101 protein-coding genes, 4 tRNA genes, 1 other RNA gene, 1 pseudogene and 1 riboswitch (2 of these 108 only partly in view) are annotated in these 114,352 nt (G+C 71.3%); of the genes and pseudogenes, 35 read left to right on the top strand and 72 right to left on the bottom strand.

Features of this window, described 5'->3' with window-relative positions:
• The 3 genes from AC5020_RS03540 to imuA' all read right to left on the bottom strand — a co-directional run.
• Positions 1-2,368 carry the 5' portion of an error-prone DNA polymerase gene (locus tag AC5020_RS03540; RefSeq protein ID WP_464987241.1) on the bottom strand. 1,058 nt of this gene lie to the left of the window's left edge, so 2,368 of the gene's 3,426 nt are visible here — the first part of the coding sequence; the start codon lies at positions 2,366-2,368; its stop codon lies off the left edge, out of view.
• 119 nt (positions 2,369-2,487) lie between these two features.
• Positions 2,488-4,215, bottom strand: a complete 1,728-nt coding sequence (locus tag AC5020_RS03535; RefSeq protein WP_464987240.1) for a DNA polymerase Y family protein — start codon at positions 4,213-4,215, stop codon at positions 2,488-2,490.
• Positions 4,212-5,153, bottom strand: coding sequence for a DnaE2-dependent mutagenesis accessory factor ImuA' (gene imuA' / locus AC5020_RS03530; RefSeq protein WP_464987239.1), 942 nt, complete (start codon positions 5,151-5,153; stop codon positions 4,212-4,214). The genes AC5020_RS03535 and imuA' overlap by 4 nt, the downstream gene beginning before the upstream one ends.
• A 221-nt stretch (positions 5,154-5,374) precedes the next feature.
• Between imuA' and AC5020_RS03525 the strand changes: the two genes are divergently transcribed.
• Complete coding sequence (locus tag AC5020_RS03525) at positions 5,375-6,406, top strand: NAD(P)-dependent alcohol dehydrogenase (protein ID WP_464987238.1); 1,032 nt, start codon at positions 5,375-5,377, stop codon at positions 6,404-6,406.
• A 111-nt stretch (positions 6,407-6,517) separates the two neighbouring features.
• On the opposite strand, the gene AC5020_RS03520 is transcribed toward AC5020_RS03525, so the two are convergent.
• Entirely contained in the window at positions 6,518-7,342 is an 825-nt protein-coding gene (locus tag AC5020_RS03520) for a TrmH family RNA methyltransferase (RefSeq protein WP_464987250.1), read from the bottom strand.
• Positions 7,343-7,415: 73 nt separating this feature from the next.
• Complete coding sequence (locus tag AC5020_RS03515; protein WP_464987237.1) at positions 7,416-8,210, bottom strand: ABC transporter ATP-binding protein; 795 nt, start codon at positions 8,208-8,210, stop codon at positions 7,416-7,418.
• A gap of 155 nt (positions 8,211-8,365) precedes the next feature.
• Between AC5020_RS03515 and AC5020_RS03510 the strand changes: the two genes are divergently transcribed.
• Together AC5020_RS03510 and AC5020_RS03505 are read left to right on the top strand one after the other, a co-directional pair.
• The gene (locus tag AC5020_RS03510) at positions 8,366-9,913 is read left to right on the top strand and encodes an RNB domain-containing ribonuclease (RefSeq protein ID WP_464987236.1); all 1,548 of its coding nucleotides are present in this window, start codon (positions 8,366-8,368) and stop codon (positions 9,911-9,913) included.
• Positions 9,910-10,698 carry an Rv1486c family protein gene (locus AC5020_RS03505; RefSeq protein ID WP_464987235.1) on the top strand — a complete coding sequence of 263 codons (789 nt, stop codon included), beginning with the start codon at positions 9,910-9,912 and terminating at the stop codon, positions 10,696-10,698. The genes AC5020_RS03510 and AC5020_RS03505 overlap by 4 nt, the downstream gene beginning before the upstream one ends.
• Before the next feature lie 94 nt (positions 10,699-10,792).
• Here the strand turns inward: AC5020_RS03505 and glgA are convergent, their stop codons facing one another.
• Positions 10,793-12,031, bottom strand: a complete 1,239-nt coding sequence (gene glgA, locus AC5020_RS03500) for a glycogen synthase (protein WP_464987234.1) — start codon at positions 12,029-12,031, stop codon at positions 10,793-10,795.
• 49 nt (positions 12,032-12,080) lie between these two features.
• Here glgA and glgC point away from each other — a divergent pair, with 49 nt between their 5' ends.
• Positions 12,081-13,322, top strand: a complete 1,242-nt coding sequence (gene glgC / locus AC5020_RS03495; protein WP_464987233.1) for a glucose-1-phosphate adenylyltransferase — start codon at positions 12,081-12,083, stop codon at positions 13,320-13,322.
• Positions 13,319-14,008 (top strand): phosphoserine phosphatase SerB, encoded by a 690-nt coding sequence (gene serB, locus AC5020_RS03490; protein ID WP_464987232.1) that lies wholly within the window; start codon positions 13,319-13,321, stop codon positions 14,006-14,008. The genes glgC and serB overlap by 4 nt, the downstream gene beginning before the upstream one ends.
• Positions 14,009-14,011: 3 nt before the next feature.
• Here the strand turns inward: serB and sixA are convergent, their stop codons facing one another.
• A complete protein-coding gene (sixA, locus tag AC5020_RS03485) occupies positions 14,012-14,539 on the bottom strand; it encodes a phosphohistidine phosphatase SixA (protein WP_377017034.1) in 528 nt (175 codons plus the stop codon).
• Positions 14,540-14,591: 52 nt separating this feature from the next.
• Positions 14,592-15,317 (bottom strand): beta-ketoacyl-ACP reductase, encoded by a 726-nt coding sequence (locus AC5020_RS03480; protein WP_377017032.1) that lies wholly within the window; start codon positions 15,315-15,317, stop codon positions 14,592-14,594.
• Positions 15,318-15,513: 196 nt separating this feature from the next.
• Between AC5020_RS03480 and AC5020_RS03475 the strand changes: the two genes are divergently transcribed.
• The 5 genes from AC5020_RS03475 (at position 15,514) to AC5020_RS03455 (ending at position 20,181) form a co-directional block, all read left to right on the top strand.
• Positions 15,514-17,445 carry a DNA polymerase III subunit gamma/tau domain-containing protein gene (locus AC5020_RS03475; protein ID WP_464987231.1) on the top strand — a complete coding sequence of 644 codons (1,932 nt, stop codon included), beginning with the start codon at positions 15,514-15,516 and terminating at the stop codon, positions 17,443-17,445.
• Complete coding sequence (locus AC5020_RS03470; RefSeq protein WP_464987230.1) at positions 17,442-18,002, top strand: hypothetical protein; 561 nt, start codon at positions 17,442-17,444, stop codon at positions 18,000-18,002. Before AC5020_RS03475 ends, AC5020_RS03470 begins: the two co-directional genes overlap by 4 nt.
• Positions 17,999-18,901 carry an SURF1 family cytochrome oxidase biogenesis protein gene (locus AC5020_RS03465; RefSeq protein WP_464987229.1) on the top strand — a complete coding sequence of 301 codons (903 nt, stop codon included), beginning with the start codon at positions 17,999-18,001 and terminating at the stop codon, positions 18,899-18,901. Before AC5020_RS03470 ends, AC5020_RS03465 begins: the two co-directional genes overlap by 4 nt.
• On the top strand, positions 18,873-19,685 hold the full coding sequence (locus tag AC5020_RS03460) for a glycerophosphodiester phosphodiesterase family protein (RefSeq protein ID WP_377793928.1): 813 nt from the start codon (positions 18,873-18,875) through the stop codon (positions 19,683-19,685). The genes AC5020_RS03465 and AC5020_RS03460 overlap by 29 nt, the downstream gene beginning before the upstream one ends.
• 145 nt (positions 19,686-19,830) lie before the next feature.
• Positions 19,831-20,181, top strand: coding sequence for an RNA polymerase-binding protein RbpA (locus AC5020_RS03455; protein WP_377017022.1), 351 nt, complete (start codon positions 19,831-19,833; stop codon positions 20,179-20,181).
• Between the two features lie 273 nt (positions 20,182-20,454).
• Here AC5020_RS03455 and AC5020_RS03450 read toward each other — a convergent pair whose 3' ends face one another.
• The 9 genes from AC5020_RS03450 to AC5020_RS03410 all read right to left on the bottom strand — a co-directional run bounded on the left by AC5020_RS03450 (position 20,455) and on the right by AC5020_RS03410 (position 31,885).
• On the bottom strand, positions 20,455-21,039 hold the full coding sequence (locus tag AC5020_RS03450) for an FxsA family protein (protein ID WP_464987228.1): 585 nt from the start codon (positions 21,037-21,039) through the stop codon (positions 20,455-20,457).
• Between the two features lie 49 nt (positions 21,040-21,088).
• Positions 21,089-21,871 carry a polyprenol monophosphomannose synthase gene (locus AC5020_RS03445; protein WP_464987227.1) on the bottom strand — a complete coding sequence of 261 codons (783 nt, stop codon included), beginning with the start codon at positions 21,869-21,871 and terminating at the stop codon, positions 21,089-21,091.
• Complete coding sequence (gene lnt, locus AC5020_RS03440; RefSeq protein WP_464987226.1) at positions 21,868-23,523, bottom strand: apolipoprotein N-acyltransferase; 1,656 nt, start codon at positions 23,521-23,523, stop codon at positions 21,868-21,870. Before lnt ends, AC5020_RS03445 begins: the two co-directional genes overlap by 4 nt.
• On the bottom strand, positions 23,520-24,323 hold the full coding sequence (locus tag AC5020_RS03435; RefSeq protein WP_464987225.1) for a hypothetical protein: 804 nt from the start codon (positions 24,321-24,323) through the stop codon (positions 23,520-23,522). The genes lnt and AC5020_RS03435 overlap by 4 nt, the downstream gene beginning before the upstream one ends.
• Positions 24,320-27,454, bottom strand: coding sequence for a DEAD/DEAH box helicase (locus tag AC5020_RS03430; protein ID WP_464987224.1), 3,135 nt, complete (start codon positions 27,452-27,454; stop codon positions 24,320-24,322). The genes AC5020_RS03435 and AC5020_RS03430 overlap by 4 nt, the downstream gene beginning before the upstream one ends.
• Positions 27,451-28,419, bottom strand: a complete 969-nt coding sequence (locus tag AC5020_RS03425) for a diacylglycerol/lipid kinase family protein (protein ID WP_464987223.1) — start codon at positions 28,417-28,419, stop codon at positions 27,451-27,453. The genes AC5020_RS03430 and AC5020_RS03425 overlap by 4 nt, the downstream gene beginning before the upstream one ends.
• A complete protein-coding gene (gene tatC / locus AC5020_RS03420; protein WP_377017008.1) occupies positions 28,416-29,240 on the bottom strand; it encodes a twin-arginine translocase subunit TatC in 825 nt (274 codons plus the stop codon). Before tatC ends, AC5020_RS03425 begins: the two co-directional genes overlap by 4 nt.
• Before the next feature lie 144 nt (positions 29,241-29,384).
• Positions 29,385-29,729: a Sec-independent protein translocase subunit TatA gene (gene tatA / locus AC5020_RS03415; RefSeq protein WP_377017006.1), complete on the bottom strand. Its 345-nt coding sequence runs from the start codon at positions 29,727-29,729 to the stop codon at positions 29,385-29,387.
• A gap of 116 nt (positions 29,730-29,845) precedes the next feature.
• Positions 29,846-31,885 carry a WYL domain-containing transcriptional regulator gene (locus AC5020_RS03410; RefSeq protein ID WP_464987222.1) on the bottom strand — a complete coding sequence of 680 codons (2,040 nt, stop codon included), beginning with the start codon at positions 31,883-31,885 and terminating at the stop codon, positions 29,846-29,848.
• Between the two features lie 48 nt (positions 31,886-31,933).
• Between AC5020_RS03410 and AC5020_RS03405 the strand changes: the two genes are divergently transcribed.
• Complete coding sequence (locus AC5020_RS03405) at positions 31,934-33,061, top strand: DUF3866 family protein (protein WP_494564388.1); 1,128 nt, start codon at positions 31,934-31,936, stop codon at positions 33,059-33,061.
• Positions 33,062-33,188: 127 nt separating this feature from the next.
• On the opposite strand, the gene AC5020_RS03400 is transcribed toward AC5020_RS03405, so the two are convergent.
• From AC5020_RS03400 to fmt, 7 genes are all read right to left on the bottom strand, one after another.
• Positions 33,189-33,656: a PH domain-containing protein gene (locus AC5020_RS03400; protein ID WP_464987220.1), complete on the bottom strand. Its 468-nt coding sequence runs from the start codon at positions 33,654-33,656 to the stop codon at positions 33,189-33,191.
• A gap of 5 nt (positions 33,657-33,661) precedes the next feature.
• Entirely contained in the window at positions 33,662-34,519 is an 858-nt protein-coding gene (hisG, locus tag AC5020_RS03395; protein WP_377793935.1) for an ATP phosphoribosyltransferase, read from the bottom strand.
• Positions 34,520-34,663: 144 nt separating this feature from the next.
• Positions 34,664-34,927 carry a phosphoribosyl-ATP diphosphatase gene (locus AC5020_RS03390; RefSeq protein WP_377017272.1) on the bottom strand — a complete coding sequence of 88 codons (264 nt, stop codon included), beginning with the start codon at positions 34,925-34,927 and terminating at the stop codon, positions 34,664-34,666.
• Positions 34,928-35,277: 350 nt separating this feature from the next.
• Positions 35,278-35,982 (bottom strand): nicotinamide riboside transporter PnuC, encoded by a 705-nt coding sequence (pnuC, locus tag AC5020_RS03385; RefSeq protein WP_377016995.1) that lies wholly within the window; start codon positions 35,980-35,982, stop codon positions 35,278-35,280.
• Between the two features lie 92 nt (positions 35,983-36,074).
• A riboswitch (FMN riboswitch) is annotated at positions 36,075-36,192 on the bottom strand.
• A gap of 190 nt (positions 36,193-36,382) precedes the next feature.
• Positions 36,383-37,069: a ribulose-phosphate 3-epimerase gene (gene rpe / locus AC5020_RS03380; RefSeq protein WP_377016993.1), complete on the bottom strand. Its 687-nt coding sequence runs from the start codon at positions 37,067-37,069 to the stop codon at positions 36,383-36,385.
• The gene (locus AC5020_RS03375; RefSeq protein WP_464987218.1) at positions 37,066-38,739 is read right to left on the bottom strand and encodes an RsmB/NOP family class I SAM-dependent RNA methyltransferase; all 1,674 of its coding nucleotides are present in this window, start codon (positions 38,737-38,739) and stop codon (positions 37,066-37,068) included. The genes rpe and AC5020_RS03375 overlap by 4 nt, the downstream gene beginning before the upstream one ends.
• Positions 38,736-39,698, bottom strand: a complete 963-nt coding sequence (gene fmt / locus AC5020_RS03370) for a methionyl-tRNA formyltransferase (RefSeq protein WP_464987217.1) — start codon at positions 39,696-39,698, stop codon at positions 38,736-38,738. Before fmt ends, AC5020_RS03375 begins: the two co-directional genes overlap by 4 nt.
• Positions 39,699-39,891: 193 nt before the next feature.
• Here fmt and AC5020_RS03365 point away from each other — a divergent pair, with 193 nt between their 5' ends.
• The gene (locus tag AC5020_RS03365) at positions 39,892-41,106 is read left to right on the top strand and encodes an MFS transporter (RefSeq protein ID WP_464987216.1); all 1,215 of its coding nucleotides are present in this window, start codon (positions 39,892-39,894) and stop codon (positions 41,104-41,106) included.
• A gap of 90 nt (positions 41,107-41,196) precedes the next feature.
• Here AC5020_RS03365 and AC5020_RS03360 read toward each other — a convergent pair whose 3' ends face one another.
• The 10 genes from AC5020_RS03360 to AC5020_RS03315 form a co-directional block, all read right to left on the bottom strand.
• Positions 41,197-42,933, bottom strand: coding sequence for an SLC13 family permease (locus AC5020_RS03360; protein WP_464987215.1), 1,737 nt, complete (start codon positions 42,931-42,933; stop codon positions 41,197-41,199).
• Between the two features lie 141 nt (positions 42,934-43,074).
• Entirely contained in the window at positions 43,075-45,174 is a 2,100-nt protein-coding gene (locus AC5020_RS03355; RefSeq protein WP_494564389.1) for a primosomal protein N' family DNA-binding protein, read from the bottom strand.
• A gap of 119 nt (positions 45,175-45,293) precedes the next feature.
• Complete coding sequence (locus tag AC5020_RS03350) at positions 45,294-45,674, bottom strand: FKBP-type peptidyl-prolyl cis-trans isomerase (protein ID WP_377016983.1); 381 nt, start codon at positions 45,672-45,674, stop codon at positions 45,294-45,296.
• Positions 45,675-45,746: 72 nt separating this feature from the next.
• Complete coding sequence (locus tag AC5020_RS03345) at positions 45,747-46,643, bottom strand: FKBP-type peptidyl-prolyl cis-trans isomerase (RefSeq protein ID WP_377016981.1); 897 nt, start codon at positions 46,641-46,643, stop codon at positions 45,747-45,749.
• Between the two features lie 130 nt (positions 46,644-46,773).
• The gene (gene pafA, locus AC5020_RS03340) at positions 46,774-48,183 is read right to left on the bottom strand and encodes a Pup--protein ligase (RefSeq protein ID WP_464987213.1); all 1,410 of its coding nucleotides are present in this window, start codon (positions 48,181-48,183) and stop codon (positions 46,774-46,776) included.
• A 4-nt stretch (positions 48,184-48,187) separates the two neighbouring features.
• Entirely contained in the window at positions 48,188-48,379 is a 192-nt protein-coding gene (locus tag AC5020_RS03335; protein ID WP_464987212.1) for a ubiquitin-like protein Pup, read from the bottom strand.
• A 101-nt stretch (positions 48,380-48,480) separates the two neighbouring features.
• Entirely contained in the window at positions 48,481-50,211 is a 1,731-nt protein-coding gene (dop, locus tag AC5020_RS03330; RefSeq protein WP_464987211.1) for a depupylase/deamidase Dop, read from the bottom strand.
• Positions 50,208-51,797: a proteasome ATPase gene (gene arc, locus AC5020_RS03325; RefSeq protein ID WP_377016973.1), complete on the bottom strand. Its 1,590-nt coding sequence runs from the start codon at positions 51,795-51,797 to the stop codon at positions 50,208-50,210. The genes dop and arc overlap by 4 nt, the downstream gene beginning before the upstream one ends.
• Before the next feature lie 37 nt (positions 51,798-51,834).
• Positions 51,835-52,905: a tRNA (adenine-N1)-methyltransferase gene (locus tag AC5020_RS03320; RefSeq protein ID WP_464987210.1), complete on the bottom strand. Its 1,071-nt coding sequence runs from the start codon at positions 52,903-52,905 to the stop codon at positions 51,835-51,837.
• A 53-nt stretch (positions 52,906-52,958) separates the two neighbouring features.
• On the bottom strand, positions 52,959-54,080 hold the full coding sequence (locus AC5020_RS03315) for a site-2 protease family protein (protein ID WP_464987209.1): 1,122 nt from the start codon (positions 54,078-54,080) through the stop codon (positions 52,959-52,961).
• A gap of 104 nt (positions 54,081-54,184) precedes the next feature.
• On the opposite strand from AC5020_RS03315, the gene AC5020_RS03310 reads away from it, so the two are divergent.
• Positions 54,185-54,994 (top strand): PAC2 family protein, encoded by an 810-nt coding sequence (locus AC5020_RS03310; protein WP_377016967.1) that lies wholly within the window; start codon positions 54,185-54,187, stop codon positions 54,992-54,994.
• Between the two features lie 266 nt (positions 54,995-55,260).
• Here AC5020_RS03310 and mshC read toward each other — a convergent pair whose 3' ends face one another.
• The 3 genes from mshC to AC5020_RS03295 all read right to left on the bottom strand — a co-directional run bounded on the left by mshC (position 55,261) and on the right by AC5020_RS03295 (position 57,911).
• Positions 55,261-56,526 (bottom strand): cysteine--1-D-myo-inosityl 2-amino-2-deoxy-alpha-D-glucopyranoside ligase, encoded by a 1,266-nt coding sequence (gene mshC, locus AC5020_RS03305; protein WP_464987208.1) that lies wholly within the window; start codon positions 56,524-56,526, stop codon positions 55,261-55,263.
• A gap of 28 nt (positions 56,527-56,554) precedes the next feature.
• Positions 56,555-57,427: an undecaprenyl-diphosphate phosphatase gene (locus AC5020_RS03300; protein ID WP_377016963.1), complete on the bottom strand. Its 873-nt coding sequence runs from the start codon at positions 57,425-57,427 to the stop codon at positions 56,555-56,557.
• A gap of 154 nt (positions 57,428-57,581) precedes the next feature.
• Positions 57,582-57,911: a hypothetical protein gene (locus AC5020_RS03295; RefSeq protein ID WP_464987207.1), complete on the bottom strand. Its 330-nt coding sequence runs from the start codon at positions 57,909-57,911 to the stop codon at positions 57,582-57,584.
• Positions 57,912-58,036: 125 nt separating this feature from the next.
• Between AC5020_RS03295 and AC5020_RS03290 the strand changes: the two genes are divergently transcribed.
• A complete protein-coding gene (locus AC5020_RS03290; RefSeq protein WP_494564387.1) occupies positions 58,037-58,345 on the top strand; it encodes a DUF5703 family protein in 309 nt (102 codons plus the stop codon).
• Between the two features lie 69 nt (positions 58,346-58,414).
• On the top strand, positions 58,415-58,924 hold the full coding sequence (locus tag AC5020_RS03285) for a hypothetical protein (protein WP_377016957.1): 510 nt from the start codon (positions 58,415-58,417) through the stop codon (positions 58,922-58,924).
• 2 nt (positions 58,925-58,926) lie between these two features.
• Here AC5020_RS03285 and AC5020_RS03280 read toward each other — a convergent pair whose 3' ends face one another.
• The 13 genes from AC5020_RS03280 to AC5020_RS03220 all read right to left on the bottom strand — a co-directional run bounded on the left by AC5020_RS03280 (position 58,927) and on the right by AC5020_RS03220 (position 70,838).
• A complete protein-coding gene (locus AC5020_RS03280) occupies positions 58,927-59,793 on the bottom strand; it encodes a TrmH family RNA methyltransferase (RefSeq protein WP_464987205.1) in 867 nt (288 codons plus the stop codon).
• Positions 59,790-60,257: a tRNA (cytidine(34)-2'-O)-methyltransferase gene (locus tag AC5020_RS03275; RefSeq protein WP_377016953.1), complete on the bottom strand. Its 468-nt coding sequence runs from the start codon at positions 60,255-60,257 to the stop codon at positions 59,790-59,792. The genes AC5020_RS03280 and AC5020_RS03275 overlap by 4 nt, the downstream gene beginning before the upstream one ends.
• A 116-nt stretch (positions 60,258-60,373) precedes the next feature.
• A tRNA-Leu gene (locus AC5020_RS03270) sits at positions 60,374-60,459 on the bottom strand.
• 92 nt (positions 60,460-60,551) lie between these two features.
• Positions 60,552-61,004 carry a hypothetical protein gene (locus tag AC5020_RS03265; protein WP_464987204.1) on the bottom strand — a complete coding sequence of 151 codons (453 nt, stop codon included), beginning with the start codon at positions 61,002-61,004 and terminating at the stop codon, positions 60,552-60,554.
• Between the two features lie 102 nt (positions 61,005-61,106).
• Positions 61,107-61,997, bottom strand: coding sequence for a shikimate dehydrogenase (locus tag AC5020_RS03260; protein WP_464987203.1), 891 nt, complete (start codon positions 61,995-61,997; stop codon positions 61,107-61,109).
• Positions 61,994-63,181 (bottom strand): endolytic transglycosylase MltG, encoded by a 1,188-nt coding sequence (mltG, locus tag AC5020_RS03255; RefSeq protein ID WP_464987202.1) that lies wholly within the window; start codon positions 63,179-63,181, stop codon positions 61,994-61,996. The genes AC5020_RS03260 and mltG overlap by 4 nt, the downstream gene beginning before the upstream one ends.
• Entirely contained in the window at positions 63,178-63,744 is a 567-nt protein-coding gene (gene ruvX, locus AC5020_RS03250) for a Holliday junction resolvase RuvX (protein WP_464987201.1), read from the bottom strand. The genes mltG and ruvX overlap by 4 nt, the downstream gene beginning before the upstream one ends.
• On the bottom strand, positions 63,741-66,449 hold the full coding sequence (gene alaS, locus AC5020_RS03245) for an alanine--tRNA ligase (protein ID WP_464987200.1): 2,709 nt from the start codon (positions 66,447-66,449) through the stop codon (positions 63,741-63,743). The genes ruvX and alaS overlap by 4 nt, the downstream gene beginning before the upstream one ends.
• A 133-nt stretch (positions 66,450-66,582) precedes the next feature.
• Complete coding sequence (gene rpsD, locus AC5020_RS03240; RefSeq protein WP_377016940.1) at positions 66,583-67,209, bottom strand: 30S ribosomal protein S4; 627 nt, start codon at positions 67,207-67,209, stop codon at positions 66,583-66,585.
• Positions 67,210-67,366: 157 nt separating this feature from the next.
• Positions 67,367-68,746 carry a replication-associated recombination protein A gene (locus AC5020_RS03235; RefSeq protein WP_464987199.1) on the bottom strand — a complete coding sequence of 460 codons (1,380 nt, stop codon included), beginning with the start codon at positions 68,744-68,746 and terminating at the stop codon, positions 67,367-67,369.
• Between the two features lie 81 nt (positions 68,747-68,827).
• Positions 68,828-69,940, bottom strand: coding sequence for a quinone-dependent dihydroorotate dehydrogenase (locus tag AC5020_RS03230; RefSeq protein ID WP_464987198.1), 1,113 nt, complete (start codon positions 69,938-69,940; stop codon positions 68,828-68,830).
• A 62-nt stretch (positions 69,941-70,002) separates the two neighbouring features.
• Complete coding sequence (locus AC5020_RS03225; RefSeq protein WP_464987197.1) at positions 70,003-70,446, bottom strand: hypothetical protein; 444 nt, start codon at positions 70,444-70,446, stop codon at positions 70,003-70,005.
• Positions 70,447-70,454: 8 nt separating this feature from the next.
• Complete coding sequence (locus AC5020_RS03220; protein WP_377016932.1) at positions 70,455-70,838, bottom strand: hypothetical protein; 384 nt, start codon at positions 70,836-70,838, stop codon at positions 70,455-70,457.
• Between the two features lie 93 nt (positions 70,839-70,931).
• Here AC5020_RS03220 and AC5020_RS03215 point away from each other — a divergent pair, with 93 nt between their 5' ends.
• From AC5020_RS03215 to sucB, 3 genes are all read left to right on the top strand, one after another.
• A complete protein-coding gene (locus AC5020_RS03215) occupies positions 70,932-72,413 on the top strand; it encodes a leucyl aminopeptidase (RefSeq protein ID WP_464987196.1) in 1,482 nt (493 codons plus the stop codon).
• 145 nt (positions 72,414-72,558) lie between these two features.
• On the top strand, positions 72,559-73,962 hold the full coding sequence (gene lpdA, locus AC5020_RS03210) for a dihydrolipoyl dehydrogenase (RefSeq protein WP_464987195.1): 1,404 nt from the start codon (positions 72,559-72,561) through the stop codon (positions 73,960-73,962).
• Positions 73,963-73,984: 22 nt separating this feature from the next.
• Complete coding sequence (gene sucB, locus AC5020_RS03205) at positions 73,985-75,940, top strand: 2-oxoglutarate dehydrogenase, E2 component, dihydrolipoamide succinyltransferase (protein WP_464987194.1); 1,956 nt, start codon at positions 73,985-73,987, stop codon at positions 75,938-75,940.
• A gap of 194 nt (positions 75,941-76,134) precedes the next feature.
• Here the strand turns inward: sucB and AC5020_RS03200 are convergent, their stop codons facing one another.
• Positions 76,135-77,610, bottom strand: a complete 1,476-nt coding sequence (locus AC5020_RS03200) for a hypothetical protein (protein ID WP_464987193.1) — start codon at positions 77,608-77,610, stop codon at positions 76,135-76,137.
• 81 nt (positions 77,611-77,691) lie between these two features.
• Between AC5020_RS03200 and lipB the strand changes: the two genes are divergently transcribed.
• The 3 genes from lipB (at position 77,692) to AC5020_RS03185 (ending at position 80,248) form a co-directional block, all read left to right on the top strand.
• Entirely contained in the window at positions 77,692-78,390 is a 699-nt protein-coding gene (gene lipB, locus AC5020_RS03195) for a lipoyl(octanoyl) transferase LipB (RefSeq protein ID WP_464987192.1), read from the top strand.
• Between the two features lie 63 nt (positions 78,391-78,453).
• Complete coding sequence (gene lipA / locus AC5020_RS03190; RefSeq protein ID WP_464987249.1) at positions 78,454-79,476, top strand: lipoyl synthase; 1,023 nt, start codon at positions 78,454-78,456, stop codon at positions 79,474-79,476.
• Between the two features lie 31 nt (positions 79,477-79,507).
• Positions 79,508-80,248, top strand: a complete 741-nt coding sequence (locus tag AC5020_RS03185; protein ID WP_464987191.1) for a DUF4191 domain-containing protein — start codon at positions 79,508-79,510, stop codon at positions 80,246-80,248.
• 275 nt (positions 80,249-80,523) lie between these two features.
• On the opposite strand, the gene AC5020_RS03180 is transcribed toward AC5020_RS03185, so the two are convergent.
• Positions 80,524-80,958, bottom strand: a complete 435-nt coding sequence (locus tag AC5020_RS03180; protein WP_377016918.1) for an RDD family protein — start codon at positions 80,956-80,958, stop codon at positions 80,524-80,526.
• Between the two features lie 196 nt (positions 80,959-81,154).
• Between AC5020_RS03180 and glnA the strand changes: the two genes are divergently transcribed.
• The gene (gene glnA / locus AC5020_RS03175) at positions 81,155-82,585 is read left to right on the top strand and encodes a type I glutamate--ammonia ligase (protein ID WP_377016916.1); all 1,431 of its coding nucleotides are present in this window, start codon (positions 81,155-81,157) and stop codon (positions 82,583-82,585) included.
• Between the two features lie 202 nt (positions 82,586-82,787).
• On the top strand, positions 82,788-83,309 hold the full coding sequence (locus AC5020_RS03170) for a hypothetical protein (RefSeq protein ID WP_464987190.1): 522 nt from the start codon (positions 82,788-82,790) through the stop codon (positions 83,307-83,309).
• A 10-nt stretch (positions 83,310-83,319) separates the two neighbouring features.
• On the opposite strand, the gene AC5020_RS03165 is transcribed toward AC5020_RS03170, so the two are convergent.
• The 4 genes from AC5020_RS03165 to AC5020_RS03150 form a co-directional block, all read right to left on the bottom strand.
• Positions 83,320-84,237 (bottom strand): hypothetical protein, encoded by a 918-nt coding sequence (locus AC5020_RS03165; RefSeq protein WP_464987189.1) that lies wholly within the window; start codon positions 84,235-84,237, stop codon positions 83,320-83,322.
• A gap of 123 nt (positions 84,238-84,360) precedes the next feature.
• Positions 84,361-87,456, bottom strand: a complete 3,096-nt coding sequence (locus tag AC5020_RS03160; protein ID WP_464987188.1) for a bifunctional [glutamine synthetase] adenylyltransferase/[glutamine synthetase]-adenylyl-L-tyrosine phosphorylase — start codon at positions 87,454-87,456, stop codon at positions 84,361-84,363.
• Between the two features lie 13 nt (positions 87,457-87,469).
• The gene (locus AC5020_RS03155; protein WP_464987187.1) at positions 87,470-88,807 is read right to left on the bottom strand and encodes a glutamine synthetase family protein; all 1,338 of its coding nucleotides are present in this window, start codon (positions 88,805-88,807) and stop codon (positions 87,470-87,472) included.
• A 90-nt stretch (positions 88,808-88,897) separates the two neighbouring features.
• Positions 88,898-89,449, bottom strand: coding sequence for a hypothetical protein (locus AC5020_RS03150; protein ID WP_464987186.1), 552 nt, complete (start codon positions 89,447-89,449; stop codon positions 88,898-88,900).
• A gap of 227 nt (positions 89,450-89,676) precedes the next feature.
• Between AC5020_RS03150 and panB the strand changes: the two genes are divergently transcribed.
• Positions 89,677-90,525 carry a 3-methyl-2-oxobutanoate hydroxymethyltransferase gene (panB, locus tag AC5020_RS03145; protein WP_494564386.1) on the top strand — a complete coding sequence of 283 codons (849 nt, stop codon included), beginning with the start codon at positions 89,677-89,679 and terminating at the stop codon, positions 90,523-90,525.
• A 46-nt stretch (positions 90,526-90,571) separates the two neighbouring features.
• Here panB and AC5020_RS03140 read toward each other — a convergent pair whose 3' ends face one another.
• A complete protein-coding gene (locus AC5020_RS03140) occupies positions 90,572-90,790 on the bottom strand; it encodes an SPOR domain-containing protein (RefSeq protein WP_377016901.1) in 219 nt (72 codons plus the stop codon).
• 38 nt (positions 90,791-90,828) lie between these two features.
• Here AC5020_RS03140 and map point away from each other — a divergent pair, with 38 nt between their 5' ends.
• Both map and ppgK read left to right on the top strand, forming a co-directional pair.
• Positions 90,829-91,716, top strand: a complete 888-nt coding sequence (gene map / locus AC5020_RS03135) for a type I methionyl aminopeptidase (RefSeq protein ID WP_464987184.1) — start codon at positions 90,829-90,831, stop codon at positions 91,714-91,716.
• A gap of 156 nt (positions 91,717-91,872) precedes the next feature.
• Positions 91,873-92,613: pseudogene (ppgK, locus tag AC5020_RS03130) on the top strand (polyphosphate--glucose phosphotransferase); the annotation flags it as partial.
• Between the two features lie 950 nt (positions 92,614-93,563).
• On the opposite strand, the gene rnpB reads toward ppgK, so the two are convergent.
• Positions 93,564-93,928, bottom strand: an RNA gene (gene rnpB / locus AC5020_RS03125) — RNase P RNA component class A.
• Between the two features lie 140 nt (positions 93,929-94,068).
• On the opposite strand from rnpB, the gene AC5020_RS03120 reads away from it, so the two are divergent.
• Positions 94,069-94,848 (top strand): YaaA family protein, encoded by a 780-nt coding sequence (locus tag AC5020_RS03120; protein WP_464987182.1) that lies wholly within the window; start codon positions 94,069-94,071, stop codon positions 94,846-94,848.
• Between the two features lie 97 nt (positions 94,849-94,945).
• Here AC5020_RS03120 and AC5020_RS03115 read toward each other — a convergent pair whose 3' ends face one another.
• The 3 genes from AC5020_RS03115 to AC5020_RS03105 are packed head-to-tail and all read right to left on the bottom strand — an operon-like array spanning position 94,946 to position 97,550.
• Positions 94,946-95,818: a Nif3-like dinuclear metal center hexameric protein gene (locus AC5020_RS03115; RefSeq protein WP_464987181.1), complete on the bottom strand. Its 873-nt coding sequence runs from the start codon at positions 95,816-95,818 to the stop codon at positions 94,946-94,948.
• Complete coding sequence (gene sufU, locus AC5020_RS03110; protein ID WP_377016893.1) at positions 95,815-96,276, bottom strand: Fe-S cluster assembly sulfur transfer protein SufU; 462 nt, start codon at positions 96,274-96,276, stop codon at positions 95,815-95,817. Before sufU ends, AC5020_RS03115 begins: the two co-directional genes overlap by 4 nt.
• On the bottom strand, positions 96,273-97,550 hold the full coding sequence (locus tag AC5020_RS03105) for an aminotransferase class V-fold PLP-dependent enzyme (protein WP_464987180.1): 1,278 nt from the start codon (positions 97,548-97,550) through the stop codon (positions 96,273-96,275). The genes sufU and AC5020_RS03105 overlap by 4 nt, the downstream gene beginning before the upstream one ends.
• Before the next feature lie 198 nt (positions 97,551-97,748).
• On the opposite strand from AC5020_RS03105, the gene AC5020_RS03100 reads away from it, so the two are divergent.
• Positions 97,749-97,964 (top strand): hypothetical protein, encoded by a 216-nt coding sequence (locus AC5020_RS03100; RefSeq protein ID WP_464987179.1) that lies wholly within the window; start codon positions 97,749-97,751, stop codon positions 97,962-97,964.
• A gap of 163 nt (positions 97,965-98,127) precedes the next feature.
• Here AC5020_RS03100 and AC5020_RS03095 read toward each other — a convergent pair.
• Positions 98,128-98,204 (bottom strand) — tRNA-Val (locus AC5020_RS03095).
• A gap of 108 nt (positions 98,205-98,312) precedes the next feature.
• Entirely contained in the window at positions 98,313-98,732 is a 420-nt protein-coding gene (locus tag AC5020_RS03090) for a DUF3052 domain-containing protein (RefSeq protein ID WP_377016887.1), read from the bottom strand.
• Positions 98,733-99,105: 373 nt separating this feature from the next.
• Here AC5020_RS03090 and aceE point away from each other — a divergent pair, with 373 nt between their 5' ends.
• The 5 genes from aceE to AC5020_RS03065 all read left to right on the top strand — a co-directional run bounded on the left by aceE (position 99,106) and on the right by AC5020_RS03065 (position 105,628).
• Entirely contained in the window at positions 99,106-101,850 is a 2,745-nt protein-coding gene (gene aceE / locus AC5020_RS03085; protein WP_464987178.1) for a pyruvate dehydrogenase (acetyl-transferring), homodimeric type, read from the top strand.
• A 108-nt stretch (positions 101,851-101,958) separates the two neighbouring features.
• A complete protein-coding gene (locus tag AC5020_RS03080) occupies positions 101,959-102,918 on the top strand; it encodes an ACP S-malonyltransferase (protein WP_464987177.1) in 960 nt (319 codons plus the stop codon).
• A 1-nt stretch (position 102,919) separates the two neighbouring features.
• Positions 102,920-103,927 (top strand): beta-ketoacyl-ACP synthase III, encoded by a 1,008-nt coding sequence (locus AC5020_RS03075; RefSeq protein WP_464987176.1) that lies wholly within the window; start codon positions 102,920-102,922, stop codon positions 103,925-103,927.
• Between the two features lie 137 nt (positions 103,928-104,064).
• Complete coding sequence (locus AC5020_RS03070) at positions 104,065-104,313, top strand: acyl carrier protein (RefSeq protein ID WP_377016879.1); 249 nt, start codon at positions 104,065-104,067, stop codon at positions 104,311-104,313.
• 73 nt (positions 104,314-104,386) lie between these two features.
• A complete protein-coding gene (locus tag AC5020_RS03065) occupies positions 104,387-105,628 on the top strand; it encodes a beta-ketoacyl-[acyl-carrier-protein] synthase family protein (protein ID WP_464987175.1) in 1,242 nt (413 codons plus the stop codon).
• A 163-nt stretch (positions 105,629-105,791) separates the two neighbouring features.
• On the opposite strand, the gene AC5020_RS03060 is transcribed toward AC5020_RS03065, so the two are convergent.
• From AC5020_RS03060 to AC5020_RS03045, 4 genes are all read right to left on the bottom strand, one after another.
• Complete coding sequence (locus tag AC5020_RS03060) at positions 105,792-106,283, bottom strand: DUF3145 domain-containing protein (RefSeq protein ID WP_377016875.1); 492 nt, start codon at positions 106,281-106,283, stop codon at positions 105,792-105,794.
• 96 nt (positions 106,284-106,379) lie between these two features.
• Positions 106,380-106,868, bottom strand: coding sequence for a peptide deformylase (locus tag AC5020_RS03055; protein ID WP_464987174.1), 489 nt, complete (start codon positions 106,866-106,868; stop codon positions 106,380-106,382).
• Positions 106,865-107,413: an OsmC family protein gene (locus AC5020_RS03050; RefSeq protein ID WP_377793977.1), complete on the bottom strand. Its 549-nt coding sequence runs from the start codon at positions 107,411-107,413 to the stop codon at positions 106,865-106,867. The genes AC5020_RS03055 and AC5020_RS03050 overlap by 4 nt, the downstream gene beginning before the upstream one ends.
• A gap of 73 nt (positions 107,414-107,486) precedes the next feature.
• Positions 107,487-107,562, bottom strand: a tRNA-Asn gene (locus tag AC5020_RS03045).
• A 230-nt stretch (positions 107,563-107,792) separates the two neighbouring features.
• Here AC5020_RS03045 and AC5020_RS03040 point away from each other — a divergent pair.
• Together AC5020_RS03040 and AC5020_RS03035 are read left to right on the top strand one after the other, a co-directional pair.
• Positions 107,793-107,866: transfer RNA gene (locus AC5020_RS03040), tRNA-Ile, on the top strand.
• A gap of 95 nt (positions 107,867-107,961) precedes the next feature.
• Entirely contained in the window at positions 107,962-108,762 is an 801-nt protein-coding gene (locus tag AC5020_RS03035; protein ID WP_464987173.1) for a CHAD domain-containing protein, read from the top strand.
• 114 nt (positions 108,763-108,876) lie between these two features.
• On the opposite strand, the gene AC5020_RS03030 is transcribed toward AC5020_RS03035, so the two are convergent.
• From AC5020_RS03030 to dusB, 5 genes are all read right to left on the bottom strand, one after another.
• On the bottom strand, positions 108,877-109,587 hold the full coding sequence (locus AC5020_RS03030; protein ID WP_464987172.1) for a LuxR C-terminal-related transcriptional regulator: 711 nt from the start codon (positions 109,585-109,587) through the stop codon (positions 108,877-108,879).
• A complete protein-coding gene (locus tag AC5020_RS03025) occupies positions 109,580-110,752 on the bottom strand; it encodes a sensor histidine kinase (protein WP_464987171.1) in 1,173 nt (390 codons plus the stop codon). The genes AC5020_RS03030 and AC5020_RS03025 overlap by 8 nt, the downstream gene beginning before the upstream one ends.
• A gap of 286 nt (positions 110,753-111,038) precedes the next feature.
• Positions 111,039-113,015 (bottom strand): DNA primase, encoded by a 1,977-nt coding sequence (gene dnaG, locus AC5020_RS03020; RefSeq protein ID WP_464987170.1) that lies wholly within the window; start codon positions 113,013-113,015, stop codon positions 111,039-111,041.
• Between the two features lie 4 nt (positions 113,016-113,019).
• The gene (locus tag AC5020_RS03015) at positions 113,020-114,318 is read right to left on the bottom strand and encodes a deoxyguanosinetriphosphate triphosphohydrolase (RefSeq protein WP_464987169.1); all 1,299 of its coding nucleotides are present in this window, start codon (positions 114,316-114,318) and stop codon (positions 113,020-113,022) included.
• Positions 114,319-114,322: 4 nt separating this feature from the next.
• Positions 114,323-114,352: the 3' end of a tRNA dihydrouridine synthase DusB gene (dusB, locus tag AC5020_RS03010; protein WP_464987168.1), read on the bottom strand. Its footprint extends 1,221 nt past the window's final position; only the last 30 of its 1,251 coding nucleotides appear in the window; its start codon lies beyond the right edge, outside the window — the gene reads right to left on this strand; the stop codon is at positions 114,323-114,325.

The raw sequence follows: 114,352 nt of genomic DNA, 5'->3' as shown, positions 1-114,352 counted from the left end.
CCGCCATCCCCGCGAACAGTGCGTCGGAGAGCTCGAGCATCTTCTCGGTGGAGCGCTTGGAGCCCATCGCGCGGCGCAGCCGGTCGGCCTGGGCGGGCGTGAAGTCGGCGACGTCGACCACCATCTGCATCAGCTGCTCCTGGAACAGCGGGATCCCCAGGGTGCGGCCCAGGGACTTCTCCAGCAGCGGATGGATAAAGGTGACCTCCTCCTCGCCGGCGCGGCGACGGATGTAGGGGTGGACGGAACCGCCCTGGATGGGGCCGGGCCGGATCAGGGCCACCTCCACCACCAGGTCGTAGAACTCCCGGGGCCGCAGCCGCGGCAAGGTGGAGATCTGGGCACGGGACTCCACCTGGAACACGCCCACGCTGTCCCCGGCGCACAGCATGTCGTAGACCGCCGGGTCCTCCTGCGGCAGGGTGCGAAGCTCGAAGCGCTGGCCGTGGTGCTCGGCGACCAGGGCCAGGGCATGATCCAGGGCGGTGAGCATCCCCAGCCCCAGCAGATCGAACTTGACCAGGCCCGCCTCGGCGCAGTCGTCCTTGTCCCACTGCAGCACGCTGCGGTCCTCCATCGCCGCCCACTGCACGGGGCACACCTCGATCACCGGGCGGTCGCACAGCACCATCCCCCCGGAGTGGATGCCCAGGTGGCGCGGGGCATCGCGCAGCGACCGGGCGAGGTCGACCACGTCCTGGGGGATCTCCGCCCCGGCCAGTGAGGAGAAGGAACGCTCGACGCGGCGGGAGAAGCCGTCCTGCGCGCCGGTGTCGTAGCCGAGCGCCCGGGCGGCATCGCGCACCGCGAGCTTGGCGCGATAGGTGATGACGTTGGCGACCTGCGCGGCGTTCTCCCGGCCGTAGCGCTCGTAGACGTACTGGATGACCTCCTCGCGGCGGTCGGAGGCGATGTCGATGTCGATGTCCGGCGGGCCGTCCCGCTCCGGGGCCAGGAACCGTTCGAACAGCAGCTGGTGGCCGACGGGCTCGACCGCCGTGATGCCCAGCGCGTAGCAGACCGCGGAGTTCGCGGCCGAGCCGCGCCCCTGGGCGAGGATCCCCTCATCCAGGCAGAACGCGATGATGTCGTGGACGATCAGGAAGTATCCGGGAAAGCCCAGGCCGGTGATGACCTCCAGCTCGTGATCGATCTGCGCCCACGCCCCGGGAACCCGCTCGGGGGTCTCGGGCGTGGGCCGGGGGCCGTAGCGCTCGCGGCCCTCGATCTCGACCAGCTCGATCAGCCAGCTGGTCTCGTCGTGCCCGGCCGGCACCGGGAACGGGGGCAGGTTCGGAGCGAGCAGGTGGAGGTCCAGGGCGCAGTCCCGGCCCAGCCGCGCGGCGGCCGAGATCGCGCGCGGGTAGCGGGGCAGCAGCTGGACCATCTCCTCGCCGCTGCGCAGATGAGCGGGGCGGGAGGAGAGGTAGGGATCCGCCTCGGCCAGCGGCACCCCGGCCCGCAGGGCGGCATGGGTGTCGGCCACATGCTTGTCGACCGGCCGTGCGTAGTGGGCGTTGGTGGTGGCCACCAGCGGCAGGGAGATCTCGTCGAGCCCGTGGGACTCCCGCACCAGGCGAGCACCCTGGGCCAGGGCGTCGTGGAGCTCGTCGGCCGCTCCCCCGCCGCCGGCGACCAGCTCGACGGCCACATTGCCCGCGCCGAACAGCTCCAGCAGCCGGGCGATCGCCTCGGCCGCGGCCTGGGCCGCACCCTCCAGATCCCCCACCTCCAGGTGCGGGGCGACGGCGCGGGTCACCGATCCCTTGCGGCAGCCGGTGAGGATCTGCCAGTGCCCCTCCCGCGCCGCACGGCTCAGCTCGGCCAGCCGGTAGCGGGGGGTGCCCTTCTCCCCGCTGTCGAGGTGGGCGCGGGCGATGGCCGCCGACAGCTGCCGGTACCCGTCCGTGTCGCGCACCAGCACCAGCAGGTGCTCCCCGTCCGGGTCGCTGATGCCGGTGCGGGGCGCAGAGGTCACCGGGGTGGCGCTCGCCGCCTCGGCCCCCGGTTCGAGACCGAGGGTGAGCTCGGCCCCGAACACCGTGGCGATGCCCTGCTCCCCCGCGGTGCGGGCGAAGCGCACCGCGCCGGGCAGTCCATCGTGATCCACGAGGGTGATGGCCCCCAGCCCCAGCCGGGCGGCCTGCTCGACCATGTCCTCCGGGCTCGAGGCCCCGTCGAGGAAGCTGAAATGCGAATGGGCGTGCAGCTCGGCGTAGTCGACGCTCGCGGTCGGGCGGTAGGCGTCGCCGGCCGGCGCGGCGGGCTCCTCGACGACGACCGGCGGGGTCGTCACCTGGGCAGGGCGGTCCGAGAGGATCGCCTCGAGATCCTTCCACGCGGGCGGCCCCAGGAACCATCCGGCCATCGCTCTTCTCCTCCGACTCTGCTCTCTGACTGGTCTCCTACCGCTCGTTCCTCGCAGTACGTCGATCAGACTCTGCTCTCTGACTGGTCTCCTACCGCTCGTTCCTCGCAGTACGTCGATCAGTCGTACAGCCCTTCCAGCGACCAGCGGCCGGTGCGGGACAGGGCCAGCACGGCGGTCTCCTCCGCGCTCGCGCCGCGCACCACCAGCTGCAGACGGGCCGAGCGGTTGCCGTCGCGGGTCCACCAGCGCTCGTCGATCACGGTGGGAGCACCATGGGCGAGCACCGGGTGCGGGGAGCCGGCGCGCAGCCCCGTCCGCTGCAGCAGAGGCGTCCCGGGCGCGGCGACCAGAAGACGGGCGGGCGGGGCGCTGAGCAGACCGCGGGCGGTGACCACGACGGGCCGCCCCTCGGCGTCCTCGAGGGAGACCGCCGGCGGCTCGCGGAACACCGTGGCGGGCACGGGGCGCGGCAGCGACCCCGGCCAGGGGCCCTCACGCCGGGCAGGCTTCTCCGCACGCCAGGGCACCAGCTGCACCTCCTCGGCCAGCAGCCGTCCTCCGACCACGGCGGGGACCTGGACCGCGTCCTCCCCCGCCAGACCCTGAGCACGGGCGAAGGCCCGCGAGGCCCGCTGAGCCGCCTCCCCCGCGCTGCCCCACAGCGCCGGGGCGCTCTCCCCCGCCGGCGCCAGCTGCAGCGGGTGCAGACCGAGCCGGGTGATCGCGCCGGTCGCCGGTCCCCCGAGCCGCGAGCGGGTGATCCAGCCGTCGCACTGCCAGCGGATGCGGTCGACGACGTCGGCGACGCTCAGCGCGCCGTCGTGCCGCCAGGTGCGCTCCATCTCCTCGCCGCCCTCGGTGCGCGCCACGATCCGCAGCCGCGTGCACACCAGGCCGCGGTCCACCAGCATCCCGTGCAGCTCCTCGGCCAGCGGACGCGCGATGAAGGCCGCCTGGTCGGTGCGCACCAGCGGCGTCTCCAGGGTGGTCTCGGCCAGGATCGGCTGAGTGGGATGGTGCGTGGCGGGCGGGGCCGGCTCCTGGCCGCGGGCCAACAGGTGCAGCGTGGCGACATCGGGACCGAAACGATCGGCGACCGCGGCGGAGGGCAGGGCCGCGAGATCCCCCAGGGTGGCGATCCCCAGACGCTGGAGCAGGTCCACCGTCTCGGCCAGATCCAGCCGACGTCCGGGCCGGGTCGCGGCGGGCTGGCCGCGATGGCCCCACCCGGGGCCGACGGGGGCGCTGCCCAGCGCGGCGATCGGGTGCGGGGCGAGGTAGTCGGCGCTGCGGCCGGGGTGGACGATGCGTCCGGGCGTGGCTGCCAGCAGCGCTGCGAAGGGACCGTCGGCGATCCCGACGCTGCAGTCCCAGCCGGTGAGGTCGGCGACGGCATCGATGATCGCCTCGGCCAGGGCCTCCTCCCCGCCGTGGTGGCGAGAGGGCCCGCGGGCCGCCATCAGCACGGTGCCCGGCCGCAGCACGTCGACCCCCGCGGCGACGGTGTCCACGGCGGCGGCGACCAGCTCGAACAGGGAGGACTCATGCTCCCGGTCGGCCTCCAGCACCAGCGCCTCGGGGCAGGCCGCGCGGGCGGCCCGGAGCTTCATCCCCGGCAGCGCCCCGGCCTCCCGGGCGGCGGCTCCCGCATGGGTGAGGCGATACTGGTCGACGAGGATCACCGGATCATGGGCGGGGTCGATCGTCCCGTCGGCCCCGTCGGCCCCGTCGGCCCCGTCGGTCTCGAGGCGACGCTGATGGCGGTCCAGCGCCGCGACCAGCGGCCAGTCCGGGACGATGACGGCGACGGTCCGGGTGGCGGCGTCCCTCTCAAGGTTGCTCATCCCGCCCTCCGCGCATCGTGCAGGGTGAGGTGGGAGACGACGGGAGCGATGTCCGCGCGCTCCGTGGAGGAGTCGGCACCCGCAGGCACCCGCGGCGCGGCGGGCGCGGTCGAGGGTGCATCCGCCGTCGCGGGGACGGCCTCGACCATCCCTCCGGCGTGCGGGAGCAGGACCTCGACCTCCCGGTGCCCGGCGATGCCGCGACCGGTGGAGGCGACTGCGAGCCGGCGTCGGCGCAGACGCCCCGAGCCCTGGCCGAGCCCGTGCCAGACGCGGGTGGTGGAGGTCAGGGTGATGTCCGCCCGGCCGGGGGGATGCGCGGCCAGGACCAGGGTGTCCGCACTGCGCACCCGGCTGAGCAGACTGCGCCACAGCGCTGGGGTGAGCTCGAGGTCGGGGCCGAGCACGAGCACTCCCACTCCGTCGGCCAGAGCGGTGAGCACCTGCGGACGCTGCTCCCCCGAGGCCGGGGCGAGGGCGAGACGCTCGGGATCCAGCCCGGCATCGAGCGCGGAGCGGAGCCCGAGATCGGGCATCCCCGCCACCGCGCACCAGGAGTCCTCCCCTGCCGCGGCGACCGCGAGGGCGAGCAGCAACGACGTGGTGGCGGCCCCTTCGACCGCCACCGAGCCGCCCGCGCTCAGACCGACGTGAGGGAAGAGACCGGCCAGCGGGGCCGGGACCGGCAGCAGGGTCCCGGCGACCTGACCGGGCGCGATGGGAGCCGGGGCGGAGGCAGGTGAGGCGGAGGTCGAGGTGCCTGCGGGAGCGGCTCCCGGGGGCGCAGGGGCAGCGGACCTCCCGCCCTCGAGACTGCGCAAAGCGGTGCGATCGATCGGTCCGCCCCATCGGGCGGCGCTGCGTTCGGCCGCGCCGAGAGCCGCGCGGGCGCGATGAAGCCGCTCCTCCTGCGTCGCCTGCGGGACTGCCGCGCTCATGGTCACCTCCGTACCGCCACCCTCCTCGTTGTTCGAACAACAGTTCGAATGCTACGCCCGGATGGAGGTGTGCTCAAGAGAGGGGGTCTTCACATCGAACAACAGTGCGAAGACTCGCAGGAGGGTCCGACAGACGGCGCTGGGCACTCGCGGCCGCCGGCCGGACTCTTTGCGATGATGAGTCCAAGCCCACCGACGTACCCCCACGGAGAGGACCGCTCATGCGCGCACTGGTGCTGCAGGAGAAGAACCGCATGTCCATCGAGGAGGTCGAGCCCGCCGGGTCGCCGGGGCCCGGTGAGGTTCGCATCGCGATGCACACGGTCGGGATCTGCGCCTCTGACGTGCACTATTGGACCGACGGCAAGATCGGCCCGTTCGTCGTCAAGGAGCCCATGGTGCTGGGCCACGAGGGGGCCGGCACCGTGGTCGAGGTCGGCGAGGGCGTCACCCACCTCTCCCCCGGTGATCGCGTGGCGATGGAGCCCGGCGTGCCGGATCCTTCCTCGCGGGCCGTGCGCGAGGGCAACTACAACGTCGATCCCGGGGTCCGGTTCTGGGCCACTCCTCCGGTCGACGGGTGCCTGACCGATGAGGTCGTCCACCCCGCGTCGTACACGTACAAGCTCCCCGAATCCCTGAGCTTCGCCGAGGGCGCGCTCATCGAGCCGTTCTCCGTGGGAATGTTCGCCGCCACCAAGGCCGGCATCGCTCCGGGTGATGTCGCCGCGATCGTGGGCAGCGGCACCATCGGGATCATGACCGCTCTGGCTGCACGCGCCGGCGGCGCCAGCCGTGTGTTCATCAGCGATGTCCAGCCCCAGAAGCTCGAGCTGCTCGACGGACTGGAGGGCATCGTCCCCGTCGACGCCACCCAGGAGGACCTCGGGGAGCGGGTGCGCGCGGAGACCGGCGGATGGGGACCTCAGGTCGTCTTCGAGGCCTCCGGCGCCGGCCCTGCCTACAAGAACCTCTGGTCCCTGCCGGCGCCCGGCGGCCGGATCGTGCTGGTGGGCATGCCGGTCGACCCGGTGCCCTTCGACATCGCCACCGCGCAGAGCCGAGGCGTCTCGATCGAGACGGTGTTCCGCTACGCCAACGTGTACCAGAAGGCGATCGACCTCGCCGCGAGCGATGCCGTGGACCTCAGCCGCTTCGTCTCGGAGTCCTTCGGCTTCGAGGACTCCGTGCAGGCCTTCGAACGGTTCCTCGAAGGACGGCCGACGGACGTGAAGCTGCAGATCACGCTCTGAGACGCGCCATTCCCTGCGACGCGAATCCCTGAGGCGCGGGCAGCGATCACCAGCACGCAAGATCCGTGGAACCGTGGGAATTCGTCCCCAGTTCCCACGGTTTCGCGGAATTCACGCGGTACTAGAGGCGTGATCCTCTCCGGGCGCCGCGAGAGCTGCTCGCCGCTGCCAGAACACGACCGCGCTGGCCGCTGCGACGTTCAGTGAGTCGACGCCTCCGGCCATCGGGATCACCACGTGCTCGTCGGCCGCCTTCAGCGTTGCCGTCCTCAGGCCGTGCCCTTCCGCCCCGAGGACGAACGCGACCTTGCGGCCGCCACGCAGGTCGACCTGGTCCAGCGCGACCGCGCTGTCGGTGAGCGCCAGCGCGAGGACGTCGAAACCGGCATCGTGCAGCAGGTCGACGCCGTCGTGCGGCACGTCCTCCCCTGGTGGGTGCGGCGCATGCGGCCAGGCTCCCAGGCGCGTCCACGGCACCTGGAACACGGTGCCCATCGAGACGCGGATGGACCGGCGGTAGAGCGGGTCGGCGCAGCGCGGGGAGACCAGCACCGCGTCGACGCCGAGGGCGGCGGCGGAGCGGAACATCGCTCCCACGTTGGTGTGGTCGACGATGTCCTCGAGCACGGCGACGGTGCGGGCCGTGGCCAGCACGTCGGCGGTGCGGGGCAGCTGCGGGCGCTGCATCGAGGCCAGGGCCCCGCGGTGGAGATGGAACCCGGTCAGCTGCTCGATCAGCGCCTCCTCGCCCACGAACACGGCAGCGTCGGGGAAGCGCGTGTACAGCGGGGCGAACCGCTCCAGCCACTTCTCGCTCATGAGGAACGAGCGCGGCCGCATGCCTGCCTCGATCGCGCGCGAGATCACCTCATAGCTCTCGGCCATGAACAGGCCGCGCTCGACCTCCACGCGCGAGCGCAGCCGCACGTCGGTCATGCGCAGGTAGTCATCCAGCGCCGGATCCGAGAGATCGGTGATCCGGTGCAGCTGCGGGTCGGGCACAGCGGGGTCAGTCCAGCGACAGGGAGCGCGCGGTGAAGCGGTCCCCGTGCTGCTCGGCCACCAGGGGCAGCCCGAAGGTGCGCGTGAGGTTCGCGGACGTCAGGGTCTCTTCGATCGGGCCGGCGGCGACGAGGCCGCCGTCGCGGAGCAGCGCCAGGTGGGTGTAGCCGGGCGGAATCTCCTCGACGTGGTGGGTGACCAGTACGGTCACCGGCGTGGCGGGGTCCTTCGCCAGGCGGCCGAGTGTGCGCACCAGCGATTCCCGGCCGCCGAGATCCAGGCCCGCGGCGGGCTCGTCCAGCAGCAGCAGCTCGGGGTCGGTCATGAGGGCACGCGCCGCCAGGACGCGCTTGCGCTCCCCCGTGGACAGCGTGCCGAACATGCGCTCGGCGAGGTCACCGACGCCGAACGCGGCCAGCAGGGTGCGGGCACGCTGGAGGTCGATGTCGTCGTAGGCTTCGCGCCACCGGCCTACGACCCCGTATCCCGCGGTGACCACGACGTTCTGCGCGGTCTCGTCCGCCGGGATGGTGTCGGCCAGCTCCTGGCTGGCCAGCCCGATCATCGGGCGCAGTTCGAAGATGTCGACCTTGCCGAGCTGTTCGCCGATGATCCGCACCGTGCCGCTGGTGGGGTGCATGCGCGCGGCGAGCAGGAGGATCAGGGTCGACTTCCCGGCGCCGTTGGGCCCCAGGACCGCCCAGCGCTCGCCCTCGGCGATGTCCAGGGAGAGGGAGTCGAGAATGTTGTGTCCCGAGCGGCGGACGACGACATCGGTCAGTGAAGCTGCTGCGACGGCCATGGTCCGAGCCTATCGTCCGGATCCGCGCCCACGTGACGCGCCGGCGCCGGTTCGAGACGTCGGAGTGCTCACGTGCCGCCCCTCATGCATGGGCACGTGCACGCGCTCGCACCCTCGAGGATCGCGCCCGATCCGCGGCCGCGTATGGAGCGCGCGTGACCTCTAGACTGACCGCGCCCGAACCGCCGGTCCAGGAGGTCGATGTGCCGCACCGCCCCGTCTCTGTGCACGCCCCGCGAGGGTCGGTCGCGGCCGATGTGATCCGCGAGGGCATCGACGCCCTGCTCAGCACCTACGGCGAGGACCTGTCCCTGGAGTTCCCCGCCGACGTTCTGGCCGACGCGGAGCGCGCAGCGGCCCGCGACATCGCCGGCGCCGAGCGCACCGACCGCACCGGTGTCCCGTTCGTGACCCTGGATCCGGAAAGCTCCACGGACCTCGACCAGGCGATGCATCTCGAACGCCGGGGCGAGGGTTTCCGGGTGCTGTACGCCATCGCCGACGTGCCCGCGTTCGTCGAGCTCGACAGTCCGCTCGATCACGAGGCGCGGCGCCGCGGGGAGACCGTCTATCTCCCCGATCGTCGGATCCCGTTGCACCCCGAGGTGCGCTCCGAGGGCGCCGCCTCGCTGCTTCCCGGGCAGAGCACGCCGGCTTTCGTCTGGGTGCTCGATCTCGATGCCGACGGCGAGATCCAGCGCATCGACCTGGAGCGTTCGCGGGTGCGGTCGATCGAGAAGCTCAGCTACGACCGGGTCCAGGACGATCTCGACCAGGGCACGGGCCACCCCATGATGACCCTGCTGGAGGAGATCGGCGAGCTGCGCGCCCAGCGCGAGGCGGACCGCGGAGGTGCGAGCCTGAACGTGCCCGAGCAGGAGATCATCGCCGAGGGCGACCGGGTACGACTGACCTGGCGCCGCCCCCGCCCCATCGAGGACGCCAACGCACAGATCTCGCTGATGACCGGGATGGCCGCTGCCCAGCTGATGCTGGAGCACGGCGCGGGGATCCTGCGCACCATGCCACCGGCACAGCAGCGGGCAATCGATCGCTTCCGGCGCCAGAGCGAGATCCTCGGCGTCCCCTGGCGCCACGACCAGGCCTACGGGGAGTACCTGCGCTCCCTGGACTGGCGCGAACCGGCCCACCTCGCTCTGCTGAACCAGGCCACCTCCCTGTTCCGCGGCGCCGACTACGCGGCCTTCACGAGCAGGGAGGAGATCCCCGAGGATCCTGCCCAGGCCGCGATCGCCGCCCCGTACGCACACACCACGGCGCCGCTGCGCCGGCTGGTGGACCGCTTCGTGCTGCTGGTGTGCCACGCGCATGTCCAGGGGCGTCGGCCGGAACCGGAGCTGCTCGCCGCCCTCGGGCAGATCCCCGATGCGATGCGCCGCACGGGCTCGACGGCGGGCGAGCTGGAACGGCGGGCGATCGACCTGGTCGAGACCGCGGCGCTGGCGGCTTTCGAGGGCGAGACGTTCGAGGCCGCCGTGATCGAGCGCCGGGAGGCGAGCGAATCCGGCGACGGCGGCACCGCGACGCCGACCCGGGTCGAGGTCCAGCTGACCGACCCGCCGGTCACCGCCTGGGTGCCGATGGACGTCGAGATGGGCGAGGTCGTCCGCGTGCGGCTGGAGTCCGTCGAGGCGACGGCGGGCCGCGCGGTGTTCGTCCCCCTCCAGGAGGGTGCCGCATGAGCGCGGCGGGACCGTCGGCCCGGGATCTCGTCGCCCTGCCCCGCGCCGCCGTGCTGATGCTGTGGGCCTCCGCCTACCTGCGCGGGGACCTCGGCCCCGATGACGCCGCCGAGATGAGCTACGGCGTCGGGCGCAGCGGGCCCGGGGACGGCGGCGAGGACCTCTTCACCTGGATGACCGGGCTGCGACGGCTGCCCCTGGCGCAGCTGCGGCTGGTGCTCCCCGTGCCCGGCCGTATCGCCGGCCTGGTCGGCCCCCCGGCGGCTCTCCCGGCTGCCCTCGAATCCGAACAGGCGATCGTGGTCACCGGCGCCGGGATCGCCGATCACACCCTGATCCCCTCGGTCGCCCCGGTCACCGATCCGGGCGGCATGGTCCACGCCGTGACCTGGGAGCGTTTCGACGCCCCCGTGGGCTCACACGTCCCCCCGGCCGCCACCTCGGGGCACGCCCGGGAGGAGCTGCTGCGCGCCATGCGCCGCGTGGCCGAGGGGAGCATCGACCTGGACCTGGTGCCCGACGAACCGGTCGAGTCCGCGCGGATACCGCCGACATGGACCTCGACCGCGCTCCCCCGCCATGTCGACGACAGCGCGGCACACCTGCTGGTGCTCGCGGCTCGCACGCTGATCCTGACCCGCTCGGAGATCGACGAGGGCTCGGGCCACACCGTGCATCTCTCGGAGGCCCTGGCACGACGCGGGCTGCTGGACGAGCTCCACGATGTCGCCCGGGATGCGCTCGTGGAAGCGGTCGAGCGCATCGTGGCCGCGGAGATGGGCTGACCACGACCGGTCGCCGCCCTCCGAGGTGCCGTGGCGGTCGGGCGGCCAGACAGACACCGACCGCTCCGTCCGCTCCGCCCGCCCAGAGCAGCCCTCAGCGCCGCTGTGCGAGCACAGACCGGTAGACGTCCAGCGTGCGCTCGGCGATCGAGGTCCACGAGAAGTGCTCCGCAGCGCGCCGGCGGGAGGCCTCCCCCATCTGCTTCGCTCGCGCAGGATCGGCGAGCATCCGGGTCAGTGCCTCGGTGAGGTCGGCGACGAAGCGGTCCGGGTCGACCGGGGTGCCCGTGCCGTCGCTGACCTGATCGATCGGCACCAGGTACCCGGTCTCCCCGTCGGCCACGACCTCGGGGATCCCGCCGGTGGCGGAGGCGACCACGGGGGTGCCGCAGGCCATCGCCTCGAGATTCACGATGCCCAGCGGTTCGTACACGCTCGGGCACACGAAGGTGGTCGCGTGGGTGAGGACCTGGGTGAGCTCATGGCGGGGCAGGTGCTCGGAGATCAGATGGACGTTCCCCCGCTCCGCCGCGAGCTCGCTCACCAGGTCATCTACCTCCGCGGCGATCTCTGCGGTGTCCGGCGCGCCGGCGCACAGGACCACCTGGTGATCGGCGGGCAGGCCGCGCACCGCGCGCAGGAAGTAGGGAAGCCCCTTCTGCCGGGTGATGCGGCCGACGAACACGATCGTCGGCGCCTCCGGGTCGATGCCGCGGGAGGTCAGCGCGGAGGTCTCCGGATTCGGCGCCCACTGCTCGATGTCGATCCCGTTGTGGACCACGTGGACCCGTGCCGGGTCGACCGTGGGGTAGGCGCGCAGGATGTCCTCACGCATCCCGCCGGAGACGGCGATTACTCCGGCGGCGCCCTCGTAGGCGGTGCGCTCGGCGAACGAGCTGACCCGGTACCCGCCGCCGAGCTGCTCCGCCTTCCACGGCCGCAGCGGCTCGAGCGAATGCGCGGAGAGCACATGCGGCATGCCGTGCAGCAGCGAGGCCATGTGCCCGGCGAAGTTGGCGTACCAGGTGTGGGAGTGGACCAGGTCCGCCCCGGCGCAGTCCGCTGCGATCAGCAGGTCCGTCCCCAGCGTGGTCAGGGAGGCGTTGGCACCCTCGAGCTCGACAGGGGCGGCGTACGAGGAGGTGCCGGGCTCGTCCCGCTGGGCGCCGAATGCGCGCACACGGACGTCTATATGGGGTCGCAGCACCCGGGTCAGCTCGGCCACGTGCACCCCGGCGCCGCCGTACACCTCCGGCGGATACTCCTTGGTGAGCAGATCCACGCGCATCTCGGACTCCCTCTCTGCTCGGGCCCAGCGCCTCGAGCGTCCCATTGTGCCGGTCCCGGCGTGATGGCTGCCACGTCTGGACTATCCTCGCACCATGTCGTCCAAGAAGGTCCTCGCCATCGTTCTCGCCGGCGGCGAGGGGAAGCGGCTGATGCCCCTGACCCTCGACCGGGCCAAGCCCGCCGTACCCTTCGGCGGCATCTATCGTCTGATCGACTTCGCCCTGTCGAACATCGTCAACTCCGGGTACCTGCGCATCGTGGTGCTGACGCAGTACAAGTCGCACTCCCTGGACAAGCACATCGCCTCCACCTGGCGTATGAGCTCCCTGCTGGGCAACTACGTCGCCCCCGTGCCCGCGCAGCAGCGTATGGGCAAGCACTGGTACCGCGGCTCCTCCGACGCGATCTACCAGTCCCTGAACCTCATCCACGAGGAGAAGCCGGATTACGTGGTCGTCGTCGGCGCCGACCATGTCTATCGCATGGACTTCTCCCAGATGCTCGATGCTCACATCGAATCCGGCAGGCCCTGCACGGTCGCCGCGATCCGTCAGCCCATCGACCAGTCCGACCAGTTCGGCGTGATCGAGACCGACCCGTCGGACCCGACGGCGATCAAGGCGTTCGTCGAGAAGCCGACCCAGACCGAGGGGCTCGCCGATGATCCCGGCTCCATCCTCGCCTCGATGGGCAACTACATCTTCACCGCCGACGCGCTGGTCGAGGCCGTCACCCGGGACGCGCAGGACGACTCCAGCAAGCACGACATGGGCGGCGACATCGTGCCCTACTTCGTCCAGCAGCAGGCGGCCGGCGTCTACGACTTCATCCACAACGATGTCCCCGGCTCCACCGACCGCGACCGTGACTACTGGCGCGACGTCGGGACCCTGGACGCGTTCTACGACGCCCACATGGACCTGATCGCTATCCATCCGGTGTTCAACCTGTACAACGACGCGTGGCAGACGTTCACCGGTCACCGCACGGTGCCGCCGGCGAAGTTCGTCCACGCCGGTCCGGGGCGCGTGGGCACCGCGGTCGATTCGATCATCTCCCCTGGAGTGGTCGTCTCCGGATCGCAGATCTCGAACTCGGTGGTCTCGCCCGGGGTGCGGCTGAATTCGTGGTCGACGGTCTCGGACTCGGTGATCATGGACGGTGTCTCCGTGGGCCGCCACAGCCAGATCCACCGCGCGATCCTCGACAAGAACATCGTGGTCCCGCCGCGCACGCAGATCGGGCTGGAACCGGAGGCCGACCGCGCCCGCGGCTGGGTCGTCACCGACTCGGGGATCACCGTGATCGGCAAGGGAACGGTCATCGAGCCGTGAGCGCGGAGGCCTCGCCGACCACGCACGCCTCGCCGGCCACCGAGGTGGCCGGGCTCCTGGTCTCCGATGTCGACTCGACGTTCCTGACCCAGGAGGTCATCGAGCTGGTGGCCGACCATGCGGGAGTGCGCGACCGGGTCGAGGAGATCACCGCCGCCGCGATGCGCGGAGAGCTCGATTTCTCCCAGTCGCTGCGCGCGCGGGTGGCGCTGCTCGAGGGACTCGACGAGTCCGTGCTCGCGCAGGTGCGCGACGTGCTGGAGCCGACGCCCGGAGTGCTCGAGCTCGTCGACCGCGCGAAGACCGCCGGCTGGAAGATCGCTCTCGTCTCCGGCGGGTTCCACGAGGTGATCGACGAGCTGGCCGCCTCAGCCGGCGTCGATCACGTGCTCGCCAACCGCTTCGAGACGGTCCAGGGGCGCTTCACCGGGAACGTGGCCGGGCCGATCATCGACGGGGCCGCGAAGCGCCGCACCCTCGAGCAGCTCGCCGCGACCTACGCGGTCCCCGTCTCGCGGGTGGTGGCGATGGGAGACGGCGCCAACGACCGCGAGATGCTGCGGGCGGCGGGCACCGGGATCGCGTTCCGGGCGAAGCCGGCGCTGCGCGAGGTGGCCGACGTGATCCTGAACGGCGAGTCGTTGCTGGATGCGTGGCCGCACCTGGAGGCAGCCGCCCGGAGCTGAGGGTCAGGGCCGCACGATCGTGTGCAGCGTCAGCGTCTTCTCCTCGAGCTGATCCCAGTGCGCCAGATCGCCCGAGAGGACGCCCATTCCGCCGGTGGGCATCCCGATGCGCGCCTGGGCGACCGATCCCGGGTCTGAGTCGTCGCCGGCCAGCAGTGAGACCAGCGAGGCCATCGTCGGCTCATGCCCGACGACCATGACCACGGGATGCTTGTCCTTGACGTCGTGCAGCAGGGAGAGCACCTCGCCCGCACCGCCGCTGTAGATGTCCTCGTGGAGGGTGACCTTGCCGTCGAAGTCGGGCATCGCGGCCCGCACGGCGTCCCACGTCTGCGTCGTGCGCAGTGCGTCCGAGACCAGCACGCGGGAGACCCGGACGTTCTGCGACTCGAGGTACTCCCCCACCAGCCGCGCCTGGGACCGTCCCCGCTCGGCGAGCGGTCGCTCATGGTCCGGTTGTCCGGAACCGCTGTCCGCCTTGCCGTGGCGCATCAGCAGCAGCAGGCGGGAGTCGGGGTCGGAGGATGACATGGGGGTACGTTCACGCCTTTGTTCGAGGGTCTGCAGTCGATCCGGATGCGGATCAGTGTCCCATGCCGAGACCACCGTCGACCGGGATCACGGCGCCGGAGATGTAGGCGGCGTCGTCGCTGGCGACGAAGGCCACCACGCGGGCCACCTCGTCCGGCTCGGCGAACCGTCCCGCCGGGATCGCCGCACGGTAGGTGGACTGCTGGTCCTCGGACAGCGCCTGGGTCATCTCGGTGTCGATGTAGCCGGGGGCGACCACGTTGGCCGTGATGCCCCGGGAGCCGAGCTCACGGGTCAGCGCACGGGCGATGCCGATGAGGCCCGACTTCGAGGCCGCGTAGTTGACCTGTCCGGGAGAGCCGTACAGGCCCACCACGGAGCTGATCAGCACGATGCGGCCCTTCTTCTTGCGGATCATGGACTTGATGACGCGCTTGACGGTGCGGAATGAACCGGTGAGGTTCGTGTCCAGCACCGACTCGAAGGAGTCGTCACTCATCCGCATCAGCAGCTGATCATCCGTGATCCCGGCGTTGGCCACCAGCACCTCGATGGGGCCGTGAGCCTCCTCAGCGGCCTTGATCGCCGCATCGAGACTGTCGCCGTCGGTGACGTCGGCGCCGACGGTGAGGGCACCATCAGGACCGCCTTCACCGGACCTGCTGGTCACGGCCACCTTGTCGCCGCGGCGGAGGAACTCCTCCGCGATGGATCGTCCGATGCCCCGGTTCCCACCGGTGATCAGGACACTGCGCGGCTCGGGGGTGGCGTCGGTCATCGTGGCTCCTTGCTGCGAAATCGGCTGAGAGGACGTGCGGAGTGCTGCCCCGCAGGCGTCGTGGGCATGCACGGCCCGTCCACTGGAGACAGCAGGCCTCGTGGGGCGGGCGTGCTCTACGATACGGGGCGAGACAGTGTCGGGATCCTCGGGGGAAGCCCGTCCAGGAACGTCAGCCTCCGGAAGGTGCTACCAGATGGCATATCGCTTCAACCCTCCGCCCAACTGGCCGATCGAGGACCCGAACTGGACCCCACCGCCGGGATGGCAGCCGGACCCGTCGTGGGGCCCCGCTCCCGAGGGGTGGAACTTCTGGATCGAAGCAGGTCCGGGTGAGGCGGCCTCGGGCCAGGGCGAACCGGCCGGCGGTGCTCCGGCATCCCAGCAGGAGGCATCCGCTCCCGAAGAAGGAGCCTCGCTGGAGGATGAGGCACCACTCGACGAGGACGCCTCCCGCGTCGGCTCTTCGGGACCCGCCACCGGAGCCGCTGAGCCGGCACCGGCCTCGGACGGCTCGGGAGCCCATGCGGCGCGGGGCGGTACCGGTGCGGACTCGCGCCCGGAGGCTTCTGGCGCGGAGACGGCAACCGGCGCACCGGAGCCCGAGGAGGCCGCGTCTCTCGAGGAACCGCCCGTGGAGCCGGCCGATCAGGACGTGCAGAACACCCCCGCCGCCGACACCGGCGCTGGCGCGGAGGATGACGCGACTCGTGTCGCCGCTCCCGGCCAGCAGCCCGGGGGAACAGCCCCCGATGACGGCACTCGGGTGAGCGGTCGCCGTGCGCAGTACGGCCCGGTGGGCTCAGACGACGACGCGACGCGGGTGGCGGGCTCCGGCCAGGCCGGCGGTCCGGTGGATCCGGCCGACGACGCGACGCGGGTGGCGGGCTCCGCTCAGCCCGACGACGCCGTCTCCGGTGGTGGATCCGCGACGGACGACGGAACGGGCCCGGAGGCGGGCGAGTCCTCGGGGTCGGGCTCCGAGACCGCTGAGTACACGGGCCCCGATCTCGACTCGGACCTGGCGCAGCAGACGCCGTACGAGAGCGCCGGGCCCGTCTCCGGCGATGATGCCTACGCAGGTGCCGGCGACAGCACGGGCGGAGCCTCGCAGGACCACGGTGGCGGGTCCGCCGCGGCAGCGGGACTGGCCGGTGGCGCCGCCGCATACGGCGCCCAGAGCGGCCCTGCTCAGGGTGGTGCCGACAATGGCTTCGGCCAGCCGTCGCCGAGCCAGGGCTATGGTCAGGCCTCGCCGGATCAGGGCTACGGTCAGTCGTCGCCGAGCCAGGGCTACGGTCAGTCGTCGCCGGGCCAGGGCTATGGTCAGGCCTCGCCGGATCAGGGCTTCGGCCAGCCGTCGCCGAACCAGGGCTATGGTCCGAGTTCAGCGAGTGGTGCGCCGGGCGACGACACCGGCTCTGGCTGGACAGCGACCACAGCACCGGGCGAGAAACCCCAGAAGGGCGTCATCGCCCGGTTCTGGTGGGTCGGATGCATCGTCCTGTTCCTCATCGCCGCCCTGATCGCCGCCATCGCCGGCGTCGCGTTCTTCAGCCTCCGGGACTCCGGTCCAGATGCGGGCGGCAGCCCCAGCGAGGAGTCGTCGCAGGAGACCGCCACCGATCAGGAGAGCCCCACGGACGGGCAGAGCCCCACGGAGGAGGAAGGCGGAGGGGCGGCATCCCCGGATCCGACCACTCCCCTTCCCACCATCAGCTCCGACGCCGAGGAGAAGGAAGTCACCGGCGAGAACGGTTCGGGAACCCTCGCTGTCGACATGGAGTGGCTTCCGCCCGAAGATCTCCCCAGCATGTACGGCGGCACTGTCGAGGCGGGCGAGAACAGTGAGTACCTCGTCGTGACGGCGAAGATGACTGTCACCGAAGGGGCCATGGAATTCCCGAGCTACGGCCTCGCGGTCACCACGCCGTACGGCGGCAACATCTCCGCCGCCTCCGCGAGTTACGGGCTGGACGAGTCGGGTCTCGACTACGACAGCTCCTACGAGTTCCAGGCCGGTGAGGAATACACCGTCAAGCTCCTCTTCGATGCCAAGCGGGCCGGCGGCATGAAGCTCGAGTACAACAACTACACCGACGTATACACCTGGGACGTCCCTGCGTGAGCACGCGCTTCAACCCTCCGCCGAACTGGCCGGAGCCGCCCCACGAGGAGTGGACCCCGCCGGCCGACTTCCGGCCGCAGCCCGACTGGGGGCCGGTGCCGGCCGGATGGCGCTTGTGGCTGACCGGGAAGGAGAGCGGCAGGGATGAGGCTCCACTGCAGGACTCGGAGGACGTCCCGGCCAGCGGGGCTCGCCCGCGCCAGCGCGTGGAGGCGTATCCGGTCTCGGTGATCAACCCGGGAATGTGGGCCGAGAACCACCTCGAACAGGAGGACTACGGGTTCCCGCCCGCCAAGCCCGTCAAGGACCGCCCGCGGCTTCGCCTCGGAGTGACGATCACCGTCACCGCGCTCGGCTTCGTGCTGGCCGCACTGACCGCGGTCATGTTCGTGCTGCTGGTCGACTTCGCGATCGAGGACCTCCCGGAGATGCTCTCCGGGGCGCCCGGGTATCTCGACGGCGCGATGCATCTCCCCGGCGCGACCGGGTCGTCGCACGCCATGATCGGGGCGGAAGGAGCCGCGGGCGCCAGCGCGTCCGCGTTCTGGGCCGGATGAACCGGGGGTCGGCACGCCGGCGCGTGCTCCTCGGCCGCGAGACCCTGATCGGCCTGGTCGTGGTCGTGCTCGCCGCGGCGATATGTGTGGCGCTGGGATTCTGGCAGTACAGTCGCTTCGAGGACCGCCGCGATCAGGCGGCCGTGGTCGAGACGAACTACGAGGCCGCCCCGGTCCCCCTCGAACAGGTGCTTCCGGAGCCCGACGCCGCCCTGGCGTCCGATGCGGACTGGACCCCGGTGCAGATGCGCGGCAGCTACTGCGCCGAACCGGACTGCGTGCTGTATGTCCGCAACCGCCAGCTCTCCGGGCATGTCGGTTTCTGGCAGCTGGTCCCGTTCCGCGCCGACGACGGCACCTCGCTGCTCGTCGTGCGCGGCTGGGTCGAATCGCACAGTGAGGAGTCCAGCCCGTCCGATCCGCCGCCGGTGCCCGAGGGAGAGCGGACGATCACCGTGCGGCTGCGCCCTGCCGAACCGATCCTGGACCGCGAGATGCCCCCGGGACAGGTGCATTCGGTCAATCCGCCGCAGATCGCCGGGGTCCTCCCTGGCGACGGGACCTCGCTGGTCAGGGCGGCCTACGGGGAGCTCGTGTCGGAGAGCCCCTCCGCACAGCGTCCGGAGAGTCTCCCCTCCCCGGATACCTCGTTGGGCTCCCACCTCTCCTATGCCGTCCAGTGGTGGGTCTTCGCCCTGCTCTTCCCCGCCGCCCTGATCTATCGCACCCGGCGTGCACTGCAGGATCTCGAGGCCGACGAGGCTGACGGGACCGACGAGGCCGCCCACAGCAAGCGCGACCGTACCCGCGACCACCGCGCCCGCCTCCGGCAACGGACCCGGCGGCGGGGCCACGACGAGGAGGAAGAGGATGCCCTCATCGACCAGCAGGAGCACTGACCGGCGCAGGGCGACGGGCTCCCGGTTCCTGCCCGGGCGGCGCCCGCGCCGCATCGCCCACCGTGGATTCGCGCCGGACGGCGCAGAGAACACCCTGCGTGCCTTCGAGGCTGCGCTGGATGCGGGAGCCGACATGCTCGAGACCGACGTACGGGCCACTGCCGACGGACTGGCTCTCACCGTCCACGACGAAGATCTGCAGCGGGTCGCCGGTGACCCGCGCCGGATCGACCAGCTGACGGCCCACGAGGCCGGCTCCGTGCGCCTGGCCGGCGATGAGCCGCTGGCGATGCTCGAGGACGTGCTGGGAACGTTCGTCGACGTCCCGGTCAACGTCGACATCAAGGCGTCCTCGGCGATCGGGCCCGCTGTTGCGGCGATCGCCCGCACCCGCAGTGCGCACCGGATCTGCCTGGGCGGTTTCGACGAGTCCGTGGCGCGCAAGGCCGTGGCCACGGTGCGCGCGTCCACCGGGGTGACGCCGGTGCGCAGCCCGGCCCGCCGCACCGTCGCCTCGTTCTACGCCGCACGCGCCGTCGAGGCGCCCGACGCGGTCATCCGCCGCCTGCTCGCCCCGTACGGTGCTCTCCAGGTCCCCCTGAGCTACAAGGGTCTGCCGGTGGCCACCCCGGCCAACATCGCCGCGGCCCATCGCGTCGGGTGCGAGGTGCATGTGTGGACGGTCAATGACCGTGTGACCATGCAGAATCTGCTGGCCAGCGGCGTGGATGGTATCATCACCAATCGCGTCGACGTGCTCTCGGAGCTGCTCGACGGCGAGTGACCACAGGTCACCAGCCATCGCGGCGCGAGCACCCCGGAACCGTGCCGGTCGGGAACAATCCCGGCCCCCGGGGCGTTGACCCCTTCAGACCTCCCGGGCGGCACTCCGCCCGAACCACCATCCCCCGGCAGGAAGCGAGAACCGCATGAACAGCCGCAGCCTGCGAGGCACCCGACTGGGCTCCCTCTCCATGGAGACCGACGAGGGCGTCCTCGCCGCACCGCGCCAGGAGGCGATCTACGACTGCCCCAACGGCCACACGATCGTGCTCCCGTTCTCGGTCGAGGCCGATGTGCCCGGCGCGTGGGAGTGCCGTTGCGGCGCTTCGGCCGTGCTCCGTGACCACGACAAGCCCGAGGCGAAGCCCGGCAAGCCCGTGCGCACCCACTGGGACATGCTCCTGGAGCGTCGCAGCGAGGAAGAGCTCCAGGTCCTCCTGGACCAGCGCCTGGAGCTGCTGCGTGCCGGCAAGCTCCACCAGCGCCGCAACCTCTGAGGGTCCCAGGCCCGTCCGATACGCCCCTGCGCCCCCGTCCCGCCGATCGGCGGGGCGGGGGCGCAGGCATGCGGTTCGTGATGCGTCGGACGGCTACCGGGGTGGCGGGCCCGAGCCGACAGTGTGCTGGCCGCGACCCGAGCCGACAGTGCGCTGGCCGACCCGAGGCGGCGATGTGCTGGCAGACCCGAGGTGGCAGTGTGCTGGGTGGCCGGCTCGACCCGCCAGGGTGCAGGGCTCGCCGCCGCCGCATGGGCGCGCGAACCGCCGAATTCAGTCCTGGGTGATCGTGGGCGGCGGACTGTCACGGCGGGTGGCCGGATCGTCCGCGCCCGCGCCGTGCGCGGTGTTCCGTGAGGAGCGCTCCGTCTTCTCGGCCTCGAGGATGATCTCCCCGTCGATCACGCCGTTGCCGGTGCGCCGGTAGAGGACTCTGCGAGCTCCGTCGGAGCCGCTGCCCAGACCCATCGCCTTGACCGATCGGCGCTGGACCGGCGTGAACAGCAGCACGATTCCCAGCAGATCGGTGAGGATGCCGGGGAAGAAGAAGAACAGGGCCGCGAGCATCGTGAAGGCAGGACGCGAGAGGTGGTCCTGGACGTCTCCCCGGCCGCGCACAGCGCGCACCAGGGACCGCAGCCGCACGGCCGACTGCTGGCCGGCGGCCACCAGCAGGGCGACGGCGATGACCCATCCCACGGCGATGATCAGCACCGACCACCACAGGCTCGAGCTGACCCCGATCAGGACGAGGATGGCGAGCTCGGCAAGGCCCAGTACCACGATCGCGATCGGCAGCAGCGTACCCAGCCACGACCGCGAGGTCTTCCGCGGCGACGTACTCGATGGAGTGCTCACGCGGTTTCCCTTCCTTCGTCCCATCCGGTGTCCGCCGGAGGGATCCAGGCTAGCGCAGGCGTCCGAATAGCTGCTGGGTGCGCCGTGACAGCCCCCAGAGCGTGACCAGCACCAGAGCCTCCCGGACGATGCGCGGCGACATCTTGCTCACGCCCTCCGTCCGCTCGTCGAAATCGATGGGCACCTCGCAGATCACCGCCCGCTCGTCCCGGGCACGCCGGGTCATGTCCACCTGGAAGCAGTACCCCTGCGAGGCAATGCGCCCCGCCACGATCCGCTCGAGCAGCACTGCGCGGAAGACCCGGAAACCGGCGGTCGCGTCGTGCACGCCCAGTCCCATCAGCACCCGGACGTAGCGGTTCGCTCCCCGCGAGAGCAGGAGCCGGGACAGCGGCCAGTCATGGACGCGGCCCCCCGGTACCCAGCGGGACCCGATGGCGAGATCCGCACCCCGGCGCACGGCCTCCAGCAGCGACGGAAGCTGTTCGGGCCGGTGGGAGGCGTCGGCGTCCATCTCCACCAGCTGCTGATAGCCGCGCTCCAGCCCCCACCGGAAGCCTGCGAGATAGGCGGGGCCGAGTCCCTCCTTGCCCGCTCGGTGGAGCACGTGGACATGGTCGTCCTCGCGAGCGACGGCGTCGGCCCATTCGCCCGTGCCGTCCGGGGACGAATCATCGACCACCAGCACATGGGCCGCGGGCACCGCCTCCCGCAGCCGCGCCAGCGTGCCGGGCAGCGCCGTGCGCTCGTCGTAGGTGGGGATCACGACCAGGGTGGGCGGCAGCGGTGCGGTCGATGGCCGCGGGCCCGGATCCGACCCGCGCGGGCTCATCCGTCCCTCCCGCGCCGGCTCCCGCCGCGTCCACGCGCCGGCGCCAGCGCCCGCCGACGGCTCGTGAGCGCGGCGAGGAACCCGGCCGCGCCGAGGGCGGAGATCCCGATGGCTATCCACGGGCCCGCCGCCACGGCGGGGGTGATGCCCGTGCGCAGCGGGACATCAGCGACCACGGAGCCCTGGTCCCAGTGGTCGACGAAGTCGAGCCGGCGGCCCTCCGGCGTGTAGATCGCCGAGTGGCCGACGGTCGAGACGTGGACGACGCTGCGGCCGGAGACGACAGCCATGACCTTCGCCTCGGCGAGCTGCTGTATCGCTTCGTGGGAATCGCCGAACAGGGCGTTGTTGGACTGGACCACGATGACCTCGGCGCCGTCCCGGACGACGTCCCGGACCAGGCCGTCGTAGGCGATCTCGAAGCAGATCAGGACGCCGGCGGTGTCCTGCCCCTGACCGAGGGCCGCCAGGTCCATCGTGCCGACCTCCTCCCCCGGGATCATGTCGCGGGAGACCAGGTCGACCTTGTCGCTGAAGGTCCGGAAGAAGTCGCGGTACGGGATGTACTCCCCGAAGGGGACCGGATGGCGCTTGGAGTACACGTAGGGCGAGGAGCCGTCGGGCGTGTAGAGCACCGACTGGTTCAGGCGCTCGGTCTCGCCGACGGCCGTCTGGGTGCCGATGAGGATGGGGGCGTCCGCGGCCGCCGAGGCCTCGGTGAGCTGCTGGGCCAGCGACGGATCCTGCCGCGGGTCGTAGCCGGTGGAGTCCTCGGGCCACACGAGGAGATCGAGCTCGTTCCCGGAGGCCTCCGCCTGGTCGATGGTGTCCTGCGTGACCGAGAGGTGGTTGTCGAAGACGTCCTCCGGCATCGCCAGCGTGGCCGGGTCGATCCGGTCCATCGACCCCTGGATGCCGCCGATCGCCATCGTCGGGCGGTCCGCAGGGGCACGGTTGACGGGGAACGGGACCACCACGGTCGAGAGGATCGCGGCGACGGCGACCGCGAGCGGCCACACGCCGGAGAATCCGACCAGCCCCCGGTGCCGACGTCCCGTCAGTGACAGCGCACCGTGCAGCACCATCTGTCCCAGCAGGGCGACGGTGAAGGCGAGCCCGGGCACCCCGATCCAGGGCCCCAGGTTCAGCAGCGGCGAGTCCTGCAGCGCGAAGGCGCTGGACCCCCACGGAAGTCCTCCCCACGGCACGTGGCTGCGCAGGCCCTCCACGCCCGTCCACAGCGCGGCGACCACGATCGCGGAGGCGACGGTCAGGCCGCGGCGGAGCATCACCGTGCGGGCGAGCAGACCGAAGACGACGATGTAGAGCGCCTCGAAGATGCCCAGTGCGATCCACGGCATGGTGCCCGCGTAGGTGTCCGCCCAGACGGTCAACGGGATGAAGAAGGCCAGGCCCCAGGCGAACGAGACCAGCGTCGCCACCCAGATCGAACGCACCAGCAGGCCCGCGGACAGCAGCGCGATCGCCACCGGCAGCAGCATCCACATCCCGTAGGGAGGGAACGCCAGCAGGGCGCAGCCGCCACCGGCGACGCCGCACACCAGAGCCGCCGGCCACGGCGTGGGGTCGAAGTCGTCGCGAGCGCGCCCCCGGGACGCTGCTGCGGCGGGGGCTCGGGTGGTCGCCGTCATCCCAGGACCTGCTCGAGGCGGTCGTGGACCACGGTGCCACCGACCACCGTGCGCAGGGCGCGGGGCGTTCCCTGGTCCAGGTCCGGCAGCAGCGGGGTGCGCGAGCGCGGGTCCGTGGACCAGGTCTCGACGCGCTCGGCGCGCGACTGCACCGTGAGGTCCCACGGCTCCCAGAGGACGAACGTGGCCTCGATCCCGGTCTGCAGGGATCCGGGATGCCGGCGGCCGGCGACGCGCTGCCCGCCGCGGGTGGCGGCGAGGAAGGCGGCGCGGTCACTGATGCGCTGGGCGGCCGGGCTGTGGCGGGCGGCGGCTCGGACCCAGTCCCAGGGGTCGGCGGCATCGCTGCGTCCCGCGGAGCCGAAGGCCAGTGGGACGCCCGCGGCCAGCAGGTCGAGGTAGTCGGCGCTCTCGGCGACCGGGGCGATGACGCGCACCCCGTCCCGCTCCCCCGTGGGCCCGGGCAGGCGCAGCACGATCCCTCGTGCAGCGGCCTCGGCGTCCCCGGCGGGATCCGGCGCCGTGCCGTCCGAGGTCGCCGCGGCGTCGACGAACCCCGGGGTGACCAGACAGCCCGTCGCGTCCACCACATCGGCGCCGTCGTGGATCCGGCGCGCCGTGTCCTCCGGGCCCGTCCACGCGATCAGTCCGTCCGCCACCAGCATCGCGGCGGCCTCGGGATCCTGGGCGCTGTAGAGGACGATCCCGGTGTAGAGCACGGGAGCGGCACGGTCGGTCGCGGTGCGGTCGTTCTCGGTCACGTACTCCAGGGTCTCGTGCGCACCTGGGAGAACGCTCATCGATCGATCTCCTGGGCGACCAGCCCGCGTCGCACTCCCTGGATGGCGGCACGCGCGACCGCTCCGAGGCGCTCGTCGGCAGTGAGCTGGTCGAGCAGATCGATGACCTGCCGGCAATGGCGCACGAAGTCCCCGGGAGGCAGATCGCTGCCGTCCAGGGCGGCCGCGAGATGCGCCCCGCGGGCCCATCGGTGCACGATCGCCGCGACCGCCGGATCCGGCGGCGGGGTGGGATCGATGCCGTGGCGCGCCTCCGCGCTCTGGAGCTCGGCCGCGATCCGGGCGGAGGCCGCCAGCGCGGCGTCGACCGCGGGATCGTCGATGACCTCCGGGGCCCGGTCGTCCCGGCGGGCCTCATGCACCGCGGCGGAGACCACTGCGGCCAGACCGGCGGGGTCCAGCCCGGTCCAGGCCCCGTGCTCCAGGCATTCCGCGATCAGGAGGTCACGGTCGCTGAACAGCCGCCGCAGCCGCAGCCCACTGGTCGTCGGCCGCAGCGTCTCCTCCCGCGTCTGCCCGAACTCACCGGACTGGTGCGCGTCCCCGCGGTCCGGGGGACTGTCCGCGGCCCCGGGGTCTGCTGGATCGTCGCGGTCCTCCGTCCCGTCCGCGCCCTCGCTCGTCCGTGCCAGGTAGCCCAGCTCGACCAGCAGATCGGCCAGGCGATCGAACTGGCGGGCCAGGGAGCTGGTGCGGCCCTGGATGCGCCGCTGGACGCCCTCGAGGTCGGTGCGGGCCTTCCGCCAGCGACCCACCCAGCGCAGGTGCGAGGCGAGATCCGGGCAGTCGCCGCAGGGGTGCGCGGCCAGCTCCTCCCGCAGCCGGAGCAGGGTCTCATCGGTCGCGGCGGTGGACGGCGGGCGCTCGGCCCGCCGGCGCACTTCCCGGCGGGCGTCATCATCGTGCCCGGCCAGACGCTGACGCAGAGCCGCGGCGGTGTCCTTGCGGACCTTGCCGCTGCCGAGCGCCTCGGGACGGGGCAGACGCAAGCTGTCGATGACCGCCGGCGGGGACTTCACGTCTCCCGGGCGCAGGCTGCGGCGGCGGCCCTCGGTGTCCAGCAGATCGATCTGCGGCCCCCCGAGCACGGAGCGGTCCACGTTCAGGACCACGCCGTAGCCGCGGCGCTTGCCGCCGGGCAGCGCGATGATCTCGCCTCGGCGCAGACCGCCGAGCACCGAGCGGGTACGGTCCTGCTGCGCCGCGGACCGGGCGCGGGAGAGGGACTTCTCCCGCTCGGCGATGCGCTCCTGGATGCTTGCGTACTCGAGCAGATCTCCGTGATCGCAGGTGATGGCCTCCCGATACGACTCGGCGGTGTCCTCGAGCTCGCGGGCGCGACGGGCGAGCCCGACCACGGAACGGTCGGCCTGGAACTGGGCGAAGCTCATCTCGAGGCTCTCGCGGGCCCGGGAGAGATCGAACCGGTCCAGCAGGTTGACCGCCATGTTCGGCGTGGGGCGGAACGCGGAGTGCAACGGGTAGGTGCGCCGCGAGGCCAGGGAGCCGACGGCATCCGCGTCGAACCCGGGCCCGGCGACCACGATGGCGTGGCCCTCGGTGTCGATACCGCGACGGCCGGCACGGCCGGTCAGCTGCGTGTACTCCCCCGGTGTCAGATCGGCGTGCTCGACGCCGTTGAACTTCACCAGCTTCTCGAGCACGACGGAGCGGGCGGGCATGTTGATGCCCAGCGCCAGGGTCTCGGTGGCGAAGACGACCTTGACCAGGCCGCGCGCGAACAGCTCCTCGACCACGGTCTTCAGCAGGGGCAGGATCCCGGCATGATGGGCGGCGTAGCCATCCAGGACGGCGCGCCGGAACGCAGCGATCCCCAGGACCTCCTCGTCCTCGACGCCGATCCCCTCGAGCCGCTCATCGAGGACGGCACGGATCTCGCGGCGCTCCTCGTCGTCGGTCAGCCGCAGCCGGGCCCTCGCGCACTGCTGGACCGCGCCCTCGCAGCCCGCGCGGGAGAAGATGAACAGGATCGCCGGCAGCAGTGCGGCGTCGTCGAGCAGGCTGATGATCTCGGGGCGTCGCAGCGGACGCGGGATGCCGCCGTACCCGCGATCAGCGCCACCTGCGCTGTCGCGTCCGCCGCGGTTGCCTTCGCGTCCGCCGCCTCGGGGGCCGCCGCGATCGCCGCGGCCGCCGCGCTTGTGCGGGGGCCGGTGCTGACCGGACCCCCGGGGACGATGCCTCCCGCGCGTGCCCTTGCGTCCGCTCGGTGATCGGCCGCGGCCGCCTCCGGAGCGTTCGTCCACCGGCAGCGAGAACGAGGTAACGCGCTCGATCTCCGGGTTCACCTGGCGCTGCCCGCGAGCACCGGGGCCGTGGGAGACGACCGGCCTGCCCTCGGTGTCGACGAAGAGGTCCAGCAGTTCGTCACCGATCACCACGTGCTGCCACAGCGGGACGGGCCGGGTCTCGGAGACGACGATCTCGGTGGTGCCGCGGACCTCCTGCAGCCAGGCGCCGAACTCCTCGGCGTTGGAGACCGTGGCTGAGAGGGCGACCAGCTGCACCGAGGGATCGAGGTGGATGATCACCTCTTCCCACACCGGCCCGCGCAGGCGGTCGGCGAGGTAGTGGACCTCGTCCATCACCACGAAGCCCAGATCCTCCAGGAGCGAGGAGTCCGCGTACAGCATGTTGCGCAGCACCTCGGTGGTCATCACCACGACATCGGCGTCGGGCCGGATCGAGGTGTCGCCCGTGAGCAGTCCTACCCGGTCGTGGCCGAGCCAGTCGACCAGCTCGCCGAACTTCTGGTTCGACAGCGCCTTGATCGGAGCGGTGTAGAACACCTTGCGCCCGCGGGCGATCGCGAGGTGCACGGCGAACTCGCCGACGACGGTCTTGCCGGCGCCGGTCGGAGCGGCCACCAGCACGGAGCTGCCATCCTCCAGGACCCGGCAGCCCTCGAGCTGGAAGTCGTCGAGGTCGAAGGGGTACCGGCGGGTGAAAGCACCGAGTTCGGAGGCGGCGAGCCTCTTCTCGGCCGCCCACCGCGCGTACTGCTCCGATGGCGAGGGCTGCTGCGACGGCGTGGGCGCGCCGGCCGGAGCCGGTGCCCCGTCCTGCGGAGCCGGTGAACTCGGGCTGTGGGGCTGATTCGGTGAGGTCACGAGATTCCTTCGCCGGTGCTCGCCTCCCCGGCGCGCGAGGCCGAGAGGTCGGCGAGCAGTCGCACGGCACCGGGCAGCACCCGGGCCGTGATGGGCAGCAGGGAGCGGGGCTCACCGTCGGCATAAGCGCGCAGCGCGCGCCCATGGCGGAGCCCGATCGTCACGTCGCGGACCGGGCGGATCCCCACCCCGTCGAGCGACGTGTGGGTGCCCCGGAAGACGCGGGGGAAGAAGCGCAGGAGATCGGCGCGGCCGAGTCCCTCGATGGTGAGCAGCTCCAGGGACCCGTCGTCGACGCGGGCCTCGGGCACCATCTGCATCCCCCCACCGTAGACGCCCGTGTTGCAGAGCGTGAGGACGGTGGCGTCCAGAGTCGTGCGCTCGCCTCCATCGACCTCGAGCCAGTACGGGAACGGCTTGAACGCGGAGAACTCGCGCATCACGGCCGTGGTGTACCGCACGGTGTGCCCGCGCTTGGAACCGTTGGCCCGCGCGTTGACCAGGGCGTCGAAACCGAGGTTGACGTTGCCCAGAGCCAGCGAGCGATGCGGCAGCGCGTGCTCCCCGGCGGCGACGATCTCGATCGCGTCGATCGCGACCACCGGCCGGGACAGGGCGTGCAGCAGCGCTCGCGTGGACTCCTCGGGATCATTGGCAGGCAGCCCCAGCGCGCGGGCGAAGTCGTTCCCGCTCCCGGCGGGGACGATGCCGAGCCGTACCGGGCTGCCGGCGACGATCTCCGCACCCAGGGAGACGGTGCCATCACCTCCGACGACCACGAGCGCCGTGAGAGTGTCCCGGACTTCCTCAGCGCGAGCGCGGGCCACATGGGCCGAGGGACCGGAGAGGTCGACGACCGAGATACCGGCCAGGCGCAGCAGGTGGCCGACCTGCCGTCCCACCCGATGTGCCGCGCCGCGGGCCGCAGTCGGGTTCGAGAGCAGCCCCACCCGGAGTCTGCTCACCGTCCGTCCGCATCATCGAGGTCCGAGGGGCCGTCGATCGGCTCCACCTCATCATCGAGGCGGCTGGCTTCGTCGTCGGCGAGATCCTCGTCGCCGCTGCGCTTGTCCTGGCGGCGGTCGTGCAGGATCGCGATGGCCACCGCCCCGAAGAACAGGCTCGCGATCGCGAGCGACATCGCGATCAGTGTGAACGGCTCCGGTGTCGGCACCATGACCGCCGTGAAGCCGAAGCTGAGGAAGATCACCCAGCGCCAGGCCTTGAGCATGGTGCGTCCGCGGAGGATGCCGAGGAAGTTCAGCAGCACCAGCACCACCGGCATCACGAAGGCGATGCCGAAGGCGAGCATGGTCTTGACGAGCATGGCCAGGTACTCGTCGTACTTGATCAGCTGCTGGACTTCTTCTGAGTCGGGCGTGAAGCTGAGCAGGACGGGAACCAGCTGGTTGACGGCCCAATAGCCGGCGACGCAGCCCAGGAAGAACAGCGGGACCGCGGCCCCGAAGAATCCCATGGCATAGCGCCGCTCGTTCTTGTGCAGGCCCGGCATGACGAACAGCCAGGCCTGGAGCATGATGATCGGGGAGGACAGCAGCAGGCCCGTGTAGGCGGACATCTGCAGACGGACGTTCAGTCCCGTGCCCACGCCCTGGAAGTTCAGCTCAGCCTGCATGCCCTGGGCGGCGGCGAGCACGAAGGGCCGTTTCAGCGCTTCGAAGACCCAGGGGAAGACGAACCAGCCGACGATCGAGAGGATCAGGACGGCGACAGCGCTGATCACGAGGCGATTGCGCAGTTCGACCAGATGCTCCCCCAGGGACATCCGTCCTTCGGGATCCTTGGACCGCCGCGCCGCCGTCCGCCCACGTCCCTGCGTATCACTCGCCACGGGTCTGCTTCCTCCCAGCATTCTGGGTCCGGGCGATCACTCGCCCGGACCCGTCAACGTCGTTCAGCGACGAGGTGCTCAGTCGCGACGGTAGGAGTCGTCGTCCTCACGTGCGCGGACGGGCTCGCGATCGGCGCGCTCGGCCTCGTCGCGCGGATCGTACTCGCGGTCCTCGCGCGGACGGCGCTCCTCGCGCTCGCGATCGGCCCGGGAGGAGGCGGTGCGGCGGTCGACGACCTCGTCCTCGTCCTCATCCTCGGCCTTGCCGCGCTCGTCCCCGCGCAGCTCCTCCACCTCGCTCTTGAAGATGCGCATGGACTTGCCCATGTTGCGTGCCAGTCCGGGTAGCTTGTTGGCACCGAACAGAAGGATCACCAGCACGACCAGCAGGATGATCGCCCAGGGATTGCGAAATAGGTTCATGGAATTCCCTTTCAACTGCGCCGCGATGTCGCACGGGCGCACCCATCATCCCACAGCGGACTGGGCACTCGACGAGCCGCTCCGGGGCGGCCCGGCCCACCGCGCGGCGGGTCATCTCAGACTAGCGGCTGCGGCTCGTGGTGGCGGTCGGCTGCGGCCTGCGCCACGGTCACGATCGTGTCTCTCAGATCACGTGGCGAGAGGACCTCCACCGCGCCGGCGGATTCGAGGACGGCGTCGACCAGCGCGGCCCGGACCGGGCGGTCCAGGCGGGCGAAGGTGACGTCGTCCTGTCCGTCGCGCAGCTCGGCGGCATCGAACGACTCGGCCACCCAGCGTCCCGGTGGGTCCAGGCACACCCAGACCTCCCCGTCCACGCGCCCCTCGAGCGCAGGGCCAGTGCTCGGTTCGGCACGCTGCGGCGGGGTCCCGTCCGGCAGGACCTCCACGATGCGGTCCAGACGGAATCGGCGCTCCCCGCCGGCGAGCTCGCACTCGGCGAGCAGATAGGAGCGGGCGCCGTCGGTCTCGATCCGCAGCGGACGGACCCTTCGCACGCTCGTCCCCGCGCGGTCGGCCGAGGAATAGCGGATGGTCAGGCGGCTCTCCTCGGAGTCCTCGTCCGCGCGCAGGGCGCGGTGGACGGCGGCGAGCACCGTCTCCGCCCGGTCGGCGGTGCGCGAGGCCATCTCATCGGAGGCGGCCGCATCGGCCAGTTCGGCGCGGGTCGGCGGCGCCTCGGAGCCGCGCGCGGTCCCGTCGGCGCCGATAGCCCCGGCGTCGGGCACCTCGCCGAGGCCGGCCAGCAGCTTCCGGCGGGCACCGGCGACGATGCTCTCCGCCTGCCCGGCCGACGGTTCGAGGGCGGCGAGGCCTGCCAGCAGTGCCGTGACCTCGACGGCGCTGAGGCGCAGAGCGCGGCGCAGCGGCTCCGCGTTGCGGACGCGGACGGTGCCGTGCTCCCACTCCGCCTCGATGAGGTCCTCCCAGCCGGTGCCCATGTCGCCGCAGACGAACAGCACCTGCAGATCGGTGACCAGCTGCTTCTCCGTGATCCCGAGGGCATCGGCGAGCTCACCGAGGTCGGCCTCCCCGCGGGACATCACATAGGACGCCTCAGAGATCAGCCGGGAGAGCAGATCGTTCCCGGTCGGAGTGGTCCGGATGCGCGGAGCGGGCCGCACGGTCGCGGCGTCGACGGCCGCCGTATCGGGCTCACCCGAATGCGTCTCGGCGATGGCCGAGAGGACTTCGCCCAGTTCGCGGCGCCAGGCGCTGGGCTCGACCAGTTCGACCCAGCGCACATCGCCGAGGACCAGCCTGCGCGCCGCCGGGCGGGGCAGGGAGGGCAGCTCGACGCGCTCCTCGTCCAGGGCCGCTCCGGCACGGTCACGGAGGTCGAGGGCCTTGTACGGGGCCGCGTCCAGCACGGCGACGGACTGATCGTCGCTGTCGTGCATCTTCTCGAGCACGCTGGAGAGGTCCGTCTGCTCGGGTCGGGGCTGCGTGGCCGGGGCGCCCTGCGCCGGGAAGGACTCGATGCGGGAGGCACGGAACACCCGCGGGGCGGCGCGGTCGAGATCCCAGCCGTGGACGTACCAGTGGCCATCGTGGACACCCACCACCCATGGCTCGACGGTGCGCTCTGCCGGGGCACCGTGGGTGCCGCGATAGACGAATCGCACCGAGCGGGCCGAGGTCACGGCCTCCAACAGCGGTGTGAGCACCGGGAGCGACTCCACGGCGCCGCGCGGGGTGCGGCGCAGCAGATCGGGGTCCGCGTCGTGTCCGAGGCTGAGCAGCTTGGAGCGGACCCGGCGCGCGGCTCCGCCGGCGGCGGCATCGTCCCAGGCACGGCTCGCGGCCAGCAGCACCGTGTACTCCTCGGTGGTGAGGTCGAGGACGGCTCCGGACTCCGCGGCGTCGATCCGGTAGTAGACGGTGTTCTCGTCGAACAGGTCACGGTCGGTCACCAGCGGCAGACCGAGGTCGAGGATCGCCGCCTTGTCGCGCTCGAACATGCGCTCGGCGGCCTGCTCCGACGGGGCCTGGGCGTAATCGGGGATGACGGCGAACAGCTTCGCGCGATCGATGCGACGGCGGGAGCCGATCGTCATGATCACGTTGAGCATTCTTTCCACACTCTTGGCAGCCACCTGCACAGACTAACCGTCCCCTGGCGCGCGCGGCCCTAAGCTGGGCCCATGCTGCGTTGGGAACGAGGAACGGTGACCGGGGTCCGAACGTCCTGGCACGGGGTCGAACGGCTGCACGTCGAGCTCGACGGCGAGGACGGTGAGCCCGCTGGCGGTGAGACGGTCGAGGCGATCGCCTATCCGGAGCTGACCGGGACTCCGGCGCGGGGAGAACGCGTACTGCTGAACACCAATGCGCTCCGTCGTGAGCTCGGGACCGGCGGAGATGCCCTGGTGGTGGCGCGTCTCGATGTGCTGCCGACATCGGCGGAACCGGCCGGGCACATGATCAAGGCCCGGTACACACCGATGCAGACCATGGTCGATGCGATCGACGATCCGGACAGCGAGCACTACGAGACGATCCGGGCGGCGCAGGACATCGAGGGCATGCCCGTGGTGGTGGCGGACCTGCACTCGTCCCTGCCCGCGATCCTCGCCGGCATCCGTGCCCAGCGGCACTCGGCGCGCATCGCGTACGTCCACACCGACGGGGCCGCCCTGCCGGCGGCGTACTCGCGCGCCGCGGCAAGGCTCCGCGAGGCCGGGCTGCTCGCGGCGGTGATCAGTACGGGCCAGTCCTTCGGGGGCGACCTCGAGGCCGTCACGGTGCATTCGGCGCTGCTCGGAGCGCGGCACGTGGTCGCGGCCGACGTGGTGATCGCGGTCCAGGGTCCCGGGAATCTCGGTACCGGCACCGGGTGGGGCTTCTCCGGGATCCAGTCCGCCGAGGCGCTGCATGCGACCGCCGTGCTGGGCGGCACCCCCGTCGCCACGCTGCGGGTTTCCGGAGCCGACCCCCGTCGTCGTCATCGGGGACTCTCCCACCACTCCTCCACCGTGTACGGCCGGGCGACGCTGACCCCGGTGCATCTGCCGCTGCTCGAGCGCAACTATCACAAGTACAACGGTTTTCATGCGTCGGTTCGTGAACAGGTGAAAACGTCGATCATGGAGCCTGCTCGCGCCAGAGGCATCGAGCACCAGCTCGCCGAGGTCGATGCACGAGGTCTGCGGGACGCTCTCGAGGACGTCCCGGTGCGGCTGTCGACGATGGGCCGCTCGCTCGCCGAGGACCCCGAGGCCTTCCGCTATGCGGCGATGGCAGGGCGCTGCGCCGCCTCGCTGATCCCCTAGCCCGAGGGAGCGGATGCCGGGACGCTGTGCGGACGGCACCGGAATCCGAGCCGCTCCCACCGGGGCCGTCCGAACCGGGGTCTTCCGAACCGGGGTCTGCCGGACCGGTTCCGCAGACGTGGCGCACTCAGCCGACGTCGGGGGCCTCTCCACGTTCGCGCACCAGGTCGCGCAGCCGCCGGGCTGCCGCGATGCCGCGCTCACCGTCGTAGCGCTGGATCGCGTTCAGCGCCAGAGTCGTGCCGTCGGCCAGATCGAGGTGCGCCCACGGATCCCCCACCGGGAACCTGATGGCGAGGATCTCGGCCCAGTCCAGCGTGTGTGCCCGGAAGACGTTGCGCACCTCGAGGGAGTCCGGCCCGGCGATCAGCCGCACCGACGCCTCGAGGTGGCAGAAGAGGAGGATCAGCACGCCCACGGCCACCAGGCCGAGGCGGCCACCGAGCAGGAGACCGGGGATGACGACCGCACCTGCCACTGTCCCGCCGAGCACGACCACTCCCGTGATGTACCCGGCGATACGCACCATCCGCGGCCGGATCACGACGGTCGCCGGCTCCCGGCCGATGGGATGCTCCGGCTCCCTCGGATCCATGGTTCTCAGATACGGCAGGCCTGGATCGCCGTGACCAGGATCGCCCGGGCGCCGACGTCGTAGAGGTCGTCCATCATCCGGTGGGCGGCCTTGCGCTCGACCATCGCCCGCACGGCGTGCCACTCTCCCCCGTGCAGCGGGGAGACCGTCGGCGACTGGAAGCCGGGGGTGATCTGTACGGCCTTCTCCATCAGGGCGGTGGGGATGTCGTAGTCCAGCATCACGTGCTCACGGGCCACCAGCACCCCGCGGATGCGGCGCTCGAGGACCTCGAGGGAGTGGGCCGCGGTCTCCTCCAGCTCCATCCCGGGCCGGGAGAACAGGACCGCCTGGCTGGTCATGATCGGTTCTCCGAAGGGTTCGAGCCCTGCCTGACGCAGCGTCGTGCCGGTCTCGACGACGTCGGCGATCACATCGGCCACGCCCAGGCGGATCGAGGACTCGACGGCTCCGTCGAGGTGGACCACCTCGGCGTTGATGCCCCGTTCGGCCAGGTAGTCGCCGACGAGGTTCTCGTAGCTGGTGGCGATCCGGGCGCCCTCGAGGCTCGCCACGTCCTCGCGCGTCCCGATCGGGGCCGCGAAGCGGAACGTGGAGCCGGCGAAGCCGAGCGGCAGGATCTCCTGCGCGGGAGTGCGGGAATCCAGCAGCATGTCCTGGCCGGTGATGCCGACGTCCACGGTGCCGGAGCCGACGTAGACCGCGATGTCCCGGGGGCGCAGATGGAACAGCTCGACGTCGTTGTCCTCGTCGAGGACGACGAGCTCCTTGGCCATGCCGCGGCGGCGGTAGCCGGCCTCCTGCAGCAGATCAGCGGCGGGCTCTGACAGAGCGCCCTTGTTGGGAACAGCGATGCGCAGCACGGATACTCCTTCGCCGCCTCGGGGCGGCGCACGGAACGGGGACGGATGGTGGTCAGGGGTGGAGAGGGGCGATGCTGACGTGCGGGCGAGGCGCGTGGGACCCGGCGACCGCGGGGCCCGACGGTCTCGCCGTCGGATCTCGGATCAGAGCCGGCCGTAGACGTCCTCGAGGGTGATGCCCTTGGCGACCATCATCACCTGCAAGTGGTAGATCAGCTGGCTGATCTCGGTGGCCGCGTCGTCATGGGTCTCATGCTCGCAGGCCATCCATACCTCGGCCGCTTCCTCGACGATCTTCTTGCCGATCCCATGGACCCCCGAGTCCAGTTCGCGGACGGTGCCCGACCCCTCGGGTCGGGTGCGGGCCTTCTCGGTGAGCTCGGCGAACAACGCCTCGAAATCCTTCACGGGGCGTAGCTTACGCGTCATGACGGGGAGGCTGCGTGCCCGGCCGTCGACCGGATGTCGACGACTCATGGACAGGCGATCTCACCGGGTGCTCGCGGTGGGATCCGGGGGGCGGATGCTCCGTGGCCGCGTCCTTCTCCGGGGCTCGACTGCGGCCATGCGTCAGCCACCACACGAGCAGACCCGTCAGGGTCGCAGCGATGACCAGTCCCACCAGTGCGATGAACAGAAGGACGACCACGAACGGATTGCGGAAGAGGTTCAATGGGTACTCCTGTTCGTCGCTGAGCGGCCGCGTCGTTCGTCGCACGACCCGGGGTCCACGGTACGGGGACTCGCGCGCAGCGCGCTCATTCCTGGCGGACCGTCGGATCCAGGTGGGCTGTCTCGACGGTGACCCGTTCGTCGTGCTCTCGCCGGTTGCGCACCCGCCACCAGACGAAGAACCCCGTCAGCGTGAACACGCCGTAGAAGAGGTACATCAGGGCGCTGGCGTAGTAGCCCGCACTGACCAGCAGGGGGACGCCGACGATGTCGACGGCCACCCAGATCAGCCAGAACTCGACCCAGCCCTTGGCCATCCCGAAGGTGGCCAGGAGGCTGCCCACGAAGATCCACGCGTCGGCCCAGACGGGCTCGTAGGAGCCCAGGGCCCGAAAGATCGGGGTGAGCCCGGCGGTGCCGCCGACCATGGCGACGAGCAGGAGGATGCGGGTCCGCCAGGAGGCCCACTCGGGCTCGACGGCGGTGCCGCCCTCGTGCCGAGCCTGCTGCCAGCGGACCCAGCCGTAGATGCTGGTGGCGATGAACATCACCTGGCGGCCAGCCTGGCCGAGCAGATCCACGGTCCCGGCGCTGCCGAACAGGGAGCCCAGGAACACCGTCAGCAGAAGCGCGTTGCCGGCGATGCCGATGGGCCAGGCCCAGACCTTGCGGCGCATGCCACCGAGCGCGCTGAGCAGGCCGAAGAGGTTGCCGAGCACCTCGCGCCAGAGGATGAACTGCCCGCCCGCGAACTCGAGTCGCGCGTCGAAGAGCCACTGCAGAAGATCCATGCCGGTCCTTTCTCCGCCGATGCAGTGGCTCCGGGGGAAAAGGGGTTCCGGCAGGCCGCCGGGAGGCGCCAGGGCGCGCCGGCGACATGCAGGACGTGCGCCTCTCATCCAGGCTGTACTGTCGGTGCCGGAATTCCACCGGCTCCACCGCCGAAGCGGGTCGCGGACTGTCACCGCCGGCTCGGACTTTCACCGACCCCGGAGCACGTCACTGGTCGTGACGGGACAATGCTAGCCGCCTCGCGTCGTGACCCGGCGGGCCCGTGGCCGAGTGTGGCGAACGCCCTCCCGCCGGGGCAGCGGGCACCGGTCGACCCCGACGATTCGGGGGCTGAGCCCCCGATCGCTCGGGGCTCCTATGTCCCGGACTTCATGAGCCCCGGTGAGCGGCGTGCGAGGCTCAGTGACCCCCGTGGCCTCGCGCCAGCTCCCGCAGGGCCGTGATCTCCTCGGCGGCGTCCTGGGCCTTGTAGATGGCGGAGCCGGCGACGAACACGTTCGCTCCGGCCTCGGCGCAGCGTTCGATGGTCTCGCGGCTGACCCCGCCGTCGACCTGGATGGACACCTCGAGGTTGGCCTCGCTGATCGCGCCGCGGGCGCGGCGGATCTTGGGCAGCATCGTCTCCAGGAAGCTCTGCCCGCCGAATCCGGGTTCGACGGTCATGATCAGCAGCATGTCGAACTCGCCGATGACGTCCAGCAGCGGTTCCACCGCGGTGGCCGGGCGCAGCGCCACGCCGACGGCGGTGTTCTTGCGGCGCAGTTCGCGGGCCAGCTTGATCGGCGCCTTGGCGGCCTCGAGATGGAAGGTGACCGAGTCCGCGCCGGCCTCGGCGAAGGCGGGGGCCTGGCGGTCGGCGTCCTCGATCATCAGGTGAGCGTCCACGGGGATGTCGCTGCGTCCCACGATCTGCTCGACGACGCTGGGGCCGAAGGTCAGGTTGGGCACGAAGTGGTTGTCCATCACGTCCACGTGGACGCTGTCGGCGCTGGCGATCTTGTCCAGCTCGGTGCCGATGCTCATCAGGTCCGCGTTGAGGATGCTGGGGTGGATGTACTGGCCATCGGTCGAGTACGGGGAGTTCATGAGGGCGAGGTTCCTTCCGCGAGGGGGATCGGGTGCTTGCGCAGCAGGGAGATGTACATGGCGTCGGTGCCGTGCACGTGGGGCCAGAGCTGCACGGCGGGCCCCTCCCCGAGGTCCACCTCGTGGGCCTTGGCCGGTTGGATCGCGGCGCGCACGGCGTCTCGGGCATCGAGCTGCTCGACGTCCTCACGTCGGGAGAGGACGTCGGTGACCACGAGTCGGGTCTCGGCGAGGTGCGGGGAGCACGTCACGTAGGCGACGACGCCTCCGGGCGCGGTGGCGTCCAGCGCGGAGGTCAGCAGGTCGCGCTGGAGCACGCCGAGGTGGCCGATGTCCCCGGGCGTGCGGCGCCAGCGGGACTCGGGGCGGCGGCGCAGGGCGCCCAGACCCGAGCACGGCACGTCGACCAGGACCCGGGAGAAGTGCCCGGGCAGTTCCGCACCGATCTCGGTGCCGTCGGCGGTGCGGGTGGTGATCTCGCAGCCGGCCTCCTGCAGGGGCGCGATGGAGCGGTCGACGAGTTCGGTGCGGTGGGGCTGGACCTCGACCGCGAGCAGGTCGGCATCGTGGTCGATGGTCAGCCCGCCCAGCAGGGCCGTCTTCCCTCCGGGGCCCGCGCACAGGTCCAGCCAGTGGGCGTCGTCCGCACGGACGAGATCGTCCGCACCGAGGGCGAGGGCGAGCGCTGCGAGCTGGCTGCCCTCGTCCTGGACGGCGACCCGGCCCTGCTTGACCGGGTCGATGCCGCCGGGGTCCCCCGACGGCCAGGAGGCGGCGAAGATGCTGAGCTCGCCGGCGCTCGCGCCGTGGTCGATGAGCTCTTCGAGATCGATGAGGCCGGGGCGCATGACCAGGGACACTGCCGGAGCGGCGTTCTGGGCGGCCAGCAGCTCATCGATCTCGGACCGGTCGCGACCGTTGCCCGCGAGGGCGTCGGTGAGCGCCCGCACCACCCAACGGGGGTGGGAGTGGACCATGGCGAGATGACCGGTCAGGTCACGCTCGCGAGCTGGAGCGACCTCGGCGATCCACTCCTCCAGGGGCTTCTCCCCCACCCGGCGCAGGATCGCGTTGACGAAGCTCGCGGCGCCGGCGCCCACCTCCGAGCGGGCCAGTGCCACGGTCTCGGAGGTGGCGGCATGCGGGGCGACGGTCATGTCCAGCAGCTGATAGGCGCCCAGGCGCAGCACGTCCAGCAGTGCCGGGTCGACGTCGTCCAGCGGGCGGTCGATGCAGGCGGCGAGGATCGCGTCCAGGCGACCCTGGGCGCGCAGGGAGCCGTAGAAGAGCTCGGTGGTGAAGGCGGCATCGCGACCGGAGAGCCGATTGCTGCGCAGCAGGCGCGGAAGGACGAGGTTCGCGTACGAGTCCTCCTCGCGGACCAGGCGCAGCCCTTCGTAGGCCACCTGCCGAGAACCGGTGGCGCGGCGACCGCGCTCGGAGGGCCGTGAGGAGGACCAGCCACGGCGGGGGCCGCCCTGGCCGCGGGAACCCGAGCGCTCCCGCCCCTTCGCGTCGCGACCGCCGGAGGGGGCCGTCCCGCGCCCCTCCTCCCGGCGGGCCCGGTCATCGCGGCCACCGCTGTCGCGGGCACGAGCGTCTCGGCCACGACCATCACGGCTGCGGTCGTCGCGACCGGCGTCCCCCCGTCTGCGGCGCTGGTCGTTCATGCCTGCTCCTCGTCGTCGTCCAGATCGTGTGCGAAGGCGGCGCTGCTGCCCTCGCCGAGGGCCGCGCCGCGGGCCCAGTCCGCTGCCCGCATCGGCCGCTTCCCTGCCGGAGCGACCGTCGCCAGGGCGACGACGTCCGTGCCGGTGCCCACGAGCACCTGGCGGCGGGTGGTCTCGATCCGTCCCGGCGGCACGGGCGGGTGCTCGGGCGGTGCTTCCAGACCGAGAACCTTCAGGCGGGATCCGGCCAGGACCGTCCAGGCTCCCGGGTGCGGGCTCATGCCGCGGATATGGGCACTGACCTCGTCGGCCGGGCGGGTCCAGTCGATCCGGGCCTCGGCCGTGGTCAGCTTCGCGGCATGCGTGGCCAGCGAGTCGTCCTGCGGGGTGAGGGTCGCGGTGCCGGCTTCGAGGGCATCCAGCGCGGACAGCAGCAGATCGGCTCCCTCCTCGGCCATCCGGGCCAGCAGCTCTCCAGAGGTCTCGTACTCGCCGATCGAGGTCCGCGCGGTGGCGATGACGTCGCCGGTATCGAGGCCCTGCTCGAGGCGGAAGACGCTCATACCGGTCTCGCGCTGCCCGGCCAGAACGGCACGCTGGGCCGGGGCGGCGCCGCGCCAGGCCGGGAGCAGGGAGAAGTGGAGGTTCAGCCAGCCGTGGGCAGGGATGGACAGTGCTGCCGGCGGGACCAGGTTCCCGTAGGCCACCACGGGGGCGGCGTCGGGCGCGAGTTCGCGGATCTGCTGCTGGGTGTCCTCGTCGCGGAGCGTCGCAGGGGTCAGCACCGGTACCCCGGCCTCGAGGGCGAGGGACTTCACAGGACTGGGAGTGAGCTTGCGGCCGCGCCCCGCGGGGGCGTCGGCTCGGGTGAGCACCCCGGCGACGTCGTGGTGCGAGTCGAGCAGGGTGCGCAGGGAGGGAAGGGCGGCCTCGGGGGTGCCGGCGAAGAGCAGACGCATGATGCCCCGAGTCTACGGGGCTGACTCCCCGGACCGGCAGCGCTGGATGCGCCGACCGGACAGGTGCATCCAGCAGGACGAGCGGCCCGGATCCTCGGCGGGCGCCTGCTTAGAGTGGGCATATGTCGTACCCGGTCCGCGTCGTCCGCTGAGGGACGCCGCCTGATGGATCTGCTGTGAGGGGCGTGGTGTGATGCTCGACGAGCACCGGCCCGGACACTCGGTCGGCAGCCCCGCGTACCGGCGCATGCTCGTGGCTCTGGTGTGCGCGGGCATCGCCACCTTCGCCCAGCTCTACTCCCCGCAGGGAATGCTGCAGCTGATCTCCGCGGATCTCGGCGTCGGCCCCGAACAGGCGGCGCTGACGGTCTCGGCCGCGACCGGCGGCCTCGCTCTGGCCGTGGTGCCCTGGTCCTTCGCGGGAGACCGGATCGGGAGGCTGCGGGCGATGGTCCTCGCGGTGTCCGCGGCCACGACGCTGGCGCTGGTCGCGGCGTGGGCACCCAGCTACGAGCTGGTCCTGGTGCTGCGGCTGCTGGAAGGCGCGGCTCTGGGCGGTATCCCGGCGCTGGCCATGGCGTACCTCTCCGAGGAGGTGGACGAGCAGGCCCGGGCGATCGCGGCGGGCTGGTTCGTGGCGGGAACCACCGTCGGCGGGCTGCTGGGACGCGTGGTCGCCACTCCGATCGCCGATGCGCTGACCTGGAGGGCCGGGATGAGCGCTGTCGCGCTGCTCTCGGCCGCCGCTGCCGCCGCCTTCGTGCTCACGGCCCCGCGGGAACGGCGATTCGTGCCGCCGGACTCCGGGACGGGTTCCCGGCGGTGGGCTCCCCGGGCGGCGCGCCTGACCCGCACGCTGCGCGATCCCGGCCAGCTCGTCCTGTTCGCGTGCGCATTCCTGCTCATGGGTGGCTTCGTCGCGATCTACAACTACCTCGCCTTCCACCTCACCGCGGCGCCGTACCGGGTGTCGGCGGGCGTGGTGGGGCTGGTCTTCCTCGCCTACCTCGGCGGGACCGTCTCCTCCCCCGCCGCCGGGCGTCTGGCGACCCGGTACGGCCGGCTGCCGGTCATGCTCGCGGCGATGGGTGTGATGCTGCTCGGGCTGCTGCTGACCATCGCCGGGCCCCTGCTCCTGGTGCTGGTGGGCCTGCTGGTGATGACAGCCGGCTTCTTCGCGGCGCACTCGATCGCGAGCGGCTGGGCAGGGGCCCGGGCCGAGGGGGCGCGCTCGCAGGCGACGGGACTGTACAACCTCGCCTACTACGCGGGCTCCAGCGTGCTGGGATGGAGCACGGGCCACGTCTACGAGGCCTTCGGGTGGCCCGCCACCGTGGCGGTCGTGGGAGCCGGCGTGATCCTCGCCGCCGCACTGGCGCTGGGAGTGCTGCGCACGCAGGGCGGATGACGCCGGAGCCCTGCGGCCGGAGGGCCGGGACGACGGGCCGCGGCGCCCGCAGCCGGCCGCTGCGGAGTCCGGCGCGAGACCGGCGCGAGATCAGAAGACGAGCCCGAACACCCAGACCGCGAGGGTCATGGTCGCCGCGGTGATCAGCACGATGCCGATCAGGTTCAGCCATACCCCCGCCTTGGCCATCTGCGGGATCTGCACGTATCCCGAGCCGTAGGCGATCGCGTTCGGCGGGGTCGCCACCGGCAGCATGAAGGCCGAGGTGGCGGCCAGCGCCACCGGGATCGCCAGCAGCATCGGGTCGATGCCGATCCCGGTGGCGACCGCGGTGGCCACCGGCAGGAATGTCGCGGCGGTGGCGGTGTTCGAGGTCAGCTCGGTGAGGAAGAGGATGCCGGCGGCGGCGATCACCACGATCAGCACCATGGGCAGTCCGCCGAGCTGCTGGGTGACCTCGCCGATCCAGTCCGTCAGCCCGGAGCTGGTGAACTGGGCGCTGAGGGCGAGACCGCCGCCGAACAGCAGCAGCACGCCCCACGGGAGCTTCACCGCCGCCTCCCAGTCCAGCAGGCGCACCCCGCGGGCCGCTCCGGCCGGGAGCAGGAACAGCAGCAGGGCGACGAGCATGGCGATGCCCGCGTCGCTGATGGGCGGGTCCCCCTCGCTCACCAGTCGCCAGATCAGGGGGACGAACACCCAGCTGAGGGCCGCGAGCACGAAGATGGTCAGCACACGGACCTCTCCCGAGGAGATGCTGCCGAGCTTGCGGCGCTCGTCCCGGATCAGCTCCGCCCCGCCGGGGATCTCCGTGATCTCGGGACGGAAGATCACCTTGGTCAGCAGTACCCACGCGATCGCCATGAACACCAGCGCCAGCGGAGCTCCCACGACCATCCACCGGCCGAAGCCGATGGTGACGTCGAAGTCCTGGCTCATGTGCGCGGCGAGCAGGGCATTGGGCGGGGTGCCGATGATGGTGGCCAGCGAACCGATCGAGGCGGAGTAGGCGATGCCGAGCATCAGCGCGGCCCCGAAGTTGGAGCGGACGGCCTTGCTGGCCGTGCCCTCGGCCGACGGGTCGGGATCGACGCCTTCACCCGGCTCCTCGCCCTTGGTCGCGGCGTCCTCGAGGCGGAGCTTGTTCACCAGCAGCAGCACCGAGACCCCGATGGGCAGCATCATCACCGCGGTGGCCGTGTTGGAGACCCACATGGAGATGAATCCGGTCGCGACCATGAAGCCGAGGATCAGCAGCGACGGGCTGGTGCCGATGGCGGCGACGATCGCGAGGGCGATACGTCTGTGCAGGTTCCAGCGCTGCATGGCCAGCGCCAGCATGAAGCCGCCCATGAACAGGAAGACGATGTTGTTCCCGTAGGAGCCGCCGACGTCGTCGAAGCCGACGTCGGTGTTGAGGACGGGGAAGACCACCACCGGCACCAGGGCCGTCGCCGGGATCGGCAGCGCCTCCGTCATCCACCACACGGCCATGAGGACGGCGGTGGCGGCCGTGAGCCGGGCAGCGTGGGGTGCCTCGGCCGGCATGATCAGGTAGATGACCACGGCGGCCACGAGCCCGACGGCGAGACCGAGGCGGCGGACCAGAACGGTGCGGCCCGGCGCGGCCGGCGCCCGCTCCCCCTCGGAGAGATCGTCCCGGTTCCCGTCTCCTTCGGCGTGCTCGGTCTCGACGAGGTCGTCGCGCCCTTCGGGCCTGTCGCGTCCCTCGGGAGTGCCGCTCTCGACGCGTCGGTCCCCTCCGGCACGTGCGTCCTGTCCCTCGGGCCCCTCGGGAGTGCTGGACGTCGTCGGTCCCTCGCGCATGATCTGTGCCCTCCGTCGCCTCGTCGCGATCTCTTCGGTGCGACCGATCACACTACGGGACGTCGGGGGCGGAGGCGAGCAGGCCGGTGCGAGCACCGCCCCGAGGCACGGTCGCGACACCGACGGGACCGCGCCTCGGGGTCAGAACACGTCGGGCGGATCCAGGCGCACCCGCAGCGACCCGCGGGCCTTGCGGGCCGAGCGCGCGGCCACGCCCGCTCGCAGCGCATCGGCGAGCTCACGGGAGCGGCGTGGGTCCAGACGCACCACGGCCCGGGCACGGCCTGCCGACTCCGGCTCCTCGAGGTCGACGGGGCCGAACACGTCGGTGCCATCCGGCAGATCCGTGGTCTCCAGGTAGTTGCGGCAGGCGTCCTTGTCACCGACGATCTCGGCGACCCTGCTGAACGGAGGCAGGTCCAGTTCCCGGCGGTCGGCGAGGACGCGGTCGAGGAACACCCGCGAGCGATGGGCGACCAGATCACGGATCGCAGGCAGTGTGGCGGTGCCGACGACCAGCACGTGCCCGCCCTCGTCCGCGGTGCGCACCAGTGCGATGGCGTTGCGCCAGCGGCGCACGGCCTCGACGTCGGCATCGAAGGCGGCGCGGGCGAGCATGGCGTCGGCGTCCAGGAGCAGTGCGGCGGCGAATCGACCCGGGGGTGCGGGCTCGGCGCCCGGGGTGGCGACCACGATCCCGTGCTCAGGGACGTTCTCGTCCTCGAGCGCACCATGGGCGCCGCCGGCGACTTTCAGCGGGACGTCGGGAAAGCCGCGGTGGAGCTCCTCGGCGGTGCGGGTGGAACCGATGACCATGGCACGCACCTGGGTGCGATCGCATTCGGGGCAGCGATACCCGTCCTCGCGGCGCCCGCACACCCGGCAGTGCAGCGGGCCGCTGCGTCCGGTGACCGACAGAGGGGCGGCGCAGTTCGGGCAGTGGGCGCGGGTGCCGCAGAAGGTGCAGGCGATGGCCGGTACGTATCCGCTGCGCGGGACCTGGACGAGCACCGGGCCGCGCTCCAGTCCGCGCCGGATCACGCGCATCGCCTCCTGGGGCAGCCGGGAGCGCCCGGAGGGGCCCTCCCGTTCGCGGAGGTACTGGTCCATGGCGACGATGTGCGGGCGCACGGCGGTCACGGGCGCCGGGAGCGGCTCGAGCCGGGCCAGGTAGCCCGCCTCCGCGAGTGCCTGCAACGGGACCGAGTCGGTGGCCGCCAGGAAGAGCAGGGCGCAGCGCTGCTCGGCGGACCGGCACTGCAGGACGGTGCGGACGTGGGGATACGGGGCGCGGGGCTCCTCGAGCAGGTCGTCGGCCTCGTCCCAGCAGATCGCCAGGGCGAGGTTCGCCACCGGTGCGAAGGCGGCGGAGCGGTTTCCCAGGACCACGCGGGTGGCGCCCCGGAGGATCCGGCGGAACGTGCGGTAGCGCTTCTCGGGGCCCTCGGTGCCCGCCAGGATCTCGTGCTCGATGCCCCTGGCCGCCAGGACCCGGCTGAGCCGGGCGATGTCCCGCTGGTCCGGGGCGATGACGAGGGCTCCCTGATCGGGCCCGAGGTCGGCGATGGCGTCGGCCGCCACGACGGTCCAGGGATCGGCGGCGTCGAGGGTGATGGTGGCACGTGGCACCGGGCCGGTCGGCTGCCCGGCGCGGGAGATCAGAGCGGCCAGGCCGGGGTAGCGATCGCCCGGGCGCGGCGCGGGAGCCCCCGTGTCCGCGCCGTCGCCGGCGTCCTGGCCGGCATCCTCATCGCCGGCGGCGCCGTAGCCGGCATCCTTCCCGTCGGCGTCCTCGCGATCGGAGGCCTCGGTGTGGGCGTCCTCGGAGGCCTGCTCCTGCTGGAGCGCCTTGTCCTCCGCGGCGCGGTCCGCCTTCTCCGCGCGGGCATGGCGCGGCGGGAGGGCCAGGCGCAGCACATCCCCCACCGTGCCCGCGCAGCGCTGGGCGACCTCCTCGCAGACCCGCATCATGGCCGGCGGGACCACGACGTCCTCGGAGACCAGGCGGCGCAGGGGCGCCAGGGGGCGGTCGGTCGACGCCTCGGCGTGCCGCCCCAGCACGATGCCTTCGGTGTCCTTGCCCGAGAAGCGCACCCGTACCCGCATGCCGGGCCCGGCTGCGGCGGTATCGGGGGTGACGGCGTACTCGAAGGGACGGTCCAGATGCGGCAGCACGCCCACCAGGCGCACGCTGGCCACGGGAAGCTCGTCGACGACGTCGAAGCCTGCGGTGGTGCGCAGCGTCCCGTCCCGGGGCGCCGATCCGCGTTCCGGGGCGGGAGGTTCGGGGGCGACGGGGGCCGTGAAGAGGCTCTCCTGCTCCCCGAGCGGTCCCCCCGCCGCCGGCGTGGCGGACGTGTTCAGCGCTTGTGCACCGCCACCAGGTCGCACACGAAGATCAGGGACTCGCCGGGGGCGATCACGGGCGGTGCGCCCATGTCGCCGTAGGCGAGCGAGGCGGGGATCTCGAGGCGGCGGCGCCCGCCGACCTTCATGCCCTGGACGCCCTGGTCCCAGCCGGTGATGACCTGGCCGACGCCGAGCTGGAAGCGCAGCGGCTCGCCACGATCCCAGGAGGCGTCGAACTGCTCGCCGGTGGAGTGGGAGACGCCCACATAGTGCACGTCGACGACGTCGCCGCGGGCGGCCTGCTCGCCGTCCCCGACGATCAGTTCACTGCTGACCAGCTCGGTGGGCGCGGGGCCTTCGGGGTGCTCGATCTCGGGCTTGCTGCGATCCATGGGTCCTCCTGGGATGTGCGGAAGGGGCCGTCGTACGGCCGCCTCCGCCGGGACGGTGTCGGTGTCGTGGGGTCAGTCTGCCTTGTGCGCGGCATCGAGCACGTCGATGACGAACAGGAGGGTCTGCCCGGCGAGCTCGTGCTCGGACTCGCCCTCCTCACCGTAGGCCTCGGCCGGGGGGACCACCAGCATCACCTGGGATCCGACGGGAAGGTCCAGCAGGTTCTCGTCCCAGCCGGGGATCACCTTCTGCATGCCCTGCGGGAAACCGAACGGCGCCCCACGCTCCCACGAGGAGTCGAACTGCTCACCGGAGTCCCAGTTCCATCCCGTGTAGTGCATGGTCAGGTAGTCGCCCTCGCGGGTGGCGTCCCCGGCGCCCTGGATGAGGGTCTCGCGGACGGTCTCGGTGGGTGCCTCGCCCTCGGGCGCGGACTCCAGGGAGGGTGCGCCGTTCTCGTCGAGGCTGACGGCCGGGAAGGTTCCGGAGGGCTCCTGCGCCTCGCCGTCGGCGCGCAGCGGCGAGACGACACGGTCGATGTCGGAGGCCTGGATGAGCGCGTAGGACTGCCCGGACGTCGTGGTCTGCCAGCCGGCCATCGCGACGCGCGAGCCGATCGGGACCGTGGTGAGGAACGCGAACGCCTCGTCACCGAGCGTCTCCGCGGTGACCTGCACGCCATTGGCCGGGGCGCCCTGCCACCAGGATTCGAGCACGTCGCCGGTGCTCGCGTCCGAATAGACGCTGCGCCAGATGATGGTGTCGCCCTCGGCGATCGTCTCGCCGTCCCCGGGGGTGATCAGGGCCGAATCGGGCGCGGTGATCTGCACCGGCGGGGTGAACTCGATCGTGGGCTCCGCCTCGAGGTCGTCGCTGACCGTCACGGCGGACAGGGCCGGGTCGCCGCCGCCGTCGGAGGCCGCCGCGGTGTTCTCGGCATCAGCGCCGTCGTCGGAGCAGGCGGCCACGCCGGCAACCGTGGTCGCAGCGAGAGCGGAGGTCAACAAGGTGCGGCGGCGGATCAAGAGCAGGCCTTTCGGATCGGGAGCCCCGAGCGGGGCACGTGCACCAGGGTACGGGGCGCGCGGCCCCGGATTCTCAGGCGGGCGGCGGATCATCGCTCGCCGATCCGGTCCCGGACCGGCGGATCTCGGCCAGGAGCTCGTCGACCGCGGGGAGCTCGGTCGCGAACGGGTCGAGGACCTGTACCGGCATGGACCCGGGACGGGTCAGGCGCATCGTGGTCCAGTCCACGACATGGTCGACGCCAAGCTGCTGAGCGGCGGTGACCACCTGCCCGCGCAGGTGCGCCCGCGTGGTGGCGGGAGCGACCTCGCGGGCGGCCTCGATGCGCTGCTCGGAGAGGACCGCCGGAGCGAGCCCGCGGGCCTGGAGACTGGCGAAGAGGCCCTGGCCCGGCGAGATGTCGTGGTAGGCCAGGTCGAGCCGTTCCAGCGCCGGATCCGAGAGCTCGACCCCACGGCGCTCGGCGACCTGCGAGAACAGGCGCTCCTTGATGGCCCAGTCCAGACGGGTCGCGGCCCAGCTGCGGTCCCCGGTGCGCACCGCGTCGATCGCTCTCTGCCAGGTCTCCAGCACGTCGCGCTCGGCGCTGTCGGAGCCCTCGGTCTCCTCGGTGACCTCGGCGGCCAGATCCAGCCAGCGCTGCTGGATCTCGACCGCCGAGGTGGTCCCGCCGCCGGCCGTGGGGATCGGCGCCTGCCCGGTGAGGTCGCGCGCGACGGCGCGGATGGTGGCGATGTCGTCGGCCAGGGTCAGATCGGGCAGGGCCCGGCCCGACTCGATGGCGCGCAGGACCAGGTCGGTGGTGGCGAAGCGCAGGTGCGTGGAGACCTCGCTCATCGTCGAGTCGCCGACGATGACGTGCAGGCGGCGGTACCTGGTGGGGTCGCCGTGGGGTTCGTCGCGGGTGTTGATGATCGGACGGGTTCGGGTGGTGGCCGACGAGACCGCCTCCCACATGTGGTCGCTGCGACGGGAGAAGACGAAGCGGGCCCCGTCCTCGTCACGCACCACTCCCCCGGCGCCGGTGACGATCTGCCGGGTGACCAGGAACGGCAGGAGGTACCGCGGCAGGCGCGTGAACTCGCCGCGGCGGTCGACGAGGTAGTTCTCGTGAGAGCCGAAGGCATTGCCCTCGGAGTCGACGTTGTTCTTGAGCAGGTGGATCCGAGCGTCCTGGCCGTCGGCGGCGAGGCGCTCCCCCGCCTGCTCGGCGAGGTCGGCGAAGATGCGTTCGCCGGCGCGGTCCTGGGCGACCAGTTCCCACCAGTCGTCGCATTCGGCCGTGGCGTACTCCGGATGGGAGCCGACGTCGAGGTAGAGACGGGCGGCGTTGGGCAGGAAGACGTTCGAGGAGCGGCCCATGGCGACCACGGGCCGGAACAGCTCGCGGGCCGCGTTCTCCGGCTCGAGCGCGCGGGTGCCGTCGGCGTGCACGCACACCAGCCCGAACTCGGTCTCCAGGCCTCCGACTCGACGCCTCATCGGGTCACTGGCCGCCCTTCTGGACGAAGGAGCGCACGAAGGTCTCGGCGTTGGACTCCAGCACGGAGTCGATCTCGTCGAGCAGGTCGTCCGCAGCCTGGGCCGAGGCATAGGTCTGGCCGCCGCCGGCGCTCTCGGTGCTGCCGGCCTCGTCGTCCGGCTCGGGACCGGATGCATGCAGTGACTGCTGGGACACGGGATTCTCCTCGGTGGTCGGGGGCTGTGGTCGGTCTGCGGAATCGTGGTGTCAGCGCGGCCGTCGTGCGGAGACGCCGGCGTCGGGGCCGAGCATCATCCTCAGTGCTCGCCGACGGCTCGGCGCAGCGAGTCGAGGATCTGTTCGATGCCCCCGCCGAGGTCGATGCCGTGGGCCTGGCACCAGGAGGCGGAGCCGAGGCGCGGATCCGCCAGGCGCAGACGGTGTCCGCCGTCGGGCCCGGCCAGGGTGATCGCGTCCCACCCGGCCGAGGGGACGTGCTCGCGATGGGCGGCGATGAGGCGGCCGCGCAGGTGGGCGCGGGTCGACGCGGGCGGGGCGGTGATCGCCGCGTCCACCTCCTCCTGCGCCACGAGCGTGCCCACGGCGCCGGCTGCGCGCAGCTTCGCGAACAGGCCCCGGCTGGGACGGAGGTCGCTGAACTGCAGGTCGATCAGGGACAACCGCGGATCGCCCCACTCCAGGCCGTGCCGGGCGCGGTAGCGTTCGAGCAGCTGCAGCTTGGCGACCCATTCGATGCGGTCGGCGGCCAGCGCGGGATCCTGCTCGAGCAGGTCCAGCAGCTCGCCCCACGTGCGCAGTACCGCCGCGGTCTCCTCGTCGCCCGGGTCGCACAGCGGCTCGAGCGCCTCGAGGTGGGCGCGCTGGATCTGGAGGGCGGTGAGCTCGCGCCCGTCGGTCAGGGGCACGGTCGCTCTCAGCGTGGGATCGTGGCTGATCGTGTGCACGGCCCCGACCGGGTCGGCCAGGCGCAGATCGGGAAGGATCGCACGCCCGGTGCGGTGCTCGGCCTCCAGCGCGGCGAGCACCAGGGAGGTGGAGCCGAGCTTGAGGAACGTCGACTCCTCCAGCAGGTTCGCGTCACCGATGATCACGTGCAGGCGGCGGAAGCGCGAGGGGTCCGCATGGGGCTCGTCGCGCGTGTTCACGATCGGCCGGTTCAAGGTGGTCTCCAGTCCCACCTCGGCCTCCATGAAGTCAGCGCGGGAGGAGATCTGGTAGCCGGGCTGCTCGCCCCGGGGACCGAGACCCACACGACCGGCGCCCACGAGCACCTGGCGGGTGCTCAGGAACGGGAGCATCGCGGCGGTGAGGCGTTCGAACGGCACCTCGCGCTCGACGAGGTAGTTCTCGTGCGTGCCGTAGGACGCGCCCTTGCCGTCGGTGTTGTTCTTGTAGAGGGTGACGCCCGGGATGCCGTCGGCGGCCTCGAGGATGCCCATGGCGCGGCGAGCGATCTCCTCCCCAGCACGGTCGGCGACCACGGCCTCGCGGGCACGGGTGACCTCGGGGGCGGAGTACTCCGGGTGCGCGTGGTCGACGTACCAGCGCGCGCCGTTGGCCAGCACGGCGTTGCCGATCGAACGCTGTGCCGCCCAGCTGAGCACCTCGGCGTCATCGCCGTCCGGGGCGGTCTCGGGGCCGGCGGCCGGGGCATCCAGCTCGACGCTGGGCAGGCTCGGGGCGCTGGGCAGGTGCGCCTCGTGCACCTCGTCGGTGAGCTGGGTGGGGTGGGCTGCGGCGCGCTGCAGGTCGAAGCCGCGCGCGTCGCGCAGCGGGGTCTCATCGCCGTAGTCCCAGCGTACGCGGGATCCGCGCTCGCCCTCGTGCGGGTCCAGCAGGGCGTAGGCGCCGACGACCAGGTGCGAGAGTCCGACGGCGCTGCCGGCACCGGCGCGCGAGCGGGTCTCGGGATCGGTGTGGAGCACACCGAACTCGGTCTCGATCCCCATGACGCGCTCGGTGGTGAGGTCGGTGACATCCGCCAGGCCCGCCGGGCCGCCGGGCTGATCGCTCGTGTCAGTGCTCATCCCCGCACCTCCTCGACCAGGGGCTCCTCCGCCTCGGCCGCGCGGGAGCGTCCCTGCAGCGGGACCACTGCCTCGATCCGGCGGCCCTGCTTGCCGCGGGTGCCGGAGACGCGAGCCCAGTCCTCGGGGTGCGCCGCCGAGGGCATGTCCTCGTTCTCGACGAACTCGGCGGTGATCGCCTCGCGCAGATGCTGTGCGGTCAGTCCCACCGACCCGCTGGCCAGCTGGTCCTTGACCGCGAGCTTCTTGGCGCGGTCGGTGATGTTGCGCAGCGTCGCCCCGGAGACGAAGTCGCGGAAGTGGAGGGTCTCCTCGGAGCCGTCGGAGTACTCCAGGCGCACGAACGCCGAGGCCGGGCCGTCGTCGTAGATGTCCTGTGCCGCCACATCCAGCAGCTGGTCGCGGTCCTCCCGCATCGGGACGGACTCGTCGAGATAGAGCCCCAGGATCTCGCGGCCCGCCTCGAGATCGGGACGGCGCACTCGGATCTTCACGTCCAGCCGGCCGGGGCGCAGGATCGCCGGATCGATCATGTCCTCACGGTTGGAGGCGCCGATGACGATGACGTTGTCGAGGTCCTCGACGCCGTCGATCTCAGCCAGCAGCTGCGGCACGATCGTGGTCTCGACGTCGCTGGAGAGGCCGGAGCCGCGGGTGCGGAACAGGGCCTCCATCTCATCGAAGAAGATCACCACGGGGTGGTCGGCGGCGGCCTTCTCGCGAGCGCGCTCGAAGACGAGGCGGATGGAGCGCTCGGATTCACCGACGTACTTGTTCAGCAGCTCCGGGCCCTTGATGTTGAGGAACGCGGAGTTCTCGAGGGCTTCGGCGACGCTGACGCCGCGCACCTCGGCCGAGCGCAGCACGAGCTCGTGGGCGACGGCCTTGGCGATCATCGTCTTGCCGCAGCCGGGCGGGCCGTACAGCAGCACGCCCTGGGGCGGGCGCAGACCGTAGGTGCGGTAGAGGTCCTGCTGGAGGAACGGCAGCTCGACGGCGTCGCGGATGGCCTCGATCTGGCCGCCGAGCCCCCCGATCTGGTCGAAGGTGACGTCGGGGACCTGCTCGAGGACGAGGTCGGTGATCTCGGCGCGGTCGATGCGCTCCATGACCAGCTGCGCCTTCAGGTCGACCAGCACGTGGTCACCAGGGTGCAGCGCCTCCTCGGCCAGGGCGCCGGCGCGGCGCAGCACCCGGGTGTCGTCGGGGGCGACCGCCACGATCACGCGGGTGTCGGGCAGGGACTCCACGACGGGCACGACGTTGCCCGCATCGCTCGGGGCCACCGCCTCCACGGCGGCCAGCGACTCGTTCAGTCGCAGCTCGGCGCCGGGTTCCAGGCTCTCCAGGTCCAGGCTCGCGGCCGTGGCCACGCGCAGCCGGCGGCCGTTGTGGAGCACGTCGATGGTGGTCCCCTCGGTGCGGCGCAGGAACGTGGCGTAGGAGTTCGGCGGATCTCCCACCCGCTCCAGGTCGGCCTTGAGCTCGACGATCTGGGCGCGGGCGGCTCGCAGCCCACTGGTGAGGCGGTCGTTGTGGGCGGCCAGCTGCTCCAGCTCGGCCGTCATCTCCGCGTAGGTCTTCATCGTCGCGGCCTCTCCTTCCCTGTCGTCGCCGGTCGGCTCAGCGGTCCCGGCCCTGCCGGATGTCGCGCAGGGCGCGCTTGAGCTTGCGCGGGGCGACACCGCGCTCCCCCAGGTCCTGCGGGCCCCATTCGCTGTCCGAGCCGCCGAAGCCGTCGTTGGCGGGATCGTTCATCTCGTCCTCGACCCGCGAACCGGGAGCCGGGCGGGTCACGCGCGTCAGGGCCGACGTGCCGTGGGCCGTGCGGCGCGAGGTGAGCAGGAACCCGGTATGGGCGTTCATGCGGTGCTCCGGTCGCACCGCGAGCCCCTCGAGGTGCCAGGGACGCACGAAGGACTCCCAGGCGAAGGGCTCGGTGAACTCCCCATGGTCGCGCAGCGCCTCGGCGGTGCGGGAGAGCTGGGTGACCGTGGCGACGTAGGCGAGGAACACGCCCCCGGAGACGAGCACCTCCGCGGCGGCCTCGATGCATTCCCAGGGGGCGAGCATGTCCAGGACGACGCGGTCGACGGCGGGCCCGTCGGGCGCCAGCGTCGGGGCGACATCCTGGAAGTCGCCGACGGTGAGATCCCAGGACGGGTTGGGGCCGCCGAAGAAGGTCTCGACGTTCTCCCGGGCCACCTCGGCGAAGTCCTCGCGGCGCTCGATCGAGTGCAGGCTGCCGTCGGGGCCGACGGCGCGCAGCAGCGCCGTGGTCAGGCCGCCGGAGCCCACCCCGGCCTCCAGCACGCGGGCGCCGGGGAAGATGTCGCCCCACATGAGGATCTGGGCGGCGTCCTTGGGGTAGATGATGGCGGCGCCGCGCGGCATGGAGAGCATGTAGTCGGCGTACAGCGGGCGCAGCGCCTGGTATCTGGTGCCCCGGTTGTCCTCGACGACCACGCCGTCCTCGGCGCCGATCAGCCGGTCGTGGCGCAGCACGCCACGGTGGGTGTGGAACTCGCCGCCGGGCTTCAGGGTGATGGTGTGCAGCCGGTTCTTGGAGTCGGCGAGCTGGACCTTGTCGCCGAGATCGAAGGGGCCGGTGCGGTCCAGGCCGCGGCGGGGCGCGCGGGGCGCGGGGCCCTGCGCCCCGGTCCGGGCTGCGGGCTGCGACGGCTGATCAGTCATACGTTCCAGCATATGACGCGCGGTGAGACGGACGGGAGGAAGGGAGGCGATGTTCACCGACCGCGCAGAAGCGCATTGACGTCGGCGCTCACGATCACCCCGTGCACCGCCCCCTCGGCGTCGGTGACGAGGTAGCCGGGCATAGGGCGGGCGAGCATCGCCGAGACCAGCGCATTGCCGCGCAGGGAGGCGTCGAGTCGGCCGATCGGACCGACGGATCCGGCGACCGCGCTGACCGGGGTGACTGCGCGCCGGTCCGCCGGGACCGCGGCGGCGGCGACGGGATCGATGCGGTAGGCGCTGCCGATGTGCCCGGACCCGGGCGGGGCGGGGTCGAGGATGAGCACATCCTCGAGGTCGCCGGTGGTGCCCAGCTCGGCCAGGGGCCGGCTCGGCGGGACGATCCGCATCGGATGGGCGAGGCTCGCCGCGTCGAGGGAGTCGACGCGGTGGCTGAGGTTCGCCGATTCCAGTGCCCGGGAGGCGCCCTGCCACAGCATGCCCGCGATCAGGACGGCCCACAGCACGGTCAGCAGCGAGAGTGTTCCCGCCCCGTCGGCCCGCACGATCCGCACCAGGGGAAACACGACCACCAGCACCGCGATGCCGCGACCGATCCAGGCGGTGATGCGGGTTCCCAGCAGCGGGTTGCGCAGCACGCCGGACAGCAGGGACTCCAGGGCGCGGCCGCCATCCATCGGCAGCCCGGGGAGCAGATTGAACAGGGCGAGGGCGATGTTCAGCCATGAGGACAGGCCCCAGAACACCGCGGCGGACGAGCCGGGCTCGGACAGGGACGCGGCGCCGGCGGTGAGGGCTGCGAGCACCCCGTTGCTGATCGGGCCGGACAGGGAGATCACCAGCGAGGGCAGCGCTCCCAGCGCCTCCCCGCGGTACTGGGTGTGCCCGCCCCACAGGGTCAGGGCGATGTGGTCGACCGTGGCGCCGAACGCCCGGGCGCTGAGGGCGTGCGCGGATTCGTGCACCAGCACGGAGACGATCATGAACAGGGCTATGCCCAGGGACAGCAGGATGGGCGTCAAGGGATCCGCCGTGCCGCCCCGGGCGAGCCCGGGGTGGATGATCACGGCGAGGATCAGCACGGTGACGAGCGTGCCCGGGCTGACACGGATCGGCGGCAGCGGGCCGAGGCGCAGCGTGGGGCTCTTCATCATCCGTCTCCTTCGGGCCGGGGACGGCGGCTCCCCAGGACAGGGCGAGGATATCCGCTGCGCCTGCACCCCGGCTCCGTCCCGTCGGCGGAGCCTATGATGGAGCGATGAGTCGAATCGCCATCACGGCTTTCAGCGGATGGAACGACGCGGGAGAGGCCGCCACGGGGGTGATCGAGCACCTGCTCGAGGTGTGGCCGTCGCGTCCTGCCGGAGCGGTCGATGCCGAGGAGTACATCGACTTCCAGGTCAACCGGCCCGAGATCCGCACGACGGAGGCGGGCCTGCGCGTGATCGACTGGCCCGACACCGAGCTGCGCATCCTCCAGCCCCCGCGGGGACCGGAGATCGTCACCGTCCTGGGCCCGGAGCCGTCCCTGCACTGGAAGCGCTTCTGTGACGAGGTGCTCGAGCAGATGCAGATCCTCGACGTGAGCTCCGTCATCTCGCTGGGCGCGCTGCTGGCGGACTCGCCGCACTCGCGCCCGCTGCCGGTCTCCTCTGCGGTCGAGCCCGGGTCCGCCGAGCCGGTCGAGGACTCGGAGCTGTACTCCGGTCCGGTCGGGGTGCCGACGATCCTGGCGCGGCGCGCCGCCTCCGCCGGTCTCCGCACCACCAGCATCTGGGTGCAGGTGCCCCACTACGTCTCGCAGAACCCGTCGCCGAAGGCGGTGCTGGGTCTGCTGCGGGAGGTCCAGGAGCGCGTCAGCGCGCCGATCCCGATCGAGGAGCTGATCGAGGACGCGGAGGCGTGGGAGCGCGGCGTCGACGAGCTGGCCCGCACCGACGAGGACGTCGCGGAGTACGTGCGGCGACTGGAGCAGGCGCAGGACGCGGCCGGGCTGCCCGAGGCCAGCGGCGACGCCATCGCGAAGGAGTTCGAGCAGTTCCTGCGGCGGCGACGCGAGTCGGAGTAGTCCTCTTCCTCCCCGCGCGGCCTCCCTCCCGGGCGGCCCCCTCCCGCACGACCTCCTCCCAGGCGGTCTTCCTCCCGGGCGGCCTGCTTTCCGCGCGACGTCACGGCGCAGGACATGGCCGACCACAACGGCTCGCCGACCGGTGCCGCCCGTTCCCCCGATCCGTGCCTTTTGCGCCACGGATCGGGGGAACGGGCCGGCGCGTCGGACCGGGGGAACGGGCTGGCGCGCCGAATCGGTGCCGGGGCCGCCCGGCTGCCGGCCGCTCAGCTCGTGCGCGGAGTCAGGTCCAGTCCGAACAGGGCGTCCGCCGCGGCGGGCACATCGCCGGGAGCCCGGTCGCCGGCCTCGGGGGCTTCACCGCTGCCGGCCGAGTCGGAGGCCCAGGCGTCCAGGGCGCTCAGCGCGGAGGGCGTGTCCAGGTCGTCGCGCAGCGCGCGGCGCAGCGCCTCGACCGTCTCCGGGTGCTGCCCTCCCCGTTCGGCGGCGCCCCGGTAGCTGTGCAGACGGCTCGTGGCGAGGTCGACCTCCTCAGCGGACCATTCCCAGTCGGCGCGGTAGTGATGGGCCATGAGCACCAGCCGGACCACCATCGGGTCGATGCCATCGCGCACCAGCCGGTGGACGAAGACCAGGTTGCCCAGGGACTTGCTCATCTTCTCGCCCTCATGGGCGACCATGCCGCTGTGCATGTAGGTCCCGGCGAAGCCGCGGCCCAGGGCCACGGCATGCGCCGCGCCGAGGTCGTGATGGGGGAAGATCAGATCGCTGCCACCGGCCTGTACGTCGAAGGGCAGGCCGAGGCCGTCCTCGGCGATGCAGACGCACTCGACGTGCCAGCCGGGACGGCCACGGCCCAGGACACCGCCGTCCCACGCGGGCTCGCCCTCCCGTTCGGCGCGCCACAGCAGCGGATCGAAGCGGCCCCGCTTGCCCTCGCGCTCCGGGTCACCGCCGCGCTCGGCGAAGACCGAGAGCATCTGCTGCTCGCTCCAGCCCGAGACATCGCCCAGCGCCCCGTCCACAGCCAGGTCGAGATACCAGTCCGGGCCCGCAGCGTCCTCGGCGGGGACGGGATACGCGCGTCCGCGCTCGTGCACGCGCTGGACCAGAGCGATGATCCCGTCCATGCTCTCGCTGACGGAGCGATAGGTGTCCGGGGCGAGGATGCGCAGCGCCTCCATGTCCTCGGCGAACAGGGCGGTCTGCGAGGCGGCGAGCTCGCGCCAGTCGACCCCGTCGCGGGCGGCACGCTCCAGCAGCGGGTCGTCGACGTCGGTGACGTTCTGGGCGACGTCCACCTCCAGCCCCGTGTCCAGCAGCGCACGCCGCATCAGGTCCGCGGCGTGATACGTGGCCGCATGCCCCAGATGGGTCGCGTCGTACGGCGTGATCCCGCAGACGTACAGCCGGGCGCGACCGGGCATGATCGGGACGAGGGGCGCCACCCGGCCCGTCCGGGTGTCGTGCAGCCTCAGCGGGATGCCGGAGGCGGGAAGGGGCGTGATCGACGGGGAGGTCCAGGAAAGCACCGTCCGATCATACGGGCCGTGCGAAGCCTCAGGCGCCGCCGAGAGGGTCGACCACTCCGAGCCACAGCAGAACCAGCAGCACCAGGCCGGCGGCCACGCGGTAGAGGACGAAGGGCAGGTAGGAGCGGTTCTCGATCAGCCGCATGAACCACACGATGACGGCGTATCCCACCCCGAAGGCGACGGCCGTCGAGATGATGATCGCCACCAAGGAGGGCTCCCCGGCCGCGGCTGCGGCGGCACGACCGTCGGCGGACAGCAGCGCCGGCACCTCCTTGGCGGCCTTGTAGAGGCCGGAGGCGAAGACGGCCGGGATGGCGAGGAGGAACGCGTAGCGTGCGGCGGCCTGACGGGTGTAGCCCATGAGGAGGCCTGCGGTGATGGTCCCGCCGGAGCGCGAGACGCCGGGGATCAGGGCTAGGGCCTGGGCGAGGCCGAAGAGGATGCCGTGACGGACGGTGAGGGTGTCCAGCTCCTTGCGCTGAGGAGCGATGCGGTCCGCCAGTCCGAGCAGCACACCGAATCCGATCAGCATCGACGCGGTGATGTAGAGGTTGCGCAGGCCGTGATCGATCTGGTCCTCGAACAGCAGTCCGAGCACGCCGATCGGGATCGACCCGACGATCACCAGCCAGCCCATCCTCACGTCCGGATCGGACTGGGGGACCTTGCCGGCCAGGGCCTTGAACCACTTGCCGATGATGCGGGTGATGTCCTTCCAGAAGTACATCACCACGGCCGCTTCGGTGCCGAGCTGGATGATGGCGGTGAAGGCCGCGCCCGGGTCCTGGCCGGGATCCATGAGCTCACCGACGACGCGCACATGGGCGCTCGAGGAGATCGGGAGGAACTCGGTCAGTCCCTGGACGAGCCCCAGGATGATCGCCTCGATGAACGACATGGACTCTCCTCGGGGAAGGACGGACGGCGCACTCGGGCCGACATGTTCATCGGCCTCGGACAGAGTACGCGGCGCCGGGCTCGATGCCCGGCGCCGCGTGGGGACCTGTGGTGAAGATGGCGTGCACGTTCTACGACCCGCTCATGGAGCGGTCTCAGCGCACGGCGTCATCCTCGTCGTAGTCGCCGTCCTCGTAGTCATCGTCATCGTCCTCATCGTCCTCGTCGTCCTCGAACTCATCGAGGTCGTCGAAATCGTCGTCATCCTCATCGTCGTCGTCCTCGGCGTCGAAGACGATGAGCGGGGTGGCGATGTCGTAGGCGTCGAACAGAGCGTCGTCGTAGGTGTCGAAGGCCGTGGTCAGACGTTCGGTCGCGGCGTCCAGGGCCGGATCGTCGTCACCGCGCGACGCGGCGGCGGCCTCGTAGTGACGTTCCAGGGCAGCGATCAGCGCAGCGAGAGCGGAGCGAGGATCCGTGTTCATGGTTGGACGGTACCGCGTCGGACGGCAGAATGGACAGTGGAACCGGCCGGGCCGGGGTCACGAATCTGCTCGTCGGGCAGCGGCGGCCCCGGAGCCGGCCGATACGCGTCTATGCACACAGGAGGATGCCGTTGTCCGGAGGCCAGCAGCCCCTCGCGGCTCGAATCGAGCACGTGCGCGATCCCCGCGGGATCAGGGATCTGCCGCTGGAGCGGGGACGCCGCGCGGAGGACTACGAGTTCCAGATCATCACGGTCCCGCGCAACAGCTCCGTGGCCCAGGTGCGGGCCACACTGACGGAGCAGGCCGAGTACGGCCGGTGGGAGCACGCCCGCACCCGCCTGTACATGGGCGGGGGCAAGAAGGTGTGGATGCGGCGACGCATCATCCGTGTCGAATCCACCCTCGGGTACTCCCCCGTGATCGAGACCTGAGATCGCCGGCCCGTCCACAATCCTCCCGGACGGGCGGGAACCGTCCCGCATCTCTGGTGCAATGACCGTGTGCCCGTTGCTGCTGCCCCGCTGATCCCGCTCGTCGTGCTGCTGGTGCTGTACCTGCCGCCGGCGCTGGTGCTGGCCTGGGTAGACGGGCGCGAACACCGCCTGCCCAATCCGTGGGTCGGCTCGATGACGGCGGCCGTGGCCGCCGCTCTGGCGATCACGGCGGCCGCTGTCCCCGCCCTGCGCGGCGGGCTGCGTACCGCTGTCGTGCTGGCGCTGGTGCTGGGGGTCGGCGCGATCCTGATCGCCCTAGTGGCGCCTGCGCTGCTGGGTATGGGCGACGCGAAGACGGTACCGGTGGTGGTGCTGATGTGCACCGCGCTCGGCGGGGACGTGCTGATCGCCGGGCTGCTGGGGATCGCGCTGGTCGCGGGCGCCGCCGGGACCGTCGTGGTGGCCGTGACCCGCCGCGCCGGCGTGCGCTTCGCTCTGGGCCCGGTGCTGCTGGCGGGGCCGTTCCTGGGCCTGCTGGGCGCTCCGGTGGTCCGCAGCGCTCTGGGGACGGCCTGAGCTCAGGGGCCCTGCGACGGCTTCCCGGCGGCCTGGCGCTGGCGCCGCGCCTCGTACAGGGCGATCGAGCCTGCGATGGAGGCGTTCAGCGAGGAAGCGCTGCCGGTCATGGGGATCTCGGCGACGACGTCGCATCCCTCGCGCCAGCCGGCGCTCATCCCGATCGTCTCGTTGCCCACGACGATCACGACGGGGCCCGTGAGATCGACGTCAGAGATCGCGCGGCCACCGGCCTCGTCGAGACCGAGCACCGTCCATGGTTCGCCCTCCCCGCGCCGGGAATCGACCCAGTCCAGCACGTCGCGGTGCGAGGCCCGTCGCAGCACGGGCTGGGCGAAGATCGACCCGGTGCTGGCACGGATGGCGGCCGGATCCCAGGGGTCGGCGCTGTGCCCGGTGATGATCAGGCCAACGCCACCGAGGGCGTCGACGGTCCGGGCGAGGGACCCGATGTTGCCGGGACTCGAGGGCCGGTCGAAGACGACCAGCAACGAGTCGGACGACGGCGTCAACCGGTCGAGGTCGTCGCTCGGCACCGCGGCCAGGGCGAGCAGCTCGGGGACCCCCTCCTCGCGCTCCCCCAGCTCGGCCATCAGCTCCGCATCGACCTCGACGACCGGCGCCGGCGGCGAGGCCAGGAGCTCGCGGGCCCACCGGGAGGGACGCTCCCGGCCGTCGGACAGCAGCGCCCGGATCTCGACGCCATGGGCGATGGCGCGGGTGATCGGCCTGACCCCTTGGACGATCATCTCTCCGCTGCGGGAGCGCTTGGTGCGGTTGGTCAGCAGGGACTGCCACTGCTGGAAGAGGGCGTTGCGACGGGCGAGCCGCGCCGGGAGCCTGGTGCCGGTTCCGTGCGACCGCGTCATGCGCCCGCCCCGTCGTATCCGAACTGCCGCCATGCCTCGTACACGGCGATCGAGACGGCATTGGCGAGATTCAGGGAGCGCCGGGCCGGGAGCATGGGGATCCGCACCCGGGCGGTCACCCGGGGGTGCTCCAGGGCCGAGGCCGGCAGGCCGGTCGGCTCCGTGCCGAACAGCAGCACATCCTCGGGGGCGTAGTCGATCTCGTCGAAGGTCGTCTCGGTATGCGCGGTGAAGGCGAACACCCGCGCCGAGGGCGCGGCTGCCAGGGCGCGGTCCAGGTCGGGGTGGATGCTCACATCGGCGAGATCGTGGTAGTCGAGCCCGGCCCGGCGCAGTTTCGCGTCCTCGAGATCGAAGCCGAGCGGCTCGATGAGGTGGAGCCGGGCCCCGGTCACGGCGGAGAGCCGGATGGCGTTGCCGGTGTTCCCGGCGATCGCGGGCTCATGGAGGAAGACGTGGACCATGCCGGCGATTCTCCCACGGTGCTCCGTGGTGAGCCGGGTCGTGACCCGGCGGTGCCTCAGCCGGCCGGTGACGCAGAAGAACCCCGCTCCACGATCGGAGACGGGGTCCCACAGGGTGTCCGAGAGGGGACTTGAACCCCTACGCCCTAATACGGGCACTAGCACCTCAAGCTAGCGCGTCTACCAATTCCGCCACCCGGACAGGCGGCCGCCGCAGCGACTGAAGAAGATTAGCACGGGCCGGCGCTCGAAATGGGCCCCATCCGCCTCCTGCCAGCACGGACGTGAAGACAATCACGCCATGGCGCCGATCCGGCCGGTCCGCATGAGCGTGCGGAGGAGCTCCAGTGCCGCCTCGACGCGGGCGACGAAGGGGCCGGCGGAGCTGTCCGGCAGGCGCTCGGCGAGGTCCTGCAGGGCGGCAGCGGCCAGGACGACCATCGTCGGGTCGGGGTCGATGAGCGAGTCCGGATCCCAGGCCTCCAGAGTGGCCAGGGTCTGCTCGAGCTCATCGGAGGCGGCGTGCTGGGTCGCGGTCAGCAGGTCCACCCGGGCCCGGGTGGCCAGTGCTGTGCAGCGTCGCAGCAGCGGTGTCGAGACGTCCGGGCCGATAGGCGCAGTGTCCGCGGCCGGATCGGCTGTGGACTTCGCCGTGGGCGGGGACGTGGCGGGGACGATCGTGGCAGAACCGGCTCGCTGCGAGTCGATGGGGTCGTTCTCGCCCCCGAGCCCTTGGTCCAGGTCCATGAGTCACTTCCTCGTGCTCGATCCAGCGGCGTCCGACGAGACCCGTCGGGCGCCGCCACTTTACTACTCCTTTGCTGAACCCGACAAGGGAGCACGGTGTCGTCAGCCCGGCGTCCCGGGGCCCGAGGCGCGCCGGGCGAGCTCTCCGCGCGCCGCCGCCAGCATCTCGGTGACGGGGGCCTCGGTGACCGCGAGCATGGAGCGCACCTGCATGTCGGCCTGGTGAGCCAGCATCTCGAGACCGTCGGCGACGGTGCCGCCGCGCTCGGCGACCAGGGCCGCCAGCGGGGCCGGCCACGGGTCGTAGAGCACGTCGAGGAACACCTGCGGCACCGCGAGCGGCTCGCGCCGGCGCCAGTCGGCGGCAACCGTCTCGGCGCCGCCGACGGCGAGGGCGCTGACGACGACCTCCGCCGTCAGGGCAGCGTGACTGTCCTCCCACGCCACCAGCTCCACGGGGGTACCGGCCCGGGCGGCGAGAGCCTCCAGCGGTGCCAGCTTCTCCGGGCTGCGAGCCGTCAGCACGATGGTGCCGGTCCCGAGAGCGACCAGGGCGGCGACCGCACTGAGCGCCGTCGACCCCGACCCGATCACCGCGCCCCGAACGGGCCCGGCAGTTCCGGAGCCGGCGGGTGCGACTCCGTGATCGCCCAGTGCCGCCACGATCCCGTGGACATCGTGGTTCTCCGCCCTCCACGTGCCGTCGGGGCGACGGATCAGGGTGTTGGAGACGCCCAGGGCGCGCGAGGTCTCATCGGTCTCGGCGGCCAGCGCGAAGGCCTCCGGCTTGCCGGGCATCGTCACGCTCAGGCCGTCCAGCTCGCGGCCGGCGCCGCCCTGCACGAATGCCTCCAGCTCGCCGGCGGGGACGTCGTAGCGCTCGTATGTCGCGTGCTCGATACCAAGGGTGCGGTAGGCGGCGGCATGCAGGACGGGCGAGAGCGAATGCGCGACCGGCGAGCCCACCACCGCGAACCGGGAGGGGGCGGTCACCCCTTCGCCTCCGCCCAGGCCTGCCATTCGGCCACGTTCTTCTCGTGCTCCGCCCAGGTCTCGGCGAACTTCGTCTCCCCGGTATCGGTGTTGACCGTCACGAAGTACAGCCAGTCGCCCTCGGGCGGGTCGATGGTCGCATCCAGCGTCGCGCCCCCGGGGGCGGCGATCGGCCCCGGGGGGAGGCCGGTGTGGGCGTAGGTGTTGTACGGGCTGTCGGTGGCACGCTCTTCGTCGGTGGTGCCGACGCTGGCGCTCTTGCCGGTGACGTAGTGGACCGTGGAGTCGAACTGGAGCCTCATCGGTTTGCCGCCGGCATCACCGGCGCCCTCGAGCCGATTATGGATGGTGCGCACGACCTTTCCGTAGTCCTCGGCATTGCTGGCCTCGAGCTCCGCGAGGGAGGCGATGGTCAGCGACTCGTGCCACTCCTCCTCCGGGATCTCGCGAGCTCTCAGCTCCTCCTCCATGCGCTCCCACATCATCGAGATGACCTCCTCGGCGGTGGCCTCCTCGGGGATGTCGTAGCGGCCCGGCCACAGGTATCCCTCCATGGACTCCGCCGGGTTCTCGGGGATGCCGTAGGAGGTGTAGTCCTCGGCAGCCGCCTCGAAGTCCTCCACCGGGATCCCGGAGGCCTCGGACAGGAGCGGCCAGATCTGGGTCAGACGCAGCCCCTCGGGCACGATCACCCGGTGTCCGGCGAGATTCGCGGGATCCATCAGGGCTTCCAGCGCGTCGGCGGCGGGCATCTTCTGCTGGAGCCGGTAGACGCCCGGCTCGATGCCCGAGGCGTCGGGCGTGTTGGCGAAGAGATTGACGAACGGGCCCGTGGTCTTGATGACGTCGTGCTCGACGAGGGTCTGTGCGATGTCGGTGCCGGTGTCGCCCTCGGCGACCTCGACGACGGCTTCCCCGCTGCCGGGCCCCGGGTAATCGGCCGCCTCGGTCTCGACATTGACGTTGGAGGTGAGCCACCGGTATCCCTGGACGCCGCCGACGCCGAGCCCGGCGACCACCAGGATCACCAGCAGCACAGGGAGCACCGAGCGCACGAACCCTCCGCGCCGCGGACTGCGCCGGCGGCCTCGGTGGCTGTTGCCCTTCGCCGGCGCCGCGCCGTGATCGCCGCTGCTGGATTCCTCCTGTGTGAGCTCCTCCAGGGACAGCTCGTCGTCGCTCATGCGGTGCCCTCCTGATCGGTGCGTTCCGCCTGCTCGGAATCGTCCTGCGCGGCAGGCACGAGCTCGCCGGCGCGCGCTGCGGTCACCCTTTCGATGTCCAGCGCCTGCTGCAGGATCATCACGGCGGCGACCTGATCGACGACCTGCCGGTGCTTGCGTCCCTTGCGGCCCGAGGTGTGCAGCGCCTGGTGCGCTGTCACCGTCGTCAGCCGCTCGTCGAGAAGGCGGATCTCGACGTCGCCGACTCCCGGGGTGTCCTGCGGGCTCTGTGCCAGGACCGTGGCCAGTTCTGCAGCGAAGTCGCGGGCCTTGGCGGCGGCAGGTCCTTCGGTCCCGTCCAGGGAACGCGGAAGCCCGACCATGATGACACGAGCTTCCGTCTCGCGCGCCTCGAGCGCCACGCGCGCGGCCGCGGACTGCCGTTCGACGGTCTCGACCGGGGTCGCCACCATCCCGTCGCGGTCGCTGCGTGCGAGCCCGACCCGGACATCTCCGACATCAACCCCCAGACGGACTCCGCGGGGAAGCCCCGCGACATCCTGGACGTCGTCGGATGGCCTCATGCGGTCACGGCCGCCTTGATAGTGCTGCGCACCGCGGCGAGGGCATCGGGGATGCGGGCGGGCTCACCGCCGCCTCCCTGGGCGAGGTCGGGCTTGCCGCCGCCGCGTCCGCCCATCGCCTCGGCGGCGGTGGCCAGGATCTTCCCGGCGGCCAGGCCCAGATCGCGGGCTCCGGGGCTGGTGGCGACGACGAGCGCGGCGCGCTCGTTCTCGTGCCCGGCCACGGCGACCACGGCAGGCGCGTCGTCGCCCAGGCGCGAGCGCAGGTCCAGCGCGAGGGTCCGCAGATCGCCGGCGGCGATCCCCTCCCCGGCGTCGTGGGCCAGCAGCCGCACCCCGGCGACGTCGACCGCTTCGCCGGCCAGGCGCCCGGCCTCGGCCTGCAGCTGCTGCCCGCGCAGTGCGGCCAGCTGCTTCTCCATGTCCTTGGTCCGCTGGGTCAGGGCGCGCACCCGGTCGGGCAGGTCGTCAGGAGATCCCACCTTCAGCAGCTCGGAGAGCTGGGAGACCAGGGCGTGCTCCTTGGCCTGGTAGCGGTAGGCGGACAGGCCCACCAAAGCGTCGACGCGACGCACGCCGCTGCCGATGGAGGACTCCCCCATCAGCTGCACGGTGCCGATGGCGCCGGTGCTGGGGACATGGGTGCCGCCGCACAGCTCACGGGACCAGTCCCCGCCGATGGAGACGACCCGGACGATGTCGCCGTACTTCTCGCCGAACAGGGCCTGGGCACCGAGCGCGCGGGCCTCGTCGATCGGCATCTGCTGGTCGGTGACCGCGAGCTCGTCCTGCAGCAGGGTGTTCACCCTGCCCTCGATCTGCTCGAGCGCGCTGTGCGGGACGCCCTGGCCGTAGCGGAAGTCGAAGCGCATGCGGCCCGGGGAGTTCTCCGAACCGGCCTGGGTCGCGCCCTCACCGAGCTCCTCGCGCAGGGACTGGTGGACCATGTGCGTGGCGGTGTGCGCGCGGGCGATCGCGCCGCGGCGGGCGGTGTCGATCGCGGCGACCGCCTCGGTCCCGGTGGCGACCGAGCCCTCGACGAGGCGGCCGCGGTGGACGATGAGCCCGCGCACCGGGGCCTGCACGTCGTCGACCTCGATCAGGCCGCCGCCGGCGATGGTGATCTGGCCCTGATCGGCGAGCTGGCCGCCGGCCTCGGCGTAGAACGGGGTCGAGGCGAGGACCACCTCGACATCCGCCGGGGCATCGACCGCGTTGACGAGCTCCCCGCCGACCAGCACCGACTCGACGGTGGTCGCGACGGTGGACTCCGTGTAGCCCAGGAACGGCACGCTCTCGCCGCGCTGGGTGAGCAGACGGTTGTAGATCGCCGTGTCGGTGTGCCCGGACTTCTTGGCGGCGGCGTCGGCGCGGGCGCGCTCGCGCTGCTCCTGCATGGCGCTGCGGAAGGCGGTCTCGTCGACCGTGAGGCCGACCTCGTGGGCCATCTCGACGGTGAGGTCGATCGGGAAGCCGTAGGTGTCGTGGAGACGGAAGGCGTCCTCGCCGGGGACGGAGCGGCCCCCGCTGCCCTTCACATCGCTCACCAGCTGATCGAAGATCGTGGTGCCGGTCTCGAGGGTGCGGCGGAACGCCTCCTCCTCGGCGTAGACGATCTCGGCGATGCGGCCGAAGTCCGCCTCGAGCTCCGGGTAGGACTCCACCATCACCGACTGCGAGATGGGCAGCAGCTGCGGCATGGACGGCTGGGTGTGGCCGAGCAGCCGCATCGAGCGCACGGCGCGTCGGATCAGGCGGCGCAGCACGTAGCCGCGGCCTTCGTTGCCGGGCCGGACCCCGTCGGCCACCAGCATCATCGCGCTGCGGACGTGGTCGCCGACGATGCGCAGACGGACGTCGTCCTCCTCGTCGGCCCCGTAGACCCGGCCGGTGAGCTCCTGCGCCTTCTCGATGACGGGGAAGACCTGGTCGATCTCGTACATGTTCTGCTTGCCCTGCAGCAGATAGGCGACGCGCTCGACACCGAGCCCCGTGTCGATGGACTTCTGGTCCAGCTCACCGAGCAGCGGGTAGTCCTTGCCCGTGCCCTCGCCGCGCAGGTACTGGTCGAACACGAGGTTCCAGATCTCGATGTAACGGTCCTCGGCGCGCTCGTCACCCGGCCATTCGGGGACCGTGCCGGTGACGGCCTCGGGTCCGTACTCCGGGCCGCGGTCGTAGTGCCACTCGCCGCAGGGACCGGCGGGACCGGGCTGGCCGGTGTCCCAGAAGATCTCCTCGCGCGGCAGGCGCACCACGCGGCGGGGCTCGAGCCCGATCACCTCGGTGACGTGGCGGTAGGACTCCTCGTCGTGCTCCCAGACGGTGAACCACAGGCGCTCGGGATCCATACCGAGCCCGCCGGCGTCCTGGCTGGAGGTCAGGAACTCCCAGGAGAGGTCGATCGCACCCTGCTTGAAGTAGTCCCCGAAGGAGAAGTTCCCCGCCATCTGGAAGAACGTGCCGTGGCGCGTGGTGCGGCCGACGTTCTCGATGTCGTTGGTGCGGATGCACTTCTGGACGCTGACCGCGCGCGCGTACGGAGGCTTCTCGGTGCCCACGATGTACGGGATGAAGGGAACCATGCCGGCGATCGTGAACAGGATCGAGGGGTCCGAGGAGACCAGCGAGGTGCTGGGGACGACCTCGTGCTGCTTCGAGGCGAAGAATTCGAGCCAGCGGCGATGGATCTCTGAGGTGCGCATGTCTGGGGAGGTCCTTCCTGAGACACCTGGGGCGGGCCCGCGGCGGCGCCGGGCGGGCGGTGCGGACACGAAGGCCCCGGTCAGGGTACCGGAGTACTCCTGCCGGGGCCTTTCGCGTCGCGATCAGCGCATGTCAGCGCGCGTAGTACTCGACGACCATCTGCACGTCGCAGGTCACGGGGACCTCGGCGCGTTTGGGCCGCGAGACCAGCTTGGCCTTGAGCTGGTCGAGCTCGACCGACAGGTACACCGGGGTGGAGGCGTAGACGTCGGAGTTACCGCCCTCGGCGGCGATCTGGTACTGGTCCATGGCCTGAGCCTTCGGCTTGACCTGGATGGTCTGGCCGGGCTTCACGCGGAAGGAGGGCCGGTCGACCACCTTGCCGTCGACCATGATGTGGCGGTGCACGACGGCCTGACGGGCCTGGAGGATGGTGCGGGCGAAGCCGGCACGCAGCACGAGCGCGTCGAGACGCATCTCGAGCAGCTCGACCATGCTCTCGCCGGTCAGGCCCGCCTCCTTCTTGGCGTCCAGGTAGGAGCGGTGCATCTGCTTCTCGCGCAGTGCGTACTGGGCGCGCAGACGCTGCTTCTCGCGCAGACGCACGGCGTAGTCGGACTCGGTCCGACGGCGAGCACGGCCGTGCTCGCCCGGGGGGTACGGGCGCTTCTCGAAGTACTTGATCGACTTCGGGGTGAGCGGGAGCCCGAGGGCTCGGGACAGGCGCGCCTGCCGGCGCGCACGGGTGACGTTGGTCACGAGGTCTACCTCTGTTCGCGTGGTTGAATCCTGATCTTGCAGCCGCGGATTCAGCGCCCCACACTACCCCAGCGCACACCGCTGCTCAACGGACATCGGCCCCGATCAGCGCCCGCGTCCTGTGGAGTCCCCCACAGCGCCGCGGAGGGCGCCGCCCTCAGCTGCCGCGCGCGTCGCCCGAGCGCAGGATCCTGCGCAGCGCTTCGACCCGCCGGCTGGTGCGGTCCTCGTTGCCGTGGTTCGTGGGCCGGTAGTAGTCCACCCCGACGAGATCGTCCGGGGCGTACTGCTGGGCGACCACGCCGTGCGGCGCGTCGTGGGCATACCGGTAGCCGGTGCCGTGGCCCAGCTTCTCGGCCCCGGCGTAGTGCGCATCGCGCAGATGAGCCGGTACCCCGGTGCCCTTGCCGGCCCGGACGTCGGCGATCGCCGCATCCAGCGCCCGGTAGGAGGCGTTCGACTTCGGGGCGGTCGCGATATGCACCACGGCCTGGGCCAGGGGGATCCGGCCCTCGGGCATGCCGAGCATCTGGACGGCCTGCATGGCGGCGACCGCCACCTGCAGGGCGTCGGGGTCGGCCATGCCGACCTCCTCGCTCGCGGCGATGACGACGCGGCGGGCGATGAAGCGCGGGTCCTCCCCCGATTCGATCATCACGGCGAGGTAGTGCAGTGCGGCGTCGACATCGCTGCCGCGCATGGACTTGATGAAGGCGCTGGTGACGTCGTAGTGCTGGTCCCCGGCGCGGTCGTAGCGCAGCGCGGCGCGGTTGACCGCCTGCGACAGGGTGGCCGCGTCGATCTCCCGGGATTCCTTCATCAGGGCGGCTGCCGCGGCGGCCTCGAGCGAGGTCAGGATCTTGCGCGCATCTCCCCCGCCCAGGCGCAGCAGGGCCTCGCGGGCCTCGGACGTCAGCGTCACCGCGCCGTCCAGGCCCCGCTCGTCGTTCAGGGCGCGATCGATCAGCTCGTCGAGATCCGAGCGCTCCAGCGACTCGAGCGTGAGCACGATCGAGCGGGACAGCAGCGGGGAGATCACCGAGAAGTACGGGTTCTCAGTGGTCGCGGCGATGAGGGTGACCCAGCGGTTCTCGACGCTGGGCAGCAGGGCGTCCTGCTGCGATTTCGAGAAGCGGTGCACCTCGTCGATGAACAGGACCGTCTCGCGGCCGACGGTCCGCAGCCTCGAGCGCGCCTGGTCGACCACCTCGCGGATGTCCTTGACGCCGGCGAGCACTGCGGAGACCTCGACGAACTCGCGGTCCCCCGACTGCGCGACGACGTAGGCCAGGGTGGTCTTGCCCGTGCCGGGCGGGCCCCACAGGATCACGGAGCTGGGTGCGGTCCGGGCGTCGTCGGCCGCCACCAGGCGGCGCAGGGGGCTGCCGGGCTCGAGGGCGTCGTGCTGGCCGACGATCTCCTCGAGGCTGCGCGGACGCATCCGCACCGCGAGCGGGGCGCGATGGTCGCGGTTGCGGTCGGACAGCGTGCGCGGGGTCGGCGCATCGCCACCGAGCGAGAACAGGTCCTCGTCCATACCTTCAGCCTAGGTCGGGGACGCCGGCGCCGCAGGTCCTGCGCCGGCGGCCGTGCACCGCCGCCGGGCGGCAGGACGTGCTCAGGCCCATGCCTCGCCACCGAGCTCGCGGGCCAGCCGCCCCGGCCAGCCCGGGCCCTCGTAGATCATCGCCGTGTACCCCTGGACCAGGTCGGCCCCGGCCGCCAGGCGGGCGCGGACGTCGGCGGCGGTGGTCACTCCCCCGCAGCTGATGATGGCGGCCTCGCCCGGCAGTTCGGCGCGCAGCAGTCGCAGCACCTCCAGGGAGCGCTCGGCGAGCACGGGCCCGGACAGGCCGCCCGCGCCGATGGTCTCCAGCCGCTCGGGCTCGGTGCGCAGCGATGCGGGCCGGGCGATGGTGGTGTTGGTCGCGATGACGCCCGAGAGGCCGACGTCGGTGGCGAGGGCTGCGACGGCCCGGAGGTCCTCGTCGTGGAGATCAGGGGAGATCTTCACGAGCACGGGGAGCTCGCGGCGCAGGCGTCGTCGTGCCCGGGAGACCTCGTCGAGAACGGCCTCGAGCACGGGCCGGAGCATGTCGATGCTCTGGAGGTCACGCAGCCCCGGGGTGTTCGGGCTGGAAACGTTGATCGCGAGGTAGCTGGCGTACGGCGCGAGCAGACGGGCGGAGAAGCGGTAGTCCTCCGCCGCATCCTCGAGGGGGGTGACCTTCGACTTGCCGATGTTCACACCGATCACGGCGCGCTGGCCGCGCTCGGTACGGCGAGCGGTCGCGAGATGCCGGGCCAGTGCCTCGGCGCCGTGATTGTTGAAGCCCATCCGGTTGATGAGGGCGCGGTCCGGGATCAGCCGGAACGATCGCGGGCGGGGATTGCCGGGCTGGGGCTTGGCCGTGACCGTGCCCACCTCCACATGGCCGAAGCCGAGGTCGAGCAGCGCCAGCGGCACCTCACCGTCCTTGTCGAAGCCGGCCGCCAGCCCCAGCGGGCTGTGATGGTCGGCGCCCAGGACATGGCGGGCGGGACGGTGATCGTGCAGCGGGTCAGGGGTGGCGAAGGCCGCCCGCAGCAGTCGCCGACCGCCGGGCAGGTTCTGGGCCGCCCGCAGCGAGCTGACGGTGAGGCGGTGCGCCTGCTCGGCATCGAGCCGGCTGAGGCCGCGGCGGAACAGCGTCTCGTACGGCCCGCGTCGGGAGGTGTCGTCTGTGGTCACGGGGATACCGTACGCGGTCGGGCGTCGTCGGGACGCGGCCGAGGGGCCGGCACCGACGCGGCTCACCGGGTGCGTCGGCCGCGCACCATGTAGATCAGCGCCACCGCCGGCAGCAGCAGCGGCACGAAGCCGTATCCGCGCCCATAGACCGACCACACGGTGGCGTCGGCGAACAGCTCGGGATCGAGCAGGCTCAGCGTGCCCACGGCCAGCACGCCGACCAGTTCGAGCGTGCACAGCGCCTGGGCCAGGGGTGAACGGCGGCCGCGGCGGATCAGGGCGAGGGTCACGGCGATGTAGGTCAGCGCCGCCAGCAGCGAGAAGCCATAGGCGACGGGCGCGAAGGAGAAGTCCCGCAGGATCTGGACCAGGCTGCGGGCCGTCGCGGAGAGGGCGAACAGCCCGTAGACGATGATCAGCACGGCCTCGAAGCCGCGTGAGCGCGTCTGCTCTCCCGCACGCGGCGCAGCGGTGGGGCGCTTCTCCCCGTCGGACGTGTGCCTCATGTCATCGCTCACGCGAAGCCTCCCGGCCAGATCTGATGAAGGCGCATCAGCAGCACCACGGACGTCAGGGCGACCACGGCGATCGCGAGGCTGCCCCAGCGGCTGCGCTCCCACACGCCGACCCACACGCCGGCGACGGCCATGGCCAGGCCGGTCAGGAGATAGCCGTAGAGGGTGACCCGGTCGGCCGGGGCACCGCCGGCGAGGTCCTCCAGCCCCAGCACGACGGCGAGGACGACCCAGACCACCGCGACCAGCGCACATGCACCGAGCAGGACCAGATCGGCCCGCAGATCGCGCACCGCGTAGTAGATGCCCAGCAGCGCGGTCACCACGCAGACCACCGACACCAGGATGCTCAGCGCCAGCATCGACCGTCCCGTCCTCGTCATGTCCGGGCCGTGGAGATGCCACGGCCTGCCGGCTCTGCGTCAGCGGGCCGCACGGGGCGACCGGCAGGTCCGCGCCAGCTCTACGATGGAACCATGCCCACCATCACCGTGTCTGACACCTCCCTGCGCGACGTCGATACCGACGTCCTCATCCTGCCGCTGCTCGCCGGGGCCGGCTACACCCCCTCGAGCGTCCCCGGAGCTCCGGAGATCTCCGAGGTCATCGCACCTCTGGACGCCTCCGCAGCCCGCGGCGACCTCCACCGGATTCCCTCCTACGGCCTGACCTCCGCCGGCTCGCTCCTGCTCGTGGGCCTCGGTGAGGAGGATCTCTCCGAGGCCGACGACGAGGACCTCCGCCTGGCGTTCGGCGCCGCCACCCGCTCCCTGACGGGCACCGCCGGCGCCGCGATCGCTCTGCCCGGCGGCACTGCCGCCCAGCAGGCCGCGGCTCTGGAGGGCGCGGCCCTGGGTGCCTATGCCTTCACCGCCCACAAGACCGGCTCGGGCTCGTCCGCCCCGAAGCCGGCTCTGGGCTCGATCACGCTGCTGAGCGAGGACGCCGCCGCGCCGGCCATCACCGCCGCGGCCGAGCGTGCCGGTGTGCTCGCCGACGTCGTCGGTCTCACGCGCGATCTGGTCAACACCCCGCCGAATCTGCTCTACCCCGCCGAGTTCGCGCGCCGGACCGAGGAGGTCGCTGCCGACCTGCCGCTGACGGTCACGGTGCTGGACGAGAAGCAGCTCGCCGAGGGCGGCTACGGCGGCATCGTCGGCGTCGGCCAGGGCTCGACCCGTCCCCCGCGTCTGGTGCGCGTCGAGTATGCGCCGGAGAACGCGCGCAGCTCCGTCGCGCTGGTGGGCAAGGGCATCACCTTCGACACCGGCGGCATCTCGATCAAGCCCGCCGCCGGCATGGACGACATGACCTCGGACATGACCGGCGCCGCGACCGTGCTGTCCGCGACGGTCGGCGCCGCCCGGCTCGGGCTCGACGTCAAGGTCACCGCCTTCCTGGCGCTGGCCGAGAACATGCCCGGGGGCGGCGCCCAGCGCCCCGGTGACGTGGTCACCATGCGCAACGGCAAGACGGTCGAGGTGCTCAACACCGACGCGGAGGGCCGCATGGTCATGGCCGACGCCCTGGTCGACGCGGTCGCCGACGAGCCCGACCTGGTCATGGATGTGGCCACGCTCACCGGCGCCGCCGTGGTGGCGCTCGGCAAGCGCACCGCCGGGGTGATGGGCACCCAGGCCGGTCGCGACGCCGTGATGGAGGCGTCCGAGCTGACCGGCGAGCCGTTCTGGCCCCTCCCCTTCCCGGCGGAGCTGCGGGCGGACCTGACCGGTCGGGTGGCCGATCTGCGCAACATCGGCGAACGCTGGGGCGGGGCCCTGACCGCCGGCATCTTCCTGGCCGAGTTCGTGGGTGAGGCGGAGTGGGCCCACGTGGACATCGCCGGCCCCGGGTACGCATCCTCCCCGCTGGGATACATGGGCAAGGGAGGCACCGGCATGAGCGTGCGCACCGTGCTGCGGGTGCTCGAGGACCGCGCCTCCGCCCCCGCCGCCTGACCCGGGATGCCCGGCCCCGCTGGGCATCCTGCGCAGCGAGCCGAACGGCACCGCCTGGTGGCCTAGCATGGGACCCGCAGGCGGTGCCGTCGACCAGCCCGGTCAGCGCGCCGCGTAGAACACCCACACACCGAGGAGCACACAGGTGGCGGATACAACCACTGACCAGTTCGACGTCGTGATCCTGGGCGGTGGCAGCGGCGGCTATGCGGCCGCGCTGCGCGGAGCCCAGCTCGGCCAGAAGATCGCTCTCGTGGAGAAGGACAAGCTCGGTGGCACCTGCCTGCACCGCGGCTGCGTCCCGACGAAGGCGCTGCTGCACGTCGGCGAGCTCGCCGACACCCCGTCCGAGGCGTCCGAGGTCGGGCTCGAGCTCACCGTCGGCTCGGTCGACGTCGAGAAGATGCTCGGCTACAAGGACAAGATCATCGGCCGCCTCTACAAGGGGCTCCAGGGCCTCGTGAAGGCGCGCAAGGTCGAGTACGTCGAAGGCTTCGGCCGTCTCACCGGTCCGCAGACGGTGACCGTCGAGACCGAGTCCGGCACCCGCGAGCTGACCGGCAAGAACATCGTGCTGGCCTCCGGCTCCTACTCCAAGACGCTGCCGGGGATCGACCTCGGCGGCCGGTTCCTCGACTCCGAGACCGCGCTGCAGCTGCCGGAGGTGCCCAAGAACCCGATCATCCTCGGCGGCGGCGTCATCGGCGTCGAGTTCGCCTCGGTGTGGAAGTCGCTCGGCGCCGAGTCCGTGACCATCGTCGAGGGTCTCCCCCATCTGGTGGCCAACGAGGACGAGTCGCTGTCCAAGGCCCTCGAGCGGGCCTACAAGAAGCGCGGCATCACCTCCTCGCTCGGCGTGTTCACGGAGAAGGCCGAGCAGACCGACTCCGGCGTGAAGGTCACTCTGACCGACGGCACGGTCTTCGAGGGCGACTACCTGCTGGTCGCCGTCGGCCGCGGGCCGACGACCTCCGGGCTGGGCTACGAGGAGCAGGGCATCGAGATGGACCGGGGCTTCGTCCTCGCGAACATGGAGACCCTGGAGACCAACGTCCCCGGCGTCTACGCCGTCGGCGACATCGTCCCCGGCCTCCAGCTCGCCCACCGCGGCTTCCAGCAGGGCATCTTCGTCGCCGAGCGCATCGCCGGCCAGAACCCCGCCCCGATCATCGAGTCCGGCATCTCGCGCATCACCTACTGCGAGCCGCAGCTGGGCTCCGTCGGCCTCACCGAGAAGCAGGCCAAGGAGCAGCTGGGCGAGGATGCCGTGGAGACCTACGAGTACAACCTCGCCGGCAACGGCAAGTCCCAGATCCTCGGCACCACCGGCTTCATCAAGATGGTGCGCGAGAAGAACGGCGCGATCGTCGGCGTGCACATGATCGGCTCGCGCGTCTCCGAGCTCATGGGCGAGGCCCAGCTCATCGTCAACTGGGAGGCCTACCCCGAGGATGTCGCCTCCCTCATCCACGGCCACCCGTCGCAGCACGAAGCCATGGGCGAAGCCGCCCTGGCGCTCGCCGGCAAGCCCCTGCACGCCCACGCCTGAGCCCACCAGGAGGAGAACCCCCATGTCTGAAACCGTGAAGATGCCGGCGCTCGGTGAGTCCGTCACCGAGGGCACCGTCACCCGTTGGCTCAAGGGCGTCGGCGACACCGTCGACGTCGACGAGCCGCTGCTCGAGGTCTCGACCGACAAGGTCGACACCGAGATCCCCTCCCCTGTCGCCGGCACCATCGAGAAGATCCTGGTCGAGGAGGACGACGACGCCGAGGTCGGCGCCGATCTCGTCGTCATCGGCGACGGATCCGGCTCCTCCGACGAGGGCTCCGGTGACTCGGGTGCGCAGCAGGAGAGCGAGGAAGCTCCTGCCGCCTCCGACGAGCAGACCGAGTCCGCTGGCGGCTCCGACCAGGGCTCCGCGCCCTCCGGCGAGGGCGAAGATCTCGCCTCCGACGAGACCGTCGCCCCCTCCACCGATGAGGAGGCGCCGGCCGGAGAGTCCGAGAAGCCCGCCGATGCCTCGGACGAGGCCGGTTCGGGTGCCGCCGGTGGCGCCGCCGCCGGCGAGGAGGTCACGATGCCGGCCCTCGGTGAGTCCGTCACCGAGGGCACCGTGACCCGCTGGCTCAAGAGCGTCGGCGAGAGCGTCGAGGTCGACGAGCCGCTGCTCGAGGTCTCCACCGACAAGGTCGACACCGAGATCCCCTCCCCGGTCGCGGGCACCGTGCTCGAGATCCGCGTCCAGGAGGACGACGACGCCGAGGTCGGTGCCGTGCTCGCAGTCGTCGGCGACTCCTCCGGAGCGTCCGCGGGCGGCGATGAGCCGACGCAGCAGGCTCCGGCCGCCGAGGAGAAGGCGGAGGAGAAGGAGCCCGAGCAGGCCGAGGCCGCGGAGAAGCCGGCCGAGGAGAAGGCCGAGCAGGCCGCGGAGATGCCGGCGGAGGAGAAGGCCGAGCAGTCCGCGGCGCCGACGCAGAGCGAGCAGCCCGCTGAGGCCAAGGCCGATGCCCCCCAGGGGCAGGAGAAGCAGGACCCCTCGGTGCCCGAGACGACCCCGAAGGCCGCGGACTCCGTCACCGGCGCCGAGTCCTCCGGCTACGTGACGCCGCTGGTGCGGAAGATGGCGGCCGATGCCGGCATCGACCTCTCCACGGTGACCGGGACGGGCCTGGGCGGCCGGATCCGCAAGCAGGACGTCCAGCAGGCCATCGACGAGCAGAAGGCCGCTGCCCAGGCACCTGCCGAGGCGGCGTCCGCCCCGGCCGCGGCCGCTCCCGCCGAAGCTCCCAAGGTCGAGGCCTCCCCGCTGCGCGGCACCGAGGAGAAGATGTCCCGGATCCGCAAGATCACCGCCAAGCGCATGGTCGAGTCCCTGCACGAGCAGGCTCAGCTGACCACGGCGGTCGAGGTCGACATGACGCGGATCGCCAAGCTGCGCGGCCGCGCCAAGGATGCGTTCGCTCAGCGCGAGGGCGCGAAGCTGACCTTCCTGCCGTTCCTCATGATGGCCGCGATCGAGGGTCTGAAGGTCTACCCCAAGCTCAACGCCACCATCGACGGCGACACCGTGAAGTACGCCGCGGCCGAGAACATCGGCATGGCAGCGGATACCGAGCGCGGGCTGGTCGTCCCGGTCATCAAGAACGCCGGCGACCTGAACCTGGCGGGCCTGGCCCGTCAGATCGGCGAGCTGGGCTCGAAGGCCAAGAACAACAAGCTCGGCCCGGACGACCTCTCCGGGGCGACGTTCACGCTGACCAACACCGGCTCGGGCGGCGCACTCTGGGACACCCCGATCGTGCCCAGCCCGCAGGTCGGCATCCTCGGCACCGGCACCATCACCAAGCGGCCCGCGGTGGTCCAGAACGCCGAGGGCGACGACTCGATCGCGATCCGCTCGATGATGTACCTGTTCCTCTCCTACGACCACCGCCTGGTCGACGGGGCGGACGCCGCTCGCTTCCTCACCTTCATGAAGAAGCGTCTCGAGGACGGCGCTTTCGAGGCGGAACTCGGCCTCTGAGCCCGTAGCCCGCCCGTCCTCGCGCGGCGGACGGCCTCCGCAGGGCCCGGCACCGATCGATTCGGTGCCGGGCCCTTGCTGTGCCCCCGCCAGCCCTTGCTGTGCCCGCCGCCAGATCGCGCTCGGACGCCGTGCGAACCGTCGCCGGCAACCTCGTCCGCTGTGTGACGGGTGTTCTCCTCGGGGCCTGCGGGTCAAGGACTCTCGTCGGTGTCGTCCAACGTCCGGGTGCGCTGCACGAGCCACCGGGAGCCGTCCCAGCGCAGATCCAGGTCGACGACGGTCGCCTCCGTGGCCGGCACGGTCCGCGTGGAGCCGTCGGCCTCGATCACCTCGTGCTCGGCCGTGGACGTCTCGATCTGCAGACGTGCCGTACCGTCCGCAGCCGGTTCCCGGACGAGTTCGGCCTCATGGACCACCGGGCCGCCGCCACGGACCTCCACCCCCTCGTAGGCCTCGCGCACCTGGTCGTCCTCTGCCAGGGCCTCGCTGCCCTCGAGGGCGGCCGGCTCCTCCGAGATGCCGGTCACGTAGGAGTGGCGGGTCCCTGCGAGCTCTGTGGCCAGTGCCCACGGATCCTCGATCTTCGGTACTGCGGCCTCGGCCGAGGCAGGAGCAGCAGCGGGGGCGGCCCCTTCAGCGGAGGTCCGTGGTCCCGAGTCCGGGAACAGGATCAGCCAACTGGCGACGCCGAGGACCGTGCCCGCCACCAGCACGACCGCGGCGGACAGCACGGCGGTGCGACGAGTGCGGCGCCCTGCCAGCACCTGCCGGACGGCCGTGGCCAGCCCGCGCGCACCGGTGCGCCACGACGAGCCGGTCACATCGGCGCCGCCGATGTCGCGGGAGGCGGTATCGCCGGCATACCGCGTCCGTGCCCGGACCAGGCGCGGAGCCGGCAACGGCGCCGCAGCGCGAGTGGCCGCGGAGCCCTTCGCCGGGACCTCGTCGTCCCCCGAGGCCTCCTCGGGCGGCGCTCCCGCACCCTCCCCCGGGTCGTCCTCGGGCGGCGGTCCCGTCTCCTCCCGCGGCACCTCATGCCGCGGCTCGTCGATCCGGCGCCGCAAGGTGCGCTCCTGATCCTGGAGCACGGAGTCGACCCACGCCCGGTCCGCGCGCTGCGCCGAGACCTCGGTCCCGGGCCCCAGACCGGTCAGGTCGAGCAGCATCACGCTGCCGTCGACCCGGATCCCGATCCCCTGCCCGGGCGCGGCGCCCAGCACCCAGCCCCGCTCATGCAGGGCGTCCACCACCGCGTCGAGATCCTCCCGTGCGCGGGCCTGCGCCATCCGCTCGGCGGTCGCCGGGCTGCCGGTGACCGCCGAGCGCCGGCCTCCGCGGAGGTCGAGCGGCCGGGCGAACTCCCGCACGTAGCCCTCGTCCCCGATCTCCAGCACCGTCGGCGCTGCCGAGGCACCGGCGACCTCGAGCGCAGCGAGCAGCTGCATCTCGGCGCGCACACTCTCCAGGCCGGTCGGCGTGAGCGCTTGGACGTGCAGGGCCATACGGTCACTCCGGACACGGACCTGCGTCTCCTCGCGATCGCGGTCTCGCCGCTGCGCGGCGCCGAGCTCGGACATCAGGCGGTGCCCTGCCCCGGCGGAGCGTCCCAGCCCACCGTGCAGGGGGCCCGGCCCGTGCTCGAACCGCTCCTGATCGAACTCCTCCATGGGTCCAGTGAACCCCGTCACTCCGGTGCCGACCGCTGGCCGTCCACAACGCACTGGTGAGGGCCGGAGTAGCCTGTGTGCGTGCTCGACGTCATCCGCCTCGGTTTCAGCGAACCCCTCCCCGAGGGAGACCGCCATGAGGAGTTCGACCTGCCTCCCGGTCCGGTCGACTTCCGCTCCGCCTGGGATATCCAGCGCCGCCTCCACGCCGAGGTCGTCGCCGGCACCCGGCCGGACACGCTGCTGCTGCTGGAGCATCGGGCCGTGTACACCGCCGGCAAGCTCACCGCTGATCACGAGCGCCCCCGCGACGGCGCCGAGGTGATCGACATCGACCGCGGCGGGAAGATCACCTGGCACGGGCCGCAGCAGCTGGTCGGCTACCCGATCGTCAAGCTCCCGATCCCGATCGATGTCGTCGGCTTCGTGCGCGCGCTCGAGCACACTCTCATCGGCGTCTGCGGGCAGATGGGCGTGGACACGCTCCCGATCGAGGGTCGCAGCGGCGTATGGGTCGCCCCGGAGGGCGAGGAAGCCCGCAAGGTCTGCGCGATCGGGATGCGGGTCTCCAAGCGGGCCACCATGCACGGCTTCGCCCTGAACTGCGCCAACGACCTCAGCTGGGCGGAGAACGTCATCCCCTGCGGTATCGACGACGCCGGCGTGACCAGCCTCAGCCGCGAGGCGGGCCGTCGCATCGCCGTGGCCGATGTGATCGACGAGGCCGAAGAGGCGATGACGGAACTGGTGGCGCACCGCACCTCTGCTGCCGTGGTATGACGTGCGCCGGGCCCAGGCCCGCTCGGTAGACTTCCCGGAACGTCGAACGTAGGAGGCATGAGGGTGACTGTCGCTCCCGAAGGCCGGCGCATGCTGCGCGTCGAGGCACGCAACGCCGAGGTACCCATCGAGCGCAAGCCCGAATGGATCAAGACCCGCGCCGTGATGGGTCCCGAGTACAGCGCCATGAAGAAGCGCGTGCACGGGCAGGGCCTCCACACCGTCTGCGAGGAAGCCGGCTGCCCCAACATCTTCGAATGCTGGGAGGATCGCGAGGCAACCTTCCTCATCGGCGGCGACACCTGCACCCGTCGCTGCGATTTCTGCGACATCGCCACCGGCAAGCCCATGCCGGTCGACCCGATGGAGCCGGTGAAGGTCGCCCGATCGGTGAAGGACATGGGCCTGCGCTACTCCACGATCACCGGCGTCGCCCGCGATGACCTGCCCGACGGCGCCGCCGGCCTGTTCGCACAGACCTGCCGCCAGATCCACTCGGTCAGCCCCGGCACCGGCGTGGAGCTGCTGATCGACGACATCAAGGGCAACGGCGAGGCGCTCCAGCAGGTCTTCGAGGCCGGGCCCGAGGTGTTCGCCCACAATCTCGAGACCGTCCCGCGGATCTTCAAGCAGATCCGTCCGGCCTTCCGCTACGAGCGGTCGCTGGACGTGATCACCCTGGGCAAGGACGCCGGCATGATCACCAAGTCCAACCTGATCCTGGGCATGGGTGAGACGACCGGAGAGATCCTCGAGTCCCTGCAGCGGCTGCGCGAGGCCGGCTGCGATCTCATCACGATCACGCAGTATCTGCGCCCGTCCAAGAAGCACCATCCCATCGACCGGTGGGTCAAGCCCGAAGAGTTCGTCGAGCTCTCCGAGGCCGCCGAGGAGATGGGCTTCCTCGGTGTCATGGCCGGACCGATGGTCCGCTCCTCCTACCGCGCCGGGAAGCTCTGGGCGCAGGCGATGAGGAAGCTCGGCCGGGAGATCCCGGAGAATCTCCGCCATCTGGATCAGGACCAGCCCGCCCGTCAGGAAGCTGCGAGCGTCGTCGCCCGCAGCAATCAGGCCGCCGCGAGCTGAGGCTCGCGCGCCCCCGAGAGGACCCACACCCATGGCCCGCAATAGCGAGACCAAGCCCGCCAAGGGCGCGAAGAACGCCGACGGCTCGAAGAAGCCGGGGCGCTTGAAGCAGATGCTCGAGGTGTTCAAGTACACCCAGGACGTCGACCGCACCACCCTGCCCCTGATGACCCTCGCGGTGGTGGCCTCCATCGCCGCCGGCATCCTGGTCAGCTGGCTCGTGTTCAACAGCCCCTGGTACGGCATCTTCCTCGGACTGGCCGTCGGCGTGCTGGTCGCGATGCTGATCCTGGCGCGCAAGGCCGAGCGCGCCGCCTTCAGCCGCATCAAGGGCCAGCCCGGCGCCGCCCTGGCCGCGATGCAGTCGATCCGCCGCGGCTGGGACGTCGCCGACGAGCCCGTCCAGGTCGATCCCCGCAGCCAGAAGATGCTCTTCCGCGCCTCCGGCCGCGCCGGGATCGCCGTGGTCGCGGAGGATTCCTCCGCCATCTCCATGAAGCTGCTCGAGAAGGAGCGGCGCAACATCCGCCGGGTGCTCCAGCACGAAGGCGTCCCGGTCCACCAGATCGTCGTCGGCGACGGCGAGGGTGAGGTCCCGCTGCACAAGCTGCCGACCCACATGACGCGGATGAAGAAGGTCCTCACCAAGGATGAGTCCGCACAGGTCAGCAAGCGGCTGACAGCGCTGCACCGCTCGATCCGTCAGGCTGTTCCCAAGGGCGTGGACCCGATGCGGGCACGCCCGAACCGCAAGGCGATGCGCGGCCGCTGACTCGCGGCGCCTCCCCGCCTGACGCCCCCGCCCGGTTCCGACCGCGCGGGGGTTTCGTCTGTCGGAAACTCGGGACGCTTCCTCACCGGCTCGGCTCCCCGCGAGCCGCCGTTATCTCTCCGTTACGTGCGTTATCGAAACGTGACCATATTTATCGCACCAGGTCACGGGCGTAGAAGCACGAGGGTGACGGGCGTAGAGGATCGCCGCGCGACGCGATGAGGTGCCCCGCGCATCGGCACCGGAGAGGCAGACCCGCCGCGAGGGCAGAGCCGTCAGACGGTGACGGCGGCGGTGCCGGCGGCCGTGTCGTGGAGGGGCTGCGCGTCCTTGTTCCACACGACGGCCGGGATCAGCAGCAGCATCAGACCCGTGCGCACCGCAGCTCGCAGCGGCATCGGCATCCGTCCGCGCACCGGGAGGATCCGGACCCGCATCACGAACTGGCCCGGCGTGGCCCCGAAAAGGCTCATGAACAGCAGGTTCACGACCACGAAGAGGACCAGGTTGGCCGTGGCGTCGTACTGGAAGAACAGCGCCGAGATGGCCACGCACAGGCCCCAGTCGATCACGACCGAGACGGGACGGCGCCAGAACGGGGCGACCGACCCCGATCCCTCGGCGGGCAGGCCGAGATCCGCCCCCGCGACATAGTCCGGATCGGACGGCACGCCGCCCATCCACGACCCCAGATCCTTGCGCTCGACCACGACCGAAACCCTAGACCCCGGATCTGGGAGCGGCTGCCCGCTCTGCGGTCATGGGAACCGGCTCGCACCGACGGCGCATATGGTGGACGGCACCCGAGATGCGGTCCGCACCCGTGTGCCCGGATCTCGACATGGTGATGACCCCCTCGGGGTTCGACAGCACAAACACGCGCCTGTGGGCGCGGATGGAGGAAATGTGTTCAACAGTCCCAGCGAGGTCGTGAAGTACATCGAGGAAGAGGGCGTCGAGTTCATCGACATCCGCTTCTGCGACCTTCCCGGCATCATGCAGCACTTCAACGTGCCGGCGAGCACGTTCGATGCGGAGGCGATGGAGACCGGTCAGCTGTTCGACGGTTCGTCCATCCGCGGGTTCCAGGCGATCCACGAGTCCGACATGAAGCTGATCCCTGATCTGCGCACGGCGTACGTGGACCCGTTCCGCGAGCGCAAGACGCTGGTCATCAACTTCTCGATCGTCGACCCGTTCACGGACGAGCCCTACTCCCGCGACCCGCGCACGGTGGCCCAGAAGGCTCAGGAGTACCTGACCTCGACCGGCATCGCCGACACGGCGATCTTCGCCGCCGAGGCCGAGTTCTACATCTTCGACGACGTGCGGTTCAAGACCAGCATCAACTCGGGCTTCTACCAGATCGACTCCGACGAGGCCGTGTGGAACACCGACCGCGACGAGTCCGAGTTCGGCGGCAACCAGGGCTACAAGACCCGCGTCAAGGGCGGGTACTTCCCCGTCTCCCCGAACGACCAGATGTCCGATCTGCGCGATGACATCTGCGCGGTCCTGGACCAGGTCGGCCTGCAGGTCGAGCGTGCCCACCACGAGGTCGGCACCGCGGGCCAGCAGGAGATCAACTACCGCTTCAACACCCTGCTGAACGCGGCCGATGACGTCATGAAGTTCAAGTACGTCGTCAAGAACGCCGCGTGGGAGTCCGGCAAGACCGCGACGTTCATGCCCAAGCCCCTGTTCGGCGACAACGGCTCCGGGATGCACACCCACCAGTCGCTGTGGAAGGACGGCGAGCCGCTGTTCTTCGACGAGCGCGGCTACGGCGGCCTCTCGGACATCGCCCGCTGGTACATCGGCGGCATCATCGAGCACTCCCCCTCGCTGGTGGCCTTCACCAACCCCACGGTGAACTCCTACAAGCGTCTGGTGCCGGGCTTCGAGGCGCCGGTGAACATGGTGTACTCGGCCCGTAACCGCTCGGCCGCGATCCGGATCCCGGTCACCGGTTCTACCCCGAAGGCCAAGCGCATCGAGTTCCGCGCACCGGACCCCTCGGCCAACCCGTACCTGTCCTTCGCCGCCCAGCTGATGGCCGGCATCGACGGCATCCGCAACCGCATCGAGCCGCCGGAGCCGATCGACAAGGACCTCTACGAGCTGCCCCCGGAGGAGCACCAGCAGATCCGTCAGCTGCCCGACTCCCTCGGCGCCGCCCTGGACGCCCTCGAGGCCGATCACGACTACCTCACCGAGGGCGACGTGTTCCCCCAGGACCTCATCGAGACCTGGATCGAGTTCAAGCGCACCCAGGAGATCGATCCCTTCCGGTTCCGCCCGCACCCGCACGAGTTCGAGCTCTACTACGACATCTGAGCTGACGGAGACATCTGAGCCCTCTGGGCTCTCGAGCTGACGCTCCCCGAGCCGTCAGCTCGATCAGCGGCCCCCGACCTGCATCCGTGCAGGGCGGGGGCCGCTTTCCGGACGGACCACGGGGTGGCCGCGTCCGGGCGCCCCTCCCCCGCCTCGCCCGCTGCGTCGCCATCCGGGCGCCGTAGAGAACGGAACCCGCCCGATGTACATGACGACCGACGTGCTCGTGATCGGACTGGCGATGCACCTGGTGGTCGTCGCCGTCGTGGCGCCCGGTCTCCGTGCGCTGTCCGGGGCGCGCCGCTCGTGGGTGGTCAAGCCGCCCTACAACGCCTCACAGATAGCCTCCCGCAACACCTGGCCGTTCACGATGGCCGGACTGGGCGGAGCACTGGTGATGTCCCTGCCGGCGACCGTGTTCGAGTTCTTCGGACGCGAGGATCTCCGGCAGCTGTGGTGGAACCTGCCGTTCATCTGGCTGGCCATGCTCGTGATCGCCGTGTCCTGCTTCTGGTGGCCCGCTCGCCTCGCGCCGCGCTGGTACCGGCGCTGGGCCGCCCGCGGCGGCACCTGCGAGGTGATGCCCTGGACCGAGGAGGAGATCGCTGCGATCCGCGCCCGCCCCGAGGGTCGGCGCCGTCGCGGCCTCCTGCGGGATGTCCAGCGGTGCCGGGAGCTGACGGCCACCCAGATCGCGGAGCGAGCGGGCGGCCCGGTCCCCTGAATCGGCTGGGTCAGTCCAGCGCGGCCATCCCGCCCTTGGCGCGCAGCAGCGACAGCAGCAGTTCCTGCGGACCCGACGACGCCTCCAAGGCGCACTCGTCGGGCTCGAAGGACCACGCGCTGCGCAGGGAGCGGAACACCTCGAACTCGGCGTCACCGGTGCGCAGCGGCACCACCTGGTAGCCGCCGGCCTCGGGCAGGTGGATGATGAACGCGCCCGTGAGGTCCGGCATCTCCCGCACGGTGCCGTCGTCATCCAGCAACTGTTCGGCGCGGACCACGGCCACACCCTGGAGCGCATAGTCGCCGCGCACCTTCTTCGAGGTCTTGATGTCGGCGCTGAGCAGCGTGTTGCCGATACGGACGATCGCATCGGTGGTCCCGGCGTAGCCGACGGTATGGTTCACGACCGTCTGCTCGACCTCGACGAACTCGGGCTGGTAGTCCTCGAGGAACCGGCCGTAGCCGTCCAGGCGCACGTCGGCGTGGGTGATCAGCGCCTGCGGGTCCTTCTCGGCGGCGAAGGCTCCCTGCGAGGAGCGCATGTGGTCGGCGAGCTCGCCGATCTGGGCGGCGGTGGGGCGCGCCCCGCTGGTGCCCCACAGCTCACAGGCAGAATGGACCAGGGTGCCGAAATCCGCCGCGGTGCGCGTGTACTCGGTGGCGGCCGCGGCGATGCGCTTCTGGGTGCCCCACTTGTCGCGGGCGACACGGGCGATCTCCGCCGCGGCCCGGCCGGGATTGCGGTCCAGCCACGCGTACATCTCCAGTGCTCGCTTGGAGGCCATGGTGGCGTACCAGCCCTGCAGGTGGTCCTTGGCGCGCATGCCCGCGACCGTGGTGATCGAGGGGTACAGCAGCGGTCCGTCGGGCTCGAGGCGGTACATGCGGCCACGCGGGGTGTCGGCGCTGAGAGTGGGGGTCGTCATGGCTCCTCGGGAGGACGCGATAGGACGCGGGTCGGTGACAGGGGGCGGAGTTCACGGTACGCCGACGGCGGCCTCCGGCCGTGGTGACAGCGCCGTACGCGCCGAGAATCACGCGGCGGCGGGTCACCCTTCGGGGCCGAAGATGAGTCGCTCGGCGATCAGCCGGGCCCGGCGGGTCAGCCGCAGGTACCGCTCCTCGAGCTCGGAGGCGGAGCCGTCCTCGCCATCGATGAGCTGGGCGAGGGCCCGCAGCTCGGTGCGGTCGGTGGGGAGCACATCCCCCTCGCGGCCCTTCCACAGGAACAGGCAGCGGCGGACCTGCCAGGCCAACTTCCATGCCTCCGAGAGCTCCTCGGCTTCCCGGGCGGAGATCAGATCGGCCCCAGCGGCGGCCTCGAGCTGGCCCAGCGTGCTGGTGGTGCGCAGCCCGTCGACCTCGTGAGCGTGCTCCATGGCGAGGATCTGGGCGCTCCACTCGACGTCGGTCATCCCGCCGCGGCCGAGCTTGACCTGGCGGGAGGGATCGGCGTTGCGCGGCAGGCGCTCGGACTCCACGCGCGCCTTCATGCGGGTGATCTCCCGCCGCGCGCGCTCGTCGAGCCCGCTCGCCGGGTAGCGGTGCCGGTCCATCTCCTCCCGCAGCTGCGCCGCGACGGCCTCCGAGGCCACCACGGGCCGGGCGCGCAGCAGCGCCTGCTTCTCCCATGTCTGCGCGTCCCGCCGGTAGTACTCGATCCATGCCTCGACGCTGCGGGCGAGCATGCCGTTCTTCCCCTCGGGGCGCAGGTCCGCGCTGACCTTCATGTCGGTGCCGGCGGCGGGGGCGTTGAGGATGCGCTGGACCTGGGTGGCCACAGCCACCCCGATCTCGCCGGCGGCGTGCCCGGCCCCGCGATCGATGAGGAGGAACTGGACGTCGGCGTCGGAGGCGTAGCCCATCTCGCGGGCACCGAAGCTGCCCATCGCCACGATCGCCATCTCCACCCCGAGGGCGCGCGCCGGGTCGGAGCGGCGCTCGCGCAGGCGTTTGGCGGTGTCGACATCGACCTCCTCGACGCTGTCGAGGGTCTCGGCGCCGGCGCCGACCACCTTGCGCTCGCGGGCGACCACATGGAAGGCGACCAGCAGCCCCGCCTCCAGCACCGCCTCGGCGAGGTCGGTGAGGGCGCGGGCGACCTCGGTCGCGGAGGAGAGACCGGTCAGGTGTGCCAGGGCGATCCGCAGCAGCTCCCGGTTGCGGGTGCGCCGCAGGACGTCGCGGGCCACCTCGACGGAGTCGACCCGGGAGATGACGGCGAGGAACTCCCGGCCCAGGACGTCGCGGGAGAGCGGGCGCAGATGCTCGTCGCGGGCGAGCCAGCGCACCGCCTCGGGGATCTGCACCAGCTGTTCGCCGACGAAGCGACTGCCGGAGAGCACCCGGGTCAGCCGTTTCGCGGCCAGGCCCGAGTCCCGCAGCAGGCCCAGGTACCAGTGGGCGGAGCCGATGGTGTCCGAGAGCCGGCGGAACGCGAGCAGGCCGAGGTCGGGATCGATGCCGTCGGCGAACCATTCGAGCATCGCGGGCAGCAGCTGGCGCTGGATCTTCGCGCGCCGGGAGATGCCCTCGGTCAGGGCGGTGATGTGGGTCAGGGCGCGGGCCCCGTCGCGGTAGCCGATCGCTGCCAGGCGGGCCGTGGCCGACTCCGGGCTCAGCCGGATCTCGCCGTCGCTGAGCGTGGAGGCCGTCTCCAGCAGGGGGCGGTAGTAGATCTCCTCGTGCAGCTGGCGCACGCGGCGGCGGGTGCGGTTGTACTTCTGGTCGAACTGGTCCGGGGTCAGGCCCAGGGTGCGTGCCAGGCGTCGCAGGTCGGCCGGGGAGGTGGGCAGCACCTGGGTGCGGCGCAGTCGGTGCAGCTGCATGCGGTGCTCGACGCAGCGCAGGAACCGGTAGGCGGCGTCCATCTCGGCGACGTGGTTGCGGGAGATGTAGCCGCCCTCGCCCAGCCGGGCGAGCGACTGGAGCGTGGAGCGCGCATGCAGACCCAGATCGGTGCGGCCGTGGACCATCTGCAGCATCTGCACGGTGAACTCCACGTCCCGCAGGCCGCCGGGGCCGAGTTTGATGTTGCGGTCGGCCTCGCCGTGCGGGATGTGGGCGATGACCCGGCGGCGCATCGCGCGGGAGTCCTCGACGAACCCCTCGCGGGTGGAGGCCTTCCACACCCAGGGCTCGACCATCTCCTCGAACTCCCGGCCCAGCTCGAGGTCGCCGGCGGCGGCGCGCGACTTCAGGAGGGCCTGGAACTCCCAGGAGTGGGCCCACTGGGTGTAGTAGTGGCGGTACGAGTCCAGGGTCCGCACCAGCGGACCGTCCTTGCCCTCGGGCCGGAGGTTCGCATCGACCTGCCACAGGGACCCCTCGGCCGTGCGGTCCGAGCACACGCGAGCCAGCTCCCGGGCGAGGGCGGAGCCGATCACCACCAGCTCCTCCTCGGCGGCATCGTCGACGGGGGCGACCACGTGCATCACGTCGACGTCGGAGATGAAGTTCAGCTCGCGCGCTCCGGTCTTGCCGAGCGCGATCACGGACCAGCGGACTTTCTCGTGGTCCTCGACGGTCGCCCGGGCGATCGCGGCGGCCGCATCCAGGGCGGCGTCTGCCAGGTCGCTGAGGGCGGTCGAGACCCGCGGCTGGAGAGCTTCGGGGGACGCGGCGAGGACATCGGCGGCGGCGATCTGGATCAGTCGTTCGTGGTAGGCGACCCGCAGGTCGTCGCGGGCCTCCCGCCCGGACTCGGCGGCGACGGGCACGGGGGCCGACGGGTCGGCGCCGACCGACCGCAGCATCCGCTCGCGCACGGCGGCGGCCGGCGTGGCCAGCTCGTCATCGCCCTCGCGCAGCGCCTCCAGCAGCTCCGGGTGCCGGGTGAGGACGTCGCCGAGCGCGACGGACGTGCCCAGCAGCCGGAGCAGCCGGTCGCCGGCGCTGCCGGGCGTCCCGATGCCGGCGAGGAACTCGTCCTTCAGCGCTTTGCGTCCGCAGCCCTCGGCGGCTTCGGCCAGGCGGAGCAGACCGATGACCGCATCATCGCCGTCGGCCGTGGCACCGATGCGGGCCACGGCTCCCTGGGGCAGCCCGGCCAGGGCCGGGTCGGCGAGGAAGCGACTGACGCGGTCGGTCCGGGTGAAGCCGAGGCGGGCGAGGCCGCCGGCACCGGTCGCGGGCTGGGAGGTCATCGGCCGGCGCACCTCAGACCCGGCCGAACGTGGAGTCCAGCTCGTAGTCGGTCACCTGCTCGCGATAGCGCTGCCACTCCTGTTTCTTGTCGCGCAGGAAGAACTCGAAGACCTGCTCGCCGAGGGTGCCGGCCATCAGCTCGGAGGATTCGAAGTTCTCCAGCGCCCGGAACAGGTCGGTGGGCAGCGGTTCGATCCCCATGGCGCGGCGCTCGCGCTCGGTGAGGTCCCACACCGCGTCCTCGGCGCCCTCGGGCAGCTCGTACTCCCCCTCGATGCCGGCCATGCCCGCCGCCAGCAGGGCTGCGAAGGCCAGGTACGGGTTCGCCGCGGAGTCCAGCCCCCGGAACTCGACGCGCGAGCTGGTGCCCTTGGTGGGCTTGTGGAAGGGCACCCGCACCAGCGCGGAACGGTTGTTGTGCCCCCAGCAGATGTAGCTCGGCGCTTCCTGCGCGCCCCACAGGCGCTTGTAGGAGTTGACCCACTGGTTCGTCACGGCGCTGTACTCCGGGGCGTGCTGCAGCAGGCCCGCGATGAACTGGCGGCCGGTGCGGGAGAGGCCGTACTCGGCGCCGGGCTCGTGGAAGGCGTTCTTGCCGCCCTGGAACAGCGAGAGGTGGGTGTGCATCCCGGAGCCGGGCTGGTCGATCATCGGTTTGGGCATGAAGGTGGCCACCTGCCCCATCGACAGGGCCACCTCCTTGACCACGGTGCGCAGGGTAACGATGTTGTCCGCCGTGGTCAGCGCGTCGGCGTAGCGCAGGTCGATCTCGTTCTGGCCGGGCCCGTTCTCGTGGTGGGAGAACTCGACCTGGATGTTCATCGCCTCCAGGTGCTCGATCGCGGTGCGACGGAAGTCCTGGCCCTGGCCGCGGTGGACGTGGTCGAAGTAGCCGGCGTTGTCGATCGGGACCAGCCGGTCGCCCTGGGTGTAGGGCTTCTCGAACAGGTAGAACTCGATCTCGGGGTGGGCGAAGAGCTCCAGGCCCTTCTCCTCGGCGCGGGCGAGGATGTCGCGCAGCACGCGGCGCGGGTCGGCGGCGGCGGGTTCGCCGTCGGGGGTGAGGACGTCGCACATCATGCGTCCGGTCGCATTGGTCTCGCCGCGCCAGGCCAGCAGCTCGAACGTGCCCGGATCCGGGCGCAGGATCATGTCTGATTCGTAGCTGCGGGTCAGGCCCTCGATGGTGGAGCCGTCGATCCCGATGCCCTCGGTGAAGGCCGTCTCGAGGTCCGACGGAGAGATCGCGATGGACTTCAGCGTCCCGGCGATGTCGCAGAACCACAGACGGATGAACCGCACGTCGCGGTCGGAGACGGTCCGGATGACGTCATCGTGGAGATGTTCCATACAACCAGTCTGCCGCACGGGCAGCGGGCAACGGGTAACGGGCCGCGGGCAACGGGTAACGGGCCGCGGGCGGCCGCGGACCGATCCCGGTCAGAGCGCCTTGATGTACCAGCTGCCGTCGTCCCCCCGCGCCATCGGCACCTCGGTGTCGATCCCGGGCACGCTGATCGCGATCGTCCCGTCGTCCCGGGGCTCGGCCTCGAGCATGTCCTCGGTGACCATCGCGGCCGCCTGCGGCGACAGGGCCTGGTACTGGTCGCTGTCGGTGATCGTCTCGACGCAGGCGGTGGCGGAGGCCCCCTCGACCGGCTGATCGGTGGCCGGGTCCAGGACGAAGCCGCAGGCCGCTTCGGCGTCCTTGTCCCCCAGGGCCTGGATGAAGCCGATCATCTGCTCCTTCGCCGCCGAGACGTCCTGCTCGCCGACTTCGCCCGCGTTCTCGCCGCTGCCGGCGTCCGAGGGAGCCTCGCCGCCACCGTCGCTCGGACCGGTGGCCTCGCGGGTAGCCTCCGGGTCGCTCTCCTGCGACGCGGTCTCCTGGCCGCCCGTCTCCCCCTCGTCGCCGCCGGTGCACGCCCCCGCCCCCGCCGCGATGGCGAGGACGCCCAGACCTGCAGCCGCGCGGCGAACCGTCGTGCGCATGATCGAACTCATCATCCATCCTCCCTCTCGGCGCCGGCGCGGATGCCGACGGGCCACAAGGCTCCCATATGGCCGCCCCACGAGGCCTGGCGCACCGTGCCCGGAATCGATCGGGCTCGCCGGCTCGGCGGGCACGCGGAACTAGACTGCCGGGTACGGACCTGCCGCAGCTGCCGGTGGTCCGGGCCGCGGGGCGCGATCGAGGAGTCCCGCGACCCTCGTCGTCCATGCGCCTCCAGGAGCACATCGTGAGCACCCCCTCCGGCACCGGTTCCTCCGGTCCCGCCAAGGTCCGCATCCGTCATCTGCAGGACGCCAAGGAGCGCGGCCGGCCGTTCTCGATGCTCACCGCCTACGATCAGTTCTCCGCCCAGGCCTTCGAGGCGGCCGGGATCGACGTGCTGCTGGTGGGCGACTCCGTCGGCACCACCGTGCTCGGCCACGACTCGACCACCGCCACCACCCATCAGGACATGCTCACCTTCACCGGTGCCGTCGCCCGCAGCGTCCACCGCCCGCTGATCGTGGCGGACCTCGCCTTCGGCACCTACGAGACGGGCCCGGCCGACGCGGTCCGTCACGGTGTCGAGCTGATCCGGGCCGGCGCGGAGATGATCAAGCTCGAGGGCGGCCACGCGATCGTCCCCCAGATCCAGGCGCTGACGCAGGCCGGCATCCCCGTGATGGGGCACCTCGGTTTCACCCCGCAATCGGTGAACTCGCTGTCGGGCCACCGGGTCCAGGGCCGGGACGCCGCGGCAGCCGATCAGCTCGCCGAGGACGCGGTCGCGCTGCAGGAAGCCGGGGCCTCCGCGATCGTGCTCGAACTCGTCCCGGCGCAGGTCGCCGCACGCATCACCGAGGTGGTGCATGTGCCGACCGTCGGTATCGGTGCCGGCCCCTCCTGCGACGGGCAGGTGCTGGTGTGGCAGGACATGGCCGGCATGTCCAGTTTCCACGGCAAGTTCGTCAAGGCTTTCGGAGATCTGCGCGCCGATCTCCAGCGCGCGGCCGCGCAGTACCGCGACGAGGTGACCGAGCGGTCCTACCCCGGCCCGGAGCACTCCTTCGACTGACCTCAGCCGGCCGAGCGAAGAGCGCCGCGGGGTCAGTTCTCCAGGGTCAGTTCTTCGGCTCGGACCCTTCCGCGGATCCGCCGTAGTCCTCCCACTCCTGGTCCTCCTCCTGCCACGCCTCGTTCCGGGCCGCAGCGATCTTCAGCGCCTTCTCGGCCTCCGCACGCGTGGAGTAGGGCCCCATCAGCTCGGTGCCGGGCGACTGCCGGCCCTCTTCGACGTTGCCCGTGGTGAGGTTGTAGTAGAACTCGGTGCCCTCCGTCACGTCGGGCTCCTTTCCGCATCGGTGAGAGACTGGTGGATATGACTGTAGAGCAGAAATGGATCCGTCCAGAAGGACGAGAGGTGCTGGTCCCCGGCACCGTCGGCCCCCGTCGTCCCGTGCCCGCACGCATCGAGCGCCCCGAGTACGTCGACAAGGACGAGGCCGTCTCCGATACCGGGCCCCACATCCAGAGCGCGGATGTCATCGAGCGCGTGCGTGAGGCCTCGCGCATCGCGGCGATCGCTCTGCAGGCCGCCGGTGAGGCCGCCCAGCCGGGCGTGACCACCGACCGTATCGACGAGGTCGTCCACGACGTCCTGATCCAGCACGGGGCCTACCCCTCCACTCTCGGCTACCTCGGGTACGAGAAGTCGTGCTGCACGAGCCTGAACGAGGTGATCTGCCACGGCATCCCGGACTCGACGGTGATGCAGTCCGGCGACATCCTCAACGTGGACGTCACCGCCTACATCCACGGGGTCCACGGAGACACCAACGCCACCTTCGAGGTCGGTGAGGTCGATCCCCGCGTCCAGGACCTGGTCACGCAGTCCCACGAGGCGATGATGCGGGGCATCAAGGCGGCGAAGCCGGGCCGCCAGGTCAATGTCATCGGGCGCGTGATCGAGAAGTTCGTCGCCCGCCACGGGTACGAGTCGGTGCGCGACTACACCGGTCACGGCGTCGCCGAGGGCTTCCACAACGGCCTGGTCATCCCCCACTACGATTCCGCGCCGATGTTCGACGACGTGATCGCCGAGGGCATGACGTTCACCATCGAGCCGATGGTCGCGATGGGCTCGCAGGACTGGGAGCAGTGGGACGACGGCTGGACCGTGGTCACCAAGGACCGCTCCTTCAGCGCCCAGTTCGAGCACACCATGGTCATCACCGACCAGGGTCCGGAGCTGCTCACCGTCCTCTGAGCGGACCGTCCCGCGCTCGCCCGGGCCACCGCCGGCCGCCTCGTCGGCGGGGTCGACAGCGCGGCTCGTCGGCGGGGATCCGGGTTGTTTGGCACACTATGGCCAGCGATGGGCGGACAGACCGCCGGGACCCGGCACACGGAACGAGGACAGATCATGACCGAGCAGGCGTTCGGCATCGACATCGGCGGCAGCGGCATCAAGGGCGCGCCCGTGGATCTTGCGTCGGGGGCGCTCGCCGCGGACCGGCTGCGGATCAAGACCCCTCAGCCCTCCTCACCGGACGCGGTCGCCGACACGGTCAGCGAGCTCATCGAGAGCTTCGACATCAGCGAGGGCATGCCCGTCGGCGTGACCTTCCCGGCCGTCATCCAGCAGGGAGTGGCCCGTACCGCCGCCAACGTCGACAAGTCCTGGATCGGCACCGACGCCGACGCCCTGTTCACCGAGCGCACCGGGCACGACGTGTTCGTGGTCAACGATGCCGACGCCGCCGGCATCGCGGAGATGGAGTTCGGTGCCGGCCGCGGCCAGCAGGGCGTGGTGCTGGTGATCACGCTGGGCACCGGCGTGGGCAGTGCGATGTTCGTCGACGGGCGCCTGGTGCCGAACACGGAGCTCGGGCACATTCCGCTCAAGGGCGACTCGGCCGAGAAGTACATGGCCGAATCCGCTCGTGAGCGCAAGGACCTGTCCTGGAAGAAGTGGGCGAAGCGGCTCCAGAAGTACTTCTCCCTGGTCGAGTTCCTCTTCAGCCCGAACCTCATCATCGTCGGCGGCGGGGTCTCCAAGGAGCACGAGAAGTTCCTCCCGCGCCTGGAGCTGAACACCCCCATCGTGCCGGCGGAGCTGCGCAACGAGGCAGGCATCATCGGCGCTGCGGCACTCGCGCGACGGTCCGAGGATGATGTCGACGGATCCGGCTCGACGTCCTCTCGCGAGCAGACGTCCTCGCCGTCGACCGCGTCCTCGGGGAAGCAGGCGAACTCGAAGACGTCGTCGAAGCAGGCGAGCTCGACGACGTCCGCGGCGAGCACCGATGCCACGGAGACCGCTGCGACGTCGACCAGGTCACCGGCCGAGGAATCCGCCGAGAGCACCGCCTCGACGAAGGCATCGAGCGCCACCAAGAGCTCGTCCGGGAAGGCCACCGGCGCGCAGAAGTCGTCTGCGAAGAGCTCCGGCACGAAAGCCACCACGTCCGGTCGGAAGGCCACGAGCCAGAAGAAGTCCACGAGTCAGAAGAAAGCGACGAGCCAGGAGAAAGACGCGGCGCAGTCGACATCGGGTCAGAAGAAGGACTCGGGGTCCGCCGCCTCGACCCGTCAGCAGACCGGGGCCCAGAAGAAGGATTCCGGCCGGTCCGCCTCCAGCCGGAAGCAGACCTCGGCTCAGAAGAAGGACTCTGGCTCGACCACCTCCGGTCAGAAGAAGACCGCTTCCGCGTCGAAAAGCTCCGGCTCGCAGAGTTCGGCCCGCAGCGGCAACAGCACGTCGGCGTCCGCGTCGCGGTCGTCGTCCGGGGCGAAGACGTCGGGGTCGACCAAGGCGTCAGGGTCGACCAAGTCGTCAGGGTCGACCAAGTCGTCAGGGTCGACCAAGTCGTCAGGGTCGACCAAGTCGTCAGGGTCGAGGAAGACCTCTGCGCCGAAGAAGAGCTCTGCGCGGAAGTAGGGGTCCGGCGGGAAGCAGGCAGCCCGGCCGCGTCTGCCGATCAGGCCGCCCCGGGGGTGAGCGCAACTTCCTGGTCTGGTGCGCGACCTGGGCACGCTCAGGCAGGGTGACTCGGCGCTGACCGCCATATTGCTGCACCTTCCTACCGGCGCAGCGGTGGCGGAGGGTGATGAGGGACCAGCCGGCCTGTAAGCCGGGTTCTGTGAGCGGCAGTCATCCATCTCGGATCGCCGTTGCCGACGACCTCCAGCGGTCCACCCGGGAACTCGGGCTGGCACCCTCGAACGTTCCCTGTACGACCTTGCTCCCGGTGGGGTTTACCGTGCCGGCCTCGTCACCGAGACCGCGGTGGTCTCTTACACCACCCTTTCACCCTTACCGCCCGCGCCCCGAAAGGCTCAGGCGGCGGTCTGCTTTCTGTGGCACTGTCCCGCGGATCACTCCGGGTGGGCGTTACCCACCACCGTGCCAGGCGGAGCCCGGACTTTCCTCGGCCCCGGAGCGCGAGCCCCGAGGACGCGACTGCCCGGCCGACTGGTCCGCCGTCCAGTTTACGCCGACCGCGCACTCGGGCCGCCAGTGAGGTCGTCACCGACGGTCCGCTGACGTGCGCAAAGTCTCGCGACTGCGCCTCCCGAGGTGCCATGGCAGGGCGGATCGGCCTCCGAGAATGGAGAGATGCTGATCCTGCTGCCGCCCTCGGAGACCAAGACACGACCGCCCGAGGCCGAGGCCCGCCCGCTCGACCTCGAGGCGATGGCGCTGCCCGAGCTGCTCGAGGCCCGACGGACCATGCTGCGGGCCGCCCAGCGCACGGCGGGGACCCAGGACGCCGCCGTGAAGCTCGGTGTCCCAGCTTCTTCCCCCGAGCTCGTCCAGCGGATGGCAGACCTCGAGCACGAGCCGGCCGCTCCCCCGCTCGCGGTGTACTCCGGGGTGCTCTACGACCAGCTGGACCCCGCGCATCGCCCCGCGCCGGACCGCCGCCTCCTCGTCCAGAGCGCCCTGTTCGGACTCGTCGACGCCGGCACCGACCGGATCCCCGCCTACCGGCTCTCGGCGACCTCCGCCGTCTCCCGACTCGGGAAGGCCGGCTCCTGGTGGACCCAGAGGCTGCGGCCGACGGCGCAGCGCCTGCAGAAGGAACAGGCGGAGGGTGGATCGCCGGTGGTCATCGACTGCCGCTCCGGCTCGTACCGCTCGATGATGCCGCTGCGCACCGACCCGGCAGTGCGGGTCCTCGAGGTCTCACCCGTCCAGGAGCGCGGCGGTGCACGCAAGGTCGTCTCCCACGATGCCAAGCGCTACCGCGGACTCGTCACGCGATCGCTGCTGGCGGCCGGCACGACTCCGGCCTCGGCCGATGACGTCGTGGATCTGCTGCAGCCGGCCCTCGGCGGCGGTCTCCGCGTGGAACTGGAGGGAGACCGCCTCGTCATCGTCGACCACATCGCCTGACCTGGCTGGTCCACTGGCCCACTAGGCGGCTGGTCCGCTGGGCGGCTGGTCCGCTGGGCGGCTGGTCCACTGGGCGGCTGGTCCGCTGGGCGGCGGGTCAGCCGGCGCGGCCGCCCCAGGGATCGGTCGTGTGCTCGCTGATCACGACGTCCAGGCCGGGCACGGCGTCGCTGAGCAGGTCGCGGGCCAGCGGCAGCCAGAGCGCCTCGCTCGCCGCGTGCGGGACGTCGATCAGCGCCGGCACCGCCGCGTGGTCCGCAGCGGCCTCGAGGTGCTCCAGAGCGGGATGGTGGCGCAGATCCGAGGTGATGTAGGCGTCCACACCTGCGGCGAGGGTCTGCTCCAGGAAGGAGTCGCCGGCGCCCGGGCACACGGCCACGGTCCGGACAGGCCGGCTCGCCGGGCCGGTGTGGACGACTCCGCGGGCCGTGGGCGGGACGATGCCGGCCACGGCTGCGGTCAACTCGGCGACGTTCGTCTCCCGTGGCAGGGTGCCGATCGCCCCGAGGCCGAACAGCTGTGACCCGTGGGCTGCCATCGTGCTCTCCGGGGGCGGCACGAGGGGCCGCGGATCCTGGAGATCCAAGGCGCTCATCCAGGCGCCGACGGTGCCGAGCGTGGACCGGTCGACGTTGGTGTGACCGCACCACAGGGCGGTCCCGGCGCGCAGCAGGTCCGTGACGACGGCGCCCTTGCCCTGGTCCGCGGGCAGGAAGCTGGCCCCGCGCAGCAGCAGCGGGTGGTGGGTCACCAGCAGCTGGGCGCCGCGGTCCACGGCCTCCTCGGCGACCGCCACTGTGGGGTCCACGGCCAGCAGCACCCGTCGGACGTCGGCCCCTCGCTCCCCCAGCACCAGACCGACCCGATCCCAGGACTCCGCCCAGGACAGCGGATAGGTCTCCTCGAGCAGACCGGTCACGGATCCCACCGTGGCCGCCGCCAGATGACCGACAGTGTGCGGGCGGCTCATGAGCCGAGCGCCCGGGCCTCGACCAGCGCCGCCTGGTAGGCCTTCCACGGCATCAGCACGCACTTCACGCGCGCGGGGAACTTGGCGGCTCCGAGCAGGGCGACGCCGTCACCGATCAGCTCCTCGTCGCCCTCGATGCGGCCACGCGATCCCATGGCCGCCTCGAAGTGCTCCCGCACCGGATCCATCTCGGCCACGGTGCGGCCGATCAGGAGGTCCGCCATGATCGACGCGGCGGCCCGGCTCATGGCGCAGCCGATCGCGTCATAGGAGACGTCCTCGATGCGCTGGCCCTCGCCGCTGCCACTGAGATGCAGGCGCAGGGTGATCTCATCCCCGCAGGTGGGGTTGACGTGGTGGACCTCGGCGTCGAACGGCTCGCGCAGGCCCTCGTGCAGAGGGCGCTTGTCGTGCTCGACGACGAGCTCGGTGTACAGGGAGTTCAGTGCTGTGCTCATGAGAATGATCCGAAGAAGTCGGCGGTGTGCCGGACGCCCGCGATGAGAGCGTCGACCTCCGCGGCGGTGGTGTGGAGGGAGAAGCTCGCGCGGGTGGTCCCGTGCAGCCCGTAGCGGCGATGCAGCGGCCAGGCGCAGTGATGCCCGACGCGCACCTCGAGGCCGAGTGAATCGAGGACCTGGCCGACGTCGTGCGGGTGGCGGCCTGCCAGGGCGAAGGACACCGCGCCCGCCCGTTCCGGGGAGGCGGCGGGGCCGATGATGCGGATCCCGTCGATCGCTGCCAGCCCGCGCAGCGCCCGGTCGGTCAGGGCCCGTTCGTGCTCGGCGACCTGCTCCATGCCGAGAGCGGTGAGGTAGTCGCAGGCGGCGGCGAGGCCGACGGCCTGGCTGATCGGGGGCGTGCCGGCCTCGAACCGGGCCGGCGGGGCGGCGAAGGTCGAGTGGTCGAGATGGACCACTTCGATCATGGATCCGCCGGTGCGGAACGGGGGCAGCGCCGCGAGGTGCTCGTAGCGGCCCCACAGCACGCCGATGCCGGTGGGGCCGTGCATCTTGTGGCCGGACAGCGCGACGAAGTCGACGTCGAGTGCGGCCAGGTCGATCGGCATGTGCGGGGCGGACTGGGCCGCATCCAGCACGGTCAGCGCGCCGACGGACCGTGCGGCCTCGACCAGCCGTGCGACGGGATTGACCGTGCCCAGGACATTGGACTGGTGGGCGAAGGCGACGACCTTGGTGCGCTCGGTGACCAGTGCGTCCAGACCGGTCAGGTCCAGGGTGAAGTCGTCGGCCAGCGGGATCCAGCGCAGCGTGGCGCCGGTGCGCCGGGCCAGCTCCTGCCAGGGGACCAGGTTGGCGTGGTGCTCCATCTCGGTCACCAGGATCTCGTCGCCCTCGCGCACCCGCAGGTGCTCCGGGGTGGACTCATCACCGTTGCCGAGGGAGTAGGCGACCAGATTCAGCGCCTCGGTCGCGTTGCCGGTGAAGACGATCTCGTCGGGTGTGGCGGCTCCGAAGAACGCGGCCACCGTCTCGCGCGCGTCCTCGAAGGCGTCCGTGGCGGCCGTGGCCATCCGGTGGGCGCCGCGCTTGACCGCTGCGTGGTCGTGGGTCAGGTAGGCGACCTCGGCGTCGATCACCTGCTGGGGCCGCTGCGAGGTCGCGCCCCCGTCGAGGTAGATCATCGGGGTGTCCTCGTCCAGCATGCGGCCGAGGATTGGGAAATCCGCCCTGATCGCCTCGACGTCGAACGGTCTGCTCGGTGCACTCACCTGCGCGGCTCCTCCTTCGATAGGTGCCGGTCGCGGTCACCCGGGCGAACTGTGCGAGAACGGTCCGAGCCTGCCGCGATGGTCCTCCAGTATAGGAACCGCCCAGGCGGCTGCCCGAGGCCATGAGATCCTGTCCACATCCGTTCCATCCCGTCAGGAGGATCCGCCATCGACACCCTGATCCTGCTCCTTTTCGGCGTGACGATCCTTGCCTTCCTGATCGTGATCATCGGCCGGCTGCTGGTGCGTCGCAACCGTGATCGTGAGGAGGCCGAGGCGGCCGGTCTCCCCGGCGGTGAGCGGCCCCGTACCGATGAGGAACGTGCCCAGGACCGGCGGACCGCGGTCGTCTGGGGCTGCGCGGCGCTCGCGGTGCCGTGCCTGCTGGTGCTCGCCTACGTCGTCACCCGCTGACGAACGCTTCCCTCCGGCCGACGCACACCCCGCTCCGAGGGTCCACAGCCCGGCGCACGCCGTGAGGCCGTTACGCCCCGTGAGGCGGTGCACGCGGTGAGGTCGGTGCACCCCGTCGCCGGGCGCGAGCCGGAGCTGAACTGTGTCCGTGCACCGTGTCTCGTGGTGGGTCGTGAGGGGCTCGAACCCCCGACCTTCTGGGTGTAAACCAGACGCTCTGACCAGCTGAGCTAACGACCCGGACGGGAGCTGCGCCCCCGGACCTCCTTCAGGTGACCCTTTCTATCGCACGCCGCGCGCCCGCGCGCGAGGCGCGGTCACCTCGCGGGCGAGGCCGCCGCGAGGTGATCAGCTCGGGCGGCTGGCCAGGCGGGTCCCCGTCCAATCCGGCGCGAGGCTCACGGTGGTCAGGACGCGCAGACCGGCGACCCCGGCGCTCTCCTGGATCTCTCCCGGGGGCACGTGCCCGTCGCGGCCCGCCTTGGGGGTCAGAACCCACACGGGCGCGCCGGGCGCCAGGGTGGTGAGGGTGTCGACCATCGCGTCGGTCAGGTCGCCGTCACCATCGCGCCACCACATGATCACGGCGTCGACGATCTCCTGGCAGTCCTCGTCCTCGAGCTCACCGTCGATGAGGTCCTCGATCGCGTCGCGCAGATCCAGGTCGACATCATCGTCGTAGCCGAACTCCTGCACGATCTGGCCCGAGGTGAACGTCAGCGCCTCGGCAAGAGAGCTGGGCGAAGGGGCGTCGGCCGACGGTGACAAGAAAAGGCTCCTCACAGGATGGGGCAAAGCAGATACGGCAGGTCCGGCCGTGCCCGAGGGGACGGTGGACCGAACTCTGCGCGCCGATTCTATGTCACGAGCCACCCTCCTGCACTACAGGGGCGCACGCGGGTGAGATTCGAGGTGGCACCGGGCGATGAGGGCCGTCCGCACCCTCCGCCACCTGCGGGCCTGTGACTCCGGCGCGCCCGTACGGGGTGTCCGGCGTCTCACACCTGAGGAGGGATCGTGAAGGGCCCTCCGCGCCCCGGCGACGGTAGGCTTGCTCGGACCGAGGCCGAAGGAGCCGGGCCCACCGGCGTTCCACTGCTCCCACGGCCGGTCCATCGCCTCCCGAAGAGAGAAGGACAGTGTGAGTTCGCACGAGACCCCTCGTCCCATCGGCATCAACCTGCCCAGTCACGCGCAGGATCCCGACCCGGAGGAGACGCAGGAGTGGTTGGACTCGTTCGACGGACTCGTCGAGCACCGGGGCGACGAGCGCGCCTCGGAGGTCGTCCAGAGCCTCATCCAGCACGCCCGTGAACGCGACCTGGAGCTTCCGGAGTCGCTGACCACGGACTACGTCAACACCATTCCCGTCGAGGAGCAGCCCGAGTACCCCGGTGACGTGGAGCTCGAGAAGGAGCTGCGCAACATCAACCGCTGGAACGCAGCGATGCTCGTCCATCGCGCCCAGCGCCCCGGGGTCGCCGTCGGCGGCCACCTCTCCAGCTACGCCTCCATCGCCACGATGTACGAGGTCGGCTTCAACCACTTCTTCCGTGGCCGCAACCACCCCGGCGGCGGCGATCACGTCTTCTTCCAGGGCCACGCCTCCCCCGGGATCTACGCGCGCGCCTACATGATGGGCCGCCTCGGCCAGGAGGATCTGGACGGCTTCCGCCAGGAGTTCTCCAGCGAGCACGGCATGCCCTCGTACCCGCACCCGCGGGCGATGCAGGACTTCTGGGAGTTCCCGACGGTCTCGATGGGCATCGGCCCGGTCGCGGCGATCGAGCAGGCCTCCTTCGACCGCTATCTCAGCAACCGCGGGCTGAAGGACACCAGCGAGCAGCACACCTGGGCGTTCCTCGGCGACGGCGAGATGGACGAGGTCGAGTCCCGCGGCGCGCTGCACATCGCCGCCAAGGAGCACCTGGACAACCTCACCTTCGTCATCAACTGCAACCTGCAGCGGCTCGACGGGCCGGTGCGCGGCAACGGCAAGATCATCCAGGAGCTCGAGGCGCAGTTCCGTGGCGCGGGCTGGAACGTCATCAAAGTCGTCTGGGGCTCCGGCTGGGATCCTCTGCTGGCCAAGTCCACCGACGGTGCGCTCATCGACCTGATGAACGCCACTCCCGATGGTGACTACCAGACGTACCGCGCCGAATCCGGCGGCTTCATCCGGGACAACTTCTTCGGGCGCGATCCGCGCACCAAGGCGCTCGTGGAGGACCTCTCCGACGACGACATCTGGTGGAAGCTCAACCGCGGCGGGCACGACGCCCAGAAGGTCTACGCCGCCTTCCAGGCCGCCATGGCCCAGAAGGGCAAGCCGACCGTCATCCTCGCCCAGACCGTCAAGGGATACCGGCTGGGGACGAACTTCGCGGGCCGCAACGCGACCCACCAGATGAAGAAGTTCACCCTCGAGGATCTCAAGGCGCTCCGCGACACGCTGCGCATCCCCGTGACGGATGAGCAGCTCGAGTCCGGCAGCGTCTACGACGCCCCGCTCTACCTGCCGGATGACGACGCCCCGGTGATGAAGTATCTCAAGCAGCGCCGCGAGGAGCTCGGCGGGCCCATGCCCTCACGCAGCACCGAGCACAAGGCGCTCGAGCTGCCCGGCGACAAGGCCTACGAGGTCACCCGTCGCGGGTCGGGCAAGCAGGAGATCGCCACCACCATGGCACTGGTGCGTCTGCTCAAGGACCTCATGCGTGACAAGGAGACCGGCAAGCGCTGGGTCCCGATCGTCCCCGACGAGGCGCGCACCTTCGGCATGGACTCGCTGTTCCCGACGGCGAAGATCTACAACCCCGACGGGCAGAACTACCTCTCGGTCGATCGTGACCTGCTGCTGGCCTACAAGGAGTCCACCTCCGGCCAGATCAAGCACATGGGCATCAACGAGATCAGCTCCACGGCAGCCTTCACCGCCGCGGGCACCTCGTACGCCACGCACGACTTCCCGATGATCCCGCTGTACATCTTCTACTCGATGTTCGGGTTCCAGCGCACCGGCGACTTCTTCTGGGCCGCCGGGGACCAGATGGCCAAGGGCTTCGTCATCGGCGCGACGGCCGGCAAGACCACGCTGGCCGGCGAGGGCCTCCAGCACATGGACGGCCACTCGCCGATCCTGGCCGCCACCAACCCCGGCGCGGTGATCTACGACCCTGCGTACGGGTACGAGCTCGGCCACATCATCCGCGACGGTCTGCAGCGCATGTACGGCGAGGACGACCGCCTGCAGGAGGTCTTCTACTACATCACCGTCTACAACGAGCCGATCGTCCAGCCCGCGGAGCCGGAGGACCTGGACGTCGAGGGCCTGCTGAAGGGGATGTACGTCGTCGAGGGCCTGCCCGAGGGCGACGGGCCCGAGGCACAGTTGCTAGCCTCCGGCGTCGGCGTGCCGTGGGCCCGCCACGCCCGCGAGCTGCTGGCCGAGGACTGGGGCGTACGCGCCAACGTCTGGTCGGTGACCTCCTGGACGGAGCTGCGCAAGGAGGCCCTGGAGGCGGAGAAGCACAACCTGCTCAGCCCCGAGGATCAGCGCACCCCGTGGATCTCGCAGCGCCTCGAGGGCGTCAGCGGCCCGTTCGTGGCGACCTCCGACTACGACTTCATGGTCCCGGACATGATCCGCGAATGGGTCCCGGGGCAGTACGGCGTGCTCGGGGCCGACGGATGGGGCTTCTCCGACACCCGCCCGGCGGCTCGACGCCACCTGAAGATCGACGCGCACTCCATGGTCGTCAAGACCCTGCAGCTGCTGGCCCGCGAGGGCAAGATCGACGCCGCGGTGGTCCGCCAGGCCATCGACAAGTACGACCTGCTGAACGTCAACGCCGGCCAGTCCGGCTCGTTCGGCGGCGAGTCCTGATCACCGCCGGGTCATCCCTCGTACGCGAGGGATGACCCGGCGTCCGCTTCCCCCACGGCGCCGCACCCCCGAGCGCCGCTCCCCGCATTCCCCGTCCTGGAGGTCCTCGTGCTCGCGATCGTCTGCCCCGGCCAAGGGGCCCAGAAGCCCGGATTCCTGAGCCCGTGGCGTGAGCTGCCCGGCGTCGAGGCGATGCTCGCCTCATTGTCCGAGGCCGCCGGCGTGGACCTCCTGCGTCACGGCACCGAGTCCGACGCCGACACCATCCGCGACACGGCCATCGCTCAGCCGCTGCTGGTCGCGGCGGGTATCATCGCGGGCACCCAGCTCGGTCCCCAGGACGACGGTCCCGATCTGCCGCCGGCCGACGTCATCGCGGGCCACAGCGTCGGCGAGCTGACCGCCGCCGCCCTGGCCCACGTCCTCAGCGATGAGGATGCGATGCGTCTGGTGGCCGTCCGCTCCCAGGCGATGGCGAAGGCCGCCGCCGCGGAGCCCACGGGGATGGCCGCGGTCGTCGGCGGGGCCCGCGACGAGGTCCTGGCCGCGATCGAGCGCCACGGACTGCACGCCGCGAACATCAACTCCGCCGCGCAGGTGGTCGCCGCCGGCTCGACCGACGCTCTCGCCGCCCTGGCCGAGGATGCGCCGTCGCGAGCGCGGGTGATCCCGCTGCCGGTTGCCGGCGCGTTCCATACTCCGTACATGGCCGGAGCCCGCGACGAGCTCGCCGGCTTCGTTCCCTCGCTTTCCGTCGCGGACCCGTCCTCGCCGCTGATCTCCAACGCCGGCGGCGAATCGGTCTCCACCGGGTCCCGCTACCTCGAGCTGATCGTCACCCAGGTCGCCTCCCCCGTCGACTGGGAGGCGTGCATGGGCGCGCTGCGCGATCGCGGCGTGACCGGGATGGTCGAGCTCTCGCCGGCCGGCACCCTGACCGGCCTGGCCAAGCGCGATCTCAAGGGCGTCGCGACGGTCAACCTCAACACGCCCGACGATCTCGAGGCCGCCCGCGACCTGGTGCACGAGCACGCCGGTGTCGCCGCGTCCGAAGGCCAGGAGCACTGACATGGCAGCGCGAGTCTCCCTCCAGCACCGCCCCACCGTCCCGGGATCCCAGGTCCTGGCCTACGGCGCCGCCCGCGGCGATCTCGTCGTGCCCAACGATGACCTGGTCGGGCCGATCGACTCCTCGGACGAGTGGATCCGTCAGCGCACCGGGATCATCACCCGCACCCGAGCCAGCAAGGACGTCGGCGTCAAGGACCTGTCGCTGACCGCGGCGAAGGAGGCGATCGAGAGTTCCGGGATCGACCTCGAGACGCTCGACGCGATCATCGTCTCGACCATCTCCTTCCCGTATCCCACGCCGTCGCTGGCGACGCTGCTGGCGGGCGAGCTGGGCCGCCCCGATGTCATCGCCTACGACATCTCCGCGGCCTGCGCCGGGTTCGCGTACGGCATCGGCCAGGCCGACGCCCTGATCCGCACCGGAGCGGCACGCCACGTGCTGGTCATCGGCGCCGAGAAGCTCTCCGACTTCGTCTCCCCCACCGACCGTTCGATCTCCTTCCTGCTGGGCGACGGCGCCGGCGCGGCGATCGTCGGCCCCAGCGACGAGCCGAAGATCGGCCCCACCGTATGGGGCAGCGACGGGGACAGCTGGGACACGATCCGCATGACGGGCTCGATGATCGACTTCCGTGACGGGACGGGCGACTGGCCCACGCTCGAGCAGGACGGTCGCACGGTGTTCCGCTGGGCCGTGTGGCACACCGCCCAGAAGGTCCGCGAGATGCTCGACGCCTCCGGACTGAGTGTCGAGGGCGTCGACGTGTTCGTCCCCCACCAGGCCAACATGCGCATCGTCGACGAGCTCGCCAAGCAGCTGCAGCTGCGCGAGGACGTCGTCATCGGCCGGGACATCGCGGAGACCGGGAACACCTCGGCCGCCTCGATCCCTCTGGCCACCCACCGCCTGATCCAGGAGGGAGCCGTCCGCAGCGGCGACGTCCTGGTCCAGTTCGGCTTCGGGGCGGGCCTGGCCTACGCCGGCCAGGTGCTCGTCCTCCCCTGACCGCTGCGGACACATCGCGCCGGGGTGCTTGTCACCCGCGTCACGCCCGTGCCACTATCTCGCCTCGGCTGCCGGATCCCCGGCCGCGACGCGGGTAGTCTTTGACCGCCAACATTCCATAGACCTAAGGAGAACCCATGGCACACACCGAGAACGAGATCCTCGAGGGCCTCGCCGAGATCGTCAACGAGGAGACGGGTGTCGCCACCGAGGACGTCAAGCTCGAGAAGTCCTTCACCGACGACCTCGACATCGACTCGATCTCGATGATGACCATCGTGGTCAACGCCGAGGAGAAGTTCGACGTGCGCATCCCCGACGAAGAGGTCAAGAACCTCGCCACCGTCGGCGACGCCGTCAAGTACATCGAGGGCGCGCAGTCCTGATCCCCGCTTGACGCCCGGGACGTTCCCGTCCCGGGCGTCGCCGCCTTCTCGCCCACCCGACCTGGAGGTCCGCATGTCCGCTTCCCGCTCCCGTGTCGCCGTCACCGGTCTCGGCACCGTCAACCCGCTCGGCGGTGACGTCGCCTCCACCTGGAACGCCGCGCTGGCCGGTACCTCCACCGCCCGTACGCTCGAGAACGACTGGAAGGAGCGCTACGGCCTGGCCGTGGACTTCGCCTGCCAGATCGCCATCGACCCGTTCGAGCACCTCGCCCGGCCCGAGGCGAAGAAGCTGGACCCCTCGGGCCAGTACTCGATGATCGCCGCCCGCGAGGCCTGGGCGGATGCGGGAACGCCCGACGTCGATCCCACCCGGTTGGGCGTGGTCGTCGGCACCGGCATCGGCGGAGTCTGGACGATCCTGGACCAGTGGGACGTGGTGCGCGAGCGCGGCGCCCGCCGGGTCAACCCCTTCACCGTCCCGATGCTGATGGCGAACTCCTCCAGTGCGCACATCGAGATCGAGCTCGGGGCCCGCGCCGGCGCCCACACGCCGGTCTCGGCCTGCGCCTCCGGCGCCGAGGCGGTCGCCGGCGGGATGGACATGATCCGCTCGGGCCGCGCGGATGTCGTGGTCGTCGGCGGCACCGAGGCCTGCGTGCACCCCCTGCCGCTGGCCGGCTTCGCCAACATCCGCGCCCTCTCCCCCCGCGTCGACGATCCCGAGCACGCCTCCCGGCCCTACGACGTGGACCGTGACGGCTTCGTCCTCGGCGAGGGCGCAGCCATCCTCGTGCTCGAGAGCGAGGAGCACGCCGCCGCCCGCGGTGCCCGCGTGTACGCCTACGCCGCGGGACGCGGCATGGCCTCGGACGCGTACCACATCTCGGCCCCCTCGCTCGAGGGGCAGTCCCGCGCGGTGCGCGAGGCGGTCACCGACGGCGACGTCGCGCCGGCCGACGTGGTCCACGTCAACGCCCACGGCACCTCGACGCCGCTCGGCGACATCAGCGAGCTCAACGCCGTCTCCGATGCGCTGGACGGGGTCACCGATCAGCTGGTGGTCACCTCGACCAAGTCGATGACCGGCCACCTGCTCGGCGGCGCGGGCGCGCTGGAATCCGTCTTCTCGGTCCTCGCTTCCCACCACCGCGTCTCCCCGCCCACGATCAACATCGAGAACCTCGATCCCGAGGTCTCGCTGAACGTGGCTCAGAACAAGCCGGTGGACCTCCCCGGTGGTGACATCGCCGTGCTCAACAATGCCTTCGGCTTCGGCGGGCACGACGTCGCCGTGCTCTTCACCAGCGCCTGAGCGCCGGGTCGCGCAGCGACCACAGGATTCTCACCGCGACCACGCAGGATCTCGCCGCGACCACGCAGGATACAGAGAGCGCCGCATCTCCTGGCCAGATGCGGCGCTCTCGCGTCGGGCGCGGTGCCCGACCTGCCGGTGGCCGACGAGGGCGAGGCGGGAATCAGCCCACGCGGTGCAGCCAGCGCATGGGCACGCCGTCGCCGGCGTGCCGGTAGATCTCGAGGTCCTCGTCCCAGGGCTCCCCGAGCGCGATGCCCAGCTCGCGGCGCAGCGCCGAGGGATCATCCCCCGCACGCTCCATGCATCCGCGCACGCGGTCCTCGGTGAGCACCGTGTTGCCGGCGTGGTCGGTCGCGGCGTGGTGGATGCCGAGCTCCGGGGTGCAGCTCCAGCGCGCCCCGTCCGTGGACGCGGTCGCCTCCTGCGTCACCTCGAAGCGCACCTCGTGCATGCCGCGCAGTGCGCTGACGAGCCGCGCGCCGGTGTCCTCGCGGCCCCGCCACGTCATCTCGGCGCGCACCAGGCCGCGGCCGACATGCTGCTCGTCCCAGTGGATGCGCGAGGGCATGCCGAGGACTCCGCTGGCGGCCCATTCGATATGCGGTGCGAGGGCTCGCGGAGCGGAGTGCACATACAGAACGCCCTGAGTCATCTCGTTCCTTCCGGTTTCCGATGCGTCTTCCCCAACGAATCGGTACCGTCCGGACGGAAATGAGATGCCAGACCGGGTCTGTGTCCTGGCCTTACTTTAGAGGGTCTCTCTGATCTGGCGCAATGCCTTCTTCTTGACGGACCTCTCGAGCCCGTCGATGTAGAGCTCGCCATCGAGGTGTGCGACCTCGTGCTGGATCAGCCGGGCGACGATTCCTTCTCCGGCCAGCTCGATGTCATTGCCGTCGACGTCCGTGCCCACACACCGCGCATAGGCGCTGCGGGTGCGCGGGAAGAACAGACCGGGAATCGACAGGCAGCCCTCGTCGTCGTCCTGGGTCTCCTCGGAGAGCTCGACGATGGCCGGATTGAGAATGTGCCCGGCGCCGTGGTCCTCGAGATTCCAGGAGAACGCGCGCAGGCTTACCCCGATCTGATTGGCCGCCACGCCGGCGCGGCCCTCGTCGTCGACGGTGTCCATGAGGTCCCGGGCAAGGTTGCGGGTGGCGTCGGTGACCGTCCTGATCGGGTCGCACGGGGTGCGCAGAACCGGGTCCCCGACGATGCGGATGGGCCGGATGGTCATCGCTCGACCTGCCCCGTCGCCTCGGCGTCCTCGCCCGTGGCAGAGAGGGAGCTCTCCGCGGATCCGTGCGCGGTCTCCGCCTCCGGGGCGGCTCCGGCTCCGCCGAGCACCTCGTGGGTGACCTCGACGCCGGGGACGATGGTGCGCTCGACCGTGCATCCGGCGGCGACGGCGCGCCCGAAGACCTTCGTGATCTCAGCGGTCTCGGCCTCGGTGAGCTGCTCCACGGGGAGCTGCACCTGCTCGGCGATCGAGTGGTACCGGTTGTCGGAGTCCTCCGAGAGACCGTGCGCCCACAGCCGCATGTCGAAGTCCTCGCCCAGACGGCGGGAGAGGTTGACGTCACTGCTCATGCCGGCGCAGCCGATCAGGGCGAGCTTCAGGAGCTCGCCGGGGCTGATCTCACCCTCGCCCAGTCCGATCGGGATCTCGACGCCGCGCTGGTTGCGGCCGACGAGGGTGCGGTGGCCGGAGCGGTCGGCCCAGACGCTTCCCGGGCCGAAGTCCTCGGGGAGCTCGAAGCGATCATCGGGGACAGAGGACATCGTCCTGCTCCTTCACGAGAACCTGGTGAACGAAGAACAGCCCCGGAGTGACCCCGGGGCTGTTCTCCTCCTGTGGCTCCCGCAGTTGGACTTGAACCAACAACCCTTCGATTAACAGTCGAATGCTCTGCCGATTGAGCTATGCGGGATCGACCTGGAAGACTCTAGCAGGAGCAGCACCTGGGCGCACCTCCGAGCGGGCATCCCGCCGGGCACTATGACGCATCTAACCACACCACCGTGGACACGTGCCGGGGCGCGGCACGTCCTGGCTCCGGGTCGGCGCCCAACGGCCGTCGTACCGCGTGCACGCGTCACATCGCGCCAGGTCATGGGCTCGGCCCGTGGTAAGTTCGACGACGCCCTGCCCAGGGCGCACGGGCCAGTAGCTCAGCCGGTCAGAGCAGCGGACTCATAATCCGTCGGTCGCGGGTTCAAGCCCCGCCTGGCCTACCCCGACGCCGTCCGGCCGGTGCCGGTCGCAGAAGGACGTTCTCGTGGCCCGGCCGGACGAGCAGCGATGCTCGAGGGGACGAAGGAGACGATCGGTGAGTGCTGAGGACCCCCTGGCCCGCTACGTCCGGGAGCATGCACAGCGAGCTCTGAGCGGGCTCGAGTCGATCGCGCGGGACGCCGACGTGGAGTCGGTCCACCACACGCGAACCTCCCTGCGCCGGTTGCGGGCGACGGTGCGCACCTTCGCCCGCTCCTTCCCGGAGCCCGGCGCCCTCGATGAGGATCTGCGGTTCGTCGCCCTGGCACTCGGACGGATCCGCGACGCCGATGTCCTCGCCGGCAGCCTGCTGCCCGAACTGGAGGCCCTTCCCGATGAGCTCGTGCTCGGCCCGGCGCGCCGCGACCTCGCCGAGGCGCTCTCAGCGCGTCGGCGAGAAGGACTCGACGCACTGTCGGCGGCCTGCGAGGACCCGCGATGGGGACGTGCGACGGAACAGCTGACCGCCTGGTGCAGCGACCCGCCGGCCCTGACGGGACAGGACGTCGCCAAGACCCTCAAGAAGTCCCGGCGTCGGGTCCGTCGCCGCATCCGCAGCTCCGAGGGGCACCCCGTCGCACTGCACTCGGCGCGCAAGGCCGCCAAGCGGTGGCGGTACGCAGCCGAGCTGCTGGCCGACGCCGAGCCCGCGGCGGCCACGCACCTCGAGCAGGCCACCACGGCGCAGCAGGTGCTGGGAGACCTGCAGGACGCGGTCGTCGCGTGCGAGTTCCTGCGAGAGCACGCCGCACTGGGTGCCCGCAGCGGCCACAACGCCTTCACCACCGGGCTGCTGTACGCCTCGGCGCGCGGAGGGGTCGAGGATGCCACTGCCCGAGCGCTCGATCTCGTCTGAACGAGCCCGGACGCCGGTCCGCGGGGCGACGGCCGACCCGGTGCCGGTCCACCAGGAGCCGGGCCAGCCGTACCGCTCGACCGGGACGAGTCGCGATGGTGGACCGCGACGGGTCTACCGGTCGTCGAGGTAGCGCAGCACGGCCTGGACACGGCGGCTGGTCTGTTCGTCCCCGGCCAGCTCGAGTTTGTCGAAGATGGCGCTGATCGCCTTCTCCACCGTGCTCAGCGAGACGAACATGCGCTCGGCGATTCCGCGGTTCGAGAGACCCTCCGCCATCGCCTCGAGCACCTCGATCTCCCGCGGCGTCAGGCGGCTCACCGCCTTCTGCTGCTCCGGCGCGCGCAGCAGGGCACGGACCACGGCCGGGTCGATCACGGTGCCTCCGTCGGCGACCCGGTGGACGGCGTCGAGGAAGCTGTCGATCTCGGTGACCCGGTCCTTGAGCAGGTACCCGATCCCGGGGGTCTCGGTGCCCAGCAGCTCGCTGGCGTACTCGCGCGCCACGTACTGGGAGAGCATCAGCACCCCGACGTCCGGGTGGTCGCGCTTGATCCGCACCGCGGCCAGCAGCCCTTCGTTGGTGTGGGTGGGCGGCATGCGCACGTCGACGATCGCCAGGCGCGGATGATGCGCGGCGACCGCGCTCAGCAGGGCGTCTCCGTCCCCCACGGAGGCGAGGACGTCGATGCCCTCGTCGACCAGCAGGCTGCGGACACCCTCACGAAGCAGCACCGCATCGTCGGCGAGGACCACGCTGAGCGGCGCGCGGGGACCCTCCCCGTCGGGCTGTTCGGGGGTCGACGGGACGTGGGGCTCAGTCACAGGGCATCTCCGCGGTGATGACGGTGGGGCCGCCGGGCGGGCTGTTCACGCTCACGCTACCGTCCAGCGCTGCGACCCGCCTGGCCAGGCCCTGCAGTCCGCCGCCTTCGGGATCGGCACCGCCGGTGCCGTCGTCGTGGACCGCCAGCCGCAGGACGCGCCGGTCGGGCTCGCCCTCAGTGGCCACGGTGATCCGGATGGTGCGGGCACCGGCATGCTTGACCACGTTGGTCACCGCTTCCCGCGCCACGAAGTAGGCGGCCGATTCGACCGCCGGAGGCAGCTCGGCCTCGATTCTGTGGTCCACGTGGACCGGCACCGGGCTGGTCGCGGCGACACCGTCCAGGGCGGCGACCAGTCCGTGCTCGTCGAGTGTGGTCGGGTAGATCCGCCAGGCCACCTGGCGGACCTCCTCGATCAGAGCCTGGGACTGGCCGTGAGCCTGCTCCAGCAGCTGGGCGGAACGGTGGGGATCCGTGGCGCGCCGGGCCCGGGCCAGCGTCACCGACAGCGAGACCACGTTCTGCTGGACCCCGTCGTGCAGATCGCGCTCGATACGGCGGCGTTCGTCGTCGATCGCCACGACCACGCCGCGGCGCGTGGTCAGCAGGCGGCTGATGCGGGTCTCCAGCGCATCCTGGCGCGTGACCGTCGTCCAGCGGCCCAGGAGCTTCGCCTGCAACCAGACCGCGAACTCGGCGTAGAGGGCCGTGGCCAGCAGGCTGGAGGTCCCGAAGATCACCAGCACCGGCAGCGCAGGACGACTGATGGTCCACACGGCGAACTCGAGCACCACGGGACCGGCCGCCAGCAGCTGGGTGAAACTGCCCAGGACGACCGCGGCGACCAGCAGCAGCAGATCGCACATCACGTACCCGAGCACCGCCGACAACGGCCCGTGCAGCAGCGCTCGGCGTCCGCCGAGGAAGGCACCGTCCCCCGCCCCGACCTGCAGTTGGTAGAAGCGGCGCAGGCGGTACAGCTCCCAGCGGCGCACCCGACGGAAGGGGGCCCGCAGGCGCATCAACTGCAGCGGGGCTGCGAGCACGAGCAGCGGTCCGATCAGGAGTCCGAGCACGGTTCCCACGACGTGACGCACCGCGCGCCGCGCGAGCCGCGTGTACTCGCGCGGGAGCTGGTACCTCGAGAGGTCGGGCAGTCGCATGGGGGCAGCTCCGGGTGGCTGCGAGGGATCGCCTCGGCAGCATAGGGCGTGGAACGGGGCACGCCGGTCGGCGCGCTCGGGGAACGCTACCAACGCGGCGACATCGGCCTCAGGGGGCAGGCCCTAGACCGGCTTCCGGTTTTCCGGACAGAACGTGGCTCCACGGCGCGACGGCGCAGCGACCCCGTGGCTCCATGGCTCCGTGATGGCTCCACGGCTCACGGTGGTCACGGCTCCGTCCCTGCATGGCCCCGTACCCGGTGGCGTCAGCACCTCCGGATGACGCTCACTCGACGCTCTGGCGCAGTGCCCGGCGCTTCTCCTGCACCTGCGCGAGGCGGCCCAGGATCTCCTGGTATCGCTCTCCGTCCGAGGGATCGGTGCGCTGGAGACGCTGTTTGAGCACGGAGTACTCCCGGGTGATCGACAGCTCGCTGAGACGAGCCAGCAGCGAGTTGGCCAGTCGCTGGAGCCCCTCCTCGTCGCGGGCGGGCAGGTCGAGATTCGCGATCTCCACGATCAGCGGACGCACGGTCTCCCCCGCGATCTCGAGGACCTGTTCGAGGTAGCGGGCGGGGTGGAGAGTCCCCTCCGTCGCATCCAGCAGTGTTCCGGCAGCCAGCATCACGTCCCACACGCTCTGCAGAGCCGGCACGTGGAAGGCGTCGTCCGGCAGGGCTGCCACCGTCTCGGTGTCCAGCAGGTGCGGGGTCTGCATCATCACCGCGAGGGACTGGGTCTCGACCTGTCCGACGGGGTCGCGGGGACCGACCGCGTCGGCGAGACGCGCGACGGGGACCGCGGGCTGCTCCCCCGCGCTCGCCGTCGCGGTACCGGGGCGTTCCGTGCTCAGCGGCTCGTCAGCATGCCTGCCGGTGCGGTCTTCGCTGCGGGAGGCGTCGTGGACGGCCCGCAGCACGGTGCGCTCATCCATGCCCAGCCATCCCGACAGGCGTCGGGCATATTCGGGGCGCATCGCCCGGTCGCGGATGCGTGCGACCACGGGGGCGGCCATCCGCAGCGCACTGACCTGGCCCTCGACCGTGTCGAGGTCGACCTGGGAGATCGCCGAACGAATGGCGAACTCGAACATGGGCTTGCGGGCCTCGATCAGGTCCACGACCGCCTGGTCCCCTCGAGCGATGCGCAGCTCGCACGGATCCATGCCCTCGGGCTCGACGGCGACGTAGGTCTGGGCGACGAACTTCTGGTCCTCCTCGAAGGCGCGCAGCGCGGCCTTCTGTCCGGCGGCGTCGCCGTCGAAGGTGAAGACGACCTCCCCGGAGAGCCCACGGCCGTCGGCGTTCAGCTGCAGCCCCGAGGACGGGTTTGAATCCCCCATCACGCGCCGGACGATCTTGACGTGGTCTGCGCCGAACGCGGTGCCGCAGGAGGCCACGGCAGTGGTGACGCCGGCCAGGTGCGCGGCCATCACATCGGTGTACCCCTCGACCACCACCACGCGGCGCTGTCTCGAGATCTCCTTGCGCGCCAGGTCCAGGCCGTAGAGCACGTTGGACTTGTGGTAGATCGGGCTCTCGGGCGTATTGAGGTACTTCGGGCCCTTGTCCGATTCCAGCAGCCGGCGCGCCCCGAAGCCGATGGTGTTGCCGGTGATGTCGCGGATCGGCCACACCAGCCGCCCGCGGAACCTGTCGTAGACGCCCCGCTGACCCTGGGAGACGAGCCCGCTGGCCACCAGCTCCTGCTCGGTGAAGCCGCGACCGCGCAGGACGGAGGTCAGGGAGTCCCAGCCCTCCGGGGCGAAGCCGACGCCGAAGCGTTCGGCAGCCTCCCGGTCGAAGCCGCGTTCGGTCAGGAACCGGCGACCCACCTCGGCGGCCGGACCGGCCAGCTGCTCGCAGTAGTACTCCTCGGCGATGGCGTGAGCATCCAGCAGGCGGCGACGGGTCCCGAAATCGGGACGGTCACCGCGCCCGCCGCCCGAGCTCGACTCCTCGTAGCGCAGCTGGATCCCGTAGCGGCCCGCCAGGAGCTCGACGGCCTCGACGAAGCTGAGGTGATTGATCTTCTGGACGAAGGAGATGACATCGCCGCCCTCGCCGCACCCGAAGCAGTGCCATTGGCCCAGCTGCGGCCGGATGTTGAACGACGGGGTCTTCTCGTCGTGGAAGGGGCACAGGCCCTTCATCGAGCCGATTCCGGCAGTGCGCAGGGTGACGTGCTCGGCGACGACCTCGTCCAGGCGCGAGCGTTCGCGCACCAGGTTGATGTCGTCGCGATTGATCAGTCCCTGGGCCACCCGATCACAGCTCCGATCCGAGTCCGGGCAGCGGGGTGTCCGCTGCGGTGACATGCGTGAGCTCCCGGTCGAACAGCACCTCGTGCAGGCGCCGGGCCGTGACGTCCGTGTAGGAGGCGATCTGATCGACGACCACGCGTCGACGGGAGTCGTCGTCGCCGGCAGCCTCCCACAGCTCGGCGAACAGCGGGCTGAGATACACCGTGCCGGTGTTCCACAGCCGCGAGTACAGGTCGCGGATGATCTCCTCCTGCGCCTCGTAGACCGGCTGCTGGGTGGCCGAGGACATCACGTAGGCAGCGGCCAGCCCCTTGAGCACGGCGATCTCGAGGTGCGTCTGCTCGGGCACCACGGCTTCCCCGCTGTAGCGGGCGATGGGCTCCTCGCCGTGGGCGGTGCGGGTGGCGGTGACGACCGAGCGGGTGAACCGCCCGATGAGCTGGCTGGTCATGTTCTTCAGAGCGGCCGCCGAGCGCATCGTGCCCGTGAACGACGGCGTCCAGTACGGCTCGGCCTCGAGGCGCTGCAGGGCGGCGTCGAGCGCGCCGATGGATTCATCGGGCATGTACCAGTCCTGGACCACGTACAGGGCCGCGGAGCGCTCCATCGGCTCCTGCAGCTTCGCGAGGTCCAGGGTCAGTCCGGTGACGGCGTCCTCGATGTCGTGGACGCAATAGGCGATGTCGTCGGCCAGATCCATGACCTGCGCCTCGAAGCACTTGCGGCCCGGGACGGCGCCCCGGCGGGCCCATTCGTAGACGTCGAGGTCGTCGGCGTACGCCCCGAACTTGGGCGAGTCCGGGTCCGGTCCCTGTCCGCGGGCCCAGGGGTACTTGATCGCGGCGTCCACGCTCGCCCGGGTGAGGTTGAGCCCGTAGGGGCGCTCCTCCCCGATGACTTTCGGCTCCAGGCGGGTCAGCAGGCGCAGGGTCTGGGCGTTGCCCTCGAAACCTCCGAAATCGGCGGCGAGGTCGGCCAGCACCTTCTCGCCGTTGTGGCCGAAGGGGGGATGGCCGAGGTCGTGGGAGAGGCAGGCGGCGTCGACCACGTCGGGGTCGCAGCCCAGCTCCAGACCGATGTCCCGGCCCACCTGCGCGACCTCGAGGGAATGCGTCAGGCGCGTGCGCACGAAGTCGTTGGCGCCGGCGCCGAGGACCTGCGTCTTCGCCCCGAGCCGCCGCAGCGCCGAGGAGTGCAGCACCCGGGCGCGGTCACGCTGGAACGGCGTGCGCGCCTGGGACTTGGCGGACTCGTTCACCCAGCGTTCGAGGTCGGCCTCGGTGTATCCCGCGGGCGTGGTCATCCCCTCAGCCCCCCGAGGTGTCGAGCTCGGCCTC

The sequence above is a fragment of the Brachybacterium sp. SYSU DS0246 genome (genome assembly GCF_059391765.1).
Note: the sequence above shows the minus strand (reverse complement) of the source record. Positions and strands in the feature narration are given on the sequence as shown.

Coding starts and splice junctions, on each gene's coding strand:
- AC5020_RS03050 (WP_377793977.1), bottom strand. CDS start 107,413: ATGTCCTCTGTCCCCGATGATCGCTTCGAGCTCCCCGAGGACTTCGGC.
- AC5020_RS03475 (WP_464987231.1), top strand. CDS start 15,514: ATGGCATATCGCTTCAACCCTCCGCCCAACTGGCCGATCGAGGACCCG.
- AC5020_RS03445 (WP_464987227.1), bottom strand. CDS start 21,871: ATGAGCCCGCGCGGGTCGGATCCGGGCCCGCGGCCATCGACCGCACCG.
- arc (WP_377016973.1), bottom strand. CDS start 51,797: ATGAAGACCTACGCGGAGATGACGGCCGAGCTGGAGCAGCTGGCCGCC.
- map (WP_464987184.1), top strand. CDS start 90,829: ATGACTGTAGAGCAGAAATGGATCCGTCCAGAAGGACGAGAGGTGCTG.
- AC5020_RS03170 (WP_464987190.1), top strand. CDS start 82,788: ATGTACATGACGACCGACGTGCTCGTGATCGGACTGGCGATGCACCTG.
- AC5020_RS03535 (WP_464987240.1), bottom strand. CDS start 4,215: ATGAGCAACCTTGAGAGGGACGCCGCCACCCGGACCGTCGCCGTCATC.
- AC5020_RS03320 (WP_464987210.1), bottom strand. CDS start 52,905: ATGACTGATCAGCCGTCGCAGCCCGCAGCCCGGACCGGGGCGCAGGGC.
- tatA (WP_377017006.1), bottom strand. CDS start 29,729: ATGAACCTATTTCGCAATCCCTGGGCGATCATCCTGCTGGTCGTGCTG.
- lnt (WP_464987226.1), bottom strand. CDS start 23,523: ATGACGGCGACCACCCGAGCCCCCGCCGCAGCAGCGTCCCGGGGGCGC.
- AC5020_RS03290 (WP_494564387.1), top strand. CDS start 58,037: ATGCCGTTGTCCGGAGGCCAGCAGCCCCTCGCGGCTCGAATCGAGCAC.
- pafA (WP_464987213.1), bottom strand. CDS start 48,183: ATGAGGCGTCGAGTCGGAGGCCTGGAGACCGAGTTCGGGCTGGTGTGC.
- AC5020_RS03075 (WP_464987176.1), top strand. CDS start 102,920: ATGGCAGCGCGAGTCTCCCTCCAGCACCGCCCCACCGTCCCGGGATCC.
- AC5020_RS03200 (WP_464987193.1), bottom strand. CDS start 77,610: ATGGAGGAGTTCGATCAGGAGCGGTTCGAGCACGGGCCGGGCCCCCTG.
- AC5020_RS03280 (WP_464987205.1), bottom strand. CDS start 59,793: ATGACGCGGTCGCACGGAACCGGCACCAGGCTCCCGGCGCGGCTCGCC.
- AC5020_RS03465 (WP_464987229.1), top strand. CDS start 17,999: ATGAACCGGGGGTCGGCACGCCGGCGCGTGCTCCTCGGCCGCGAGACC.
- AC5020_RS03460 (WP_377793928.1), top strand. CDS start 18,873: ATGCCCTCATCGACCAGCAGGAGCACTGACCGGCGCAGGGCGACGGGC.
- AC5020_RS03480 (WP_377017032.1), bottom strand. CDS start 15,317: ATGACCGACGCCACCCCCGAGCCGCGCAGTGTCCTGATCACCGGTGGG.
- glgC (WP_464987233.1), top strand. CDS start 12,081: ATGTCGTCCAAGAAGGTCCTCGCCATCGTTCTCGCCGGCGGCGAGGGG.
- AC5020_RS03160 (WP_464987188.1), bottom strand. CDS start 87,456: ATGACCTCCCAGCCCGCGACCGGTGCCGGCGGCCTCGCCCGCCTCGGC.
- AC5020_RS03025 (WP_464987171.1), bottom strand. CDS start 110,752: ATGCGACTGCCCGACCTCTCGAGGTACCAGCTCCCGCGCGAGTACACG.
- AC5020_RS03015 (WP_464987169.1), bottom strand. CDS start 114,318: ATGACCACGCCCGCGGGATACACCGAGGCCGACCTCGAACGCTGGGTG.
- AC5020_RS03220 (WP_377016932.1), bottom strand. CDS start 70,838: ATGACGAGGACGGGACGGTCGATGCTGGCGCTGAGCATCCTGGTGTCG.
- AC5020_RS03215 (WP_464987196.1), top strand. CDS start 70,932: ATGCCCACCATCACCGTGTCTGACACCTCCCTGCGCGACGTCGATACC.
- sucB (WP_464987194.1), top strand. CDS start 73,985: ATGTCTGAAACCGTGAAGATGCCGGCGCTCGGTGAGTCCGTCACCGAG.
- AC5020_RS03455 (WP_377017022.1), top strand. CDS start 19,831: ATGAACAGCCGCAGCCTGCGAGGCACCCGACTGGGCTCCCTCTCCATG.
- AC5020_RS03115 (WP_464987181.1), bottom strand. CDS start 95,818: ATGAGCCGCCCGCACACTGTCGGTCATCTGGCGGCGGCCACGGTGGGA.
- AC5020_RS03350 (WP_377016983.1), bottom strand. CDS start 45,674: ATGGATCGCAGCAAGCCCGAGATCGAGCACCCCGAAGGCCCCGCGCCC.
- AC5020_RS03225 (WP_464987197.1), bottom strand. CDS start 70,446: ATGAGGCACACGTCCGACGGGGAGAAGCGCCCCACCGCTGCGCCGCGT.
- AC5020_RS03060 (WP_377016875.1), bottom strand. CDS start 106,283: ATGACTCAGGGCGTTCTGTATGTGCACTCCGCTCCGCGAGCCCTCGCA.
- AC5020_RS03375 (WP_464987218.1), bottom strand. CDS start 38,739: ATGAACGACCAGCGCCGCAGACGGGGGGACGCCGGTCGCGACGACCGC.
- dop (WP_464987211.1), bottom strand. CDS start 50,211: ATGAGCACTGACACGAGCGATCAGCCCGGCGGCCCGGCGGGCCTGGCG.
- AC5020_RS03295 (WP_464987207.1), bottom strand. CDS start 57,911: ATGAACACGGATCCTCGCTCCGCTCTCGCTGCGCTGATCGCTGCCCTG.
- AC5020_RS03310 (WP_377016967.1), top strand. CDS start 54,185: ATGAGTCGAATCGCCATCACGGCTTTCAGCGGATGGAACGACGCGGGA.
- AC5020_RS03360 (WP_464987215.1), bottom strand. CDS start 42,933: ATGCGCGAGGGACCGACGACGTCCAGCACTCCCGAGGGGCCCGAGGGA.
- AC5020_RS03515 (WP_464987237.1), bottom strand. CDS start 8,210: ATGGCCGTCGCAGCAGCTTCACTGACCGATGTCGTCGTCCGCCGCTCG.
- mltG (WP_464987202.1), bottom strand. CDS start 63,181: ATGAGCGACGACGAGCTGTCCCTGGAGGAGCTCACACAGGAGGAATCC.
- AC5020_RS03070 (WP_377016879.1), top strand. CDS start 104,065: ATGGCACACACCGAGAACGAGATCCTCGAGGGCCTCGCCGAGATCGTC.
- AC5020_RS03405 (WP_494564388.1), top strand. CDS start 31,934: ATGCTGCGTTGGGAACGAGGAACGGTGACCGGGGTCCGAACGTCCTGG.
- ruvX (WP_464987201.1), bottom strand. CDS start 63,744: ATGAGGCCATCCGACGACGTCCAGGATGTCGCGGGGCTTCCCCGCGGA.
- AC5020_RS03150 (WP_464987186.1), bottom strand. CDS start 89,449: ATGCGCACGACGGTTCGCCGCGCGGCTGCAGGTCTGGGCGTCCTCGCC.
- rpe (WP_377016993.1), bottom strand. CDS start 37,069: ATGAACTCCCCGTACTCGACCGATGGCCAGTACATCCACCCCAGCATC.
- imuA' (WP_464987239.1), bottom strand. CDS start 5,153: ATGAGCGCGGCAGTCCCGCAGGCGACGCAGGAGGAGCGGCTTCATCGC.
- AC5020_RS03400 (WP_464987220.1), bottom strand. CDS start 33,656: ATGGATCCGAGGGAGCCGGAGCATCCCATCGGCCGGGAGCCGGCGACC.
- AC5020_RS03155 (WP_464987187.1), bottom strand. CDS start 88,807: ATGGAACATCTCCACGATGACGTCATCCGGACCGTCTCCGACCGCGAC.
- alaS (WP_464987200.1), bottom strand. CDS start 66,449: ATGCGCACCTCAGAGATCCATCGCCGCTGGCTCGAATTCTTCGCCTCG.
- AC5020_RS03315 (WP_464987209.1), bottom strand. CDS start 54,080: ATGATGAAGAGCCCCACGCTGCGCCTCGGCCCGCTGCCGCCGATCCGT.
- AC5020_RS03300 (WP_377016963.1), bottom strand. CDS start 57,427: ATGTCGTTCATCGAGGCGATCATCCTGGGGCTCGTCCAGGGACTGACC.
- AC5020_RS03275 (WP_377016953.1), bottom strand. CDS start 60,257: ATGGTCCACGTCTTCCTCCATGAGCCCGCGATCGCCGGGAACACCGGC.
- sufU (WP_377016893.1), bottom strand. CDS start 96,276: ATGAGCACAGCACTGAACTCCCTGTACACCGAGCTCGTCGTCGAGCAC.
- AC5020_RS03065 (WP_464987175.1), top strand. CDS start 104,387: ATGTCCGCTTCCCGCTCCCGTGTCGCCGTCACCGGTCTCGGCACCGTC.
- AC5020_RS03435 (WP_464987225.1), bottom strand. CDS start 24,323: ATGAGCGTTCTCCCAGGTGCGCACGAGACCCTGGAGTACGTGACCGAG.
- pnuC (WP_377016995.1), bottom strand. CDS start 35,982: ATGGATCTTCTGCAGTGGCTCTTCGACGCGCGACTCGAGTTCGCGGGC.
- AC5020_RS03235 (WP_464987199.1), bottom strand. CDS start 68,746: ATGGACGAGGACCTGTTCTCGCTCGGTGGCGATGCGCCGACCCCGCGC.
- AC5020_RS03520 (WP_464987250.1), bottom strand. CDS start 7,342: ATGACCGACGTGCGGCTGCGCTCGCGCGTGGAGGTCGAGCGCGGCCTG.
- tatC (WP_377017008.1), bottom strand. CDS start 29,240: ATGTCCCTGGGGGAGCATCTGGTCGAACTGCGCAATCGCCTCGTGATC.
- AC5020_RS03185 (WP_464987191.1), top strand. CDS start 79,508: ATGGCCCGCAATAGCGAGACCAAGCCCGCCAAGGGCGCGAAGAACGCC.
- panB (WP_494564386.1), top strand. CDS start 89,677: ATGCGCCTCCAGGAGCACATCGTGAGCACCCCCTCCGGCACCGGTTCC.
- AC5020_RS03265 (WP_464987204.1), bottom strand. CDS start 61,004: ATGGACCTGGACCAAGGGCTCGGGGGCGAGAACGACCCCATCGACTCG.
- AC5020_RS03525 (WP_464987238.1), top strand. CDS start 5,375: ATGCGCGCACTGGTGCTGCAGGAGAAGAACCGCATGTCCATCGAGGAG.
- AC5020_RS03055 (WP_464987174.1), bottom strand. CDS start 106,868: ATGACCATCCGGCCCATCCGCATCGTCGGGGACCCGGTTCTGCGCACC.
- glgA (WP_464987234.1), bottom strand. CDS start 12,031: ATGGGACGCTCGAGGCGCTGGGCCCGAGCAGAGAGGGAGTCCGAGATG.
- AC5020_RS03365 (WP_464987216.1), top strand. CDS start 39,892: ATGCTCGACGAGCACCGGCCCGGACACTCGGTCGGCAGCCCCGCGTAC.
- AC5020_RS03165 (WP_464987189.1), bottom strand. CDS start 84,237: ATGACGACCCCCACTCTCAGCGCCGACACCCCGCGTGGCCGCATGTAC.
- AC5020_RS03505 (WP_464987235.1), top strand. CDS start 9,910: ATGAGCGCGGCGGGACCGTCGGCCCGGGATCTCGTCGCCCTGCCCCGC.
- fmt (WP_464987217.1), bottom strand. CDS start 39,698: ATGCGTCTGCTCTTCGCCGGCACCCCCGAGGCCGCCCTTCCCTCCCTG.
- AC5020_RS03120 (WP_464987182.1), top strand. CDS start 94,069: ATGCTGATCCTGCTGCCGCCCTCGGAGACCAAGACACGACCGCCCGAG.
- sixA (WP_377017034.1), bottom strand. CDS start 14,539: ATGTCATCCTCCGACCCCGACTCCCGCCTGCTGCTGCTGATGCGCCAC.